Below are 112,386 nucleotides of genomic sequence, written 5' to 3'. Positions count from 1 at the left end.
TGGTCCTCGTCCAGCATGCGCGAGAGGGACGCCGGCTCCTCCCCGAACCCGGCCGGCGGGTCCTCGTACCGGTCCGGTGTCGTCACCGCTCCTCCTCCGCGGACTCGGCGGGCGTATCGGCGGCGGAGAAGGAGTAGGGCGCCCACGGCCCCGACACCTCGATCCGGGTGCCCTCGGGCGCGGCCGCGCGCACCCGCTCCACCGCGTCCAGGAAGCCCTCGGCGTCCGCGTCGGCGACCAGGTAGGCCGCATTGAGGACGTTCTCGCCCGGAGCGCCCGACAGGGACGCGTCCTGGGGCCGGTGACGCTCGCGCGCCCGCGCCCACTGCGCGGCAGCCGCGTCCAGCCGCTCGCACAACTGCGCCGCCTGCTGCCAGACGTCGTCGCGGCGGTCGCGCTGCTCCCGCCGCTTGCGCAGGTAGGCCTTTCCGGGACTCTCGCCCGCCGGCGCGGCGGCGGGCGGCTCGGGGGCCGCCGGGCGCGAGGCCGGTTCGGCGTAGACCTTGACGCCGAACTCCAGGCACCCGGCGACGCGCTCCAGCGCCCCCGCGAAGTCCTCGCGCCCCTCGCGCAGGACCGCGCGCACCCGGTCGTCGCCGTGGTAGACCGTGGCCAGCCGCAGCGGCACCACGTCGGTGCGGCGGGCGGCGGCGTCGACCACGCCGTGGTGGGCGCGCGCCACCTCCTCCAGCCAGCCCAGGTCCTCCAGGTTGGCGCGCAGCGCGTCCTCGTCGAACTCGTGCAGCGGCACCGCGCTCACCACGGCGACCAGCCCCTCGTGCTCCACCAGGTGCACGGGGCGGCCGCCGACCCCCTTCAGGTCCGCGACCGCCTCGGCCGCGAGAGGGCGGGCCACCGCGTAGACGTAGGCGGCCTCGGCCAGGGGTGCGCTCACGATCGGTCCTCCCCTCCCTCGGCGGCGCGCTCGGCCGGTGCGGCGGACTCCGGCTGCGCGCCGGCCTCCTGGCGGGCCGCGGCCCGCCCGCCGTCCTCGATCGGGGCGGAGCGGTGCCCCTCCAGCGCCTCGATGCGCTCGCGCAGCCGCCGGTTCTCCTCGGCCAGCTCCTCGTCGGCGCGCTCGGCCGCCTTCGACGAGAGCGCGGGGTCGTGCTCCCACCAGTCGATGCCCATCTCCTTGGCCTTGTCGACCGAGGCCACCAGCAACCGGAGCTTGACCGTCAGTAGTTCGATGTCCAGCAGATTGATCTTGATGTCGCCGGCGATGACGACGCCCTTGTCGAGCACCCGCTCCAGCACGTCGGCCAGATTCGCCGAGGAGCCGCCGCGGGAGCGCACCTCGCGCGGCTCGCCCCTCCACGGAGCCGGTTGGGTCACCTCTGCCTCCCCTCGCCGATCCCCGCCCTGCCGCGGGCCGGCGGCCCGGCCGCCGCCGGAACGGGCGGCGGCCGGGGATCACCGTTCCCTCATGTACCGTTCGGCCTCGTCGAGCCGGTCCAGCAGCTCGTCCTCCAGCCGGTCGAACTCCTCCTCGGAGATCTCGCCCCTGTCGGCCTGCTGCGCGAGGTCCGCCAACTCCCGGCGGATCGCCGCCGGGTCGTAGTACTCGCGCTCGGCCGCGTCGAGCACCTGGCGCGCCGTCCAGTCGACGAACCGCACCGGTGCCGCCGGAGCGGTGATGATCGCCTTGATGAGGCCCATCCCCCACCACCTCCCTGGGGCGGCGGCCCGCCCTACTGCGCAGGCTCCGCCACGAAGCTGTAGGGCGGCAGCGGCCCGTTGACGCTGATCTCCATGAGGTGGCCCAGCTTGCCCTGGAGGCGGCCGACCTCCCGGGTCAGCTCCTCGCCCCGGTCGCGGTGCACGAGCAGCGAGACGTTGGCCAGGCAGTCGTCCACCGGCGGACCCATGGCGACCTGCTCGGCGTGCGCGGCCAGCGGCTCGACCACGGTGTCGGCGTCGCGCCGGCGCAGCTCCTCCAGCGCGCCGGCCACCTGCTCACCGAAGGCCATGCGCTCGGCGGGCGTGCCGCCGTCCTGCGCGCGCAGCCGCTCGTTGGCCTCGCGCAGGGACTCGTCCTCGCTGAGGACCGTGCGCAGAGCGGCCTCCTCGATGTGGACGGCCTTGACATTGAACTCAACCCGGTCCTTCAGCCGGTCCAGCAGGGCCGTGTAGTGCTCCTTGGCGCGGCGCAGCTCCGCCGCGACGGCCTCGTCGTCCTCGGCGACGGCGCCGAAGCGCATGGGCAGCACCGCGTCGCGCCGCGCCAGGTCGACCAGCACCTCCTGGTGTGCCGACAGGTCCCGCCGCTTGGCGCGCAGCCCTTGGGGGGCCGTGCTGACGGCGGCCGCGAGCCCGTCGGTCCGCACGAAGCGCACCTCGCTTGGCGGGTCCCCCACACCGGTGAGCCCCGAGCCGTCCAGAGCCCCCGTGTCATGGGTGATCCCGTAGACGTAGGTGCTCATTCGGCTTCCTTCCTGCCGGAGCGGCGACCGGACTTGGCGGTGGGGCGCTCCTCCTCGGAGTCCCTGCCCAGCGTGTCCTTGACGGTGTCGGCCGCGCCGGCCAGGGCGCCCTTGGTCTTGGACCGGGCGCCGCTCTCGGTCGCGCCGTTGACGAGGTCGGGAAGGCCGGCCCCGCCGCCGGCGGAGAGGTCCAGGCGGTTGCACGCCTCGGCGAACCGCAGGTAGGTGTCGACGCTGGCGACCACGATCCGCACGTCCACGGTGAGGAGCTCGATACCCACGAGCGAGACCCTGGCGAACACGTCGATCACCAGCCCCTTGTCCAGAATCAGGTCCAGGACCTCGTAGAGGTTGCCGGACCTGCCGCCCGACCCCGAGGTCTGCTGCATCACTGTCATCAGACTGCGCTCCCTTTCGACATTGCGGGGGTTGTCGGGGGATTTCCCGGCGATGCGGGGCGGGGGACGACTTTTCTCGGCGCTTGTTGCTCTCAGCGGCTGTCGGATCTGCCGCGCGTATAGCGGCTGCGCCGCTCGTAGCCGACGAGTTCGCCGTCGGAGTCGATCTCCACGGTGTAGGTGGCGAGCAGGCTGACGGTGTCGGGGATGCGGCGCAGTTCCAGCGCCTCCAGGGTCACGGTCCAGCCCTCGTCGGACTTCCTGATCCCCGAGGCGCTCTCCACCTCGATCCCCGTGACCTCCTCGAACTGCCGGCGCGCGGCGTCGAGGCGGTCGGCCACGGTCGACCTGCTCGCGGGACGCTGCGCGTCCTGGTCGGCGCTGCTGTCCTGACTCATCGGATGTGGTCCCTCTTCCGGCACCGTGGACTTGGCCTTGGGGGAGGGCTACCGAGAACAATCCGGACAAAACATACCTAGGTATGGCCTGTGAAAACGCCGAACAAGGCAGGTCGCGGCCCCCGCAGACGATTCCACCGCGCTCGGCGGCCGCTCACCGCGTCGCCCACCTGCCGGAATGGCGGGGATGCGACGTTGATCCAAAACATTCCGGAATTTTCTTCGGGTTCGTGCTGGAATCCATCCGAAAGTTTTCATTACTATGGAAAGCGCTATCCGACCGGTCCGGCCTACGACGGGCAAACCCTCCACCCGGAGTCCGTATGCGCGCCTTCCCGCCACCGCATCCGCGGCGGCCCCTGCGCCGGGCCGGACCGGCACACATCCCCCAACCGGTGCGCACCGGCGGGTGCGCGGCCCGGCGCCGCCCGGCGGCGGGCCGCTTCGCCGCGCCGACTGCGCGCCGCACTCCGGAGGTTGCGCATGCGCTTTCATCGACACCGGCGCCGCCCGCGGGCGTGGGCGGCCGCGGCCTTCGCCGCGGTCTTCACCCTGGCCACCCTCGGCCCGCAGACCGGCGCCGCCGCCCAGGACGAGTTCGACGGCGCCGACTGCCCGGTGCCCGATCCGGGGCAGTCGGCATCCCAGGCACGGCTGCCCGACCCCTTCGCGAAGCTGGACGGAACCCGCGTCACCACCACATCGGAGTGGCGGTGCCGGCGGGCGGAGATCAAGGAACTGGCCGAGAGTTCGGTCTACGGCCAGAAGCCGGCGCCGCCTGACAGCGTCACGGGCACGGTCTCCCAGAGCAGCATCACGGTGAGCGTCACCGACCAGGGCCGAAGCGCCAGCTTCACCGCCGGCGTCGACCTGCCCAGCGGGTCGGGCCCCTTCCCGGCCGTCGTCGTCCTGGGCGGGATGGGCGCCGACACCGCCACCATCAAGTCCTCCGGCGCCGCCGTCATCAGCTTCGACCCCTACGAGGTGGGCCAGGAGGGCACCTCGCGCAGCAACAAGCAGGGCGCCTTCTACAGCATCTACGGCTCCTCCAGCGACACCGGGCTGCTCATGGCCTGGTCGTGGGGCGTGAGCCGGATCATCGACGTCATCGAGCAGTCGGGCGGCACCGTCCTCCAGGCCGACGACACCGGCGTCACCGGATGCTCGCGGTTCGGCAAGGGCGCGTTCGTCGCCGGCGCCTTCGACCAGCGCATCGACCTGACCATGCCCGTCGAGTCGGGCACCGGCGGCGTGCCCGCCTTCCGCTCGGTCGCCCAGGAGGACGGCGCCCAGCCGCTGAGCAGCGCCTACGACGAGCAGCCGTGGCTGGGCGACGCGTTCGGCTCCTACACCGGAAACCCCGCCGCGCTGCCGGTGGACACCCACGAGATCGTGGGCATGGTCGCGCCGCGCGGCCTGTTCATCATGGAGAACCCGCACGTCGACTGGCTGGGCGCCACGTCGGGCAGCGTGGGCGCGCTGGGGGGCGCCGAGGTCTACAAGGCGCTCGGCGCGGGGCAGAACATCTCCTACCACTCCGACGTCCAGGACGGCACGCACTGCGCTTCGCGGTCGGAATGGCGGGGCCCGCTCCAGCAGAGCATCGAGGCGTTCCTGCTGGACCAGGGCAGCGCCCCCGGCGTCTTCCGCGTCTCGCCCAGCGAGTCCGGCGACCTGTCGCGCTGGCGGGACTGGCAGACGCCGACCCTGACCGACGACGGCGGCGGCGACCCCGGTGACGGAGGCGGCGACGATCCCGGTGACGGCGGTGGGGACGACCCCGGCGACGGCGGTGGGGACGACCCCGGCGACGGCGGTGGGGACGACCCCGGCGACGGCGGTGGGGACGACCCCGGTGACGGCGGCGGCACGAGCGGCGCCTGCACCGCCGAGTTCCGCTCGGTCAACAGCTGGTCCGGCGGCTACCAGGGCGAGGTGTCGGTGAACAACACCACCTCCGGCGCCCTGAACGGCTGGACGGTGGACATGACCCTGGCCTCGGGGCAGTCCATCAGCAACCTCTGGAACGGCGAACACAGCGGGAGCAGCGGCACGGTCACCGTGACCAACACGCCGTGGAACGGCACGGTCCCGGCCGGCGGCTCGGTGACCTTCGGCTTCGTGGCCGGCGGTTCGGCGACCGCGCCCAGCGACCTCACCTGCACCAGCCCCTGATCAGGGGCAACCGGTATCCGACCGGCCCGCCCCGGCGCCGCGCCCCGGCGCCGGGGCGGGCCGGTCCCGCTCAGCCGCGCGGGCTCATCCCCGCTTCGTGCGCCAGCAGGGCCGCCTGCACCCGGTTCCGCAGGTCCAGGCGGGCCAGGATCGCGCTGACGTGGGACTTCACCGTGTCCTCGGCCAGATGCAGCTCCCCGGCGATCTCCGCGTTGGAGCAGCCGGCTCCGAGCAGGGCCAGCACGTCCTTCTCGCGGCGGCTCAGCGCGGCCACGCGGTCGCGCGCATCGCGGGCCGGGGAGGCCGGGCGGCTCCGGAGGTGCGTGATCACCCGCCGGGCGACCTTGGGGGAGAGGAACCCGCCGCCGTCGGCGACCGCGCGGACACCGGCGGCCAACTCCTGCGGTTCGGCGGTCTTGAGTAGGAAGCCGCTCGCCCCCGCGTCCAGGGCGCGGGTGATGTAGTCGTCGTTGCCGAACGTCGTCAGCATCGCCACCGCCGTCCGCGGCGAGACCCGCAGGATCTCGGGGACGGCGCTCAGCCCGTCGGTGTCGGGCATCTGGATGTCCACGAGCGCGACATCGGGCCGGTGCCGCGCGACCAGCTCGGCGGCCCGGCGCCCCGTCCCCGCCTCGGCGACCACCTCGATACCCGGGTCGGCGGAGAGGATCGTGGCGATACCCGCCCGGATCAGGGCCTCGTCGTCGGCCAGCAGCACGCGGATCACCCCGATCCCCCCTCCTCGCCGGTCGCGCCGACCGGCACGGCCTCCTTTGCGACGAGCCGGCCGCGGGCGAAGCACAGCCGGTAGGCGGTGGTGGCCGCACCCGGCGGCGAGACCTCCGAACGGTAGTACCGGCACCGGGTCCCGGCCGCGGGCCCGCCTCCGCGCTCGGACGGCGGGTCCAGCATCGACATCGCCGGAAGCACCTCCGCGACCCGCGCCTGCTCCTGCCCCACGCGCAGCCGGGCGAACTCCCGCGGCTCCAGCACCGAGTTCGCCGAGACGTAGCCGTAGTATCCCAGCCATGCCGCCGCCAGCACGGCCAGCAGCGCGAGCGGCGCCAGCACCGCCGCGCCCAGCGCGCGCCGCTGCGCCGACGCGAACCGCGTGGCCAGCTCGCCCGAACGCCCGCGGCCCGTGCCGGGCGCGTCCGCGGGCAGGCGCGCCACCACCTCGAACCCGCCGTCGCCGCAGGACTGCGCCTCGATCGCGCCGCCCAGCGGGCGCAACCGATCCGCCAGCCCGGCCAGGCCGTGCCCGCCCGAGGCCCCCGCCGCGACGGGGCCGGTCTTTGGCGGCGGGCCGTTGCGCACCCGCACCACGAGCCTGCCTCGGGGAGGCTCCTCGGCGCTGACGGCCACCGGGGCGCCGGGCGCGTGCTTGGCCGCGTTCGTCAGCGCCTCCTGCACGACCCGGACCACCGCTTGCTGCACCGGATCCGCCCGGCCGCCGGGCGGCGACGGGGGATCGAGCCGCTGCGCCCCCGCCACCTCGATGTCCATGCCGGCGCGCCTCGCCCGGTCGACCAGCTCGCCGGGGTTTCGGGCCAGCGGGGCGCCCGCAAGGGGATCGCCGGCCTGCCGCAGGATGCCGATGATCTCCTGCAGCCGCTCGACCGCTCCGGCGGCGCCCTCCCGCAGCTCCCCGGCCGCGCGGCGCAGCTCCTGCTCGCCGTAGTCCGGGGCGACCTGCATCGCGCCGGCGCGCACCACGATCAGGCTGAGCTCGTGGCCGAGGGAGTCGTGCATGTCCTGGGCGATGCGGGCGCGCTCGCGCAGCCGCTCCCGCTCGGCCACCAGGTCCTGCTCCCGCTCCAGCAGTTCGGCGCGGCGCCAGCCGAAGGACGCCGCCTCGGCGCGGCGCCGCAGGTAGCGGCCCAGCAGCCAGGGCAGGACCGCGAAGACCACCACGGAGGCCGCGGCGATGAAGGCGCCTGTCACCGTGCCCGGGCCGAGTGCCGCCGCGGGCTGGACCGCCAGGAGCGCCGCCAGAGCCCCCGCCGCGACCGGGTCCCGTCCTTCGGTGCGGCCGACGAGGAACGCCGCCGCCCCCAGTGCGGGAGCCAGGACCGACACGGGTGGGCCGCCGCCGAGCGGAACCGCCGCGTAGGCCGCGGCGAGCAGCGCGAACGCCGCCCACAGGGCGGCTCGGCCCGCGGCCGGGAAGCGTCGGGAGGTGTCGTCGAGGTCCTGCACGGCGCCAACGCTACAGAGCCGGCCGAGAGGAGTCCTCGCCCGTCAGGAGGAGGCCGACCGCGGAGCAGTGCCACGAAGGTGGCAGCGGCGGCGCGCGCACCGCCCCGAAGGTGGCGCCGGATCGGGCACCGACGCGCGATGCCCGGCGGTCTGCCCGCTCCCTAGCGTGTCCGAGCAGGCAGACCCGACGATCCCGGAGGAAACCCATGCCGGCCGCTCGAACCCGGTTGCGCCGCACCGCAGCCGACACCCGCCACCGCCGCCGGGCGGCGGCGTGCGCGATCCTGGCGGGCCTGGTGGCCGCGCTGACCGCGCTCGGCCCGTCCGCGGCCGCGGACGCGACCGCGACCGCGACCGCAGCCGCCAGAGCGGACGGGACCGCGGCGAGCGCCGCCCAGCTGGACCGCTTCGCCCGGCGCTACGTCGAGCGCACCGGCCTGCCCGGCGCCGCCGTCTCCGTCACCAAGGGGGACGAGGTCGTGCTCACCGCGGGTTACGGCCGCACCGCCGACGGCGCGCCGCTGACCGCGGATACGCCGATGCGCATCGCCTCGCTGAGCAAGTCGTTCACCGCGCTGGCCGTGTTGCGGCTCGTGGAGGCGGGCGAGGTGGAGCTGGACCGGCCGGTGCGCCACTACCTCCCCGCGTTCCGGCTCGCCGACCCGCGCGGGGCGCGGATCACCGTCCGCCAGTTGCTCAACCAGACCTCGGGGATGTCCGACCGGACGTTCCCGGCCGCCTCGCGCCCACAGCCCGAGAGCCTGAAGGAGGCCGTCGCCCGGCTGCGCACGGCCGGACTGGCGGCCGAACCCGGGACCGAGTGGAACTACCACAACCCCAACTACCACGTCGCCGCGCGCCTGGTGGAGGTGGTCAGCGGGCGGCCGTTCGGCACCTACCTGCGGCAGAAGGTGTTCGCCCCGGCCGGCATGGCCGACACGGTCGCCCTGGGGACGGCGGGGGAGACCGGTGCGGACCTGGCCGGCGGCCACATCCGCGCCTACGGGATGAACATCCCCGCACCCGAGCCCCACCAGTTCAGCGCCGGATCGGGCGGGATCGCCTCCACCGCGCACGACATGGCCCGGTGGCTGATCCTGCAGCAGAACGGCGGGCGCGCCGCCACCGGCGAACAGGTGGTCTCGGCGGCGGGCGTCACCGCGATGCACACCCCCTCGGCGAACGAGGGCCGCTACGGCCTGGGGTGGATGCGGCGCGTGCCCGGGGAGGGCGACCGCGCGCGGCTGCCGCAGATCTGGCACGGCGGCGCGCTGTCCACCTACTCCTCCTATCAGTTCCTCGTGCCCGAGACCGGCTACGGCGTCGCCGTGCTGGTCAACAGCGGCATCACGCTCACCGAGGAGGACACCTGGGGCCTGGCCGACGGGCTGCTCGCGCTGACCGAGGGCCGCACACCGCCCCCGGGAGGCTCGTGGCTGTGGAAGGTCGACGCGGCCTTCGGCGCCCTCACCGTGCTCACCGCGGTCCTGGGCGTCCGCGGCCTGCTGCGCAGCGGTGCCTGGGCGGCCCGGCGCCGCCGGCGCCCGCTGTGGCGGGCCGCCGTGCGGCTGCTGCCGTACCTGGTGCCGCCGGCGCTGCTGGCCGCGTTCCAGCCCGCGGTCGACTTCCTCCTGGGCGGGCGCGACGGCACGTGGCTCCAGCGCTTCTACGGGGTCCCGGCCGAGCTGGTCTTCCTCGGTCTGGCGGCCCTGGCCTGCCTGGCCGTGGTGCTCGCCCGCACCGCCGCCCTCGTTCGGGCCGCTGCGGCGGAGGGGCCCGGGGGCCCGGCTCCGGCGGCCGCCGGAGCGGCGCGGGGCAGGGGTGCGGTGCAGGAGGAAAACCCGGAGAACGGAGGGTGAACGCGGGGCGGCGGCCGAGGTCCGGCGGCACGCGAGGGCGCGCGTGCGGCCGGGACCGGGCCGAGCCGGGGCGTTGCGGCGGCCGCCGATCCGCAGCTCGCACTCGCTGCGGAAGGCGGTACCGTGTGCCCGGACGCTGTGTTCGGGGCGGCTGTCGCGCCTGGGGGGTGCAGGCAACAAGACGTGCTGCGGCCGGCTTCGCTTTTCGGGCGGCGTCTCAGGGGTACGTCCGATTTCGTTATGGAATCGCGTCCTCGTCTGCCATCGACGGGATCGAACCGGTAAGCGGTGATCGCGCCGGATCGGCACCGCGGAGCGCGGTTCGTGCGAGAGGGGGTCCAGGTGCGAGTACAGCCGCAGGATGAGTTCGATCTGGCGAGTGAGTTGGCGGAACTGTCCGGCTTCCTCCTTACGCGGCCCGCCCCGGCGGCCGTGTGCGAGGAGGTGGTGCGCGCAGCCGTGCGGTTGGTGCCCGATGCCGAAGAGGCCGGCCTGTCCCTCGTGGAGCGCAAGGGCATGCGCAGCGCCGCGGCCACCAGCGAGGCGGCCCGGCGGACCGACGAGCTGCAGTACTGGTGCCGCGAGGGGCCTTCCCTGCAGGCGGTCGAGGAGGGCTGCGCCGTGCGCGCGGACGCGCTGCGGCGGGAGTCCCGCTGGCCGGAGTTCACCCAGCGGGCGATCCTGCGCGGCGTCGGCTCGGTGCTGGCGCTGCCCCTGGTGGCGGGCGGCGAGTCCGTCGGTGCGCTGATCCTCTGCTCCCGCGGCGACGCGGCGTTCGGCGCCGACGACGAGCGCACCGGCACCCTGCTGGCCGCCCACGCGGCCGCGGCGGTCTGCTGCGTGCGCGAACGGGCGAACCTGCGCACGGCCCTGGAGAGCCGCGACGTCATCGGCCGGGCCACCGGCATCCTGATGGAGCGCCGCCGCATCTCCCCGCAAGCCGCGTTCTCCCTGCTGACGGAGGCGTCGCAGCACATGAACCGCAAGCTGCGCGACGTCGCCGAGCAGCTGGTGTGGACCGGCGACTTCGCCGAGCCGCGCAAGGGGCGCGGGCAGCGGCCCGCGGGCGGCAAGGCGGCCGTCCCGCGCTGACGCGGCCGCGCGCCCCGTGAGACGGGCGGGCCGGGACGCTGATGTTTTCCAACGCCCCGGCCCTGCGCCGGTCCGCAGCCCGGGCAGCGACGCGGCGCGGGGTCCACTTCATCGCAAAGACCGCAAAATGCACAAGTCGGCTCCGGCTCTGCCGAGGCGGCGCCCGCACGGCAGTGGGTGCACGCTCCCGGAAGCGGCCGCTGCCGGGAGCCGCGGAGCGGGCGGTCAGCGCGGCGGCCGGGCGAGCCGCCGCAGGAAGGCGCGGATGCGGTCGACGGCGTCGTCGTTGACGCGGTGCTCGGTGTCGTCGTAGATGTCGCAGGTCACCCGGGCACCCAGTCCGGAGAGCGCCGCGGCGGTGGCGTGCACCCGGTGCAGGGGCACCCACTCGTCCCGCTCGGCCGTGGCCATCAGCACCGGCATACCCGCCAGACCGGCGCCGCCGCCCGCCCACTCGCGCTCCTGCGGCCCCATATAGCCGCCGGTGTGCAGGACGGCTCCGGCCAGGCCGGGGCGGCGGGTGAGCAGGTACTCGGCGAGCAGGCAGGCGCCCTGGGAGAAGCCGAACACCGCGACCGGCGCCGGGGCCGCCGACAACTCCGCCAGGTGGGTCCCGACGGCCTCCAGGGCCTGGTCCAGGCGGGGCCGGTTCCGCTCGGGTGCCAGCATGAAGCCCCCGGGATACCAGGTGTGCTCGGCGGCCTGGGGCAGCACCCACGCGGCGCCGTCCAGGTCGACGCGCCGCGCGACATCGCGCATGTACTCGGCGGACTGCCCGCGCCCGTGGACGGCGTAGACGACGACGCCGGCTTCGCCGAGGGCGGCGCCGTGGTGGGACGGGGGGACCGCCAGATGCGGGTTGCCGCTCATCGGCTGCCTTTCTGTGAAGCGGTCGGGCCCCGGCCGGGCCGATCGGCCGGGGCCCGCGGGCCGGGCGGGCTCGTAGGCGGCCGGGCCGCTACCCGCCCGTGGTGACCGGCTCCAGCCGGGCGAGGATGGACTCGCGCTCGGCCTCGAACTGCGGGGGCAGCATGAAGTTCCGGCCCAGCTCCTCGGGCGACTCGTCGCAGTCCCAGCCCCCGTCCTCATGGGTGACGGCCAGCTCGAACAGGGCGCCGCCGGGGGTGCGCACGTAGTGCGACTTGAAGTAGGTGCGGTCTTTCAGCTCGGAGATGTCGGTGTAGCCGGCCCCCTCGATGTCGAACTTGACGGCCTCCTGGTTGTCCAGGGTGTCCAGGTTCCAGGCGAAGTGGTGGTAGGTGCCCGCGCCGAAGTGCCAGGTGCCCTGGTCGTCGGAGCGGTTGCCGGTCAGCTCCACGTAGTTGCCGAAGGCGTCGGAGCCCAGCTGCAGCCGCGCCCGATCGCCCTCTTCGCGGATCTTCTCGGAGGCGAAGAAGGCGTCGGTGGCGAACTCCACGAGGCGGTCCTGGTCGTAGACGTGCATCCCGATGCCGTGGATGCCGTGGACGGCGTGTTCGGGCGGCACGCCGTTGCCGGGGTGGCCCACGCGGGGGTCTCCCTCGGTGCCGACCAGGACGTACTCGATCCCGCAGGGGTGGCGCAGCTCCAGGCGGCGCTGCCCGAACGCCTCGGCGTGGGCGGTCTCGATACCGAACTCGGCCATGCGCTTCGTCCAGAAGTCCAGTGAGGCGGCGGGCACCGACAGCAGCACCTCGCGGGCCTGGTTGGTGCCGCGCTTGCCGTAGACCCCGGCCTGGGCCCAGGGGAAGCACGTGATGACGGAGGAGGGGTCGCCGGCGGCGTTGGAGTAGTAGAAGTGGTAGATCGGCGTGGCGCCGTCGTAGAGGACGGTCTTCTTGATGAAGCGCATGCCCAGGGCCTTGGTGTGGAAGTCGACGTCGGCCTGGGCGCCGCCTACGGACAGGGTGACGTGGTGGGAGCCGAGCAGATAGGTCATGGCTGGTGCTCCTTCGCCGGTACGCCGTCGGGGCGGAGCCGGGGTCGCTGGCTGGCAGGGCGTCCGTTGGGATCACGACCGCTGCATGCGATCGTCATACAAGACGGCGCCGGAGAAAAGGGGGCCGCGGCCACCGGAGCGATCTTCGGCCCGGCCGAGCCCCGCGGTCCCGCCCGGCCGGTGTCAGAGGCCCAGCAGGACGATGCTGTAGGCGACGATCCAGGCGGCCCACCCCAACCAGCCGACCAGACCCACCAGCGCGGTCCGGTCGGTGCCGTCGGCGTTGAAGGGACTCGCCGAGGAGGACAGGAAGAGCAGCGCCGCGCTGGCGTATCCCAGCGCCGCGTGCCAGCCGGGAATCAGCCCGGACCCCGCCCCGGCCGCGGTGAAGCCCAGCAGCGCTATGGCGAGGAAGACCTGGTTGAAACCGAACAGCACGTTGCTCAGCCCCCACAGTCCGGCCAGCGCTCCGCGGCTCTCCGCGGCCGCCGAGGCCATGCCGAAACGCAGCGCCTCCACGACCGTGAACGTGGCGTTCTGCATGAGCACGCCCGCGAATCCCACCAGGGCCCAGGCCCCTGCTCCCGAGCCGCCGCGCCACAGCACCGACAGCAGCCCGGCGGCGAAGACCGTGGTGCACACCCAGGAGAGGGGTGCGGCCACCGACGGCTTCTTCAGCGCCTCCCCGATCCCGGCATAGGCCCCGGCGGCCGCCTCAAGGCTCGCGGCCGTGCCCGGCAGCGGCAGCCGGGCACGGACATAGACGATGTTGACGGCGATCGCCGCCACGACGAACCCGATGCCCGCCAGGCCCGCCATGCTGGTGAGACTCACCGCGCCCTCCTTGGTTTACGCATATTATATTGAATATAGGTCGGAGAGCGGAGGTTGTACATGGAGGCTGAGACCGGACGCCGCCGCTACGATTCGCTGCGCCGGCAGGCGCAGGCGCACCGGACCCGGGCCGAGATCGCCGGCGCCGCCCGGCGGCTGTTCACGGCCCAGGGCTGGGCCGCGACCACCGTGCGCGACGTGGCACGCGAAGCAGGGGTCTCCGTGCCCACCGTCTACGCGGCGTATCGAAACAAGACGGGGCTCGTGTGGGCCCTGGCGGATGCGGCCGACCTGACCGCCGACCTGCCGCGCATGATCGGCGAACTGGAGGCCGCCGCCGATCCCGGGCAGCAGCTCGCGGCCATGGCCGGCTACGACCGGCGGCTCTTCGAGCGCTCGGGCGACCTCATCGCCCTGGTGCGCGAGGCGGGCCGCACCGAGCCCGAGCTCGCGGCGCTGTACGACCAGGGCCGCCGCAAGGCCGATCTGACCCGGGTCGAGGTGTTCTCCGCCTGGCCCAAGGGCGTGCTCCGGCCCGGCCTGGACGTGCCCGCCGCCGTCGACGTCTACGCCGCTCTGTGCAACATCGACGTCTACACCACCCTCACGGTCGAGCGCGCCTGGTCGGCCGAGCGCGTCGAGCGGTGGTGGGGCGAGGCCCTCGTCCGGGAGCTGCTGGATCCCCGACGGTAGGGCGGCGGGAGGGTGCGGCCGCGCCGGCGGCCCCGCCGGCGGTCCCGCCGCTTGGGCCTCGCCCGGCGCCGAGCGGTGTGCGACGATGTGCCGCCACATCGCGTACCCGACGAGGTGATCCGAGCATGAGCGCCCCCACGCCCACCCGTCCGCCGCGCCGCCTGCACGCCGATCCCGTCGACGCCCCTCGGGCCCACCACGGCGAAGGCCCCGTCTGGTGCCCCGATGAGGGCCTGCTGCGCTGGGTCGACATGCTCGCCGGAGACGTCCTCGCCATCACCCCGGACGGCCGGGCGCTGCCCCGGCTGCACATCGGCGAGGTCGCGGCCGCCGTCCGCCCGCGGCTGGGTGGCGGCCTCGTCGCGGCCGTGGAACGCGGCTTCGCCCTGGTCGATCCGGCGACGGGGGCGGTGCGCGCGCTGCCCGAGCTGTGGAGCGACCCCGGCGTGCGCATGAACGAGGGCGGCTGCGACCCCCGGGGCCGCTTCTACTGCGGCTCCATGGCCTACGACGCCGCGCCGGGCCGCGGCGCCCTCTACCGGCTCGACACCGACCTCACCGCGACCCGCGTTCTCGACGGCGTCACGATCTCCAACGGCCTCGTCTGGACGCCGGCGGGGGACCGCGCCTACTACGTCGACACGCCCACGCGCCGGATCGACTCCTTCGCCATCACCGCTGAGGGCGAGCTGGGGGAGCGGACCGCTTTCGTCGCGATCCCCGAGGGCGCGGGCAACCCCGACGGGCTCTGCCTCGACGCCGAAGGAGGCGTGTGGGTGGCGCTGTGGGACGGAGCGGCCGTCCACCGCTACACCCCCGCGGGCGAGCTGGACGCCGTCGTGGACGTGCCGGTTCCGCGGCCGACCGCATGCGCCTTCGGCGGCCCCGAGCTGAGCGACCTCTACATCACCACCTCGGCGATCGACGCGGACACGGCGCGATGGCCGCGGGCCGGCGCGCTGTTTCGCACCCGACCGGGCGTGCGGGGCATTCCGCCCCGGGGTTTCGCCGGATAAGGGCAGGCGGCGGCGGGCGAAGGCTTCGGTGCGGCGGCCGCCGCCCCGAAACCCCGCCGGATCCGCCGTTCACAGCAGCCCCGGGAAAAACTACAATTCTTGGTAAGCGCTTCCCGCTACGCCTCCGTTTTCCCTTTCACCAGCACAGACAGCCGCCGCGGCAATACTCTCCGAAAATTTCGAGAAAGCTCCCGCGGCGGCCCACCGAAACGGCGCCGACCGAGGCGGCGGTATTCGCGGCATGCCGAAATCCCCCACCGTTCCGAGGAGGAACAGATGCCGAAACACCCGGACGAACCCATGGGCACCGGGCCGCAACCGCCGAGTCGCCGATCCGTACTGGCGATGATGGGCGCCCTCCCGGCGATCGTGGCCGCCAAGCCGCCCGCCGGCGGCCCTTCCGCGGCGGCGCGCGCCCACGTGCGCGTCGACCCCGCGGCGCGCCGGCAGACGATCCGGGGTTTCGGCGGCATGAACCACACGGCCTGGATCGACGACCTCACCCCCGCCCAGCGGGACACGGCCTTCGGCAACGGCGAGGGGCAGTTGGGGTTCACCGTGCTGCGGATCCCCGTCCACGAGGACCGGGCGAACTGGAGCGGCGAGGTGGCCACGGCCCGGCGCGCGATCGAGCACGGCGCGCTCGTCATCGCCGCGCCGTGGAACCCGCCCGCGCACATGGTCGAGACGTTCGTCCGCGGCGAGCAGACCGACGCCAAACGGCTCCGCCACGACATGTACGGCGCATATGCGCAGCACCTCAACGACTTCTACCACTTCATGCGGGACAACGGTGTCGACCTGTACGCCCTCTCGGTGCAGAACGAACCCGATTACGCCCACCAGTGGACGTGGTGGACGCCGGAGGAGATGATCCGGTTCCTGCGCGAGAACGCCGGATCGATCGACACCAAGGTCATCGCCCCGGAATCCTTCCAGTATGTGAAGAGCTTCTCGGATCCGATTCTCAACGACCCCGAAGCGCTCGCCAACCTGGACGTTTTCGGAACCCACCTCTACGGCACGGCCTATGAGGACTTCGACTACCCCCTCTTCGAGGAGAAGGGCCGGGGCAAGGAACTCTGGATGACCGAGGTCTACCACCCCAACAGCAGCGACTCGGCCGACCTGTGGCCCCAGGCGCTGGAGGTGGGCGAGCACATCCACCACGCCCTGGTGGTCGGCGGGTTCCAGACCTACCTGTGGTGGTACATCCGCCGCTACTACGGCCCCATGCTCGACGACGGAACGATCAGCAAGCGCGGCGCCAACATGGCGCACTTCTCCAAGTTCGTCCGGCCGGGATACGTCCGCATCGACGCGCCCGCCAATCCCCGGCCCGACGTGTTCGTCTCGGCGTACCGGGGCGGTGGCGGCGAAGTCGTCATCGTCGCCATCAACAAGGGGACCTCGCCCGCGGTGCAGCGCTTCACCGTGGAGGACACCGCCGCCACCCGGGTGTCGTCCTGGCGCACGGACGCCGATGCCAACCTCGCCCCCCAGGAGGACATCAGGCTGTCCCACGGCTCCTTCACCGGCAAGCTCCCCGCCCAGAGCGTGACGACCTACGTGACCTCCTGAAGCGCGCCGTGACGGCCGGTCGCGCGGCTAACCGCCACGTGCGGGCGCGACCGGCTGGCGCAGGATGGTGCGCTGCTTCTCGGGCGCGGTCCTGCGCGGGTCGCTGAGGTAGATCTCGTGGTGCCTGCCGGTCATGCGCAGGCCGTTCTCGGGGATGAACCCGCGGTGCATCCGCGCCAGCACCTCCGCCTCGCCGTCGAAGGGGCCGATGTGCAGCGTCTGCACGCAGCGCCCCTCCGACAGCGTCTCCAGTCGAACGTCCTCCAGCCGCGCCGGCCTGTTCTTGGCCCCGGCCGCTTCGACCGCGGCGGTGAACATCGGGGGGCCGATCCAGTCCGGGACCATGATCATCAGCGTCCAGTCCCACTTCGACTTGTCGCGCGCCGCCGTGTAGGCGTCCATGTCCTCGGCCCACCACAGCCCCTCCAGCGGCATGACGACGTGGTCGCGCCCGAGGTCCTGCTTGCTCGCGAACTTCAGCTTGTAGGCCACCGGGTAGAGGGCCCGGACCGACTCGGCGAACAGCGGCGAGGTGTTGGGGTCGCCGTGGCCGTCGATCATGAGGTACTGCAGGTCGGGAACGTCCACGACGCGGAACCGGCCCGCTTTGGCCTGGTAGGCGTCGAGGCTCCGCTTGAAGTCGGTCTTGTCGGTCATCGGGCACCTGGGCTCGGCGAGCCGCCACCTTTCCGCCGGGTTCGACGAGTGGCAGAACACTAGCGCCGGCGCCGGCGAACCTCACCTCCCGCCCGCCGGGGCGGCCCCTCCTGCGGCGCGGCCGTGCGGCCACCCGAGTGGCCGACGGCCGCAGGCCGGCCGCAGCGGTGGCCCTGCGGCCGCCTCTCACCGCGGTGTCAGATCCGGGCGCGGTGCGGCGCCTCGGCGGGGTCGCCGGCCGATGCCAGGGGGATCGGGCGGAACATCTCGGGCTCGTCCTCGGGGAGCAGCGCGGTGGGCCGGTAGACCCAGTCGGTGAAGGAGTGGTCGGTGGTCTCCCGGGCCCGCAGGATCGCGTTGCGCTGACGGCGCGCGAGGCCGTCGAGGTGCCACAGGTCCCCCCAGGCGCGGGCGGTCAGCACCACCCGGCGGCAGTGCTCGGCGCGGACGGCCTCGTAGGCGGCCAGCGCGGCCGGCCAGTCCACCGCGCCGTCCGCGCGGCGCTGCCGGGCGGCGTGCGCGCCCAGCACCCAGCCGTCCTCGATCGCCATGATCGCGCCCTGGGCCATGTACTGCAGCGGCGGGTGCGCGGCGTCCCCCAGAAGCGCGATGCTTCCCTGGACCCAGGTCATGATCGGGTCGCGGTCGAACATGGGCCACCAGCGGTCGCGCCACATCGAGGGGATGGCCTCCCGCACGGCGGGGCACGTGTCGGCGAAGGCGGCGTCCAGCTCATCCGGTGTACCCCACTCGGCTTCGCCGGCGCGGGCCTTGGGCGACTCGAACACCGCGACCTGGTTGAGCATCTCGCCGCCGCGCAGGGCGTAGTGCACGAAGTGGCAGCCCGGGCCGACGTAGACGGCCACCTCCGACAGGTCGACCCCGCGGTCCAGGTCGGCCACGGGAACGGTTCCCCGGTAGGCGGCGTAGTCGCTGCTGACCGGTTCGTCCTCGACCAGGAGTCCGCGGGCGGTGGAGTGGAGCCCGTCGGCGGCGATCACCACGCGGGCGGACCGCTCGCTTCCGTCGGCGAGCGTGACCGCGGCGCCGTCGGCGGTGTTGCGGTATCCGGTCACCGGACTGTCGGTGACCAGGTCGACGCCGGCGCGCCGGCAGGCCCGCAGGAACATGCCGTGCAGGTCGCTGCGGTGGATGACCATGTAGGGGAACCCGTAGGTGCGTTCCAGGTCGGCAAGGTCGAGGGCGGTGAGGTCGGAGCCGTCGAGGGCGTCGCGCATCACCATGCGCGAGGGCAGCACGCCCAGGCTCGCGGCCTCCTCCAGCAGCCCGTAGTCGTGCAGGATCCGGGTGCAGTTGGGCGCGAGCTGGATGCCCGCCCCGACCTCGCCGAACTCCGCGGCGCGCTCCAGGACCCGCACGGCGAGCCCCTGGCGGGTGAGGGAGAAGGCGGTCGACAGGCCCCCGATGCCGCCGCCGACGATCAGGACGTCGCAACTGGTGTTCACGGTCGGTGACTCCTCTCGGGGCCTCAGAGCCAGGGCCCCAGCTCGGGGGTGCCGGCCAGGGTGTGGGGGCGTCCGGCGAGCCAGGCGGCGACCTCGGGCAGCGGCCCCTCGGGCAGCTCGTCGAGGCCGCGCTTGGCCCGGATCTCCTCGCGCAGCGCCAGCAGGAAACCCGGGGGCAGGTCGGCGAAGGCGACGCCGCGGTCCAGATCGACCGCGTGGACGAAGACCTCCCGGGCGCGCATCCAGGGCACCTCGGTGGCCGCGACGTCGCGGCCCTGGGCGGTGCGCACCCGGCGCCGCCACTGCTCGCCGGTGAGGCGCTCCATGGCCCCGGCGAGCCGCTCGGCGCTCTGGCTGAGCCACGCCTGCAGCTCCTCGGCGGACATCGCGGCGCCCCTCTCGATCCCGGCGGCACGTTCCTCGGGGGAGGCGTACATCGGTGTCTCGACGCCGGTGGCGGCCCAGTGCACCAGGTTGCCCAGTGCGTCGGCGTTGGCGGCGACGTGCCCGACGAGGTGCCTGCGCGTCCAGCCCGGCAGGGCGGTGGGTCGGTCGTAGCCGTCCTCGCCCAGCTTCGCGGCCGTGGCCAGGAACAGCCGCGTGCCTTCGGCGCACCAGCGGGCGGCGTCGGCGAAGGTGCGGCTCATCGGCCGTCCTTGACGATCGTGTTCTCGCAGCGCCCGACGCCCTCGACCGCGGTGACGACCCGCTCGCCGCCCTGGAGGTAGATCTTGGGGTCGCGGGCGTGCCCGACGCCGCCGGGCGTGCCGGTGGCGATGATGTCGCCGGGATTGAGCCGGGTGACGGTCGAGACGTAGCGGACCAGGTCGACCGGGTCGAAGACCAGTTCCTCGGTGGTGTTGTCCTGCATGGTCCGCCCGTCGACGCCGGTGGTCACCCGCACCGCGGGGCGGACGCCGCCGGGCACCTCGTCGGGGGTGACGAGGTGGGGGCCGACCGGGGTCGTGGAGTCCCAGATCTTGCCCTGCGTCCACTCGACGGTGCGGAACTGCCAGTCGCGGGCGGTGATGTCGTTCAGCACGGTGAAACCGGCGATCGCCGCGGCCGCCTCGTCCTCGCCGGCGCGGCGGACCCGCCGGCCGATCACGACCGCGAGCTCCACCTCCCAGTCGAAGGCGTCGGTCTCGGCCGGCTTGACGATGTCGTCGTAGGCGCCGGTGAGGGTGTCGGCGAACTTGGGGAACAGGGTCGGGTGCTCGGGCAGGTCCCGGCCCATCTCGCGGATGTGGTTGCGGTAGTTGAGGCCGACGCAGACGACCTTGGACGGCGCCGGAACGACCGGGGCCAGGCCGGTGCCCCCGGCCGCCTCGACCGGGGTGCCGGCCGCCTCGGCCGCCGCCCGCCAGCCGGGGGCGGCGAGGAAGGCGCCCAGGTCGGGGGCGCCGAGGTCCAGCAGGGTGTCCCCGTCGACCTTGACGGCCCGGGGTCCTTCGGGGGTGCGGATGGTGGCGAGCTTCATGTGATCAGGCGTTCCCGTCGTTGTCGTCGCGCTGGGTGCGGTGCAGGCCGAGGGCCGCGAAGACGGGGGCGTCGCTGTAGCGGAACAGGTCCAGCGCCCCCGAGTCGGAGTCGGTGGAACCGGCCTGGGAGGTCACCGAGAACGGCGTCCAGGACGGCACCGTGAACAGGTCGCCGCGGGTCACCGACCAGGTCGTCTCGCCCACGGTCACCGAGCCGGAGCCGTCGAAGACCTGGTAGACCGACGAGCCGGTCTCGCGCACCGGCGCGGTGGTCGCGCCGCGGGCGACGCGGTGGAACTCGGCGCGGATCGTCGGCAGCACGTCGCCGCCGTCGTGCGGGTTGGTGTAGCGCACGGCCGCGTGGCCGGGTTCGACCGTCCCGCCGCAGCCCTCCCGCTCCATGGCGAGCTGGTCGTCGAGGGCGCGGTCGGTGAACTCCCACTTGTAGGCCAGCAGCGGCGATCCGGGGGCGACTTCGCCGACCGACAGCGGCCGCAGACCGGGGTGCCCCCACAGCCGCTCCGAGCGCGAGCGCTGCGGCGACACCCGTTCGGCGGCGGAGACCTCGTCGCGGCCGAACTGGAAGAACTGCGCCTCGGTCGCGTACTGGAAGGGGATGTCCAGGCCGTCGATCCAGGCCATCGGCTCGGCGGTGGCGTTGTGGTGGGCGTGCCAGTTCCAGCCGGCCTGGGGGAGGAAGTCGCCCCGGCGCATCGGGACGGCGTCGCCCACCGGGGTGTCGCCGCTGCCGCCCACGACCGTCCACACGCCCTCGCCCTCGACGACGAAGCGGAAGGCGTTCTGGGTGTGGCGGTGCTCCGGGGCGTCCTCGCCCGGCATGAGGTACTGGATCGCCGCCCACAGGGTCGGGGTCGCGAACGGGCGCCCGCCCAGGGCCGGGTTGGCCAGTGCGATCGCGCGGCGCTCACCGCCGCGCCCGACCGGGACCAGGTCGCCGGCGCGCGCCGCGAGCCGGCGCAGGTTCTGCCAGCGCCACAGGTGGGGCACGGCCCGCGAGCGGGGGTGCTGCGGCATCAGGTCGCCGATCTCGGTCCACAGCGGGACCAGCAGCTCCTGCTCGAAGCCGCGGTAGAGCTCGTGGAGTTCGGGGGTGACGTCGGGCTGATCGGGCGCGTCGACGGCCTCCAGGCGAACCGGGGACGCCGAGTCGGTGACATGGGGTGCGGTCATGGTCGTAGAGTGCCAGCGATCACCATGGCAGAACGCGGGATTCTGTCTTGAAGAACAGGAGGCCGGCGATGACCGCCCCGGACAAGCCGCCCAAGACGGCGCCCGCCTACGCGATCGCGAGCGTCGACCACGCCCTGCGGCTGGCCACGATGCTCCAGTTGGAGGGGGCCATCAGCGTCACCGACGCGGCCCGGCGGCTCGGCGTGGCGCGCTCCACCGCCCACCGGCTGCTGGCCATGCTGGTCTACCGCGACTTCGCCGTGCGGGGGGACGACCACGCCTACCGCCCCGGGCCGGTGCTGGAGCTGGCCGGGCACTCCCGCTCGCGCGCCGCCCGGCTGCGCGAGACCGCACTGCCCCACCTGCGGCGGCTGGTGGCTCTGCTGGGGGAGTCGGCCAACCTGACCGTGCGGACCGGCGAGACAGTCCGGTTCGTCGCCGGCGTCGAGTGCGACCGGGCGCTGCGGGTGGGATCCCGCGACGGCATGGTCTTCCCGGCCCACCTGACATCCGGGGGCCTGCTGCTCCTGGCCGAGCTCGACGACGAGCAGCTCGACGAGCTCTATGCCGCCGACCGCTTCGCCGAACGGCCGGGCGATCGCCCGGAGACGGCCGTTCTGCGCCGCGATCTGGCCAAGGTGCGCCGGGCCGGCTTCGCGGTGAACCAGGAGCGCTCCGAGCGCGGCGTGGTCGCGGTGGGCGTGCCGATCCGGATGGCCGGCGAGACGGTCGCCGCGGTGTCGGTGTCGCTGCCCAGCGTGCGCTACGACCGGCGGCGGCTGCCGGCATTGGTGGGAACGCTGCGGCTCGGCTCCGAGCGGCTTGAGGCGGACCTGGCCGGTTCCTGAGGACGAAACCCGGCCGGTTCGCCAAGGGCGGCCGGCGGGGCTCACCCCCGCTCCCGCGCGCGGCGGCCGGCGCTCTCCCGACGAAGCACCGGGACGATCACCGCCGCGGCGAGGGCGGTAACGCCCATACCGGCGAGCGCCGCCGCTGCGAGGCCGTCGGAGTAGGCGCTCAGTGCGGCGTCCCGGAGCGCCGTGGCAGCGGGTCCGGCGGCTCGGTCCGCCGCCGCGAGCGCCGCGGTGAGCGTCTCCCGGGGCGCGGGATCCCTGTCCGTAGGGGCGCCCTCGGCCATGGCGGCGCGGTAGACGGCGCTGGAGACCGCGCCGAACGCGGCGATCCCCAGTGCACCGCCGAACTCCGTGCTCGTCTCGGCCATCCCCGACGCCGCCCCCGCCCGTTCCGGTGCGGTGGCCGAAAGCACCAGCGCGTTGGCGCCAGTGGCGGTGGTGCCGACCCCGAAGGCGAGCACGGTGTAGCCGCCGATGAACGCCGCCAGGGACGTGTCGGTCGGCCCGAACGCGATGCCCGCAAAGCCTGCGGCGGCGGCGAGCAGACCGGTGCCGAGCACCCCGGCGGCACCCGTCCGTGCCGAGAGGGGCGCCGCGACCGCTGCGCCGGCGATGGCGCCGAGGAAGGTCGGCAGCGCCCACAGCGCCGATTGCAGCGCCGACAGCCCGTGCACGGTCTGCATGAAGGTGAACGCGAGCGCTCCGAGGCCGACGGCGGCCATCGAGACGACGGTGTTCGCGCCTATCGCGGCCGAGAACACGGAACCGCGGAAGAGCCCGGCGTCGATCAGCGGATGCCGGGCCCGCCGCTGGTGGGCCGCGAACACCGCAACCCCGCCGGCGCCGACCGCGGCAGCGGCGCCGGCGGCGGCGTCCAACCCGTGGGCGGCGGTGTGCTTCAGCGCGAAGATCAGCCCGAGCACCGCCACCAGCGACATCGCCGCCCCGGGTAGGTCGAACCCCGCCCGCGCGGGATCCCGCGACTCGGGGATCAGCAGCGGGCCCACCGCCAGCAGCAGGGCCATGACCGGAACGTTCATCAGGAACACCGAGCCCCACCAGAACCGCTCCAGCAGGGCCCCGCCGATGACCGGGCCGGCGACGGCGCCGCCGGAGAACGCCGCGGTCCAGGCGCCGACCGCGATGCCGCGTTGGCCGCCGTCGGCGAACATGGCGCGGATCAGCGACAGGGTGGACGGTGCGAGGGTGGCGCCGCCGACGGCCAGCAGCGCCCGCCCGGCGATGAGCAGCTCCGGGCTCGGCGCATAGGCCAGCACCGCTGACGCGGTCCCGAACAGGCCTGCTCCGATCAGGAGCAGACGCCTGCGGCCGATCCGGTCGCCGAGGCCGCCCATGGTGATCAGCAGGCTCGCCATCACGAAGCCGTAGACGTCCATCGCCCACAGCCACTGGGTGGCGGTGGGGCGCAGCGCGGAGGTGATCTGCGGTGCGGCGACGAACAGCACGGAGATGTCCATTGCGACAAGCAGCGCGGGCAGCAGCAGCACGACGAGCCCGCACCAGGTCCGCGCGGTGGCGCGGGAGGAGGAAACCATCACGTGTTTGATCGTACGTACGTCAAAATCGGCCCGCAATACGTACGTACGTCAAAATGCTAGTGTGGTGCCCATGAGCCAACGCGAGGACCTCCTGGCCGGCGCCCGCGCATGCCTCGTGGAGAAGGGGTATCACCGCACGACCGCCCGGGACATCGCGGCGGTCTCGGGCTCGCATCTGGCCTCCATCGGATACCACTTCGGCTCCAAGGACGCCCTGATGAACCTCGCCGCCCTCCAGGCGCAGAACGAGTGGGGCGACGCGATCGAGGCGGCGGTGCGGGCAGGCGCCGGCGCCGGCCCCGCCCAGCGGCTGCGGATCGCCCTGGAGGAGCTGATCTCGTCCTTGCCGCGCCACCGCGAGCTCGTCGTCGCCACCATGCAGGCCTACGCCCAGGCGGAGTTCGACGAGGGCATCCGCCATGCGCTCGCCGACGCCGGCGAGTCCGCCCGGCGCGCGCTGGCCGCCATGCTGCTCGACCGGGACCCCGGCGACCTCGACGCCGAGACCGTCGCCGGAGTCGGCGGCGCGGTGTACGCGACGGTCGTGGGCCTGGCTGTGCAATCCGTGCTCGCCCCCGAAAGCCTGCCGACCGGCGAACAGGCCGCCGCGGCATTGCGCACGCTCACCTGCGAGTAGAGCGGCTGACGCCCGGACGGTTCCGGTATGTCCGACGGCGCCGCGCGTCCTGCGCCGCGGCGGTCCTCGCCGGAACCCTTGCGCGGTCCCGGTTGCAGGCGGGGCCGGGGCCGTCGCGCTCGCGCCGTCTGCCTGCCTGGCGGATCCGTCCGCCGCGTTCACCGATCACCGCGTCGGCTGATGCCCGCGATCGGCGGCGGCTCGCCGCATCCGGACGATCCGCGGCGAATCTCCAGGTCGGTACCAAGCGCGTCAATTAGGCATTCAGGACGCATTGTGGCGATACGTCGCTACAAATAGCATCGGTCCGACCCCACCGGGTCACCGACGATTCGGCACCCCCTACCCCCGGGAGCCCCCATGCTCAGACGCCTGCTCACACCCTTCCTGATCGCCTTGAGCGCACTGGCGCTGGTGGGCGCCGCGCCGGCGACCGCGGCCCCCGCGGAGCGGTCTGCGCCGCCGCGCCAGACAGTCCTGCACTACGACGCCGACCAGGCCGCGGAGTACGCCTCCGCTGTGGCCGAAGCCGCGGCCGTGTGGAACTCCAGCGTCAGCAACGTCCACCTGGAGCCGGCCTCCGCCGGGCAGCACGCCGAGATCCGCATCGTCGCCGACGACGGCTGGCCCCGCGCCCAGCTGGGCCCGGTTCGTCCGGGCGGGCAGGTCACCGTGTGGATGGGCCGCGAAGGCACCGCCGAGGGCTACGACGCGGTGCGCATCGCCGCGCACGAGCTCGGCCACAGCCTGGGCCTGCCCGACGCCAAGCCCGGCCCGTGCTCGTCGCTGATGTCGGGTTCCACCGGCGGCGTGAACTGCACCAACCCCTATCCCGACGCATCCGAGCGCGCGCGTGTCGAGGCCCACTACGGCACCGGCCCAACCGGCCGGCGGCCCACCGACGGCCGACTCCTGATCGACCGCGGCTGAACCGGCGCACCGGCTCCGATCCGCCGCCCTTCGGCGCCGACCCGCCCCCCGCGGGCCGGCGCCGAAGGTGCCACGCTCCCGTTGGGCGCCGTCTGCAGTGCCCGGAGCGCGCTCCCCCTGCCTCGCGCCCATCTGCCATGCTGGAGCCGTGCGCTGGCTGGCCGGAGTGCTCGCGGCTGCCGCCGTCGTAGTCGTCGGCGTGCAGCTCTTCGGCGACGCCTTCCACACCCCGCCCGCGTTCTGCCCGGACGACGCTGACGGCGCCCCGCACGACGATTCAAGGCTGGACTCCCGCCCGCCCGAGGGCCCGGTGTTATATGCGGTGGGGGAGGACGGCATGTGGAATATGACGAGCAGCCTCGACGGCCGCCTGCCCGCCGACTTCCCGTACCGTCCGGCGCTGATCTGCCAGTACCGCACGATGACCGACGAGCAGATCTCCGTCTGCCCCACCTCGGGCGGAGGAGAGATCCCGGTGGTCAGAACCCGGTACCACTACAAGGTCTACGGAATCCCCGGCAAGGACCTCCGCGGCGCTTTCGACCTGCCCGGCATCCCCCTCTGCGAAGGCGGCATCACGACCCGCTCGGAGATTCCCGCCGAACCGGACTACACCGCCATCGCCGAACGCACGGCCCCGTTGCTGCGCGAGGAGTAGGGCCGCGTCTCCCGGCAGACCGAAAGGCAACCGGTGCGTCTCGGCGGACATTCGGCAATGGTCCCCGTTTCGGCAGGTCGGCCGGTCCGTTCCGAATATTCGACGCGAAGGCGGACGTCTCACCGATATTGACGGCACTTCTCCCGTGAAGATCGCATCCGGGCTGGTGATCGATTCTGGCCTTTCGGGCCCTTCGACGAAAGCACGTTGACACCGGTTGGCCCCGCTGCGACTATCACCCCTCCGCCACTGAAATCACCGATGCTTCCGTGTGCCGGGGATACCGCTAACCAGACGGTCGAAAAGGCGGGTCGGAACCGCCTCCGTGCTGCGCTGACATTGGAGTGCTGTGACAGGAAACGCCATTGTGAACACCGCCTCCGAAACCCGATGCTGACGGATCGCCTCGCCGATCCGCGGTTCGCGCTCGGTGTATTCCGTCCGTCCGTGCTGCGCGAGGTGGCCGCCGAGCGGGTCGAGCTGCTGCGGCTGCTGCGGCACGCGGGCGCCGGGACGGTCGCGGCGCTCGTCGGTGCGCAAGCGGTGGGCGTGGCGACGACCGCGCTGGGTGCCGCCGCGACGGGGTGGCTGGTCGGGGCAGTGACACGAAGCGATCGGTTCGCCGAGGTGCTCGGGCCGCTGCTGGCGGTCGTGGGGGTCGTTCTGGTCGACCGGGTGGCGCAGGTCGCTCTGGTGGTGCCGTCTGCGAGCGCGGCGCGGCGCGTGGACGGGGCGGTGCGCCGCATGGTGCGCCGCATCGCGCTGGCGCCCGATGGGATCGGGCATCTCGACGACGCGGAGTTCCGCGACGACGTCGAGCGCGCCTGCGATCTCGGCGTCGGCTGGCGAACCCGGTCGCCCGGCGGTGCCGCGGTCGGCCAGCTGGGAGGCGAGTAGGCATCGGGCGGACGCGGTGACCGACGATCGGGCCGAACCGTGTACCCGCTTCCCGAACGAGGCTCCGCCCTCCCTCTTCGCTTCAACGGCCGGATCGGGCGGGCAAGTAGGTGGTTCCCACCGACGCGACCACCCGGGTGCGGGCGCGATCGTGGTGGCATGGCGACAGCGGCCGATCGTCGGTCACCGCACCGCAGTCTTGCGCGGCCGGTTCCTCCCCTCGTCGGCCATCCGGCGCCGGCAACGCCTTTCGCCTGGACCGGAATCGCCACGACCACCGGCGCGGATGGGGCCACGGCGACGGCGGCGACGCGGCGAACGCTTCCGTCCACCCGCGCTGGGAAGGGCGCACACCCGGTTGGCGGCGGCGCCCGCCGCCGCCAACCGGGTCCGGGGGTCAGTGGGCGGCGTTGAGGGTGCCCGTCAGTTCCGTGTGCAGGTTCTCGCTGGGGATGTTCAAACCGGTGATCTCGGCGCTGATGCCGTGCTTGGCGAACTTGTCCACCGCGTGGTCCAGCGCCGCCACGGCCGAGGAGTCCCACATGTGCGCGCGGGAGAGGTCGATGACCACCCGCTGCACGCCCTCCTCGCCGTAGTCGAACTGCGAGGTGAGCTCGTTGCTGGAGGCGAAGAACAGGTCGCCGCGCACGGAGTACACCCGCACGCCGCCCTCGGGGTCGAGCACGCTGGTCACCCCGGACAGGTCGGCCACGCCGCGCGCGAACAGCGCGGTGGAGGCCAGCACCCCCACGATCACGCCGATGGCCAGGTTGTGCGTGGCCACCACCACCGCGACGGTGATCACCATGATGGCCGTTTCGGTCCAGGGCATGCGCCGCAGGGTGGCGGGGGTGATGCTGTGCCAGTCCATCGTCGTGATCGAAACAAAGATCATCACCGCGACCAGGGCGGCCATGGGGATCACGGCGACGACGTCGCCCAGCACCACCACCAGGATCAGCAGGAAGGCGCCGGCCAGGAAGGTGGACAGCCGGGTACGGGCGCCGGAGCGCACGTTGATCATGGTCTGGCCGATCATGGCGCAGCCGGCCATGCCGCCGAAGAGACCGGTGACGATGTTGGCGAAGCCTTGGCCGCGGGCCTCGCGGCCCTTGGCCGAGCGGGTCTCGGTGACGTCGTCGACCAGTTTGGCGGTCATCAGCGACTCCATCAGCCCCACGAGCGCGAGGGTGAGGGAGTAGGGGGCGATGAGCGTCAGCGTCTCCCAGGTGAGCGGGACGCCGGGCAGGAACGGGACGGGGAGGCTGGAGGGCAGTTCGCCCATGTCGCCGACAGTGGGCACGGTGACGCCCGAGACGAGGGCGATGCCGGTCAGCACGACGATGGCCACCAGCGGCGCCGGTACGGCGCTGGTCAGCCGCGGCAGCAGGAAGATGACCGCCAGGCCGCCCGCGATAAGCGCGTAGACAGGCCAGCCCTCGCCGGCGAAGTGCGGCACCTGGGCCAGGAAGATCAGGATCGCCAGGGCGTTGACGAACCCGGTCATGACGCTGGGCGGAACGAACCGCATCAGCTTGGCCACGCCGAGCAGGCCCAGCACCACCTGGAAGACCCCGGCCAGGATCGTCGCGGCGATCAGGTGGTCGACACCGTGCTCGCGTGCCAGCGGCGCCACGACCAGCGCCATGGCCCCGGTCGCCGCCGAGATCATGGCGGGGCGCCCGCCGAGGAAGGCGGTGGAGACCGCCATGGTGAAGGAGGCGAACAGCCCGACGCGGGGGTCGACGCCGGCGATGATCGAGAAGGAGATCGCTTCGGGGATCAGGGCGAGGGCGACGACGAGACCGGCCAGCACCTCGGTGCGCAGTCTCGACACGGACAGGGGAGGAAAGGAAAGGCGTCGGCGGGGTCGTGCCTGCTGAGCGGTCATGAAGCCAATCTCGTCGGAGTCGCGTGCACGCACCGTGACCGGGCGAGGACACAGGGCCCCGGTCCGGGCACGCCGCGGCGCGACGGGCGGATACCGGTGGTTCGGGATCCCCGGCTACCCCCGGGCCGGCCGCCTGTGGATGCAAGCCGTCCCCTGGTCGGCGGCGCCGTTGCCGCGGGCCCGCGGCAACGGCGCACCGCGAGACGGGGGGTGTCGGGGCAGAAAGGGGGTGCGCGAGCCGCGCGGCCCGGCGCCCTCCAAGCCTACGGTTACGTGAGTGTCGTGATCACGCTTTGCGTGCGAGAGCCTGCCCACATCCCCGCCGGTCGGGCGCCGCATGTGTCCGCAGGGAGGACAGCAGCCGGCAACCGGACAAGCCGGGCAGCGTGGCACGCGGGCCGCCGCAGGGGGCGGTGGCCGCACCCGGCCCAATCCCGGCGGCGTCTTCACGCGGCCGGGATCGCAGGCGCCGCCGCACGGCGGTCGCTCGGTGGGCCACGGGTCGGGTGGGCGGTCTCGATGGAGGGGCGCTCGCCGCCGGCCGACGATGCACCGGCGCAGGGGGAATCACCGTGCCCAGCGTGGGGGCGAACCCCGGTGCGATGCCGAGAGGGCCGGAACCCCGTCACGGCGCAGAGGCGGATCCCTGCGCGGCGGAGACCACGCGCGCGCCCCGCTGCCCCTGGCCGCCGGCAGCGTGGACGCGGTGTTCGCGCACATGCTGCTGTGCATGGCGCTGTTGACCGAGGAGATCACCGCCTTGGTGGGCGAGGTCGCGCGCGTGCTGCGACCCGGCGGCGCCTTCGTCTACACCGTCCGCCACACCGGCGACGCCCACTACGGCGCCGGGACCGCCCACGGCGACGACATCTTCGAACACGGCGGATTCGCCGTGCACTTCTTCTCCCGGGAACTGGTCCAGCGCCTCGCGCGGGGGTGGGAGCTCGACGAGGTCCACGCTTTCGAGGAGGGCGATCTGCCGCGCCGCCTCTGGCGCATCACCCAGCGGCGCCCCGATGAAGGCCCCGGCGCAGCCGCCCGGCGCTGAGCCGGCCGCCGCCGGCACCGGACCGGCCTGCATCGTGCTGCCGATCCGGCGCGGTGGCGGCAGGAGGCGCTCGAAATCCCTTGCCAAGCGCATTCCAATGAATTCACCGTTTTGGTGCCATCGTGGTATCAGGTCGGCACGCGGCAGTCAGGGGAGCGGGGCCAAGCGCTCTCCCGCATGCCCGAATTCAACGGTGTTCGATACGACCACGTCGTGGTCTGTGAAGTGGATCGCCACCCGGTCGCCGTCCGCGATTCGGAAGCCGTCGTGGAAACTGGCCCGGTCGGCCCCGAGCAGGACGTAGTTCACGAGGAATGGGCGACGGAGGGCAGGATAAAAGAACAAGTTATTCATCATGTCCTCGATGGGAAAGTAAAGAGCGTCCGCGCCGCAGTCGAACTCTCCTTCCCATGCTGTCTCGCGGCCGCGCTCGATGGTGACGCGCCCCGTTGCCGAGCGCGGAGGTGCGCCGAGGAAGAGCCAGGGCGCGATAGACGTGTCGCAGAGCTTGCAGTAAGGGTTCCATCCGGGGTTTTGGAGATGCAGGCCGATGTCGCACAGATCGTTGCCGAAGGTATAGCCGATGTAGTGTGGGGTTCCTTCGCCGTCGTTGGCGTAGACGAGAGCGACTTCAGGCTCCTCGATCAGCGCGACGGGGTTCGGGGGGACGCGCAGCGGTTCGTCAGGCATCCTTAGCCAGGAGCCGAATCCTTTGAAGAACCAGTTGGGTGGTACGAACTCCTCGTTGTCGCCCGGCTGGTCGTCGAACTTGGACCTATGCGTCCGCATGAACCCGCTGAGCAGAGCATTTCCCCCTTCCGCCGGCAGTAGAGGCGGAAGGGGGCGCAGGTCCCCATCGGGCATGGCCACCACCGGTTCCGCGGCACCGGTGATGGCCGCGACAGCGGCGCCGGGGTCGCCGGCGCCGATGAAGGCGTCCCGAACCTGTCCTTCGGCGACCCGATACAGGGTGTACGGCTCGCCTGGGGCAGGCCGGTGGAATCCCGCGTATCGTTCGCCCGCATACTCGAATTCGCACAGAACTTGCATATCTGGCCTCCTACGGCCGCTGGTGTGGATGGTCCGGGCTGAGCAAAGGCCCTGAGTCCCCGAGCCGAAAGCGGCTCCGCGCTCATGGCGCGACAGCGCCGCCCGAACGCGGAGCGGGCGCACCGGCGAGGTCGAGCAGGGCCTCCTCGAGACGGTCGAGCGTCCTTCTGATCCAGGGAAGGAGGAGTGGGTCGGCGGCAGCCAGCGCGGTATGGCGTTGCTCCTCGGTCTCTCCGTAGAGTCGGCTGGTCGCTGCTCGAAGGCGCAGGGTTTGCGGGGCCTCCCCGAACGCCTCTGCGGAGATCGTCCCTATGCCGTAGCGCTCGACGAGCAGCGAGGTGAGTTCGGCGCCGGTGCGCACGCCATTCACTCGTGCGAGGCGGGTCCGCAGCGGTGCGAAGTCGGGATACAGGTAACACGTCGTGCGGACAGGCGCCACGACGAGGCCGGCGGCCCGGAACCGATCGGCTACGGCGCCCGCGACCGCCTTGTGCAGCCTCCGGCTGGCCGCGAGGTGCTCGACCAGCTCACGAGGCTCGTCGAACGCGCATGTGGCCGCGACCTGTATGGGCGCGGCGGGACTGGACCATATCTGGCTGGCTATGCCGAACAGTCTCGCGTTCAGGGCTCGTCCGGTCGGGCTGTCGGGGAGTCGGGCGACCCCCAGGCGCCACCCGCCCAGCGCCAGGTTCTTGGTGAGGCCGGTCGTGACCGCGGTTCGCTCTGGGGCGAACACCGCAGGGGAGACCGCGGGCGTTGACGGGTCGAAGACGAGGTCGCGGTAGATCTCGTCGGAGATGATGACGAGGTCAAGCTCCCGCGCGACCTCACCTAGCTCGCGAATTGTATCGGCCGATGCCATAGTGCCGGTTGGGTTGTCCGGAACCGTGACGAGCACGGCGCGGGGATCGCAGCCTGCAGCCTTCGCCGCAGTCAGTGCTCCGCGTAGCCGCCTCGGATCCGGGACGCCGCCCTCCCCCGGAACGATCGGTACGGGCAGGGCGCGTGCACCGATGAGCTCCGCCTGCGCGGCGTAGCTGACCCAGCTCGGATTGGGGAGGATCACATCGCCGCCGACGGCCAGCAGGAGGCCGAAGAGCAATGCCTTGCTTCCCGGCCCGCATACCACGAGGTCGGGGTCCGTGCCCAGGCCGCGCCGATCCCAATAGCCGGAGACGGCCGTCCGCAGGGCCGTGCTTCCGGGAACGGGACCGTAGGCGTTCTGGCCGACGGCCTCAGCAAGCCTCTCCTTGAGCAGGGGATGGACGGGAAGTCCGATCTCTCCGCTGGTCATGGAGACGACGTCTTCTCCGTTGCGGCGTCTGCGGGCGAGCGACGCGTCAGCCGCGAGTGTTGCCGACGTGGTGACGGGCGCGGCATCAGGCATGGATGGCTCCAGATCTCGAATCGGACCACCTGGGGAGGGAGTGCTCACGTCCGGGCGTAGCGCTGGCGAAGCTGCGCTTTGCGGACCTTTCCCGTCAGGGTCTTCGGAAGCGACGGAACCACCTCGAGACGCTCCGGCAGGAACCGCTCGTCATGGCCGGCCTCCCGCACATGCGTGCGGACATCATCCAACGACGGGTGTCCGTCGCCGCTGGGAACGACGACGGCACAGACCGTGTCGTGCGGCAGTCCGGGAAGACCCACGAGTGCGGCGTCGCCGATCCGGGGGTGGCTCGCGATGACGGCCTCGATCTCGCTCATGGGCAGGACAAGGCCGTCGCGTACGACCGCGTCCCTGGCCCGGCCGAGGACGCGGATCCCCCCACGGCCGTCGTCGCACGCCAAGTCGCCGGTGTCGAACCAGCCATCGGGGTCGAATTCCGCCGCGTACATGTCGCTACGTCGGTAATAGTCGAGTGCCAGCGAAGCACCGCGGACGCGTAGGCGGCCTACCTCAGCGGAAGAATCACCGGTTCCGCAGGAGTCGATCCGGGTCTCCACCGAGTCGATCGGGCGTCCATTGCTCCGCGCCGCCCAACCCTCGGCGTCTTCAGGGCGGGTCATGGTCGCCGGGCCGATCTCCGACATGCCCCACAGGGAGTGGGTGCGCGCGCCGAGGGTCTCGTCGACCTCGTCCACGAGTCGCTCCAAGACCGGCGCGGAGCCGGCGACGACGTGGCGGAGCGTGCTGATATCGCGCGGCTCGGTCCGCTGAGCCGCGGTGACACCGACCACGGTCGCCGGCGGCCCATAGAGGAGGGTGGCGCCGTATCGTTCGACCAGGTCGAGGAGCGCCTCGTTCCGACGGGCGTCCTGGAACGCCACGGTGCCACCGAGCATGACCGCTGCAAGGATCCCCTGGGCGAAGCCGGAGTAGTGGCACAGCGGCGTCGACACCGCTGCAACCAGATCGTCGCCAAGGCCGAAGGAGTCGACATAGCCCCGCAGCGCCGCGTGGACGGTGTTCTGGCTGTGCAGGACGCCCTTGGACTCGCCCGTGGTTCCGGAGGTGAAAAGCACCACAAAGGGGGCGTCGGCCTCCAGTTCCAGACCGTCGAGCTCTGCCTGCTGGGCCGCCGTCCGCGAGGTGTCCACGAAGTGGGCGTGGAAGTCCACGGCGCCCTCCGGCACCGGGCCGTCTACGACCGCGACGTGCTCGAGTGAGGCGATCTCGCCGCTGAGCGCCGTGGCGATCGCGGCCGGCGATGAGTCCTCCCACAGGGCGGGGGTGACGCACACGCGGGACGCGGTGAGTTCGAGCCGGTGGCGGAGCTCGTCCTTCGGGCACAGCGGAGAGATCGGACAGATTACCGCGCCGATGCGCATGCACGCGAACATCAGCGGCACCATCTCCCATCGGTTCGGAAGCTGGACCGCCACGACGTCACCGCGCCGGACGCCGAGGGCGAGCAGGGCACCGGCGAAGCGGTCCGTCAGCTGGTTCAGCTCGGCGTAGTCGAGCGTGTCGGTGCGCGACTCGGCGATCCTTCGTCCAGCGATGGCGAGCTTGCGCGGGCGGTCGCGAACGTTTCGGCGGAGGTCGTCGAGGAAGGTCGTGTCGCGCCACCAGCCGAGGCGCCGATACCGCGATGCGCGGGCTTGCCCTGTACCCTGCGAGACCATCCCGTGTGCGGCGGTCATCGGCCGGCCTTTCCACGCGCCGCGAGCAGCTCCGGCATCGGATCGTCTGCACTCGCTGCGGCGATCTCCAGCAGGTCCCGGGTATTCTCACGCACTCGCGTTGCAACCCAGTCGAACACCCACCGCTTGCGCTCGCCCGCCTCAAGATCGAACGGGACGATCCTTGCGATGGCGAGACCTGCTGCGGCCGCACCGCCGACATTGGCGACGACGTCGGGAACCACGACCCCGCCGGACGCGCGCAGCTTCTGCTGGGCCTCCGGGCTGGAGCACAGGTTTCCTCCCTCGACCACAATGCCGACGCGCAGCCGATGTACGTTGCCGGCGTTGAGGGCATGCCTGTTGGCGGCCAGTACGAGCAGGTCGGCGTCCGCGTCCAGCCAGCTCTCCGGCTCCGAGGAGACGGCGACGCCCTCAGGCAACCGAGAGCGGTCGATCCGCCCGAGTTCGTCGGTGATGTCGATCAAGTCGTCCACAGGAAGCTCGTCCGCACTGATGCTGCCCTGGACATCGGCCACGCAGACGACGCGGTGGCCCCGGTCCGCTAGAAACCGTGCTGCCGCACGTCCCACCGTTCCGAACCCCTGAACCACGACCCGGCACGGCTGATTGCGGTGGGAGGTTTCAAGAGCGGTGATCGCCGATACCCCGACTCCGTGGCCGGTGCAGTCGACAAGTGGCTCGTAGTACGTCCGCCAGTCGATCGGCATGTCTACCGCGTGGGCCCTGTGGCGCGGGTCGTAGCCGGCCTCGGCGAAGAACACGGCACGGTCGGCCGGTGTCACCCCGAGGTCGATGCCGAGGTGGATGCCCCCGTGAAGCAGCGGCTTGACCGTCCGGCCGAAGACCCTGAACGTTTCCTCGCGATCGGCTCCGGCGGCGACGATCCCAGCCTTGGCGCCGCCGATGGGAAGCCCGACGAGGGTGAGCTTGTCCGTCATGCCCCGGGCGAGGCCGCGCACCTCGCCCTCACTGACCGTTTCGGTCATACGCGTCCCTCCCATAGCGAGTCCGTCGACCAAGGTGTCGACGACGACCCAGCCCTGGAGGGATCCGCCGCTGCCGTTCAGCGTCACCGTGAACGCGGGGTCCTGCTCTTCCTCGCCGATGATTCTTTCCACTGCACTCATTCCTGGTTCCTATTGCTGCATTGGCGGGACGGAGGCCTTGAAGGTTGCGCTTTCGGTTTGCGCATGGGTTTAAAGGTCAGGGGAATGAGGTTCACTTCGCGTCCGGTAGGATCTCATAGGAATGTGCGAGTGAACCCGCGAATTATCTCGAGGCCGTCTCTGCGGAACTCGAGATGTGCCTGTGAACCGAAAATCCGGCCGTCGTCCGAGCGGAAGAACTCAACGGGTGCTTCTTCGGACCGTCCGATGACCCGGTATCCAGGAGGTGCTTCCCGCAGATACAGCGTGTGGCGCTGAAAAACCGTGACCGCGGGCTTGACATAAGAGAAGAGGGGCTCACTCTTGTCGACCTGCACACGGTATCCGCCGACGCGCTGAGGCCCCTCGACGAGGGAGGCGCCGGCCGCGGTTCCGATGATCTGCATCCCGCCGCAGATCCCGAGAACGGGGATATCCGCACCCATCACCAGGTCGATGAGCGGTTTATAGAACTCACGGTCGTAGGCACGGATCTTGGTCCCGCTCAGCGCGATCGCCTGGTATCGGGATCCGAGCCGCGCGGGAACCGAGGCGGCGTCGACCGTCTCGGTTTCGGTGCCCAGGCCCTCGAAGCGCTTGCACAGGTGCTGCAGAGAAAGGGTGCCGTTGTCGACCACGAGAACGTGTGGGGATGCCACGTCGTCTGCTCCTCGTATCCGGCTTGTCCTGATGTGATAACTGGCTTTCAAGAAGGAGGCCGGAACGATCATTCCTTCGTGATGACGGTTCCGTTCCATTCGGCGAGCAGCTCCGAGACGGGTGAGCTTCCGATAATGACCCGGCCGACGCCTTGCTGAAGGGCCTCGTCGGCGGCCCGCAGCTTCTTTCGCATACCGCCGGTGGCAGCGCGATCCCGGAACCGCGAGGCTTCCTCGGGGGTGATCCGCCGCACCGGTCTCCCGTCGATCAGAAGATGCGGGACGTTCGTGACGAGCGCCAACGAGGTCGCCGAGAGGGCCCCCGCGACCGCTGCCGCGGCCCGATCGGCGTCGGTGTTGACCTCTTCGTCAGCGGCGTTCCTGGCCAGTGGGGTGACCAGGTAGCAGTGTCCGGGCACCGAATCCGTGAACGGGCCGACGTCGACGCCGGCGATGGGACCGACGAGGTTGTCGAGCTGCACCAGCTGCTTGTCCCGCCACCACCAGCGCTCGCCCTCGCCGGCGCGGAGCAGGCCGTCGCTGCCGAGGAGGCGTTGCGTGGTGAGCCCTCGCTCCGCCAACCGATCGGCGATCTGAGTCCCCAGCTCCTCACTGACCTTCTTGATGTCGGTGATGACCTCTGGTGTGGTCCACCGGCTCTGGTTGCCGTAGCGATCGCGCAGGATGGCTGACGGCTCGCCGTAGCGGGGATCGAGCCGCTTGAGCGGTTCGGACCAACCGTGAACGAGCACCAGGGGATGGTTTCGTCCGTATCGGGCGAGATCGTCCCACCAGTCCGCGGACAAGTCGTTCAGGCAACTTCCGCCGACTTTGATGATGCTAGGGAGGTTCCTCATGTCGGCACCACCGGCTGCATGGTCAGCCCCGCTTCCTCGGATAGGCCGAATCTTCTGTTCAAAACCTGGACGGCCTGGCCCGCTGCGCCCTTGACGATGTTGTCCAGAGCAGCAAGGACGACAATTCGGCCGCCCGCGGGGTCGTGCAGCACCGCGATGTCGCAGAAGTTGGAGCCCAGGACCGCCTGCGGATCGGGCACGGGGATAACCGTCTCGGTGTTGCGGCGCACTCGGACGAAGGGATGGTGTTTGTAGAAGCGCAGGTACGCACGCTGGAGTTCCCGGGCGTCCACGTCGTCGTCGGTGAACACATAGGAACTCGCCAGCAGGCCCCGCACTGTGGAGACGCCGTAGGCCGACATCGTGAAGGAGCCGACCGTGCCGGGAGCCCGGCGCTGTAGGAAGTCGCTGACCTCGGCCGCATGCCGGTGCCCGGTGGGGGCGTATGGAGCGATCGCGCCGCTGCGAAACGGGTGCAGGTCGGCGGTGCGCAACTGCAGTCCGCCGCCGCTCGACCCGCTCTTTCCGTCCACCACGACGGTTTTCAGGGTCAATCCGAGCGCGAGTGTCAGCGGCGCGAGGCCGAGCGTGATTGCGGTGGCGTAGCAGCCGGGCAACGAGACCAGCGGGGCATTCGCCAGCTCCTCGCCGATGAGTTCCGGCACTCCGTAGACGAAGCGCTCGGCCAGCATTGCGTCTCGGTCCACTTTGGGATACCACGACTCGTGGACCTCGGATGCCCGAATGCGGAATGCGCCGCTGAGATCGATCACGCACGGGACCCGGTCGGCCAACTCCGCGGCGAGCTCAGCCGAGACCGCTGCAGGTGTCGCCAGTAGCACCACGTCACAGCGTTGGGGGAGTTCGCCCGTCACCGGCTCGATGGTCAGGCCCAGGTCGAGGCGTAGGCCAGGATGCACCTCTACGAGGCGCCTACCGGTGCTCGAGGATCCACCCAGGAAGGTCAGCTCCAGGTCGGGATGCTGGGTCACCAGTCGGATGAGCTCACCGCCGACCACGCCCGATGCGCCGACGATTCCCACACGGATCATGCGAGGATCTCCTGTACATAACCGTTGATGGCCGCGGCGATGTCCACTCCGGATGCCGAGGCCACCGCACGGAATCCGGGCGCATGGTTGACCTCGTTGACGATGTAGCCCGCCTCTGTGCGAAAGAGGTCGACACCATAGATTCCGCTGCCGATCTCGTTCACCACGCTGTCTACGGTTTTTTGTATTTCCGGATCATAGGAAAGTGTTCTACTGCGGTTTCCGAGTGCGGCGTTGTTTCTCCAGTCTTCGCCATTGCTCTCGAACTCCGCCGCGCCGGCGGTCTCCCGACCGATGACGAGGCACCGGACAGAGCTACCGCCCAGGTATGGTTCGACCAGGCAAGCCTGCTCGAATGCGTGTCCGAGGTCTTCGATGTAGTCGTAGACGGACTGGGCCGTATCCGTGTGTCGGACGAGTATCACCCGCTTCCCCATGCCGCCGAATACAGGCTTCAGGACGAACGGCGGCGGAATCTCCGCCACGGCCTGTTTGAAATCGTCCCGCGATAAGACAAGACGGAAGTCCGGTACGGGGACGCCGGCCCTGCGCAGCAGGTTTCGCAGAACCAGCTTGTTCTCGCAGGTTTGAATCGCCTGTGCTGTATTCAGTACCGGTATTCCTGTCGATTCGGCCAGCGTGGCGAGCAGGCCTCCCCGGGTGTAGCTGCGGCTGCGGAGGAGAACCGCGTCGTATGCGGAGAGAGATTCAGGTGCGGGATCGCCGAGACACAGCGACTCATCATTGGCCCAGTTGATTTGCAGGCTCGATTTCGCCGCAGCGAGGATCAGCTGCCGCTCCTCCCATCCGATACGATCCGCGACGATGGCAACTTTGCCGCCCATGGCTTACGCTCCTTTGCGGCTAGCGGTCACTGGCCCCAGTCGCGGAGCTTGACCTCAACCATTTCCAACGACAGCGTTCCGTTCTGGACATGCTCGACGCGCAGCGTCAGCATGCACTCGGGACAGGTCATGGTCTCGCCCTGGATCATGGGCGGCGTCGTCAGATCGGTCTCGCACTCGGGGCAGGTTCCGGCAAGCGTGGCAGACATGTTTTTCTCCCGAATCGGTGGAATCGGTTAGCTGGACTGGAATTCGGCTGCGGCCCGCAGGACCGCATCCTTGTCAAGCAGTGGGCTCCGCTGCTGCTCCTGCTTTGCGACGAGCCACTTGGTGAAAACCTCCGCATCGACGTCGAGGTCCGAATCGGCCAGAGCCCACTTGACGAGAGCGGGGGTGATGCGGGTACGCACACGCATCCCACGGGAGTTGCCCACCAGCTCAGGGGGAAGAGTCTCGTAGGCCTCCGGGTGAAGCAGCTGTCCCGGCAGTTCGTAGGCGAAGGCGTGCGGGGTGGTCGGTCCGGGCTGGAAGGCCTCTCCGAGCTCGGCTCCCTTGAGCGCGACTTCGGAAAGCCGAGTTAGGTTGGACAGGTCGAACCGGGTATCGCCGTGAATGACCCGGAGGGAGGCCAGCAGTTCCGCCAGCGGTGCGTTTCCCCCGCGCTCGCCGATGCCCCCCACTGTCGCCGAGACCCACTGCGCACCCGCTCTGAGAGCGGCCAGGGAGTTCGCCACGGCCATGCCGAGCATGTTGTGCGAATGGATCTCGATCTCAGAACCGTCGATCGCTGTGAGATCGCCGATCACCTCGGCCATTTGCCAGGGGGACAGGCATGCGACCGTCTCCGCGAGCCGGAAACGATCAGCGCCTGCCGCAAAGCCGGCGGTCACGTAGGGAACCAGCCGCTCTTTCGGAGTCCGGGCGCCGTCCTCGCCGCTGAATGTCACATGGAACCCGCGCTCCTTGGCCATCTGGATGGCCGCTCGCGCCACTGCGGCCGTGTGCTTTGCACTGGGTGAGCCCAGTTTCAGCTCCGCGTGCCTTTCCGAGGTCGGAATCGACAGCATGACGGAGCGGACTCCCAATCCCAGGGCCTCATCCAGTGCCCGGGCCACCTGCTGGCGGTCGCGGACGACGACCAGAGTCAGGCTGCGTTCCGGTCCGATGGCCTCGTGTGTGGCGGCGATGAGATCGGCGTCCTTGGACGAGGGACCGGATACCATTCCGACCTCGACAAGATCGACGCCCGTCCTCACCAGAAGTTCTGCAATGGTCCCGGCCTCCTTCGGACCGAACTCGACACCTGCCATGTGAGCGGAGTCCCGCAAGGTCGCGTCGGATATATGGGGAATACCTGCGGCCAGGTCGGTTTCTGCCTCGTCTGATTTCGTGTTCACCGGATCTTCTCCATGGTTCCGCGGCGCGAACGTGGGCTGTTTCGGCTGGTCAACTGCTCAGCCAAGGAATCATGCCGGTAGTGGGCACTCAATGGGCGCCCCGGACAAGACCCGCGGCCCGTCTCAACGACCAGGTTCCCGCAGGGCGGATGGGATATCAAGGATATGAACGTCAGAACTGCGTTAAGCAATGTCAAGTCAGTGAGCAGATATGAAAGAGCGTTAGGTGTGTGCAAAATGTCCGGTGCCTATGGAGTCGGTTTCGACCGCCTGGGAATACCGTTGCCGCAGATGGTAGTAAACGAGCGGGAGTAATACCATGGATAGGCTCTCAATGCCGCGGATAGGGTTGGTTGTACCCCCGGAGAACCCAACCGTCGAACCTGAGCTGAATCAACTTATCGGGTCTGCGGTCAATCTTTACGCCACTCGTTTTCCGCTGCTGCCCGGTAAAGAGCTGAAGGAGATGCTCGCGACCTACAATGAGGTGCTGGGCGACACGTTGGCGAACTTCGGTGCGATGGGCCTCGACGCCGCGGTGGTCGCCTGCAGCGCCTCGCACTACTTGCTGTCCCCGGACGGGGATCGCGAGTACTGCGAGCGGCTGACGCGTCTTACCGGCTTCCCGGTCCAGTCTTCGACCCAAGCCATTCTCGCCGCCTGCGATGCGATGGGGCTGCGGCGACTGACGCTCGTCCCCCCATACGAGCCGTGGTTGACCAGGATCTCGCGCAGATTCTGGGAAGAATCCGGTATCGCGGTCGAGGGAGTGGTCCCGGTACCCGTCGGCGATACCTTCGATCCCTACCGGGTGACAACCGGGATGATCCTCGAAAAGCTGCGCCGGCACGAAGTTCCCGCAGGTTCCGCTCTCTTATTCACGGGAACGGGCATGTCCACCCTGACCGCCCTGGAGGTTCTCGCCCAGGACTCCGGTCGGGTTCTCCTCAGTTCGAACCTGGCCAGCGCGTGGTGGGCGCTGCGCGAGACGGGCGCGTCCGAGGGCCGACGGGCCGACCACCCGCTTCTGCGCCGTCTGCGAGCACGGCCGGTGCCGTCCGATGGTCCGCTGACATAATCGACGCAGACTCGAACATGCGGAGGATGCTTCCGAAACGGGGCGGTCAGCACGGTCGACCCCTGGCCGCCCACGTGGAACAGGCTCACCGCTCACGTGAAGCACTGCCGCCGCCCCGTGCCGTCGCCCCCGCAGTTTTCGGCACCGACGCCGCTTGCCGCCTCAACGTATGCCTACACGTCGCCATCCGGTACCGACCGCGGCGGAGCAGCGCGGCGTGCTGCCCATCCGGGTCGACGTTGACGCCCTCCGGCGCCGCCGCGCCTCAGCCTGCCGGCGGAGGCTTACACCGTGGACGAGGTAACCCCTGAGCGGCCCTTGCTGCGCACGGTCTCGAGGTAGTCGGAGACCGCGTCCCTGTTGCGGGTGAGGTAGGTGATGCGCTCGGTCATCCGATCGCGTTCCCGCTCCAAAGTGGCGATCATCTCCGGTGTCGCGTCGGAGAAGTGGATCACTCTGGGTTTGTCAAGGCAGGGCAGGATCTGCTTGATGATGCGTGTCGGCAGGCCCGCGTCGAGGAGCCCTCTGATCTGTATGACCCGGTCCACGAATCGTTCGTCATAGTCGCGATAGCCGTTCGAGCAGCGCTTGGAGGCGATCAGCCCCTGCTCCTCGTAATAGCGGAGGAGTCTGCGGGACGTTCCGGTGCGCTCGGCAAGCTCCCCGATCCGCATGTAACCTACCCCACATCCCAACGGCTTGACCTTCACATAGATGTGAAGGTTTGAGTCTGCAGTCATGTCGACCGACAGCACACAACTATCCCAAAACGAGGCCAAAGGCCAGAGGCTTCCTAAAGCTGCGCTATTGGCGCTGTCCACAGCGGTTTTCATTACGGTCCTTACCGAGACTCTACCCGCGGGCGTCCTCCCCCAGATGAGTGCTGACATCGGAGTCAGTGAATCCGCAATGGGGCAGGTCGTGACGATCTATGCGATCGGGACGGCGCTCACCGCGATCCCGCTGTCCGCGGCCACGGCGGGGTGGCGGCGCAAGAGGCTGCTGCTTACTGCGATGGGTGGTTTCGCGCTGGCCAATACCGTCACAGCGTTCTCCGGTGATTACCTCCTAATCATGGTGGCACGTTTCGTCGCGGGTGTGGCCGCGGGCCTGGCGTGGGCGATGCTCGTCGGGTATGCGCGCCGCTTGGCTCCCGATCACCTTCAAGGAAAGGCGATCGCGCTGGTCATGGCGGGAATTCCGGTCGCCCTCTCGCTCGGGGTGCCGGCGGGTACGTTCATCGGCACCTATGTCGGCTGGCGTGTGACATTCACACTGATGAGCCTGCTCGCCCTTGTCGTCATCGGCTGGATCCTCCTGCTGGCACCGGAGCGCTCAGGCCAGCACCCGGAGGGCAGGACATCGGTCCTGCGAGCGCTCACCATCCCCGGTGTTGTGCCCGTCCTCATCGTCACCCTGGTCTTCGTGCTAGCGCACACCATCCTCTACACCTATATCGCGACATTCCTCGACGGCGTGGGGATGGGCAAGGCCGTCGGATTCGCGTTGCTGCTGTTCGGTGGCGCGTCCTTGGTAAGCATCTGGTTTGTCGGCAACTTCATCGACCGGCGGCTGCGAGCCCTCACCATCGCGAGTGTCATCCTGGTGGCTGTGGCCGCCGCCATGCTGGCGGTTCTTGCCGGCATTCCGGCTCTCGTCTACGTGGCGGTATTGCTGTGGGGCCTCGGGTGGGGAGGCGTCCCGACTCTGCTGCAGACCGCGGCGACCGATGCGGGCGGTGATCCGGCGCAGGCCATGCTGGTTACCTTGTGGAACGGGGCCATGGCTGGAGGTGGCGTCATCGGCGGCATCCTGCTCGACATGCTCGGCACGACATCCTTCCCTTGGAGCGTCCTTCTGCTCCTGGTGCCGGTACTGGTGGTGGTGGTCGCTGCGCGGTCCCATGGCTTCCCCGTCAAGTATCCGACCTCGACCTCTTGACGGCTCGCAGGGCAGACCGCAGGTCGTCGTTGCCGGCGGTGCGGCCGTCGTCGGCCGCCGTTCCAGAAGACTTATGGATCTGAACCCGTCCCGGCGAAGGCGTCGATGATCGGCCGAAGTGCCCCGATGAGTGGCCATGGGTGGGGAAGGAGCAGGTATCCGCTCCATCCATGGCCCGCACTTGGAACGGCGGCCCGCGGTGTGTCGGATGAGGGTCGATGCTGAGCCGGCCCGGTTGCCTGGTGCGGTGAACGCGGCGCGAACAGGGCGGCCGGTGATTGTCTCGAGAAGGACTCAGGCGGCTGCGGTCCGGCGGACAGCGGGGGCAACGGGACCCTCGTGCCGTCCACTGCCCGCGGGTGACCGAATCAGTCGGCGACCGGAATTTCAGGCAGCGGATGAACCCGGTGGCCAACGCGTGGTTATGAAGGGGCCGGGGCAATAGATCTGCCCGGCTCCGACTAAGTCGTGGCGAACTGGAACCCCACGCCTCGTACGGTGATGATCCATTCCCCCGGACCGAGCTTCCGGCGAATACTGCTTACGTGGGTGTCGAGCGTGCGGCGCGACCACGATCCACCCCAGACCTGCTTCATGAGCTCCTGCCGGGAGAAAACCTTTCCTGGTTCGGAGGCGAGAATGTGGAGGAGGTCGAACTCCTTGCGGGTCAGTCGAACAGCGGTTCCGTCCAGCAGTACCTCGCGCGATGCGGCTTCGAGCTGCAAGGGGCCGCGGAAGATGTTCGATGACCTTTGCTCGGGGGATCGGGTCCGCCGCAGAACCGCGTCTATCCGCGCAAGAGTCTCGTGCAGCTGACAGGGCTTGACGATGTAGTCGTCGGCACCGGATTGCAGACCCAGCACTCGATCCAGTTCGGTACCGCGGTCGGTCACGACAATTATCGGGATATCGCTTTCAGCGCGGATTGTCCGGCAGACTTTCAGGCCGTCCAGGTCCGGAAGGTCGAGTTCGAGAATGACCATGTCAGCCGAACGGTACCGTTCCAGGGCTTGATGGCCGGTGTCCACGGTATCGACGGTGTAGCCGTGTCTGCGCAAGACGGCGAGAAGTCTTTCTGCGTCGTCTTCTTGATGCTCGACAAGCAGTAAGTGTCGACCAGGAATTACTTCGGAGGGATTATGGCACGCTACTGTCTGCTCGCCTTCGAGGGTTGAGGAGGGCAGGGAGTGTCGCCCACTCAGACCTGTATCTCCACGTGACAGGGTCATGTCCTTCGTGCCCCGTTCAATATGAGTAAGCTGATCTCTAGTCAACATGTTAGAGTCGTAAAAATGTCCATGTCAAGCAACTGGTTCGGTGAACGTACGGTTTCCGGATTTTAACCAGAGTCGGTTGGCGGTGTAGTGTCCTATGCAAGATCAATAAATGTTCTCTGACCACTGCACTTTATTGCGGTGTTCGCTCCGCCTGGGGGTTTTCCGGCATGCTCGGATGATCCCATGACTTTGCTGTGAGGTATATAACACGCCTGTGGTTATGGCGCTTCGCTTTGCTCGGAGGGTACCGGGATCGGCTGCGCCTGACCTGAAGTAATAGGCGGCATTCGGATCTCGCCATGTCCGTCCGCGACTGTAGTCGACGACCGCCGGGGGTCGGGTTGACGTTCGTGTGACCCCTCGTGGTCCATTCGGTTTTGTGGTTGAGTTCCGCGTGCACAAAAAACGCGATGACGTTTTGCGGATTTCATCGGCGCGCTTTAGCTCGCGGTTCGCATTCGACCCCAGCGGCACCAGGCGCCGCGCCGCCTGTCGGTGTCCGATCGCCCGGTCCCGGCGCCCGGTCTCAGGCGGAGCATCCGCGAGCGGGGAGGTGTGGCTGCGGGGGCGAGCCGGCCCGGTTCGCCTGCGACGAGGGGCACCACATCCACTGCGGCCGGCCGAAGACGGGGCGCCCGAAGTCGCGCGGGCGGCCCGGGGCTGGGCATCGGATGCGGGATGCCTGGACGTGGGCCTCGCGGCCGGCCCTCCGGTCGCGGTGACCGGTTCGAAGGACGGTCGGGTGTGCGTGTGGGACCTCAAGCGGGTCTGACCGCAGCGCCCGATGGCTCCTGGCGTGGTTCATGGGACCCGGTGCCGGCAGGACGTCGATGTCTTCGGTGAGGTACCGGTAGGCCGTGGTGGTGCCCACGCCCAACCCGGCGGAGACGGACACCTTCCTACAACCCGACTACCGTGCCCCGCCCGCCCGGCTGAAAAGGGCTCCTTGACGCGCCTGATCGTTCGGTGGAGACGCGTCCCCCGGAGTGTTCGCAGTATTGGCGGCGGGCCGCTGCGCCGTCGAGCATGACCGCACGTCCGCCGCCGGTCCACCCGGTGCTGTATGTCGCCGTGGCGTGCCCGGATGGTGGCCAGGCGTCGGCGGCGCTGGGCATCGGCCTGCGCCTAGGCGATGAATCAGCAGGCCCCGGGCTTGCGGCCGATGCCGCAGCGAGTGAGCGTCTCGCGTGCCTGGCCGACCTCGATGTCGTCGGGGCGCCACTGCGGGCATGCCACGAGTCCCGGCTCGACCATCTCCAACCCGTCGAAGAACCTCGCGATGTCTTCTGGACTGCGCACGCGATAGGGCAGCGGTGCCGCCTGGTTGTAGTCGTCCATGGCCGCGTTGCCCTCGGGGTCGGTGTTGGATCCCTCGCACAGGGCGAGGTAGCTGCCGGGGGGCAGGCCCTCGATCAAGCGGGCGACGATGCCGTAGACCTGCTCGTCGGGGATGTGGCCGAGGATGCCCATCAGGCTCAGGGCGACGGGGCGGTCGAAGTCCAGGCGCCTGCGGGCCTCGGCGAGGACGGTGTCGGGTTCGCGCAGGTCGGCGTGGACGTAGTCGGTGAAGCCTTCCGGCGTGCTGGTCAGCAGCGCGGTGGCGTGGGCGAGCACCAGCGGGTCGTAGTCGACGTAGACGATCGCCGAGTCCGGGGCGACGGCTTGGGCGACCTCGTGGGTGCTGTTGTGGGTGGGCATCCCGGTGCCGACATCGAGGAACTGCCGGACGCCGGCCTCGGCCGCCAGGTAGCGGATGGCGCGCCGCAGAAACGCCCGGTCCTGACGGGCGACCTCGATGATGACGGGGTACTGCTCAGCGATCCGGGCCCCGACCTCGCGGTCGACGGCGTAGTTGTCCTTGCCGCCCAGCCAGTAGTTCCACACGCGGGCGGAGTGCACGACCGTGGTGTCGATCGATGATGGGGCGCCGGCGGTTTCCGGTGTTTCGTTCACGGGAGGGCCTCACATCCGTCGGGTTCGACTATTCATACCTGTCGTGCGGCCCCAATGCCGAGTCGGCATGTCAGTATTCACGCGTTATCGACGTTTTGTTGTGAATAGTCGTAATCCGGGGCGTGGTCACGCGGTTTCCATCCGGAGGGGGTGCTCCCCTGGCATGCTCCTTCCCGCCGGCTTCGGGCGGGGGCCGGGCGGACGGTGGCACTGACGTCGACGGTGTGGGCGTGTCCCCGTCGCTCTGGCAGTGCAGCGACGACCGTGGCCGGCGGCTCCTCGCGCGTGCGGCGCGGGTGGCTCAGCTCCGACCACGTCGATATCCGTTCGAGGCGGCACATGCGCGGCACGCGCGATCGCCCGGTGGCCGGCCGCGGCGCAGGGCCCACCGGTCGGCGGGCTGGAGCGCCCGGGGCTCCCGCGGCTCCGGCGGTTCGGGCCCTTGCGCGTCGGCGGCCGAAGGCGGCAGCTCCTCGTGCAGCACGCCGCCGGAGAGCCGCCAGACGACGTCCGCCGACCTCAGCCGCTCGGGACGGTGGGTGACCACCACGACGGTGCCGCCGAATCCGGCGATCACCCGGTCCACGGCTTGGGCGGCGCAGGTGTCCAGGTGCGCGTCGGCCTCGTCGAGCAGCAGCAGCCGGGGACCCGGCAGGAGCGCGCGTGCCAGCGCCACCCGCTGCTGCTGCCCCGCCGACAGCCCGCCGCCCCCCTCCCGCACCGGTGTCTGCAGGCCCAGCGGCAGTTCCGCCAGCAGTTCGTCCAGTCCGCTGGCGCTGATCGCCTCGCGCATCCGCCGCATGTCGGCCTTGCGGTCGGCGAAACGCACGTTCTCGGCGACGGTGCCGCGCAGCAGCGGCAGGTGCGGGCCCGCGAGCCCGATCGCACCGCGCACCGAGTCGGCCCGGCACCGGGCGATGTCGGCGCCGTCCAGCAGCACCCGGCCTCCGTCGGGCGCCGTGAGCCCGGCGATCACCGAGAGCAGCGTGGACTTGCCGCTGCCGTTGCGGCCGGTCACCGCGACGACGCGGCCCGCAGGCACCCGGGCGGTGGCAGGGGCGAGCACGCCGTCGACCCGCACACCCCGCAGTTCCACCTCGCCCGGGCCCTCCGGCAGTCCGGGAGCGCCCCTGCCCGGCAGGCGGCGGCGCGGGCGGGCGAGTTCGGTGCGGACCTGGCGCATGGCGACGACGCAGGCCGAACGGTATTCGCTGATCCGCGTGAGCTCGCGCAGCGGGGTGACCATGATCCCCACGACCGCGATCGCCGCCGTCGCCGCGCCCGGCCCCTGGCCCGCCCCCGCGGCCGCAGCGAGCACCCCCGCGGTCGCCGCCAGTGTCGTGGCCTCGCCGAGGGCCCGGGCCGCGCCGACGGCGCGCGCCCGGCGGACCTGGGCCTCGGCCAGGCGGCGGGAGCGGTGGGCGAGGACCCGCCGCTCCTTGCGCTCGCGGCCGAACGCCTGGACCACCAGCGGTGCGCCGACCCGCTCCACCACGTGCGCCGCCACCCGTGCCTGCCGGCGGCGGGCTCTGCGGTGCGCCGTCCGCAGCCAGGGCGACAGGGCCGCGGTCGCGCCCAGGCCGCACGCGGTGATCAGGCCCGCCACCGCGGCGATCGCCGGTGCGATCAGCGCGAAGGCCGCGAGGCAGCCGGTCAGCAGCGGGACCGCGACAGCCAGTTTCGCGAGTCCGAGGCAGGCCCAGCGGCGCAGAGCGCTCAGGTTGCCCATCATCCGCAGCGACGTGCCGCCGTTGGACCGCCCGCGGCCCGCCTCGCGCGCGGGTGCGGCGGCGATCCTGTCGAACAGGCTCGTGCGCACGTCGACCACCCACGACTGGCCCAGGCGTTCGGCGAGCACCCGCTCGGCGAACAGCAGCGCGGCGCCGGCCGCGATCAGGCCGGCGAGGCAGGCGAGGAGCGTCGGCGTGTGCGGCGCCTGCGGCCCGGCGTTCCCCGCCGAGTCGAGCGCGCCGGCGAACCTGCCCACGAGCGCCCCCCACGCGATCGCCGCCGCCGCTTGACCGGTCCCGACGGCGACGAGCAGGGCGAACGTCCACCGGCGGCGGCCCGAGAGCAGGCGGGGCGGCGCTTGCGCAGCATCGCCGCCGGTGCCCGTGCCTGCCGTCGGCGCCCCATTGTGCGCGCCGGGCGCCGCGCCCGGGCCCGCCGCCCTCACGCCGTCCATTCCGCCACCGGATCCACCAGGGGGCGCAGGGCCGGGCCCGCGGCGATCGCCGGATCCGCGAGCTCCGCCGGCCCGTACACCGGGATGTCGAGGAGCTGCCCGCACTCGCGCACGGCCAGCGGCGACGCGGTCACCCGGCCGCTGACCGCCAGTACCGGCAGCCCGGCCGCGCTCAGCCGCCGCGTGCCGTACAGCGCCCCGGTGGCCTCGCCCGCCGCGAAGACCCAGCCCTGCACCAGCGTGGGCAGCGCGGAGGGGGCGAGCAGCTCGGCGGTCTCGGGCTGCAGCACGCCGTCGGCGACCTCCAGCACGACGGCGTCGGCGCCCGCGGCGAGCAGCCGGTCGTGCAAGCCGCGGGCGGCGGCGAGGATCCGGTCCACCGGCACGCGGTAGGTCGTGGCCAGGCCCGCGTCGGTGAAGTCCAGCGACGCGATCGCGCCGGCGTCCTGGAGCATCCAGCGGTCGCCGCCCGCCCCGGTGCCGGTGACCTTGGCCGCTCCGACCCGGTAGCCGGCGGAGGTCAGCCCGCGGACGAGCGCCGCTGCCGTCGTGGTCTTGCCGGCGTTCATGGAGGTGCCGACGACGGCGACGGTGGTCGCGCCGCCGCGCCGCGGGATCTGTGGGGCGGCACCGGGTGCGGCGAGGTCGGCCATGTTGACGGGCCGGCCGGAGGCGGTCGCCGCCAGCCCCGCGGGCTGCAGCCGCGTCGGCACGGCGAGGTCGGCGTGGGCGCTGAGCACCTGCGAGGCGATGCCCCCGGCCGCGACCAGGTCGCAGGCGCGCAGGTCCCCGGGGAGCTCGGCTTCGAACTGGTCGGGGGCGTAGCGCGCTCCGTAGGCCACCAGGACCTCGTCGCCGGGGAAGAGGTGCGCGCGCCTGCCGGCCGCCGACTCCAGCCGGGTGTGCTTGCCGAGCTCGGTGACCTCGGCGAGGACGACGTCGCCGTGTCTCGGCCGCACGCCGGGCCCGCTCAGCAGGTAGGCGGGGCGGTCGCCGTCGAGGGCGCGCGCGGTGTAGGAGACCTTCAACGCGGCGCGCCGGGCGTCGGAGAGCCGGTGGACCTGGACGTCGGTGGAGGCGGACGCGGGCGATACGGGCATGGTTGCAACCCCTGTGCTCTGGTGGTGGCGGGACCCGCCGGGGACACCGGCAAGCCTGGTCCCCGCCCATGAGGCGTTGCTGAACCGAAGGTGAGAGCCCTTTCACGCGGCGCGGTGATGGAGGCACCCGCCGGTGTCCGCCGACGGCGCAGGCGGGCGCGCCGCGGGCGCCGGACCCGCTGGACCCGCCGGACCGGGAGGCGATCGCGCGCGCCGCAGCGCCCGCACCGCGGGCGCGGGGCCGCGAGTCCCCGGCGGGCGCGCCCCGGAGCCGATCGATGCGCTGGGGAAGGCGTCCGAGGCGGTCGATCCGATCGAAGGGTAGGAATCGAAGCGGGCGCTGTGGTATCTCCGCAACGTCGGGATTCGCCTGCGTCCGCAGGCCGAGCCGGCCGAGGTCGACTCGTTCGCTCAGCGGGCGCGACAGGTCATCGAGGACTGAGCGCCCTGTACGAGGCGACGATGGCGGATGCGCCGACGTCGACGTAGCCGCCGGGCAGTTCCCAGACCCACTGGTCGATGAGGAGGCGGTGGCGGTATATGAGCAGGACCTGCCAGTCGTCGTCGGCGACCAGCGTCATGGCGGCGGGCGGCATCTTCGCCGCGTATTGCGTGAACCGCGTCCCGTCGGGCGGCTCCACGTCCATGGTGGACAGGCGGCTGTGGCGGTTTTCGCCGATCAGCCGGGTGGCGTGGATTCTCCATTGGGCGGGGCGCACGGTCGCCACGTCAGGTTCTGCGGAATGGGCGGTTATTGACGCGCCTGCTTTCCGCGATGGCTGACTGGTGCTCGATGGCCCACTCGGCGAGGCCGGACAGCGGCTTCAGTAGGGACTTGCCCAGGGGCGTGAGGCTGTACTGGACGCTGGGCGGGACCGTCGCGAAGACCTCGCGATGAACCAATCCGTCTTCTTCCAGCCCGCGCAGCGTGCGGGTGAGCATGCGCTGACTGATCGCCTCGATGCCGCGGTGAAGCTCGTTGAACCGATGCGGTCGTTGCCCGAGCAGCACCACAACCAGCACCGTCCACTTGTCGCCGACCCGGCGCAGGACGTCGGTCACCGGGCACTGCTCGTGCTCGTCCCCCGGTACCGGGCTCGGCAACGGGGTGTCGAGCGGTGCGGGCACATCGGTGTTCGTTCCTGACATCGAACTGCCTTCTTCCGCGAACCGGGCCGGTTACTGATGATGGAGGTACTAACCAAAGGTAACTAGGGAGACGAGATGGTCAACCCGCATCACGACGGCACACACCCTGATGCGTCGGCCAGGACGGACCGGACCGTTGTCGTCACCGGCGGCACTGACGGGATGGGACGAGCGGTCGTGCTCGGCCGGGCAGCACGAGGTGACCGAGTTCTCGCGGTCGGGAGCAACCCAAGGAAGGGCGAGCGCCTGCTCGCCGACGCCGCGGCCTCTGAGCTGGCTGACCGGATCGAGTTCCTGGCTGCAGACCTCAGCACGCTCGCCGGCAACCGTGCGGTGATCGACCACGTCACCGCCACCTACGAGAGCATCGACGGCTTGGTGCTGGCGGCGAACCGCCAATCACCGCGGCGGGTTGAAACGAGCGACGGATTCGAGTCGACCTTCGCCCTCTACTACCTGAGTCGCTACCTGCTCGGGCACGGGCTCATCTCAGCCCTCTCCGCGGGTTCGAAGCCGGTGATCGTCAACATCGCCGGAGTCGGACTCACCTCCGGGAAGATCCATTGGGACGACCTCCGGATGGGACGCCGCTACCTCACCATCGCCGCGCAGTTGCAAGCCGGACGTGCCAACGACCTCCTGGGGGTCGCGATGGCAGCGGAATTCGGCGAGCAGGTCCCCTACGTCCTCTATCACCCTGGGTTCACCCGCAGCGGCGACTCCGCGATGGAGCAGGTCGGTCCGCTGACTCGTGCGGTCATCAAGACCGTTGCCGCGATTGCCGCCCGGTCCGTCGAAAGGGCGATCGCACCGGTGCACGCGTTCCTCGACTCACCACCCAGAGTGCCGTTGACCGCGGTGGACCGCGACAAGCCGGTACCGCTCGATCTGAAGACCCTCGACCCCGCCGATGCGAAACGCCTCGCCGAGGCGACTTCCGCGATGCTCGCCGCCGCTGAGCCGACGGCGGATCCTCGCGAGGACGGCTTGCGGTGAGGTGCTGGTACGGGGTCAGGACGTGGAGGCCCCCCGTCGTCGGAGACCGCCAGGCGCACCGCCTCCGGTGCCGCGGCGAGGACGGCAGGCCCAGGACCAGCGGTGCCCGGCGGCGCCGGCCGGGTGCGACGCCGGCCCCCAAGGCATGTACTACGACGCGGCCGGCGGGGGCGTGCTGATGCTTCGCCGCGATCGTCGTTCCCCGTGTGCGCTGGGGGAGGTCACCGCGCGACCCACGGTGAATCATCCACGGTGGTTGTCCGAACGTATGCCTGCCCACGCTGCGCGCGGGCAGGCATACCGAATGGTCACCGTTCTGGTCGGATGCGCGTCGGGCACTGGTCCCGGAGCCGGACGCTCCAGCCTCAAGCTTGTGGGGCGTGTTTCGCGGTGAAGGCCAGGAGCGGCGCGGCGGTCCGCGGCGGGTCCTCAATGTTGGGTGAGTGTCCGAGGTCGGGCAGCACCGTGACCGTCGCTGCGGGCACGGCGCGGTAGTCGTCGGCGGATGCGGGGCGCCACCGTCGGTCTTCCTCGCCGAAGAGGACCAGCAGCGGCTTGCCGAGAAGCGCCAGCCGTTCGGGGAGCGAACGCTTGTCCAGGTACGCGCGGACCGCCTGTGCTGTCGCGGCGAACGCGGACAGGTCCATGTCGCGTACCTGGTCCAGGAACGTCTGCGGGATGTCGAAGCCGGGGGCGAATGCGGAGCTGACCGCCTGGCGGAGTTGATCGTCGGTGAGGTTCGGCCACTGCTTCGGGTCGATACCGGCGGCCGCCTCCTTCTCGATGTAAGCGGCCATCGCGGGCCCGGTGCTGATGAGCGCCAGCGCGGTCACAAGGTCGGGACGCTGCTCGGTGAGGGCGGTGGCGACCGCGCCACCGCTGGAATGGCCGACGACGACGGCGTGCTCGACACCGAGCTGCTCCAGTGCGGCGCCGGCCCGGCCGGCCTGATCGGGCACGGCGTAGCTCGCGTCGTCTGGCCTGGCCGACCGGCCGCCCCCGAGAAGGTCGATCCGGATGACGTGATGGGCTCCGGTCAGCAGCGGAACCATCGGGTCCCACGATCGGGCCGACGCCGCGGTTCCGTGGATGAGCAGAAGTGCGGGAGCCTTACGGGGGCCGTCCTGGTACAGGTGGATCTCGCCGCCGTCCAGAAGCAGGGTCGACTCCTCGGTGGCCGGGGCATGGGATTCGCCGTTGGAAACAGTCATGCCTGCACCGTCGCCGCTGGTGAGTGCCGATGGCTTGGACGAATGTTCCCGCCGGTCGGCGTGCGTAGCATGGGCGCATGCGCTCCGGCGGGTCCGAACGGGACGATGCGGTGTTGTGGGACATCGCATGCCCGGAGCGGCCCAGCCGCGTGCCCGGCGTCACCATGGCGGGGTTCGCCGACCGCGGCCTCACCCCGCCCGGCCTCCGGCTGATTCCGCATCCAGCCGTGACCCTGGTTCTGGTGTTCGGCGGCACGATGGCCGCGGAATACGCGACCAGGCCGTTGCAGGGCAGCTTCCTCACCGGGATCGGGTTCGGCGAAGCCGTCCGGCGGCTGCGTGCCGAGGGGTTCGAGGCCCTGCAGGTGCGCCTGTCACCGTTGGTCGCACACGCGGTTGTGGGGCCCGCCGCGGCCGACCTCGACGGCACCGCGGTGGCCCTCGACGATGTGTGGGGCCGGGAGGCGGCACGGCTCAGTGAGCAACTGGGCGAGCGTTCGTCCTGGCAGGAACGCTTCGCGTGGTTCGAGGGCCGGCTCGCCGACCGGTGCGCGGCGGCCTCGCGGGTGGACGCAGAGATCGCCTGGGCCTGGCGCCGAATCGTCGCCGCCCGCGGCTCGATCCGGATCGAGTACCTGGCGGCCGAGCTCGGCTGGAGCCGCAAACGCCTGTGGTCCCGCTTCCGGTCGCAGATCGGCCTTCCGCCCAAGCGTGCCGCGAAGCTGGTCCGCTTCGACCATGCCGTCCACCGCATCGTCGCGGGCCGGGATGCCGCCGGAGTCGCGGCGGACCTCGGCTATACCGACCAGTCCCACCTGCACCGAGATGTCGCGGCGTTCACGTCGCTGACCCCTGCGACCGTTGCCGACGAGCCGTTTCTCGCGGTCGACCACATCGCATGGGGATGGCCCTGACCACGAAACTCCCCACAGCCGGCCGAGGACGGGGGCGCGAGGTCGTGCGGGTCTCCCGGCTGGGCCATCGGATGCGGGGGACGGGCGAGGTGTACGAGTACGTGACCCGCGATGAAGGAGCAGGATCGCACGGCGCTTGGAGGACCGCCGGCAACGGAGCCGGCAGGCGCGGCAAGCGGCCGGCGCGAAAGGATCGTCGAGACGGTTCTGCGGCTCGGTGAGTACTGCTGCGGATCGACGCGAGGGGCGCCGCATGAGGGGAGGGGGAGAAAGATCGTCTCCCGACCGTCTCCACAAGAACGGGCCGGAAACGGAAAAAGGCCGCCGAAGCGGCCTCTGACCTGCGATGATGCTGGTGGGCGATACAGGATTCGAACCTGTGACCTCTACCGTGTCAAGGTAGCGCTCTAACCAACTGAGCTAACCGCCCGAGGTTCGCACCGGGGTGCGAAGGGGGTGGAGGCGGAGACGGGAATCGAACCCGTGTACAGGGATTTGCAGTCCCTTGCCTAAGCCACTCGGCCACTCCGCCGCGAGCCGTGACCGAGGCGCTGGAATGTCCCCTTACGGCTACTCCGAGCGGACGACGGGATTCGAACCCGCGACCCTCACCTTGGCAAGGTGATGCTCTACCAGCTGAGCCACGTCCGCGTGCGTCCATGGGCGGACCCACATTTTGGCGTGCATGCGTGTGCACGTCGAGCGGACGACGGGATTCGAACCCGCGACCCTCACCTTGGCAAGGTGATGCTCTACCAGCTGAGCCACGTCCGCGCGGAGGTAGGTGTCCCGTTCGGGGGCGGGGCGCCTCCTTCGCTGTCTCTGGACTCTATCGGATAACCGGCGTGCGGACGAAATCGAATACGCAGGCGGTGCGGGCGCGGGGCACCGCCCTGGGCGTGCGGCGGGAGGAGGCCCCTCAGCGCTCGACGTGGGCGGGGCCGGTGGGCATGTCGGGGCGGGGCGGGGCCGTGAGGTACTGGCCGACCCGCTCGATCACCTTGTTCATCTCGTAGGCGACCAGGCCGACGTCGCACTCGGTGTCGGAGAGCAGCGCCATGCAGGCGCCCTCCCCGGCTGCGGCGACGAACAGGAAGGCGTCGTCCATCTCGATGATGGTCTGGCGGATGCCGCCCGCGCTGAAGTGCTTGCCGGCTCCCGCCGCCAGGCTGTGCAAGCCGGAGGTGATCGCCGCCAGATGCTCGGCGCTGGAGCGGTCCAGGTGGCTTGAGCTGGCCATGAGCAGTCCGTCGGTGGACAGGACGATGGCGTGCCGGGCGCCCTGGGCGCGGGTGAGGAGGTCGTCGAGCAGCCAGCTCAACTCGCCTGGGGCGGTGCTCTGTGGGGTCATAGCTCTCTTAGGTCCGTCGTCGTCTCGGCCGGAGGCGCGCACCCCCGCAGCGGGGCGCGTAGCGTCCGCGGAACCCCCGGGCCCGAGGGTCCTCGTAAGCGTTGCTCAGATGATAGCCATTCGTGATCCACCCGGTGGCTCCGCTGGGGCGTGTCGGACGAGTGGCCACTTAGTGCGATAGGACGGGTACGGGTGCGATTCGCTACGTTACCCGTGGTGGCCGGTGCGCATAGGGGTGCGGCCAAAGTTGGTCACAGGCCTTGCGCAGCCGGGATCGGAGCGCGTGTGACGTCGGCGTCACCGACGCGGCGCACCGGCGCCGGTGCGGGCGAGGTGGCAGGATCGAAGGCAGGCGGCGCCGCATGCGGGCGGGCGTCCGCGGCCGGGCGCCCGCCCGCGCCCGCGCACGGTAGGGGCGGCGGGACGGCGCACGCGCGCGGCGTCTGTGCCGCAAACGGCGGTGGGCGGTGCCGCGGCGGCCGCGGCACCAGCACGAAGGAGGAGTCGAGCATGCGGGTGTGGATCGCCGGCGCGGGATTCGGCCGGGGCCGGATCGTCGACGAGACGGAGGCCCTGATCCCCGTCCTGGATCACGGCATCACCGTGGGGGACGGGGTGTTCGAGACCGTCAAGGGCGTGGCGGGCCAGCCCTTCGCGCTGTCGAGGCACCTGCAGCGGCTGGCCCGCTCCGCCGCCGGACTGGGTCTGCCGTCCCCCGACCTCGACCTCATCGCCGACGGCGTGCGCCAGGCGATGGAGGCCAACCCCGGCATCGAGAGGTCGCGGGTGCGCATCACCGTGACCGCCGGCCCGGGCCCGCTGGGTTCGGAGCGCACGCCCGGCGAGCTGACCTGCGTCGTCGCGGTCGCGCCGCTGAGCCCGGTCACGCCGACGGTGGACGTGGCCGTCGTGCCCTGGACGCGCAACGAGAACGGCGCCCTGACCGGCCTGAAGACGACCTCCTACGCCGAGAACGTGCTGGCCCTGGACTACGCCCGCCGGCGCGGGGCCGGCGAGGCGGTCTTCGCCAACACCGCCGGGAACCTGTGCGAGGGCACCGGAAGCAACGTCTTCGTCGTCCTGGACGGCGACCTGCTCACCCCGCCGCTGTCGGCGGGGCCTCTGGCCGGCATCACCCGCGAACTCGTCCTGGAGTGGGCCGGGGGCACCGAGGCCGACATCGCGATGGCCGACCTCGAACGGGCCTCGGAGGCGTTTCTGACCTCCTCGGGCCGCGACGTGCAGCCCATCCGCGCGGTCGACGGCCGGGAGCTGCCCGCGGCGCCGGGCCCGGTCACACGCAAGACCATGGACGTGTTCGTCGACCGGGGCGCCTCCGACATCGATCCCTGAGCGGGCGCGTCGGGGGAGCGGACGGGCCGGGCGCCCCCGCAGGAGCCGCACGGCCCGGAATACCGGTGACTTGTCCTGATTGCCGGTGATGGGATCGTTTGCCGCCCGGGTCCGCGGGTAGCGCGCCAGCGGCGGGTGGGTGCATCCACCCGCTGTGCTGGACGTTCGCGCCCCGCAGCGGCGTGGTGCGGGTGGGTCGAGGTGGTGCTCAGGCCTGCAGGTGGCGCTCGATCTCGGCGTCGAGGTCGACGTAGTCGCCTTCCTGGCCTGCGGGGACGATCTCGTAGGTGCGGTGGAGGAACTCCGCCAGCGGCGAGACCTCGGCATCGAACTGCGCCTGGCCGAAGGGCGAGGACAGGGCGATGTTGACGGTGCGCTCTCCGGGGCCCTTCTCCGGCCACACCCGCACGTCGCCGTCGCCCGCCGGGCGCACGATGCCGACCGTCAGCAGTTCGCGCGCGAAGATCCACTCGACGGGCTCGTCCTCGCCGGTGTGGAAGGCGACCTTGATCGCGTAGGGGTCGTCGGCGGTGTAGTCCAGCCGCGCGACCAGAGGGACGGCCGTGCGGTCGGGGACCACGAGCCGAAGGCCGAGCTCGGCGCTGGCAGTGGTGCCGCTACTGTTCATCTTCGCCAAACCTTTTCTCGTCCGGCCCGGTGTCGGGGGCGCGGGTTCGTTGCCCTCTCGGCCGCTCCAACGCAGCCGGGCGGGGGCTATGACGCACAACCGGCAGGCTTCTTGCCGGTGCGTGGATGATTTGGACCGCGGTTGACGGTCCATGGGCCGCCACCTGGTCCTCCGTCACTGTAATGAGCTGCGGAAACCAGTAATTTCCCAATGATCTGTGCGGCACGTCACGCGGGTGGCCTGCGCGGGGGAGGCCCGGCGCGGTCCGGGCGGCTGTATGCCCGTCTCTGCCGGGCTTTTGTCGCTTTGCCCTTGGATGAACGTAGCCATGGCTCCGCTTGGTGAGACGTCGGTCACAGTCGTATCGGCCTCCAGGGGAGGACTGCACGATCCACCCCGTCGGATGCGCTAGAGTCTTCAGTGTTCGCTCCGCAGCAAGCGGAACGCCTCCGGGCGATTAGCTCAGTTGGCTAGAGCGCGTCGTTCACACCGACGAGGTCACTGGTTCGAGTCCAGTATCGCCCACACCCTAGAGAAGGCCGGCTCCGTCCACACGGAGTCGGCCTGTTTCGTCGGCGAGCCCGCCCTCGGCGCGCCGCCGGCACCGGGGGCCCCGATGCGCCGCGCTCGCCGTCGTCCCAGGTGAACGAGCCGACGGCGCCGCCGTGCGGACCGGCCCCGATCGCCGCCGACGTGGCCGAAGCCATAGTCGTCCGGCACCGCCCCCTATACCCATAACCGGATGTCCGATACGTGGACGAGGCGCCGCGGGGGCGGGCTCACCGCATCGACGGGGCTTTTCGGCGCTGCGCGCGCCGACGGCGCGTCTTGGCCAGTGCCCGCTCCTTGGCGCGGTGGGCCCAGGCGCGCGCGAAGCGCAGGACCCCCCGCGCCCAGGCGAACTCGGTGGCCAGGATCGCCAATCCGAGGATGATGCCCGCGGCTCCCGGCCCAGGTGTGATGCACATCACGACGCCGGCGAGCAGGATCACCAGCCCCACGGTGGCGACAACGGTTCGCCAGGTCCAACTCAGCACCGGATGGGAGTGCATGCGCATCCGCCAGATGCGCAGGCGGGCGCGAAACCTGCGCCAGCGCCGCGCGTGGCGGGAGGCGGGGGCCGTAGGGGATGCCGCCGGGTCCGGGTGGCCAGCGCCGCTCATAGGGCTCGGAGACATGCCCCCACGATATCCGGCGGATCAAGAGCGGGTAACGGCACAGGCCGCGCTGTTCAAAGACGGCATCCGGGCGCCCGGGACCGCTGCGCGGCCCCGCGGCAACTCAGCCCGCCGCGGGATCGGCGCCCACCACAGGCGCGCACGCCCCGTCCGAAACGCCGTAGAGCCAGTCGGCATTGGCCTTCTCGGCCTTCTCCACGGCCCCGAGCCAGGCCTCGGGGGAGTACTCGCCGCCCGCCCGCAGGCTGTCCAGGATCTCGCGGGTGATGGAGTGCAGCCGGTCGGTGCGGCGCCTGCGCACCGCCGCGTAGCGCTCCAGCGCCTCCCCGGCGGTCAGCGCCGTCGAGTCGCGCAGGCAGTCGGCCAGCACCACCGCGTCCTCGACGGCCTGGTTGGTCGCCTGGGCGAAGAAGGGGAGGGTGGGATGGGCGGCGTCGCCCATGAGCGCGATCCGGCCGCGGTGCCACACCGGGACCGGCTCGTGGTCGTGGACGCCCCAGACCCCCACCCAGTCGGCCGCGGCGATCAGGCCCAGCACCGTGGGGCTCCATTGCGCGAACGCCTCGGCGAGGCCGCCGGTGCGGTCCCCCGCGACCCAGGAGGCCGGTTCGCCGGTCGGAGCGGGCACGGTCGCGGTGAAGCTCACCTGCTCGCCGCCGGAGACGGGATAGCAGGAGATGTAGCGGTCGCCGCCCGCCCAGACGTGCACCCGCTCCCGGCCGCACAGCTCGGGCGCGCGGGCCGCCGGCGCCAGCCCGCGGTAGACCAGCCGCCGGGCCGGGCGGTAGCGGTCGGTGTTGAGCAGGCTGCGCATCAGCGAGTTGGCGCCGTCGGCGCACACGGCCACATCGCCGTGGACCTGCCGGCCGTCGGCGCAGCGCAGGGCGACCCCGTCGCTGCTCTCCAGCAGGTCGGTGACATAGCGGCCGCGGGCGACCGTCTCGGGGGGCACGGCCTCGCTCAGCGCCCGGTGCAGATCGGAGCGCAGCAGGGTCAGCACGGGCGCGCCGTAGCGCTCGGCCAGCGACTCGCCAAGCGGCACGCTGGCGAGCAGGTGGTCGTCCTCCCAACTCAGCATGTCGCGCGAGTGCGGGAGCACCGCCGCGCGCTCCAGGGCCGGTCCCAGGCCCAGGCGCCGCAGCGGGCGGACGGCGTTGGGCGTCAGCTCCACCCCCGGCCCGGGGGGAGCCGGGTCCGACGACTGCTCCAGCACGGCGACACCGGTGCCGTCGCGGCGGGCCAGCGCGGCCGCCAGCGACATGCCGGCGATACCCGCTCCCACCACCACGACTCGCACCGAATACCTCCGGCCTGCCTAGTCCGGCCTGTCTGCTGCCTGCTCCAACGGGTTTATGCCCGTTCGGGCGCATTGCGGCACCCAACGGATACTAAACGATCCGACTTGATCGGAACTGTGGTCGGCTCCGGTCCCGCGCGGTCCGCGCCGGTACCGGGGTGTCCGGTGCCGGCGGCCCGGCTGCCGTGCTCGGCCCGCATCACCGCAAGCCGCGCGGCCGGTGCGCCGCACGACGCGGCCGTTCTCCGCCCCGCGGCGGCGGGGGAAAGCCGGGTGAAGGGGGGCGGCCGAGCCGATAGCATCGATGGGGAGCGGCGCGGCCCGCTCGCGCGCCCCGCGCCGAGCCGATACCCGCGCGCATCCGCCGACCAATGTGTGAGGAGACACCGTGTCCGTCGTGCCTGAGCTGCGTATCACCCTCGCCGGAGCCGAGCGTGCGGTGGCGGCCCAGACGACGGCCGGCCAGGCGCTCGAAGCCGACGGGCGCACCGTGGTCGCCGCCCGCGTCAACGGCGAACTGCGCGACCTCGCCCACGTGCTCGCCGAGGGCGACACCGTCGAGCCGGTCGCCGTCGACTCCGAGGACGGCCGCGCCATCCTGCGCCACTCCACCGCCCACGTCCTCGCTCAAGCGGTCCAGGACCTGTTCCCCGAGGCCAAGCTGGGAATCGGCCCGCCCATCGACAACGGCTTCTACTACGACTTCGACGTCGCCGAGCCCTTCACCCCCGACGACCTCAAGCGCATCGAGAAGCGCATGCAGGAGATCGTCAAGCAGGGCCAGCGCTTCGAGCGCCGCCCGGTCTCCGACGACGAGGCCCGCACCGAGCTCGCCGCCGAGCCCTACAAGCTGGAGCTGATCGGCCTCAAAGGCGACGCCGGCGAGTCGGCCGAGGGCGCCGGGGTCGAGGTCGGCGCCGGCGGGCTGACCATCTACGACAACCTCCACCCCAAGACCGGCGACCTGTGCTGGAAGGACCTGTGCCGCGGGCCGCACCTGCCCACCACCAGGGCCATCCCCGCGTTCAAGCTCATGCGCTCGGCCGCCGCCTACTGGCGCGGCAGCGAGGCCAATCCCCAGCTGCAGCGCATCTACGGCACCGCCTGGGAGAACCGCGACGCCCTCAAGGACTACCTCGCCTTCCTGGAGGAGGCCGAGAAGCGCGACCACCGCAAGCTGGGCGCCGAACTCGACCTGTTCTCCTTCCCCGAGGAGCTGGGCTCGGGCCTGCCGGTGTTCCACCCCAAGGGCGGCGTCGTCCGCAAGGAGATGGAGCAGTACGCGCGCCGGCGCCACGAGGAGGCCGGCTACGACTTCGTCAACACCCCCCACATCTCCAAGGCGCACCTGTTCGAGACCTCCGGGCACCTGCCCAACTACGCCGAGGGCATGTTCCCGCCCATGGAGTTCGACGGCCAGGACTACTACCTCAAGGCCATGAACTGCCCCATGCACAACCTGATCTTCCGCTCGCGCGGACGGTCCTACCGCGAGCTGCCGCTGCGGCTGTTCGAGTTCGGCACCGTCTACCGCTACGAGAAGTCCGGGGTGGTGCACGGCCTGACCCGCGCCCGCGGGTTCACCCAGGACGACTCCCACATCTACTGCACCCGGGAGCAGGCGCCCGACGAGCTGGACACCCTGCTCACCTTCGTGCTGGACCTGCTGCGCGACTACGGCCTCAGCGACTTCTACCTGGAGCTGTCCACCCGCGGGGAGTCCGAGAAGTTCATCGGCGAGCCCGAGGAGTGGGACGAGGCCACCGAGCTGCTGCGCCAGGCCGCCCAGAAGCAGAGCCTGGAACTGGTCCTGGACCCCGGCGGCGCGGCCTACTACGGCCCCAAGGTCTCCGTGCAGGCCAGGGACGCCATCGGCCGCACCTGGCAGATGTCCACGCTGCAGGTCGACCTTCAGCAGCCCAAGCGCTTCGAGCTGGAGTACACCGCCGCCGACGGCTCCCGGCAGCGCCCGATCATGATCCACCGGGCGCTGTTCGGCTCGATCGAGCGGTTCTTCGGCGTGCTGCTGGAGCACTACGCGGGCGCGTTCCCCGCCTGGCTGGCACCGGTGCAGGCGGTGGGCATCCCCATCGCCGACGAGCACGTGCCCTACCTGGCGGGCTTCGCCGAACGGCTGCGCGCCCAGGGCGTCCGCGCCGAGGTCGACTCCAGCGACGACCGCATGCAGAAGAAGATCCGCAACGCCCAGAAGCAGAAGGTCCCCTTCATGCTGCTGGCGGGCGACGACGACGTCGCCAAGGGGGCGGTGTCCTTCCGCTACCGCGACGGCTCCCAGAACAACGGGGTGCCGCTGGAGGAGGCGGCCGACGAGATCGTCCGGGCGGTGCGCGAGCGCCGCTAGGGCGGCGGGGCGCCGGGCCGGGGCTCCGGCGCGCGGGTGTGCGCGGCCCGGTCGGCCGCGGTGCAGCGCCTCGGGGCGCGTGCCGTCGGTCCGCGCGCCTTCGGCGGGCCGTGGATCAGGGGCCCTGCGCCGCGCCCGCCGTCTGGGCCGTCCGGCAGGTCCGCAGGATCTCGGCGGCGACCGAGCGGGCGTCGTCGGCCATGGGGATGTGCCCGCAGCCCGCCAGCGCGGCACTGCGCGCGTGCGGTATGCGCCGCAGCGCGCGCCGGGCGCCGGCGGGCGGCAGCAGCCGGTCGCAGTCGCCCCAGGCGATGGTGACCGGGCACCGCACCGCCCCGGTGAACCGGTAGGCGGCCACGTGCGGCGCCATCCGCACGAACGGCGACCCCGGCGCCAGCACCGCGGTGTCGAAGACCACCTCGTGCGCGGCCGCGGAACCGGGATCGGCCCGCAGCACCCGTCGCGCCAGGGCGCGGGCCGGCGGCGTCTCCACCGCGGCCCGGGCCAGCGGCGGCGGCACCCGCGCGGCCCAGCGGGCACTCGCGGCCAGGGCACGCGCGAGGGCGGTGCGCGCGGCGGAGCCGAAACCGATCGGGGAGAGCGCCGTCACCGAGGCGGCCTCGCCCCGGGCGGCCGCCTCCAGCGCCACCGCCCCGCCCAGGGAGTTGCCCACCATGTGCGGGCGCTGCAGCCCCAGGTCGGCGCACAGGCCCAGCACCGCGTCGACGAGGAAGCCGACGTCGTAGCGGTCCTGGGGCCCCGGCGCGGGCGAGTCGCCGAACCCGGGCAGATCCAGCGCGAGGACCTGGTAGAGCGGCGCGAGATCGGCGACGACGGGCTGCCAGGCCCCCCGGTGGTGGCCCAGGCCGTGCAGCAGCACCACGGGTGCGCCGACTCCCCAGCTGTCGTAGACGATGCGCGACGTCTCCATGAACACCAGGTGTACCCGATCCGGCCGGCGAATACCGGGCGCGCGCCGCACCGGATCCGCGCGGCCGGAACCGCGACGCGCGCTCAGGCCGCCAGGGCGGCGCCGGGTTCGACGTCGCACTCGGCGACCGGGCGCTTGTCGAGGTAGCCCCACTCGACCATGGAGTCGGCGCCCAGCTCGTCGAGGCCGTCGGCCTCCTCGACGAGCCCGGGCTCCAGGAGGATCTGCAGGCCGCCCCCGGGCTGCTCGAACGCCGGCGCGATCGGGCCCACGCGCGCGGTGAAGGACTCGGCCACCCGGTAGCAGCGGTAATTGTGCTCCGGTCCGCCCGGCCAGGTGTTCAGGGAGTCCGGCGGCAGCGCCCGCTCGGAAAAGGGGGTCCCCGCGGGAGCGAGGAAGGAGCCGAAGGGCGAGCCGAAGCGGTCCACCATCGCCCCCGCGGGCACCGCCTTCTCCGCGCTTCGCGGCCGCCCGCCCTCCAGCGCGAAGCCGTCGTGCGGGGGATAGCGCCAGCTCTCCCGCAGCCCGCCGGTCTCGGGGTCGACGCCGGTCTCGCGGTGCTCGGCCAGGAACGCGACCGGCGTGCGGCCGCCGAGGCGGTCGTAGTCCGCGACCAGCTGCCCGACGACCCCCTCGTCGGGCAGCTCGGCCGGGCCCAGGCGGCGGTCCCCGCACAGGTAGCGGTCGCGGTCGGCCCCACTGGGCGGGGGCACCAGCACGGGACAGGTGTGTTCGGCGGGTGCGGCGACCGCCGCGGCATCGGCCGCCGACGCGGCCGATGCCGACGCCCCGGCCAGGGCGAGCGCCGCCACCAGCGCGAGTGCGGTCCGGCGCGGCCGGGCGTGCGGGAACGGCAGGGGCATGGCGATGACTCCGTTCGGCGTGGCAAACCGCGGTCGGGCGGGCCGCGCCGACCGTTTCCGGAGTCATTTAACTACACAGCGTTATTGAATGCGGGCGAATTCGAAACCGCCGGAGGCGATCCGCTCCGCCGCCGTGCCATCGAGGCGGACCGCGCCCGGCCCCGCCCGGGGCGCCTCGGCGCTCGGCGTGTCCGGCCGGAGGGCGCCGCCCCGCGCACCGCGCCGGCCGGGCGGTCGCCTCAGGCCGGCAGCCCCAGCTCGCGGGCGATGAGCATGCGCTGGATCTCCGAGGTGCCCTCGCCGACCTCCAGGATCTTGGCGTCGCGGTAGAACCGGCCGACGGGGTACTCGTTCATGAACCCGTAGCCGCCGAAGATCTGCGTGGCGTCGCGGGCGTTGTCCATGGCCGCGTTGGAGGAGGCCAGCTTGGCGATCGCCGCCTGCTTCTTGAACGGCTCGCCGGCCAGCATCCGCGAGGCGGCGTCGTAGTAGGCCAGGCGCGCGGTGTGCACCCGCGCCTCCATGTCGGCGATCATGAACTGGATCGCCTGGTAGCGCCCGATGGCACCGCCGAACGCCTCGCGCTCGCCGGCGTAGCGCAGGCTCTCGTCCACGCACCCCTGCGCAAGGCCCACCCCCAGCGCCGCGATGGCGATGCGGCCCTCGTCGAGGATGCGCAGGAACTGCGCGTAGCCGCGGCCGCGCTCGCCCACCAGGTTGGCCTCGGGCACGCGGCAGCCGTCGAACACCAGCTCGTTGGTGTCCGAGGCGTTCCAGCCCACCTTGGAGTAGTGCTGGCCCACCGACATGCCCGGCGTGCCCGCCGGGACCAGGATCGCCGAGATCTCCGGGCGCCCGTCGGCCAGGCGCCCGGTGACGGCGGTGACCGTGACCAGGGCGGTGATGTCGGTGCCGGAGTTGGTGATGAACGCCTTGGTGCCGTCGACCACCCATTCGCCGTCCTCCAGGCGGGCGGTGGTCCGCGTCGCTCCCGCGTCCGACCCCCCGCCCGGCTCGGTCAGCCCGAAGGCGCCCAGCGCCTCGCCCGAGCACAGGCGCGGCAGCCAGGTGCGGCGCTGCTCGTCGGTGCCGAAGCGATACAGCGGCATGGCGCCCAGCGACACGCCCGCCTCCAGGGTGATCGCCACCGAGGAGTCGACGCGGGCGAGCTCCTCCAGCGCAAGGCAGAGCGCGAAGTAGTCGCCGCCCATGCCGCCGTGCTCCTCGGGGAACGGCAGACCGAACAGGCCCATACGCCCCATCTTGGCGACGAGGTCGTAGGGGAACGCGCCGCGCTCGTAGTAGTCGCCGATGACCGGCGCGACCTCGGTGCGGGCGAACTCCTCGACGGTGCGGCGCAGCTCCTCGTGCTCCTCGGACAACCGGTGGGTCATGGCGCCTCACTTCCTGGGGACGTGGCGGGTGCGGAGTCGGGGCCGCCGGAGCCGGGCGGGGCCGCGGCGGGCTCCGGGGTGATGCGGGCCAGCAGCGCATCCATGGCCACCGGGCGTCCCGGCTTGACGGGCACTTCGCTGACCGTGCCGGCGACGGGCGCGGTGACGGTGTGCTCCATCTTCATCGCCTCGACGACGGCCACGGGCGCGCCGGCGGCGACGCGCTCGCCCTCGGCGACGGCGAGCGAGAGCACCGTGCCGGGCATGGGGCTGCGCACCGACCCGTCGCCGGCCGCGCCGCTGCCGCGGGACGGTGCGAGGACGGGGTCGTCCTGGAAGTGCCAGGCGGCGCCGCCGCGGCCCAGCCACAGCCCCGACGGCTCGCCCGCGCGGGCGTAGCGCAGGACGCGCGACCGCAGCGCGACGACCAGCGTCCGGCCGTCGGGGGAGCGGGCGGCGTCGACGGGCTCGGGCGGGCCGCCGTCGATGCTGACCTCGTAGCCGACCGTCCCGGCCGCGGCGGGTGCGGGGAGCAGCGCCGGAGCCGCGGCGGGCCCGACGCGGCGGCGGACGCGGACCACGGCCGCGCGGTGCCGCGCCGAGCGCAGGCGCCACTCGGTCCAGGCGGGTTCGCCGATGCGCCACCCGTCGGGGACGGCGAAGCGGTCGGCGCTGCGGGGGTCGGGCTCCAGGCTCAGCTGGTGGTCGGCGGCGGCCGCCAGCAGTTCGTCGGGGGCGGGGGCGGCGGGCGCACCGCCACCGGCGGCCCGCGGATCCGCCGGCTCGGCGGTGCCGGTGAGCCGGGGGGCGAGCCGCTCGGTCAGGTCGGTGCTCAGAGCGCCGGCGCGCACCGGGGGTGTGCGCAGCAGGGCGCGCAGGAACGCCACGTTGGTGTCGCAGCCGAGCAGGGTGTAGCCGGCCAGCGCGGAATCCATCCGGTCCAGGGCCGCCGCGCGGTCGGGCGCCCAGGTCACGACCTTGGCCAGCATGGGGTCGTAGGCGGAGGTGATCTCGGCGCCCTCGTCCAGCCCGGAGTCGACGCGCACCTCCTCGCCGGCCGGTTCGTCGAGCAGCAGGACGCGCCCGCCGGTGGGCAGGAACCCGTGGGCGGGGTCCTCGGCGTAGACGCGGGCCTCCACGGCGTGGCCGGACAGCGACACGTCGGACTGGGCGAAGGGCAGCGGCTCGCCGCGAGCGACGCGGATCTGCAGTTCGACGAGGTCGATGCCGCGCCGCCCGCCGATCGCGGCCACAGCCTCGGTGACCGGGTGCTCGACCTGCAGGCGGGTGTTCATCTCCAGGAAGGAGTAGTCGAGCGGCGCGGTCGTCCCCAGGGAGCCGGGCCGGGGTGGCGCGGGGCGGGCGGGGGAGGGTTGACTGGAATCAAGGGGTCCCCCCGGGGCTCCGCCGCCGTTGCGCCCGGGTCCGGGCGGGGCCGCGCCGGCCGTCCACAGGTGCGGTGTCCGGGGTGGCGCTGCGGCGCGGTTCTCGGCTTGACTTGAGATAAGGGGTTCCCCCGGAGCCCCCGCGCCGTGCTGTCCGCCCGCGGATGCGCCAGCCGAGTCCACCTCCGGCGCCGGTGCGCCCGCCTCCTCCGGCGGCTCGACGATGAACTCGACGGTGCCCGCGCCCACGTAGCCGCACGCCTGGGCCGCCGCCACCGCCGCCTCGCCCATCGCCGCGCGCTGCTCGGGGGACAGCAGCGGCGAAGGCGACTCCTCGACGATCTTCTGGTGCCGGCGCTGCAGGCTGCACTCGCGCTCGCCCAGGTGCACCACGTTGCCGTGCCGGTCGGCCAGGACCTGCACCTCGATGTGGCGCGGGCGCCGCACCAGCCGCTCGACCAGCAGCGTCCGGTCGCCGAACGCGGCCGCCGCCTCCCGGCGCGCCGCCGCGGCCGCCGCGGGCAGCTCCGCGGCATCGTGCACGATCCGCATGCCCTTGCCGCCGCCGCCCGCCGAGGGCTTGATCAGCAGGGGATACCCGATGCGCTCGGCCGCGCGGGCCAGCTCGGCGTCGTCCATGGGGCGGCCGGGCTCCTCGGCGAATCCGGGCAGCAGCGGCACCCCGGCCTCGGCGACGCGCTGCTTGGCGCGGATCTTGTCGCCCATCGCCTCGATGGCCTCGGGCGGCGGGCCGATGAACACCAGTCCCGCATCGGCGCAGCGCCGCGCGAAGTCGGCGTTCTCGGCGAGGAAGCCGTAGCCGGGGTGCACCATCCGCGCCCCCGACTCCACGGCGGCGGCGACGATCGCCGCGGCGTCGAGGTAGCTGTCGGCCAATGAGGGACCGCCGACGCACACGGCGGCGTCGGCCGCGCGCACATGCCGGGCCCCTGGGTCGGCGGTGCTGTGCACCGCGACCGAGCGCAGGCCCATGCGCCGCACGGTGCGGATGATGCGCACCGCGATCTCCCCGCGGTTGGCCACCAGTACGGCCGGAGCCTCCTCGGGCGCGGGGCGGTCCCGCGGCCCGGCGCCTCCGGTGTCGGCTTCCACCGCTTGGCCCGCCGCATCGGCCGACCGGGCCGCGTGCTGCTCATGATCGGACACCGCTGACCACCTCACATCCGGAAGACGCCGTAGCCCACGGGCTCCAGCGGCGAGTAGCGGGCGGCCTCAAGCCCCAGCGCCAGCACGGTGCGGGTGTCGGCCGGATCGATGACGCCGTCGTCCCACAGCCGCGCGGTCGAGTAGTAGGGGTCGCCCTGCTGTTCGTACTGCTCGCGGATCGGTTCCTTGAACTCCTCTTCCTCCTGGGCCGGCCACTCCTGGCCGCGCGCCTCCAGTTGGTCGCGGCGCACCGTGGCCAGCACCGAGGCGGCCTGCTCGCCGCCCATCACCGAGATCCGCGCGTTGGGCCACATCCACAGGAACCGCGGCGAATACGCTCGCCCGCACATGCTGTAGTTGCCGGCGCCGAACGAGCCGCCGACGACCACGGTGAACTTGGGCACCCGCGCGCAGGCCACCGCCGTCACCATCTTCGCGCCGTGCTTGGCGATACCGCCGGCCTCGTAGTCGCGGCCCACCATGAACCCGGAGATGTTCTGCAGGAACACCAGCGGCGTGCTGCGCCGGTCGCACAGCTCGATGAAGTGCGCGCCCTTGAGCGCCGACTCGCCGAACAGGATCCCGTTGTTGGCGACGATGCCCACCGGGTGGCCGTGGATCCGGGCGAACCCGCAGACCAGGGTGGTGCCGTACTCGGCCTTGAACTCGGTGAACTCGCTGCCGTCGACGATGCGGGCGATGATCTCGCGCACGTCGTAGGGGGTGCGGGTGTCGGTGGGCACCACGCCGTAGATCTCGCCGGGGTCCAGCGCCGGCGGCCGGGGCTCGGCGCGCTCCCAGGCGGGTTCGCCGCGCGGGCCGAAGGTGTCGGCGATCTGGCGGACCACGGCCAGGGCGTGGGCGTCGTCGTCGGCGATGTGGTCGACGACTCCGGAGACGCGGGCGTGGACGTCGCCGCCGCCCAGCTCCTCGGCGGTGACGACCTCGCCGGTGGCCGCCTTCACCAGGGGCGGGCCGCCCAGGAAGATCGTGCCCTGGTCGCGCACGATCACCGCTTCGTCGCTCATCGCCGGCACGTAGGCGCCGCCGGCGGTGCACGAGCCCAGCACCGCCGCGATCTGCGGAATGCCCAGGCGCGACATGGTCGCCTGGTTGTAGAAGATGCGGCCGAAGTGCTCGCGGTCGGGGAAGACCTCGTCCTGCATCGGCAGGAAGGCGCCGCCGGAGTCGGCCAGGTACACGCACGGCAGGTGGTTGTGCAGCGCCACCTCTTGGGCGCGCAGGTGCTTCTTGACCGTCGCGGGGTAGTAGCTGCCGCCCTTGACCGTGGCGTCGTTGGCGACGATCACCGTCTCGCGGCCGCATACGCGCCCGATCCCGGTGATGATGCCGGCGGCGGGGGCGTCCTGGCCGTCGGCTCCGTACAGCCCCCAACCCGCCAGCGGCGACAGCTCCAGGAACGGAGACCCCGGATCGAGCAGGCGGTCGACCCGCTCCCGCGGGAGCAGCTTGCCGCGCTCGGTGTGGCGCAGGCGCGTCTTCTCCGGACCGCCCAGGGCGGTGGCGGCGACGCGCTCGCGCAGTTGGGCCGCCAGAGCGCGGTTGGCCTCGGCGTTGGCCGCGAACTCGGCGCCTTCGGGGTCGACGGCCGAGCTGAGCACCGGTGCCGTTGGCATCTGTCCGCCTCCGCTGTTAATGAACGCTAACTGACGCTAGTATCGAAGATGTTAGTGTCCGTTAACGCCGGTGTCCAGACCGCACGCCCCCGCCGGTGCGGCGCCGGGGCCGACGGGAGGGAGCGCCGATGGCCGGCCGAACCGCGGGCGACCGCCGCACCGAGATCCTGCGGGCCGCTGCCGGACTGTTCGCCGCGCGCGGTTTCCACGGGGTCAGCATCGACGACCTGGGCCGGGCCGTGGGCACCAGCGGACCCGCGCTCTACCGGCACTTCCCCGGCAAGGAGGCGCTGCTGGCGGCCATGCTGCTGGAGGTCAGCGAGCGCCTGGCCGCCGACGGCAGGGAGCGCGCCGCCGCCTGCGCGGAGGATCCCCGCCGAGCCCTGGAGGAGCTGCTGCGCGGCCACATCCGCTTCGCGCTCACCGAGCCGGCGCTGATCACGGTCCACGACCGCGAGCTGGACAACGTCCCCGAACCCCACCGCCGCCGCATCCGGCGGTTGCAGCGCGGCTACGTCGAGGAGTGGGTGCGCGTGCTCGCGCGCCTGCGCCCCGGCGCCGACCCGCCCGCCCTGCGCGCCGCCGTGCACGCCGCCTTCGGCCTGCTCAACTCCACCCCGCACAGCGCCCAGGAGCTGGCGCCCGAACCGATGGCCGAGCTGCTCCTCGCCATGGGCCGGGCCGCCCTGCTGGCCGAGGGCTGACCGCCGCGGGGCTCCGTCCGGGCTCCGTCCGGGCTCCCCGGGCGGAGCGCCCACTCCGCACGGGGCGGGACGGCGGCGGGCAGGGTGCGGGGCGCCCCCTCGCGCGCGGCCTTCGGCCTCCCGCCGTCCGGCCCGGCCCGGGTGACGGCGAAGCCTGGGCGGCCGCTTACCGCGACCCCGGCCGCCTCCCCGCTGCCCGGCCCGCCGGACACACCGGCGGAGGAGGGGTGCCGCCGGTGTGTCGCAGCCGACCCCCGTGCGCGGCCGCGCCTACGTTTGACCGCAGGGCGCTCGGGCAGCCCGTGCACCAGACATACTCTTGCGCCCGGCGGGGCCGCCGGCACGGCAGGGCGAAGGCCGGCCGGCACCGCCGGGGCGGCCTAAGGGGGAGTGGATCGACGATGGCACGGCCTCGTATCGTGGTGATCGGCGCGGGATTCGCCGGGCTGCAGGCGCTGAAGCGGCTCGAACGGCGTGTTCCCAAGTCCGCCGCCGACATCGTCCTGGTCGCACCCAACGACTACATGCTCTACAGCCCGCTGCTGCCGCAGGTGGCCTCCGGGCTGCTCACGCCCCAGTCGGTGGCGGTGTCGCTGCACCGGGCGCTGCACCGCACCCGCATCGTGCCCGGCTCGGCGATCGGCGTCGACACCGACGCCAAGGCGGTACTCATCCGCAAGATCTCCGACGAGCTGACCGTGGAGCGCTACGACCGGCTCATCCTCGCGCCGGGCAGCCTCACCCGCGTCTTCGACATCCCCGGCCTGACCGAGCACGCCTTCGGCAACAAGAACCTCGCCGAAGCCACCGTGCTGCGCGACCACGTGCTCGCCCAGCTGGAACTGGCCAACGCCACCACCGACCCCGTCGAGCGCGAGGAGCGGTGCCGGTTCGTGGTGGTCGGCGGCGGCTACACCGGTGTGGAGACCGCGGCCTCGCTGCGCCGGCTGACCGAGGAGGCCGCCCGCCTCTACCCCTCGCTGCGCTCGGCCATCAGCTGGCACCTGGTCGACATCGCGCCGCGCCTGCTGCCGGAACTGGGCACAAAGCTCGGCGAGGAGGCGCTGGACCTGCTGCGCTCCATGGGCGTGGAGGTCAAGCTGGAGGTCACCGTCAAGGAGGTCACCGAGCACAAGGTCGCGCTCACCGACGGGCGGATGCTGCCCTGCCGCACCCTCATCTGGACCGCTGGAACCTCGCCCAGCCCGCTGATGGACTCGCTGGGAGCCGAAACCCAGCGCGGCAAGCTCGTCGTCGGCTCCGACCTCGCCGTGCCCGACCAGCCCGACGTGTTCGCCCTCGGCGACGCCGCCGCGGTGCCCGACCTCAGCAAGGACGACCCCGACGCGGTGTGCCCGCCCACCGCCCAGTACGCCGAGCGCCAGGGCACGGTGGCCGCCGAGAACGTGATCGCCTCGCTGACCAACCGGCCCAAGCGCACGTTCCTGCACAAGGACCTCGGGCTGGTCGTCGACCTCAGCGGGCGCGACGCCGTGGCCCGGCCGCTGGGCTACGACCTCTCCGGGCTTCCGGCCTTCGCCGTCACCCGCGGGTACCACCTGTGGTCGCTGCCGTCCAACCCCGCCCGCGCGCGGGTGGCGGCCAACTGGATGATCCGCGCGCTCACCGGCGGCGAGGTGTCGCGGCTCGGCTTCCACCGCGGCAAGCCCTCGACCTTCGTCGACCTGGAGGCCGCCCACTACCTGGCGCCCGAGGACGCCCGCAGGGAGAGCGCCCGCCTGCTGGAGACGGCCGCCGCACGCGGCGAAGGCGGCTGAGGCGCCCGGCCCCGGCCGTGTGGAGGGCGTCCGTGGGGCCACTTTCGGTGCCGAGCGTGGCCCCACGGCCACCTTCGACACGGGAGCCGGATGCAGAAGCCGCGTGGTCGGGCGATCGGACTCGGCGGGTCCGGGCGGAGTCCGTGCCGCCCGCGCCCCCACGCGGCCGTCGGCGTGCGCACATCGGTCACGCCGTCCAGACCACGATCTCCGGCTGGAGTATCAGCTGACGATCTCGTAGCCCGCCTCGTCGATGGCGGCGTCGAGCTGCGCGTCGCTCAGCGGCTCCTCGCTGGCCACGTCGACCCGGCCGCTGGCGAGGTCGACGTCGACCGAGGTCACGCCCGGCAGCGCCGAGACCTCCTCGGTCACCGCCTTGACGCAGTGCTCGCAGGTCATGCCCTTGACGGTGATTGTGGTGCTGGCGGCCACGGTCGGCCCCTTCCTTGCGGACGACGGATTCGGTTCCCCGGGCGGGTCAGGAGCGCACCAGCCGGGCGATGGCCTCCGAGGCCTCGCGCACCTTCTCGTCGGCCTCCTCGCCGCCGTTGGCCACGGCGTGCCCGACGCAGTGCTTGAGGTGCTCGTCGAGCATCGACAGCGCGAAGGAGCGCAGCGCCTTGTTGACCGCCGCGGTCTGCGTGAGGATGTCGATGCAGTAGGAGTCGCTCTCGACCATCCGGCGCAGCCCACGCACCTGGCCCTCGATCCGGCTGAGCCGGTCCAGGTGGCTCTTCTTGTTGTCGTGGTAGCCGTAGGTGGCCATCTGGGTGCTCTCCTGGGTGTCCCGCTCTGCAGCCATCAATATACCCCCTTCGGGTATAGCAGCGCCCTGTGTGCGTGCGGCATTCCCGCGTCCGGGGCGCGCCGCCCCGGCACGATACCGGCAGCGCCGTGCGCCCCAGTATCGCCGCCGCGGCGCAGCGGTCGGGCGGGGCCGTGCGGCGTCAGCGGCGGCGCGGGCGCAACCCCATGCGGCGCAGCTCCACATCGGCCAGGCCCGCGATCGCCTCGGCGTCGCCGGAGCGCCAGGCGCCGGCCGGGTCGGCCGAGACCTGCAGCAGCCGCCGGGGCCGCGCCGACGCCAGCGCGCGCAGGGCCAGCAGCGAAGCGCCGCTCCGGTCGGGCAGCGACCGCAGCGCGGCGGCGGTGGAGGCCCGCCGGATCCAGCGGGCCCGCGTGGCCAGCCACACCAGTATCGCGAACAGCACCGGCATCGCCGCCGTCAGCAGCGACAGCGCCAGCGCCACGGTGGCCATGGTCTCCTGGAAGCCCTGGCCGGCCTCGCTCAGCGACGCCCCCGCCTCCCCGACGCTGCTGAACGGCGCGGCGAGCTCGTCTCCGGCCAGCGGGACCCGCTTCACCTGCTCGGCGGCATCGGCCATGTTCTCCGAGACGCCGTCTCCGGCCGACTCCATCAGCGCGCCGGGCGCGGCCAGGCTGCCGAGCGTCTCGTGCAGCGCCAGGCCCGCCCACACCCACGCCGCGATCCAGCCCGCGGTCAGCAGATCACCTGCGAGCTGTACCAGGAAGCGCAGAGGGCGGTCCGCGTAGATCCTCATCGGGTCTCCAATCGGGGAGGCCGGGGTCCCGGGGGGCTCCGGGGCGCCGGGCGGGGGTGGGGAGGCGGTGGGGGAGGGGCGGCACACCCCTCCCGTCGAAGCAGTCCCCGAAACGGCCGCGCTTAGACCTGCCGTGCCGCGCGTCCGCCGTCACCGGCGCGGCGCTTGCCAACCGCGCCGCGGCCGACCGACCATGGGGGGCATGAGCGACAGCCAGGAGAGCAGTATCCTCAGCCGCATCAGCGATCTGGTGAGCGAGGAGCGCGATCTGCGCGAGCAGAGCGAACATCGGCTGACGCCGGAGGAACGCCAGCGGATGCGCCGTCTGGAGCAGGAGCTCGACCAGTGCTGGGACCTGCTGCGCCAGCGCCGCGCCCGCGAGGAGTTCGGCGACGACCCCGACGCCGCCCACGTGCGCCCCGCGGGCGAAGTCGAGGACTACCGCCAGTAGGCCCCGTCCGAGGATCGGGCACCGCCCCGGCCGCGGCGATGGGGTTGTGCTGCGCGAATCCCGCCCGTCGCCCGCCGCCGCCCCTGACGGAGGCGCGGATGCGCCGCGAGTTGATCGTGCCCGTCGCCCGCCGCCGCCCCTGACGGAGGCGCGGATGCGCCGCGAGTTGATCGTGCCCGTCGCCCGCCGCCGCCCCTGACGGAGGCGCGGATGCGCCGTGAGTTGATCGTGCCCGTCGCCCGCCACCGCCCTGACGGAGGCGCTTGGCGCCGAGTGTTTGTTCGGGGCCGGCGTGCCGCCGAGCGCTCGGCGTGCCTTCCGGGGAGGGCAGTACCACCGATGGCGCGGCTCCGGCGCCAAGGTACCGCGTGCGCTCGGCGGCAAGCCGGCGCACACGCTTCGCGAGTAATGCCCCGCCCACCCCCTTCGGTCGGCCATGGCTCGGGGATATCCCCCTTGGGCGGTGGGAACTCGAACCCCCTCCCCGGCGTCTCACCATGCGACCCCGCGCTGTCGGCCGCGCCCACCCTCCAGCGGCCGCCGGTGCTCAGACCGCCGGAACGGATCGGGCCACCCCTCGATGCTGGAGATCCTCACCGGGACCGGGCTCGCCTCGGCCGCCGGCCTCAACGCCTACATTCCGCTGCTGACCGTCGGGCTGATCGCGCGCTACACCGACCTGCTGCCGCTGGGACCGGGCTGGCAGTGGCTGGAGCACCCGGCCGTGCTGATCGTGCTCGGCGCGCTGCTGGCGCTGGAGGTCGCCGCCGACAAGATCCCGGCCGTCGACAGCCTCAACGACGTCGTCCAGACGTTCGTGCGCCCCACCTCCGGCGGGATCACGTTCGGCGCCGGCGCCTCGGCGGTCACCACTCCCGAGCTCATCTCCTGGGCCGGCGGCGTCGGCGGCGCCCCGCAGGACGGTACCGGCGCCTCCTGGTGGCAGATCGCCGCCGGTGTGCTGATCGCGCTCGCCTTCCACCTCCTCAAGGCCGGAGCGCGTCCGGTCCTCAACGCCGTGACCTTCGGCGCGGGCGGGCCGGTGGTCAGCGTGTTCGAGGACATCGCCAGCGCGCTTACGGCGCTGGCGGCCGTCGTCGTCCCGATCCTGGCCGCGGTCGCGGTGGTGCTGATGGCCGCGGTGGGGGTGTGGGCCTGGCGCCGCAGGAGGCGCCGGCGCCGCGAGCCCGCTGCGTCGGCGGTCCCGCGCCTGCCCTGAGGGAGCAGGCGCGGCGCGTCCACGGCCGCGGACGCGGCGGCGGGTCCTCCCCGGGGCGGCGCCGGACCGGCGGCACCCGTCCCTTAGAGTGCACACCGTGGCAGAAAACGGGTTCGCTCGCCTCACCGGCGTCAAGCACATCGTCTGGGACTGGAACGGCACACTACTCGACGACAACCACGCGAACATGGCCGCCCTCAACCGCGTCTGCGCCGAGTTCGGCCGGGAGCCCGTCGAACTGGACTTCTGGCGCACCTTCTTCCGCCGGCCGCTGCTGGGCTGCTACGAGGAGCTGCTGGGCCGCACCCTGGCCGACGACGAGTGGACGCGGCTGAACCGCCTCTACGACGACCACTACCGCCGGCTGCTGCCCTCCTGCGGCCTGGCCGAGGGCGTCCCCGACGTCCTGCTCGACTGGCACGCCTACGGGGGCTCGCAGTCGCTGCTGTCGATGGCCTCCCACGACAGCCTCGTCGGGCTGGTGGCCGAACGCGCCCTCGCCGACCACTTCGCGCGGGTGGACGGGCGGCGCTTCGACACCCCCGACGGCTCGAAGTCCCACCACCTGGCCGCCCACCTCGCCGAGCTGGACGTGGACCCCGCCACGGTCGTGCTCATCGGCGACATCGACGACGACGGCCGCGCCGCCACCGAGGTCGGCGCGCACGCGATCCTGGTCGCCGCCGGCATGATGAGCCGCGAGCGGCTGGAGGCGACCGGCCACCCGGTGGTCGACACCCCGCGGGAGGCGGTGGCCGCCCTGTGCGGCTGATGACCGCAGCGGCGCCGGCGCGCGGCCGGGCCTGAACGCGATGAGGGGCGGCACCGCGAGTGCCGCCCCTCAGGCGTCGAACCGGCGCCCGCCGGCGCCGCGTGCGCCCGGAGAACTCAGCCGAGCTGGACCTTGCGCGCGTCCTCGAAGCGGCGCTGCACGTCCGCCCAGTTCACGACGTTCCAGAAGGCCTTGACGTAGTCGGCCTTGACGTTCTTGTACTGCAGGTAGAAGGCGTGCTCCCACATGTCGAGCATCAGCAGCGGGTAGGAGCCGGCCGCCAGGTTGCCCTGGTGGTCGTAGAGCTGCTCGATGATCAGCCGCTGGCCGAGGATGTCCCAGGCCAGGATCGCCCAGCCCGAGCCCTGCACGCCGGTGGCAACGGCGCCGAAGTGGGCGCGGAACGCGTCGAAGGAGCCGAACTGGTCGTCGATGGCCGCGCCGAGCTCGCCTTCGGGCTTGTCGCCGCCGTCGGGCGACATGTTCGGCCAGAAGACGGAGTGGTTGATGTGCCCCGCCAGGTTGAACGCCAGGTTCTTCTCGTGGAGGTTGACCGTGCTCAGGTCGTTCTTCTCGCGGGCCTCGGCCAGCTTCTCCAGCGCGGTGTTGGCCCCCGACACGTAGGTGGCGTGGTGCTTGTCGTGGTGCAGCTCCATGATCTGACCGGAGATCCACGGCTCCAGCGCCGAGTAGTCGTAGGGCAGCTCCGGGAGCTCGTAAGGCGCAGGCATGTCTACGCACCTCTCTGACGCGATGTGAAAACGATTCGGGGCGACCTCGATCGCCGGTAAAGAAGCTATCAGCAGCCGCCCCGACCCGCCTGTATAGCCCTTCCGACAGGCGGGGGCGGGAATAAACCGGGCTTCCCCGACGCGCCCTACCCAAGGCGCCCGGCTCCTACCGTTCAGGAAACGTGTGAAAGCGTGTCCTGAGCCGTCGCCTTGCGGCGCGGCGTTGACCCCGCCCGGGCGGGCGGGGTCTTCCCGTGACGATACCCATCGCCAGCAAGGCTGGTCTTACGCGGGTTTCCAGCGGGCTCGTTTATCCTCGCCCCGCAACTCGGGGAGGAGGCGGCCTCGGCGAGGCCGGCGAGGTTGGCCGCGGCGTTGGCGTCGCGGTCGGCCACCGCCCCGCACACCTGGCAGGCGAAGGTCCGCTGAGACAGGCGCAGTTTGGCTTTCACCGCGCCGCAGTCGTTGCAGGTCTTGGAGGAGGGGAACCACCTCTCGGCCACCACCAGGCGGCGGTTGGACCAGGCGGCCTTGTACTCCAGTTGGCGCCGCACCTCGCCCATGCCGACATCGGCCACCGCCCGGGCCAGGCGCCGGTCGGCCACCATCCCGGCCACGTGCAGGTCCTCGATGACGATGGTGTCGAAGTCGGCCACCAGGCGGGTGGTGAGCTTGTGCAGGTGGTCGTGTGTGCGGAGCGCGCCGCATGCCGGCGGGACGGCCGCCGCCGGCGGCCCCAGGCGATCGGCACGCGCGTGACCAGGGGCGCCGCGGGCCGCTCACCGGATCGGGCGGGCCTTGGCGGCTCAGGCGTGCAGGACGGGCCGGTAGGTGAGCTCCTGGGTGCGGCCGTCGAGCGTGCGGCTCTCGATGAGTTCGAGGTCGAAGTCGGCCGCGTTCTCGAACACGGGGGCCTGCCCGGTCCGGCCGGTGATCACCGGAAAGACCGTCACCTGGACGCGGTCGACCAGGCCGGCGGCCATCAGGGCCCGGTTCATCGACAGGCTGCCGTGCGAGCGCAGCGGCACCGGCGACTCCTCCTTGAGCCGGGCGACGACGTCGACGGCGTCGCCGCGCGCGACGGTCGCGTCGGGCCAGTCGAGGGGGCCCTCCAGGCTGGTCGAGACCACCGTCGCCGGCAGGTTCCGCATCCGCGTGACCCAGGCGTCGCGCACGTCGGACCCCTCGGTGCTTTCGGCCAGCATCGACACGAACTGCCGGAAGGTGGCGGCTCCGAAGACCATCCGCGGCTCCTCGTCGTAGAGGGCGAGGCGGCGGTCGAGCAGTTCGGGGCCCTGCTTGCCCCAGTACCCGCCCCAGTCGCCGCAGTGGGAGCCGAAGCCGTCGAGGCTGGAGAAGACGTCGAAGGTGTACGTGGCGGGCATGATGCGCTCCCAGGGTGATCGAGGGTGTGTGGGGGTGGACCGGCGAGGGCGGCCGAACTCATCGCCGCCGCACTCCCGGAGCCGAGCCGCCTCCAGCCCCCCCGGCCGGCCCCTGCTCACCCGGCCCGCTCGAATCCCGCCCCGTTCCAGGTCGTGCGTGCGCAGGCCACGCCCCAGGCGCCCTTGCGCTTGAGGATGTCGTAGATGTGCATGCGGTCGATCCTGGGGGAGACGCCGTAGCCCGAGGGCCAGGTGATCGCCCAGTCCATGTCCAGATCCACCAGCAGCTCCAGCAGGCGCGCGATCGTGGGGTCATCGAGCCGTTCGAAGGCCTCGTCCAGCAGCACCATGCGCAGCGGGCCGTCGGCGCCGCTCTGCAGGGCGTCGTAGAACGCCGCGCTGGCGGCGAACAGGGTGACGTAGGAGACCAGGCGGGTCTCGCCCGAGGAGAGCTGGCGGATGCGGCGGTCGCGCGGCTTGCCGTCGGGGCCGGTGTCGTGGATGCGCACCCGGTAGGCGTACCACCGGCGGTAGTCGAGCGCGCCCGACAGCAGCTCGGCGTAGCCGGTGCCGCCGCCCTGGGCGCGCGTGGCGCGGATGCGGTCCAGCAGAGCCCGGCGCAACCGGTCGTTCTCCTCGGCCGTGCGCGCGGCGAGCGGCTTCTTGGCCAGGGCGAACGCCGAGCGCTCGGCCGGGTCCAGCTGCGGCGCCGGCTCCCAGGACAATTCCACCCGCACGCCCTGGCTGGAGTGGGCGGCCTCCAGCACGGTGTTCATCCGGCGGGTCAGCGCCTCGGCGGCGCCGATCTGGCGGTGCAGCTCCTCGGCGATGTCGCCGAGCAGGTACTCCTCGAAGACGCCCTCCTCGCGTTCGGTGAGGTTCTCCTCGGCCTGGGCGAGCCGGGCGGCGGTGGCGCGGGCGGTGGCCGCGACCGGGGCGGTGCCGGCGTCCTCGCTGACGGTGACGGTGAGGATGCCCTGCTCCCGGTCGGCCTGCACGTCGTGGGTGCCGGCGAGCGCGGACTGCAGCGCCTGCAGGCGCGCGATCAGGTCGCGCTCCAGCGCTGCGGGATCGCCCGCCCCACGGCGGCCGCGCCTGCCGCCGGACCGCCTGCCGCCCGCACCGGCCGGGGTCGCGGACCGCTCCGCGCCGCCGTCCTCGGCGGTGCTGCGCTGGAGGGCCGCCGCCAGCGCCGACCGCAGCTCGGCGCGCTCGAACGGCGGTTCGACCTGGCCCGTCGCGGCCTCCCACACGCCGCCGACACCGGCGGCGTCGGTCAGCGCGTCCTCGGCATCGGCGACCCCGGCGCGCGCCTCGCGCGCCCGGGCCTCCTCGGCGTCCAGGCGCCCCTCGGCGTCGGCGAGCGCCTTGATGGCCGCCTCGACGTCGCTTTGGGCCTTGGGCGCGCGGTTTCGCAGCTGGGCGCGCTCCTCCTGCAGGGCGGCGATGCGGGCGCCGACCTCCTCGGCGTCGCGGCCGAGCCCGGAGCTCAGGGTCGCCAGGACCGCGTGCGCCTCGGTGTAGGCGCGGTGGGCCTCGGCGGCGTCGGCCTCGGCCTTGCGCCGGGTCTCGACGGTGCGGGCGTGGTCGTCCTGGGCGGCGGCCAGCGACCGCAGCGCCTCGGGATAGTCGCGGCGCAGCAGCGTGCCGACGCCCTCCAGTTCGGCGGCGGCGCGGCGGGCGCGCTCGGACAGCTCGCGCAGCCGGGCGGCGTCGGCGGCCACGCCCACCTCGGCGCAGGCCCGCCGGTGGTCGCCCTGCTCGGCGCCCAGGCGCGCGCGTGCGCGGGCGTGGTCGGCGTCGGCCTCCTCGGCGTCGGAGGCGGCGCGGGCCGCGGCCGAGCGGCGCGACTGGGCCTCGATGCGGCCGCGCAGCACCTCGCCGATGTCGGGGAAGGAGTCCAGGCAGGACTGCCACGCCGACTCGCGGTGCTGCGCTCGCGCGAGCTGCGCGCGCAGGCCGTCGTCGGAACCGGTGCCGATCGCGGCGCCGATGCGGGCGCACTCGCGCTCCAGCTCGTCGGCGCGCCGCCGCCGCGCCTCGTCGCGCGCCCCGGCACCGATGTACTCGGCGACGGCCTTGCGGTGGCGCCCGTGCAGCGCGCCGGCCCGCCAGCGCCCGTCCGCACCGAAGGCGAGCCCGGCGGGCGGGCGGGCGCCCGCCCCAGGCAGCGGGGTGGAGCCCAGCAGGTCCTCGACGGTCTCGCGGGCGGGGCCGGCGCCTGCGCCGCGCGGACGCAGCACGTCGGCCAGCACAGGCCCGGACGGCTGCGCGGTGCCGCCGGAAAGGAACGGGGTGCCGTCGGCGGCGGTGAGTCGGCCGTCGGGCAGCACCCGGGCGTCGGCGAGCCCGCCGGTGTGCCAGGCGGCTTCCAGCCGGGCGCGGTCGGCCTCCGCCAGGCCGCCGCGCGGCTCGACCAGCGAGGCGAAGGCGGTGCCGTCCGCCGCGGCGGGCTCGGCGGGCGCAAGCAGCGGGACGGAGCGCAGCAGGGCCTCCACGACCCGCTCGGGCACGGCCGTGTCGCCGGTGGCGGGCCGCAGCGCGTCGGCCAGCGACGGGCCCTCGCACGGCGGGCCGGGGAGGGCCCAGACGTCGTCGCCGTCGCGCTCGGCGAGCCCGCCGATCCAGCCGTCGGCGCGCACCCAGGCGTTGAGCAGGCCGCCGGCGTGCAGGGCCGCCTCCAGGCCCGCCTGCGCCTGCGCGGGCAGCCCGGGGGCGAAGTCGACCAGCCGGTGGAAGGGCGCGCCCTGGGCGGGGGAGCGCTCGGCGGTGGTCAGCGCGGGCGCGGGCGGTTCCACCTCCGCCGACTCGCGCAGCGCCGCACGCTCCTCCTCCAGGCGGGCGCGCTCGTCCTCGGCGGCGGCCAGGCGCTGCTCGGCCTGCAGCACCGCGTGCTGGGCGGTGCGCAGGCGCGGCTGCAGCGCGGTGCGCACGTCGCGGTGGAACCCGCGGTAGGCCTCGGGGTCGGCGCCCACGTCCGAGCCCTCGGGCGCATCGGGCAGCTCGCCCGCCTCCGGGCGGTCGTCGGCGGGCAGTGCCTCGGAGTACCAGCGCTCGACCGCTTCGGCCCAGGACCGACCGAGCTCGCGCAGGCGCTCGTCGCCCTCGCGCGCCCGGCGGGCCGCGGCGTCGGCGTCCTCGGCGGCGCGTGCGGCCTGCTCGCCCAGGTGCTGGACGCGCCGCTCCTCCTCGTCGAGGTGCTCGGCGCGCGAGCGCAGCGCCGCGAGTTCGGGGCCGCGCTCGGCCGCCGCGCGGGCCGCCTCGGCCACCTGGTCGGCGGCGCGCGCGGCGGCGCCCTCCAGTTCCGCGGCGGCGATCGGGGGCGCGGTTTCGCGCTGGACCTCCTCGGGCCGGGCGCCGGGTTCGGGCGAGCGCAGCACGCGCTCGGCGGCCCGGCCGCGGCGCAGGTCGCAGACCAGGTCGGGCAGCCCGCCCAAGGCGGTGCCCAGGCCCAGGCCCTCCAGCGTCGCGCGCGCTTCGGCGGCTCCCGTGGCCGCGGACTCGCCCAGGCGCGCCACCAGCGCCGCCGAGCGCTCCAGTGCGCCCAGCGACTGCTCCTCGGCGGTGCGCAGGCCGGCCGCGTTGTCCAGCGCCGCGACCACGTGCCGCCGCTGGGAGGCGACGGTGGCCTCCTTGTCCTCCAGGTCGCCCAGGGCCGTGTAGGCGGGCGAGGCCTTCAGCGCCTCCAGTTCGGTCTGGACGGTGTCGGTGCGCTCGGTGACGGCGTCGCGCTCGGCTTCGGCGCCGCGCAGCGCCTCCTCTGCCGCGGCGCGCTCGGTCTCGCGCTTTGCGCGCCGCGCCTCGGCCCGCTCCGCCTCGGCCTCAGCCGACTCCAGCGCGGCGGCGCGGTCGGCGAGCACCCCCAGCGCGTAGCCGCGGTACCCCTCCAGGAACTCGGCGAGCGCGCCGTCGGCGCGGCGCAGCCGGGCGACGTTGCGCCGCACCCCTTCGAGGTTGTCCAGCCCCGCGGCGGTGCGGGCGACGACCTCGGGGTCCACCGGCGGCAGCGCGTCCGAGAGCAGCTGCTCCAGCTGCCCTTGCAGCACCTTCAGCCCGATGTCGGGGTTGCGCAGGGTGCGCTGCAGGTGCAGCAGGTCGGCGTAGCGGCTGCCCCCGCTGATGCCGTAGACGGTCGCGGCGACGCGCTGCTGGAAGGCGTCCTGCCCGCTGACGACGGCGTCCTCGCCGATGCGCTCGCGCAGCCGCGCCTGGCCGATGGGGCGGTCCTGCTCGGTGAGCGCGAAGTCCTTGTTGACCCGCAGCGGCGTGATGAACCGCCAGGAGTCGGAGACCTGGCGGCTGGAGGCGCTGGCCTTGACTCCGACGCCGCAGGTCGTGAACTCCTCGGTGCCGTCGGCGGCGGTGCCGCGCAGCTCGATCCAGGCATAACCCACCCGCATGGTGCCTTCGGCGTAGTCGTCGAGCATCAGCCGGCTCATGCTGACGGTGTCGAAGCCCTTGCAGCCCATGTTGCGCAGGTCGCCGTCCAGGCACAGCGGCAGCAGCAGCTCCAGGGTGCGCGACTTGCCCGAGCCGTTGGTGCCCTTGAAGATCACCCGGCCGCCGGAGAGGTCGAACTCCTCGTCGCGGTACTGCCAGATGTTCACCACGCCGCCGCGGTGCAGCCGCCACCGCTCGCGCCGGGAGGCGTCCTGCGCCGCGGGCGCGCGGGCGGGCTCGGCCTGCTGATCGGGCTCGCTGGCGATGATCGTGTACCTCCGGGATCGAACCTGTGCCTTGGGGGAGCGGGGCTGGCGCTACGAGCAGGGTAGAAGGCGGCGCCGACGCGGCCGTGCGCCCGGCGGGGCGCGGCACCGGGCGCGGTCGGCGTTACAGCCCGAAGAGGGCGTCCTGGCCGGGGCCGGGCGCGCCGCCGGCGGTGCCGCCCGCGCTGTCGGCGGCGGCGCCCTCCTCCGGCTGCCGTCCTTCGGGGCCGTCGGGCACCGGCCGGTAGCGGGCCGCCGCCGTGCTGATCTCCACCGCCGCTCCGGGGCCGGCGCGCGCCAGCCCCGACTGGGCCAGGGTCTGGACGACCGAGGCGGCGAGGCGGCCGGTGTCGCGGACGGCCTCGCGCGACCAGGCGCGCGGGTAACGCTCGGCCAGCGCCGACACGGCCGCGGCGAGCCGGTCGCCGCTGACGGGCACCCAGCCGTCGTCCGCGCTGCTGCTTTCCGCGGGCCTGCGGGGCGCTTGGAGGTGCCGCCTTCCCTCCTCGCTTGGGTCGCTCGTTCCTCGCTCCCCGCGCTCGTCAGTCCAGGCGGCACCGCGCCCCTTCGGCCCGCTCCTATTGCTGCCTCCCGCGGGCCTGCGGGGCGCTTCGATACCCTTCGGCCCGCTCGCACCGCTGCCGGCGTCCTCCTGCTGCGCCTCCTCCAGCAGCTCCGCGGCCGCGAGCAGCGCGATGCGGGCCACGGTGCCGGTGCCGGGGAAGTGCCGGTCGGTGAGGTAGCCCTCCGGGTCGACCGCAAGCACGCCCTCCGCGCGCACTTCCAGCCGCAGGCCGGTCAGCTCCTCCAGCAGGTGGGCCTCCGAGCCCAGGTTGGCGCGCAGCCAGTCGCCTTCGCCGGGGCGCAGTGAGGAGTGCGGCACGACCGGGTCCTCCACGATCCGCCGCCGCACCCGGTGGCGCTCCTCCACGGCCGCGCCCTCGGCGACGCCCCCGTCCGCGGCCGTGTGGCCGGCCGGGCCGCCCGCCAGCTCCTCGGGCGAGCCGATCCGCGCCAGCGGCGCCGCGACCAGGTGGCCCAGCAGTTCGGGGTCGACGGTCAGCAGCGCCTCGCGGTCGGCGTCCTCGGCCCACGGCGACACGCTGCCGTCGGTCTCGCTGAGCACGCCGAGGTCGATCAGGTGGCGCAGCGCGGCGGCGAGTGCGCGCCGGTCGACGATGCCCGAGCCCAGTTCCAGGCCCGCCTCGGCGCCCATCGCGCGCACCTCCGCCACCAGCGACGACAGCAGCAACTGGCCCTGGCCGCCGGTGAGCACGGCCAGCACCAGCGCCAGGTAGGCGTAGGCGCGCGGGGTGAACGGCGCCCCGTTGGGCTTGTGGGCGCCGCGCACGCCGTCGGGGGCGTGCCCCGTCTTGTACAGGCGGGCGAACCCCGGTTCCACCACCAGCCGGTAGCCCAGGTAGCCCGCGAAGAGGGCCTGCAGGCGGTCGGCGTAGCGCCGCACGGCCTGCAGCGCCTCGCCGTCGGGCCCCTGGGCGCGCAGCAGCGGGCGCCGCAGCAGCACCCGCGCGCACCGGCGCACCTGGGCGGCCTCGATCTCGTCCAGTCCGTCGAAGGCGGCGGTCTCCCCGCCGGCCAGCGGATCGCGGCGGCTCACCGGGCACCGCCCGCCCGCGGGGCGCGCGCGGCGTCTCCAAAGGTGCGGGTGGCGGCGGGGGTCACGGCGATCCCTCCGATCCCGGCAGCAGCGGCTCCTCGACGCTGAGGCGCACGTCGACCCCGTGCAGCTCCATCGACCCCAGCTCGGAGCCGATGCGCGCCACCTGCTCGGGCCGGGGCTCCAGCACCACCGTCAGGCCGGTGACCGCGTCGGAGGCGCTGCCGGTATCGGCGGGGCCGTCGCGGGTGGCTCCGGCCAGGGTCAGCAGCTCGCACAGCACCTCCAGTGCGTCGCTGGACAGCCGCGCGCCCGCCAGGTCGCCGCGGGCCGCCGACAGCTCGCCCACCGCGGCGCTGCGCCGGCTGCGGCGGCGCTGCTCCTCCTCCAGCAGCGCCGCGCGCCCCAGCGGGTCGTCGCTGATGCGCGGCGACGGGCCGCCGGGCGCGCGCTCGCTGCGGCTGCGCACGTTGACCTCGACGTCGATGCGGCGGCCCTGCGGCCAGGTGTGCGCGGGGTCGGGGGAGTCGTCGTCGGCGGCGATCCCCAGGTGGCGGGCCGAGAACAGGCCGAAGGCGGCGGCGTAGAGGTCGTGGGCGGCCTCGGGCGCGGCAGCGTCGAACCAGCCCGCCAGCCGCAGCAGGTCGCGGCGCCGCCCGGGGTCCACCCCGCCGGCTCCGGTGACCCGTTTGACGTTGGCGAACAGGGCGGTGATGGCGCGGCTGGTGGCCTCCCGCAGCGCGTCGACCTCCGAGGGGCGCCCGGGGCGGCCGACGAACCACCCCGTCAGCTGCTCCCAGTCCGCGGCCCGCCGGCCGGGTGCGCGCTCCACCAGCTCGGTCTGGCCCGGGCCCGCTCGGCCCGGGCCCAGCGCGGCGTCGGCGCCGGTGCCGGCGTCCAGGCGCCGCAGCAGCGCGTCGCGGTGCCGGTTGAGCGCCTCCAGCCGCAGCACGACGGGTTCGGAGTGGCGCAGCACGTCCTGGGCGATCAGTTCGACGTACTCCAGCAGCATGTGCTTGAAGCCGGCCATCTCGGCGGGGGCGAGGTCGTAGCGGGCGATGACCGAGCCGAGGTAGGCGTAGAAGTCGCGCACGGCCGCCGCGAACTCGTCGTGCTGCAGGAACAGCGTGGTCACCTGGCGGGCCAGCCGCTCGCGCAGGCTCCGCGCCGAGTCCGCGCCGGGGCCGCGGCCCTGCTCGGCGGCCAGGACCTCGCCGAGGGTGCCGTCGATGTCGGCGAGCCCGCGCTCGATGGCCGGCAGCAGCTCGCGGGAGACCTCGCGGGCGCCCTCGGCGACCTCCAGCACCTCCTCGGCGTCGCGCTGCACGCGTACCGCGAGTTTGGCCGCCTGGTAGCGTACCCGGCTGCGGGTGAACTCGGCGATGGTGGCCGCGGGCTCGCGCCGGCCCGGCACGAGGTTGCCCCAGCGGGCCAGCTGCTCCAGGCGGTCGACGACCACCTCCAGCCGGGACTCGCCCGGGTCGATCTCGCCGCGCCGTTCGGCGGCGGCCAGCGCGGAGGCGATCTCGCCGGCGCCCAGGTCGGCCATGAGCGTCGAGGTGAACAGCCGCATGATCGCCAGGTAGGTGCGGCGCTCGGGGGCGGTGAGGTAGCCGTAGAGCCGCAGCCGGTCGGCGCCGGAGCCGGGCGGGCCGGCCGTGTCGGGAGATGCGGGGGCCGGGGGCTCTTCGGCGGCGCCCGCGGCGGGCGGCCCGGCGGGAGCGATGGTGCCGCTTCCGGTGGTGCTCGGGGTCTCTTCGGCCTCGTTGTGCATGACCCGCCCCAACTTAGTGCGTCGCGGCCCCGCGCGCGGCCGCTCGGGCGGGTGACCTGCTTCGCGACCGGGACGGGGCGCCCGGGCGCCGTGCGAGAGTGCGCGCGGGGGCGGCCGCGGCCGGTGCGGCGGGACGGCTTCGTCGGCGAGCCGTATGCGAGAGGACAGGCCATTCGGCACCGCTGCCCTGCGCCGAATTCCGAGAAGTCCGCTTTTCGCTGGAACCGGCCATTCCGCTGCGTTTTCGCGGCCGCCGGGACGCCGGCGCCGGGACGACTCCGCGATCTTTCGTGCGCATCGCCGCCTACGGCGGCGCGCCTGCGCCTATGCTGCCGAGTGCAGGCGAAAACGGTCTCGTGCGGCGGCGGTTCCCGCGCTCGCTTCCGGGGGGCGTCCGAATGGAGGCGCGCCGGTTATCGGGGTATGAACGCAATGGGAACACTGGTGCGGCGGCGTTTCGCGGCAGGCGCGACCCATGCGCCCGCCCCGGCGTTGCGTTACTGTCTTTTCCGTCCCGAAATGCGGGTGAATTCCACGGTTCCGGTGGCCTTCAGCCGCCCCGCTGCAGCCGACACGCTGCGCCGTCCGCCGGCACGGGAAATCCCCCTGCCCGCCCGACTGCGGCGGGCACCGAAACCCTGGAGGTCTCCTCATGCGGTCCCTGCGGTCCCTGCGGTCCCTGCGGTCCCTGCGCCCCCGCTGGAAGTACCTTGCGGCCGCCGCTCTCGTCGGCGCGGCCGCGGCGGCCGTGTTCGCGACCCTGGCGGCGCTGGGGCTGCTCAGCCGGGAGGGCGCCGCGCAGTTGGCGGTGCTGTCGTGCGTGGGGGCCGCGGTGCTGGCCAACGCGCTGCTCGTGGTGCGGCTGACCCGGCGGGTCGACACGCTGGGCCGGCGCATCGACGCCCGGGCCCGCTCGGTCGGTGACGCCGTCGGCGCCCAGCACGCGCAGACGGCCGCGGCGCTGAAAGAGGCCCGCGCGGAGCTGGAGGCGGTGCGCGAGCGGCTGCCCGCCCTGTCGGAGGAGCTGGCCAAGGCGGTGAACGTGCAGGGCCGCCACGACTACGAGCAGCAGGTGGCCTGGGCCGAACTGCGCGACCACCTGCGCCCGGAGGCCCCGTTCATGCCCGCGCTGCGCGGCTGGGCCGCCTCGCCCGATGTGATCCGGCTGCTGGTGCGCACCGTCGAGAAGCACCGCCCCGAACTCGTGGTCGAGTGCGGCAGCGGCGCCTCCAGCGTCTGGCTGGGCTATGCGCTGCGCCGCGCGGGTGCCGGGCGCCTCGTCGCGCTGGAGCACAGCGAGCGCTACGCCGAGCTGTCGCGCCAGCTGGTGCGCGACCACGGACTGGAGGACGTCGTCGAGGTCCGCTACGCGCCGCTGACCGACTGGCGGCCCTCCGACGAGGAGGACGGCGGACGCGTCCAGCCCTGGTACGACACCTCGGCGCTGGAGGACCTGCGCGACATCGGACTCGTCTTCGTCGACGGGCCGCCCGAGGGCACCGCGAAGCAGGCGCGCTACCCGGCCGTTCCCGAGCTGCTGCCCCGCTGCGCCCCCGACGCGGTCCTCGTCCTCGACGACGCCGGCCGCCCCGACGAGCGCCGGATCACCAAGCGGTGGCTGCGCGACTTCCCCGAGCTCAGCGCGCACGAGGAGCAGGCCGAGAAGGGGGTGCGCGTCTTCGCCCGCAAGGCGATGTGACCGGCGCGGCGCGCGGCCTTCAGGGAACGATGAGGCTCAGGCCCTCGGCCACGAGCGCGTCGCGCTCCTCGCCCTCGATCTCCACGGTGTGCTCGAAGGTCAGCAGCATCCCGTTCTTGGTCTCGCGGGCGTCGGTGAGCCGGATGCCGTCGCGCACCCGCGCCCCCGAGCGCACCGGCTGCAGGAAGCGCACGCGGTTGAGGCCGTAGTTGATCGCCATCGTCGGGGCCTGCTCCAGCTTCCACACCTGCGGACTGAAGGCCGACAGCAGCGACAGGGTGAGGAACCCGTGGGCGATGGTCCCGCCGAAGGGGCCCGCGGCGGCCTTCTCCCGGTCGACGTGGATCCACTGGTGGTCGCCGGTGGCGTCGGCGAAGGTGTCGATGGCCTCCTGGGTGACGGTGAGCCAGTCGCTGTAGCCCAGGTGCTCGCCCTTGGCGGCGACCAGTTCGGCGAGATCGGTGAAGGTCCGCATGACGGTGTGCACTCCTTTTGGCCGGAGGGACGACGCCACCGACTCTAGCGAACCGACCGTTCGGTATGGCAGGGGGAGCGGTCGAACGGGGCGAGCGGCCCACCGGGAGCGGCGGACCCGGCGGGCCGCTCAGCCCTCCAGCGCGACCGAGGCACGCAGATCGTCGAGGACCACCCGGCCGCTGTACTGCCGCGATGAGCGGGTCTCGACCAGATAGACGCTCTCGACCCGGAGCGGGTGCGCGGCGGCCTCCGGCACGCCGATCCGCACGTCGCGCCAGCCGCGCCAGTCGACGCGGGGCCCGTGGCAGGAGTGGCGGCGGCCCTCGGCGTCGGTGACCGCCAGCGCCACCAGGGCGCCGTTGCCGTCCCCGCGCACCCGCAGGCGGAAGCCGAAGGCGGTCCGCTCGACCGGCAGCGGCGCGGGCGCCACGGCGTAGGCCGCCCGGGCGCGCCGCTCGCCGGTGAAGTCGTAGCGGAGGGCGAGCCCGTCCCCGGAGCTGCCGGCGGCCGGGCGGACCTCGGCCGAGGCGGCGCGATAGGTCGCGGCGCGCCAGTCGCCGGCGTCGCCGAAGTCCGACAGTTCCACGCTCGCCGAGCCGATGACCAGCGGGACCGCGGTGCTGCGTCCGCCCGCCGCGACCGTGATCGCGCCCCTGCCCGCGTCGGCGGTGGGCTCCACCAGCACGCTGCCGTCGCCGCGCCGGGTGACGGCGGCCAGGTCGTCTTCGACGTCGATCTCGGCGTCGGCGGGCGCGACGGGGGCGCGCGTGCCGTCCGGAGCGACACCGGCGATGACCAGGGGCCGCCCCGCCCCGGCCGAATCGGGGAAGGCGAGCGCCTCCGGCTCGGTCTCCAGGCGCTCGGGACCGGGCAGCACCCGCAGGTCGGCCGCACCCCGCGCGCGGCCGGTGCGGGCGGTCACGCGGGCGCTGCCGGGCGCGCCCGCCCGGAACACCCCGTCCTCGACGGTTCCGCCCGCCGCCGCCCAGCTCAGATCGGGCTCGGGTGCGGGGCCGTAGGCGGAGTCGTAGGCGCGGGCGGTCATCCGCCGGCTCAGCCCGGAGAACACACGATGGGGGTCGGGCCGCACCGGCAGGGCCGACCCGCGGTCGGGTCGCGCCCGCATCGCCGGCCGCACCCACACCCCATGGGCCCGGCCGTCGCCCGCGGGGACGTGCACCGCCAGCCCGTTGGCCACCGCGCGCAGCGGCTCGCCGGTGCGGTTGCGGACGACCGGCGCGCCGGTTCCGGGTTCGCGGGCGAGCAGGGTGGCCGAGCCGCCGCCGTCGAGTTCCAGGGCGTCGTGGGCGCCGGCCCGGCGCAGCCGCTCGGCCGCCTCCGGCAGGGTCGCCCCGGGGGCACCCGGCGCGCGGCCGTCGGCGACCAGCACGAACATCCGCCGCCCGTCGCGGGAGAAGCCGATGGCGGTGCGCGGGTGGCGGGCCCCGTCGTCGGCCCCGGTGGGGCGGCCGTCGCGCAGCAGCACGTGGCGCCCGCCGACGGCGGTCCGCGGCCGGACGCCTCCGGCGCGCAGGGTGTAGTCCAGGTCGACCGGCGCCCCCGGGCGGACGGCGGCCAGGCGCTCGGCGGCCGCGCCGCGGCCCAGCAGCACGCGGGTACCGGGCTCGATGCGGCCGGATCCCGCGGACTCGCGGACCTCGCGCACCCTGCCGCCGGAGACGACCAGTTCGGCGACCGGCCCCGAGCCTGCGGCGCGGCCGCGCGGGTGGCCGCCCCAGGCCGGGGTGAAAACACCGGTGCCGTCGGCGGGGACCTCGTGGCTGTTGAGTCGGTCGATCGCCGCATCCGGCCCGGGCAGGGCCGCGGTGCCGGAGAACTCGGCGCGGTGGACGCCGCCGCGGCCCGCGGGGCCGATCGCCGCGACGTGGCGGTGGCCGGCCGTGGGCGACTTGAGCACCGTGCCGTCGCGGACGGCCGCGCCCAGCGGCGCGTTGGAGGCGCCGGAGTCGTAGAAGTCGCCGTTGACGGCCGCGACGGTGCCCGCGGGCGCGGACATCTCCGATACCGGAGCGGGGTCGGTGAGATGCCCGCCGTGCAGGTAGCTCACCGCCGCGGGGCCGTGCAGGTCCACGCTGAGCATGCTGGAGTCGCCGCCGGATGCGGGCTCGGTCAGCGAGACGCCGGGGGCGACGGGCACGGTGCGCCCGGCCGGGGGCGCGATCGGGGCCGCGGCGCCGGGGACCGCCAGCCACAGCGCGGCGACCGGGACGAGGACCGCTGCTGCGGTACGGCGGAGCACGGTGGAAGACCTCCCGAGCGGGCAGGGGCGGCGGCCGGGGCGGCCGGAGGACCGATCTGCTACTCGGAGTCATCATTGCGCTGCGCTTCGTGCGCGCCAAGGACCGACGCGACGCGGGAGGGCGGACGCAGCGTTCCCGCCGATTCCGCCGCATCGCGTCGGCGACCGCGGCGCCGGCAGCACGGTCGACGCCTTCAGGCGCCGGACCGGCCGGGGCGTCAGGCGGAGGCGCCGGCCGCTCCGCCGCTGCCCAGCGACACCGCGTCCACGGCCAGGCGGCGGAGCTCGCGGACGTCGACCTCGTGGCCCAGGCCCGGGTGGGCCAGTGGGATGGGCGTGATGCCCTCGTGCGCCCGCACCGGCGGGCGGACGGTGTCGCGGGTGAAGTGGCCGCCGGCGCCGGGCATCTCGCTGGGCAGGGAGATGCCGGGCAGCGAGGCCAGCGCGGCGAGGGCCGCCCGGCCCACCCCCGACTCGGCGTCCCAGCCGCACCAGAGGTCCCAGCCGGCGTCGACAGCGCGATCGTGCGCCCGGCGCGCCGGGGTGAGCCCGCCCAGCAGGCTGATCCGCAGGCTCAGCGCCTTGGCCGCCTCCGCGGCGATGGCCCGGTCCAGGGTCTCCAGGGAGTCGATCGAGGTGCTCAGTGCCACAGGGGTGCGCAGTTCGCGCTGCAGCCGCGCGCATGCGTCCAGGTCGCCGCCGGCGAACGGCTCCTCGATGGCCACCAGGCCGTACTCGTCGAGCGCGCGCAGCGCCCGCAGGTCCGCGGGGTCCTCGGTGTAGCGGCCCCCGGCGTCGGCCTGCAGCACCAGGAAGGGGAAGCTCTCCTGGACGGTGTGCACCACCTCGGTGTCCCAGCCGGGGCCCACCTCCAGGCGCACCCGGCGGAACCCGCTGCCCACCTGCCGGTTGACCTCGCGCACCAGCGACTCCGCCGAGGGCTGGCGCGTCACCGTGGTCCCGGCCGTGAAGGCGGTGCGGTCGCCGCCCAGGGCGTGGGAGAGCGGTGTGCCGCGCTGGCGGCTCCACAGGTCCCAGCAGGCGGTGTCCAGTCCGGAGGCCACCGGCGGCACCCGCGGCAGGTCGGCCCAGGCGCCGGCGGCCTCGGTGGGCCGCAGCCAGCTGTGGCCCAGCAGGGCCGGCGCGTAGTCGTCGACGAGCAGGCGCCAGCGCTCGGCGTCGGCCATGGGCACCTCGCCCCACCCGGTGTGCCCGGCATCGTCGCAGACCCGGACGAGGGCGTGGCGGGTGAACTGCGGCCGGGCGGCGCCGCGGGACCGGGCATGGGCCAGCGGCAGCCGGAGCAGGGTGGCGTCGACGCCCGTGACGCGGGCGAGGGTCGCCGGTTCGGCAGGTGACACGCGGACTCCGTATCGACGCGGCAGGGATGGGCGCGAAGGCGGTCGTTCGGGCGCCGGGGCCCGGGCGAGGGACCGCCATAACCGAACGTATCCGCTCACCGCGGAGGCTGCCAGCGGTGCGGACGGGCACGGGGTGCCTCCGACCACCGGGATTCGGGCGGTCCGAATCCCGCGGTGTTCCGGCACCCGGTGGCACGGCCCGAGGGCAGGGGCTAGCCTCGATGGTCATATCACTCAACGTGTTTGACTAATCACTCCGAGGAAGAGCAGGGAGAGCTATGCGCCGCCGCCTGGCCACCGCCGTGACGATCCTCGCAGCCGCCGCGGCGACCGCGGTCCCGGCCGCGCCTGCGGGCGCCGCCGCCGGCGTGCTGACGATCAACGGCACCGACCACGCCGACCCCCGCGGCTGCCATGCGCTCGCCGGCGGGCCCTACAGCGTGGCCAACGCCACCGACCAGACCGTGTTCATCCTGCGGCGCTCCGACTGCACCGGCGAGGTCGTGGGGGTGCTGCTGCCGGGGGAGTCCGACCAGGGCGACGGCGCGGGCGCCGTCTTCGCGCCCTGAGCCCCGGGCCGGTCTCCCCGGCGGCCTCGACGAGCACCGGGGAGGCCGGCGCGCGCCGATGGGCGCCCCCGGGCCGGCGCCGGGCGGCTCCGCGGACCGACCGGCGCCGGCCCGGGGGCGCTCCGCGCTACCCGGCCAGCACCTCGGCCACGGTGTGCGACTTGAGGCCGTGGGCCTCGGCCACGCCCTCGTTGGTGACGACACCGTCGTGGGTGTTCAGCCCCTGGGCCAGCGCCGGGTCGTCGGCCAGGGCGCGCCGCCACCCCTTGCCGGCCAGCGCCACCGCGTAGGGCAGCGTCTCCTTGGTCAGCGCGTGCGTGGAGGTGTTGGGCACGGCGCCGGGCATGTTGGCCACGCAGTAGAACACCGTGTCGTGCACGGCGAAGGTGGGGGCGTCGTGGGTGGTGGGGCGGGAGTCGGCGAAGCAGCCGCCCTGGTCGATGGCGATGTCGACGAACACCGCGCCCGGCCGCATCCGCGCGACCAGGTCGTTGGAGACCAGCTTGGGGGCCTTGGCGCCGGGGATGAGCACCGCCCCGACGACCAGGTCGGACTCCAGCACCGCGTTCTCCAGTTCGAAGGCGTTGGAGACCACGGTGCGCACCCGGCCCTGGTACATGTCGTCGGCGTGGCGCAGCTTGGCGACGTTGAGGTCGAGCAGCGTGACCTCGGCGCCCATGCCCGCGGCGATGCGGGTGGCGTTCAGGCCCGAGACCCCGGCGCCGATGACGGTGACGCGCGCGGGACTGACGCCGGGCACCCCGCCCATCAGCCGGCCGCGGCCGCCGTTGGGCCGCTGCAGCGTGGAGGCGCCCACCTGCGGGGCGAGCCGGCCGGCGACCTCCGACATCGGGGCCAGCAGCGGCAGCGAGCCGTCGGCGAGCTGCACCGTCTCATAGGCGATGCCGGTGACGCCGCGCTCCAGCAGGGCGTCGGTGCACTCGCGCGATGCCGCCAGGTGGAGGTAGGTGAAAAGGGTCTGGCCGGGGCGCATGCGGTGGTACTCCTCGGCCACCGGCTCCTTGACCTTCAGGATCAGCTCGCCCTCGGCCCACACATCGTCGGCGGAACCGAGGACGCGGGCGCCCGCCGCGGCGAACTCCTCGTCGGAGATGGAGGAACCGCGGCCCGCGCCGCTTTGGACGGCGACCGAATGGCCGCGGGTGACCAGTTCGTGGACACCGGCGGGGGTGATGGCCACCCGGTACTCGTGGTTCTTCACTTCGCTGGGCACGCCGACGCGCACGGGACTCCTCCTCGCATCGTCATTGATACGTCTTCACTCTCGCCTGCCCGGACGCGCCCCGCCATCTCCATCGTGACTTCCGTTTCGGCAGCATCTTTACACGGTGTAACGGCGCGGCGGGCAGGTCAGCGGGGTGGCGCGCCCGTTTCCTCCGGCTCCGAGTGCGGCTGCGGGTGCGCACCGTGCGCGCGGACGGAGGCGCGCTGCGGCCGCGCGGGCGGCACCGCGCACCCGAAGACCCCCTCGCCTTCGACCCAGGTGCCCCGCACCCGGCCGACGAGTCTGCGCCCGGCGTAGGGGCCCGGATCGGCGGCGGGGACGGTCTGCTCGGCATCGGGGTCGAAGGCGACGAGGTCGGCGTCGCAGTCGGGGGCGATCCGGCCCCTGCACGCCATGCCCAGCAGGTCGGCCGGCTCCCGGGCGGTCCAGCGCGCCAGGTCGGCCAGATCCCGGCCGCGCCGGCGCGCGGCCGTCCACAGCGCGGGCAGCGTCCAGGACACCGCTGCGGCCCCCGTGCCCGGCCGGTGGCCCGACCCCACCTGGGTGATCACGGGGTCGCGGGAGTCCAGCAGGGCGCTCCACAGCGCGTTGCGGTTGGCGCCGCTGCGCAGCGGAGGCAGGCAGGCGTGCGCGCCGGAGTCGTCGGGCACCTGCTCGATCGGCAGGCACAGGTAGTGCGGGCAGGTCTGGGCGCTGACTCCCACGCCCATGGCGCGGGCCGCGGCCAGCACGGCCGCGCATTCGGCGGCGGTGAAAGGCGAGACGAGCACGCGGGTGCCGACCATGCGGGCCGCGGCGACGAGCCGCTCGACGCCGCGCCGCTCGGCCCGCGCCGGACGCGCCGCCAGCAGCGCCGACAGGCCCGGCCCCTCCGGGGCCGACAGCTCCCCGGCGTCCTCGGCGTGGGCCACCAGCGGGACGTCCATGGCGGCCAGCTCCGTCATCGCCTTGCGCAGCCGGGTGTCGTCGATCCCGGGGAGGTCGGCCCCGGCGCCGTCGGAGAGGGAGCAGGCGAAGCCCACCACCCCGGCGGCGCGGAGCTCGACGAGGTCGCAGGGCGTGCTGGCGGCGGTGATGGCCCCGAGGAAGGCGATGCGGGCGGGCGCGTCGGCGGATGCGGCCAGATGCGCGCGCAGCCCCGCTTCGCCGGTGATCGGCGGATCCGCCGGTCCCGAGGCGACGAGCGTGGTGACCCCGGCGCGCACGGCCGCGGAGGCGGTCCGGACATAGCCCTCGCGCAGCGGCTGCCCCGGCGCCTGGACGGCGGCGTCGACGTCGACGCCGCCGGGAAGCAGCGCGGTGTCGCCCAGGTCGACCTCGTGGGGGGCGGTGGAGGGGGCGGCGTAGTCGCCGACGGAGACGATGCGCCCCGCGCTGACGCGGACGCAGGCGGGCGCGGTTCCGGCCGGCAGGACCGCGCGCCGCGAGCGGATGACGGTGTCGGTCCGGGGCATCGCGATCCCCTCCGTTGCTCGAATGCGGTGTCCGCGTCCGCGCGTTCACATTCACCCGGCCCACGGGAATCGCCGGTGCCGGCAACCGGTATACGTAATCGGCGCTGTGCCGGGGCCCGCGGGGCTCGGCCCTGTGCGGCGCGATTGACCGACCGTATCGCGAACCGCGCGCCGAAGGGGCCGAACCGGCGGAACGCGCCGGAAAGGCGGGCCGCCCGCCGCGGCCGGCGCCGAATTCGGGAATTCACCGGATTTCCGACGGATTGGTGGACTTTCCGGCGGGCATTATGAAAGCGGTCGACCGGTTCGGGGCGGCCCGCGGTGCCGCCCCAATCGGATCGGCCGGGCCGGTGACCGGGACGGTCCCCGCGCGGCCGCGGCCGGGTGCGTCCGCCGAGGCGGCGGGCCGTCCTCGTCTCCGACACGCTGTAGTAGATTTAGGCTGGTTCGTGGTGGTGTTCGCGTGGACGTCGCAGTACTGCTCATCCAGGACATGACCGGCTGGATCGCCCCGTGGATGTGGGGCGCTGCCGGGATCGCCGTCGGCGCGGGCGCCGCCGCCGCGGTGATCCGCCACCGCGGCCGCCAGTAGCCATCCCACACCCACGGAGCGGCCCGCGTGAGTTCCCCCGGAGTCCGCGACGGCGACCTCCCGCGCGAGGAGAGCGCCGCGGCGGCCGGAACCGTCCGCGCCCCCGGCGCCGACACCGCCGCCGTCATCGCCGTCGCCGCAGTCGCCTCGTGCCTGATCGCCCTCATCGTCGCCGCGGTGGCCGGGGGAGCGGTCACCGCCCGAATCATCCCCGGGCTGCCCGACGCCGGCCCGGTCACCCGCTGGGGGCTCCCGGCGGCGACGGCGGTCCGCGACGTCGCCGCCGCGCTGACCGTGGGCCTGCTGGTCCTGGCCGTGTTCCTGCTCCCGCTGCGCAAGGGCGCCCTGGGGCCCCAGGCGCTGGGCTACCTGCGCGCCGCGGCCTGGCCCGCCCTGGTCTGGTCCTGCGCCGCCGGAGCCACCCTCGTCTTCCAGCTCTCCGACGTCTCCGGCCAGCCGCCCGGGCAGGTCCTGGGCGACCAGCTCTCCAGCTACGCCGTCTCGGTCGCCCAAGGCATCGGACTGCTGGCGGTGATCCTGCTGGCGTGCGCCGCGGCGCTGCTGTGCCGCACCGCCGAAACCGCCGCCGGGGCGTTCGCGCCGCTCGCCCTGGCCGGCGCCGCGCTGCTGCCTCCGGCGCTGACCGGCCACTCCGCCTCGGCGGGCAGCCACGAGCTCGCCATCACCGGGCTCGCCCTGCACGTCGTCGCCGTCTCGCTGTGGGTGGGCGGGCTGGCCGCGGTGACCTTCCACGGCCTGCGCTCGGCGCCCGAGGACGCGCCCGTCGCCGCCGAGCGGTTCAGCCGCATGGCGCTGTGGGCCTACATCGGCGTGGGCGCGGGCGGCGTCGCCAGCGCCGCCAGCCGCCTCTACTCGGTGGCCGACCTCGTCACCACCTCCTACGGCCTGCTCATCGTGGTCAAGGCGGTGCTGTTCTGCGCCCTGGGCGCGGCCGGCTGGGCGCACCGCCGCAGTACGGTCCCGCGCATCGCGGAGGCCGGCGGCCGGCGGCTGTTCGCCCGCCTGGCCGGGGTCGAGATCGCGGTCATGGCCGCCACCATGGGCATCGCGGCGGCCCTGAGCCGCACGGCGCCGCCGTCGCAGGAAGGCACGGTCGGTCCCGCCGAGGCGATCCTGGGTTTTCCCGTCCCTGCGCCGGTCAGCGTGCAGACCCTGCTCACGCTGTGGCGGCCCGACTTGTTCTTCATCCTGGTGATCGCCGCGCTGGGCGGCGGTTACGCGGCGGGGGTGACCCGCCTGCTGCGCCGCGGCGACCGCTGGCCCTGGGTCCGCACGGCCGCCTGGGCCGCGGGACTGCTGGTGATGGCGGCCGTCCTGCTCAGCGGCGTCGGCACCTACTCCATGGTGCTGTTCAGCGTGCACATGGTGCAGCACATGCTGCTGTCCATGCTGGTCCCGATTCTGCTGGTCCTGGGCGCGCCCGTGACCCTGGCGCTGCGCGCGCTGCGGCCCGCCCGCCGCCGCGGCGACCGGGGCCCGCGGGAGTGGCTCACCGCCTTCGTCAACAGCCGGTTCAGCAGGTTCGCCACCCACCCGGCCGTCGCCGCCCCGCTGTTCGTTCTCAGCCCCTACGCGCTGTACTTCACCCCTCTGTTCCCGGCGCTGATGAACGACCACACCGGGCACCTGCTGATGAACGTGCACTTCCTGCTCACGGGGTTCCTGTACTACTGGATCATCGTGGGCGTCGACCCGGGGCCGCGCAAGCTGCCCTACCTGCTGCGCGTCGTGCTGCTGCTGGCGGCCATGGGGGTGCACGCGTTCTTCGGCATCACGATCATGATGCAGTCGGCCCCGCTGGCGATGGAGTACTACGGGCAGTTCGAGGTGTCCTGGCTGGAGAACCAGAGCGCAGACCAGTACACCGGCGGCGGCATCGCCTGGGCCGTGGGCGAGGTGCCCACCGGGCTGGTGATGCTCGCCATGGTGCGGCAGTGGTGGCTCGACGAGGAGCGCGCCGAGCGCCGCAGGGAGCGCCACAGCAGGCGCGGCGGTTCCGACGACGCCGACATGGACGCCTACAACGCCTATCTGGCCGAGCTGGACCGGCGTTCCACGGGGAAGCAGGGCTGACCTGCGGTTCCGCCCGATCCGACCCACCGCCGAGGCGGCTCCGCCCTCAGCGGAAAACCGCGCTGCCCGCCGCTGCGGGGTGGCGCCGTGCGGCCGATTCCGATTAGGTCGGTCCATGAGGAAATTCCGGTTCGGCTTCAACAGTCGCCAAGAGGAGATCGACCGCTGGGCGCAGGCGTGCCGGTCCGCCGAGGAGTCGGGTTTCGACATCGTCCAGACGCCCGACCACCTCGGAGCGGCCTCGCCCTTCGCACTGCTGGCCGCCGCGGCCGCGGTGACGTCGCGGATCCGGCTGGGCACGCTGGTGCTCAACAACGAGTTCTGGAACCCCGCCCTGCTGGCGCGCGAGGCCGCCACGGTGGACCGGATCTCCGGCGGCCGGCTCGAACTGGGGCTGGGCGCCGGGCACATGAAGTCGGAGTTCGAGGCGGCGGGGATCCCGTGGCGCTCCCACGCCGAGCGGCTGGAGCGGCTGGAGCGCAGCATCGGCGAGCTCGACCGGCTCTTCGCCGAGGACGGCCAGGAGCCGCTGCCGCACCAGGTGCCGCGCCCTCCGCTGCTGATCGGCGCCAACGGCGACCGCGGGCTCGAACTGGCCGCGCGCCACGCCGACATCGTCGGATTCTCCGGCCTCACCCAGGTCAAGGGCGCCCGCATGGGCACCTTCCGCGTCGCCGACCGCGAGGAGACCCGGCGCCGGGTGGACTTCGTGCGGTCCAAGGCGGGCCAGCGCGCCGACGCCCTGGAGTTCAACGTGCTCGTGCAGGCGGTGATCGTGACCGACGACGCCGAGAAGAGCGCGGCCGAGCTGGTCGCCGCCTACTCCGCCACCGGGCTGGACACCGTCGAGAAGGTGCTGGCCTGCCCCTACGTGCACATCGGCACCGCCGCGGAGATCGCCGCGGCGCTCGTCGCCGACCGCGAGGAGTTCGGCTTCTCCTTCATCACCACCCACGGCCCCTCGCGCGACGCCCTGGCCGAGGTGATCCCCGTGGTCCGCGAGGCCGCCGGGGAGGACTCCCCGCAGGAGCGGTCGGGGGCGGGGCGGCTGCAGGCGGGGCAGCCGGGCTGAGCCGGACGCGGCTCAGCCGAGCAGCAGCGCGATCCCGGTGCCGGCGGCGCCCAGCGCGGCGCAGACCAGCAGGCCGCCGCCCGCCGCCGCCGGCGTGAGCCGCAGCCCGCGCGGCACGGCGACCCCGCGCCCGGCCGCGGCCTGGCGCGCCACGAGCGGCAGCAGTGCCATGCCCGCCGCGTAGACCACGACCACCGCCGCCGAGGCGACCAGGAACGCCTGGCCCCACCCCGCGGCGGGGTCGCCGCCCAGGGTCCGGCCCGCGGCCAGCGCCGGAACCGCCAGGAGCAGCACGGCGCAGGCGGCGCCGAGCGCTCCCTTGGGCAGGGCGGCGGAGCGGCGAGCGGCGACCAGCAGCAGCCCGGTCAGGGCCGCCAGCAGCACGGCGCCCGCGATGCCGAAAACAGCGATGTCTACCAGCGGATCCACCCGCACATTATGGCATCGCCTCCGGTGCCGCCCCGCCGCGCTCGCGGCCACCGCGCTCGGATGTGAAGCGGATCTCGACGATCTCGGGGGCCGCCGCCCGCTCCAGGAGCAGCAGGGAGCGCGCCCCGGGGACGACCGCCTCCGCCCCCGACGCGCAGTCGGCCAGCACCCGGCGCCAGCGCCGCACGTGCCTGCGGTGGCTGCGGGGGCCGAGCCGGCGACCCCGCTCGATCTGGCTGCGCATCGCCTCCTGCGGATCGACGTCGATCAGCATCAGGTGGACCTCGACGCCCCGGCGGCGGCTGTACCAGCCCAGCAGCCGCATGACGGACCGGTGGGTGGCCGTGATGTGCACCGCGGCCGGCAGGCTTCCGGCGTGCAGCGCGCGCAGGATGCGCACGTAGTGCAGGAGGTGCGTCACCCAGCGCCAAACGGGGTAGGGAAGTGCCCGCAGTCGGCGGCCGAGCCGGTTGCGCGCCTGCTGGGAGTCGATCACCCGCACACCGCCGGGGGTCTGCACCGGTCGGGTCTCGGTGCCGTCGAGTCCGAACAGCCGATTGAGCAGCGTACTTTTGCCTGCGCCCGGGATGCCGCCGACGAGCAGCAGAGTGCCGGCCGGATACCGCAGTACCCGCGGAGCGTCACCCGGTTGCAGTGCGCGCGCGGGGGCGGGGGCCGTGGAAGGGAACATGTCGGTGGTTATACGCCTTTCGGATAAGCGTTTGTTAAGTGTTGGCTTTTAAAAGGACGGCGGGCCCGGCCGGAAGAGTCGTCGCGGCGGGCCGGTCCGGTCGCGGAAACGAGTGCAGGGAGTACGGGACATGAGACGTGGCGGCCGCGGAATCGCGCTGGGGCCCTCGCTTCGGGTGCCGGCGATCGGTCAGGGCACCTGGCATATGGGTGAGCGGGCGGACCGGCGCGCCGACGAGGTGCGGGCGCTGCGCGCCGGCATCGACGCGGGGATGACCCTCATAGATACGGCTGAGATGTACGCGGAGGGCGGCGCCGAACGCGTTGTCGGCGAGGCGGTCGCCGGCCGGCGCGAGGAGGTCGTCCTCGTAACCAAGGTCTACCCGGCCAACGCCGGGCGACGCAGGGCCAAGGCCGCATGTGAGCGGAGCCTCACCCGGCTGGGCACCGATGTCATCGACGTCTACCTGCTGCACTGGCGGGGGCAGGTGCCGCTGTCGGAGACCGCGGCGGTGATGGAGGAGCTGCGCGACGAGGGCAAGATCCGCCAGTGGGGCGTGTCCAACTTCGACACCGAGGCGATGCAGCGCCTGTGGCGCGTCCCGGCCGGCCAGGCGTGCGTCACCGACCAGGTGCTCTACCACCTGGGCTCGCGCGGTATCGAGTACGACCTGCTCCCGTGGTGCCGCGACGCCGCGCCCGGCCTGCCGGTGATGGCCTACTCCCCACTGGCCCAGGGCGGCCGCGCGCGCCGGGCGATCCTGGAGGAGCCGGTCCTGCGCCGCATCGCCGAACAGCGGGGCGTGCAGCCCGCGCAGGTGGCCCTTGCCTGGACCATCCGCGAAGGCGACGTCATCGCCGTCCCCAAGGCCTCCGATCCCGACCACGTGCGCCAGAACGCCGCGGCGATGGACATCGAACTCACCCAGGAAGAACTCACCGCCCTCGACGGCGCATTCCCACCGCCGAGCCGGCACACGCCCCTGGAGATCCTGTGAGGTCGGAGATCCTGTGAGGCGGATGCGGCCGGCCGCGCGGGGTCGTTCGGTCCGGCCGCGCGCCGGCTGCCAGCCGACTGGGCTCATGGCGGGGCGACGGGTGGCTCGGCCCGCGGGGATCGGTTCGGGTGCCCGCCGGTGGGGCGTGCGACGGAGGCGGCGAGGGCGGTGGTGGGGGCCGCCTCCGTCGTGTTCAAGGAGTCGGTCACCACAGGAGGTTGCGGCAATGGGGCTGGGTTGCGCGAAGCGCGGTGCGCCGGCTTGCCGCCGAGCGGCGGTGCACGCTTGTTTCGGAGGCCCGCCACCGGTGGTGCGGCTCCGCCTGACGGGTTCAGCGTGCGCTCGGCGGCAAGCTGTGATCGCGCTTCGCGAGGCGCACCCATTGCCGCAGCCTCGGTGGTGGCCGCGCCGGGTGGTGCCCGGTGGGTTCCTGGAAGGTGGCGCCCCCGCCGTTCTGAGACACGGCCCGGGCGGGGGCGTTTCGGGCATTTCGCCTCGCGCGGGTCGACGATGCCCGCCGATGGCGCGCGGTGAGGCTGCGCGGCGCACCGGAACCCCAGGGTTTCCGGGATGCGGAAGGAATCCGGGATGTTTTGCCCGGAATGCCCGGCTGTGGCGGGGGGTGGAGGCGGCCGGGGCGCCACGAGGTGCGCGTTTGGAGCGTTTTTGGCGCCGATTCCGCGCCAAACGCCATGATCATCGCCGATCCCGGCCGCGCGGGCCGTCCCGGCGCCCCCGCATACCGGACATCGCGGGACGTTCCGACGCCGCGGACGGCCCTCCGCGCGGCCCGAGCCCGCCCGGGCGGTCGCGGGCCGCGCCTCGTCGCCCCACCGCCGCCCCGAAAGCATCGAATGTCCGATTTCCGGGTTCGGCTTCGATGTGACCGGGCCCAGAACGATTCAAATTAAATCGGGCGTTCGGTGTTTCGGTTCGGTTGTGCGGGTGAATGAGGCCGCCCGGAACGCCGCCTGGGCACGCCGCCTCCGCCGCGCGGGGCACCGGCGGGCAGCGGGAGCGGTTCGTAGGGGCTGCATCCGTGCCGTCCTCGCCGCTCTCGTTGATGCCGTACCGACGGGCATCCGAACCGATGATTGCGGACGGAGCCCCCCGCCCGCTGTCGCGGCCCCGTCGCATGCCTAACCCGCCGAAACCGGGACCGGTGGGTGCGGGCTGAGTCCACTGGGGTCCTTGCTGCTCTCGTCGGTTGCCGTACCGGCGGGCACCCGAACCGATCCGCGCGGGCCGGACCCCGTGCCGCCCTTGCTGCCTCGTCGGATGATCAGCCACCTGCCGACGGCAACCGCGATCCGCCGCCCCGAGCCACCCGCTCTCCGCCGCTGCCCCCGTCGGGCGGGCCACCGGCGGGCATCGGGACCGATGGGCGCGGGCTGAGCCTTCCGCGGTCCTCGCCGCTCTCGTCGCATCCCGCACCGGGGGGCACCGGGACCGATCCGCGCGGGCTGAGCCCTCCGCCGCCGTTGCCGCTCTCGTGGCATCCCGCACCGGCGGGCACCCGTACCGATTCGCGCGGGCCGGGCCACCGCCGCCCTCGCCGCTCCTCGTCGCGTGCCCAGCCGGCCGACACCGGACCCGGGTCAGCCCGTGCCCGTCTGCTGGAGGCGGGAACCGGTAGGTGTCTTGACGACCTTCAGGCGGGTGGGGATGCGGGTGCGGAGGTCGGCGACGTGGCTGACGACGCCTACGGCTCGGCCGCCGTCGCGCAGGGAGTCGAGGACCTCCAGGACCTCTTCGAGGGTCTCCTCGTCCAGGGTGCCGAAGCCCTCGTCGATGAAGAGCGTGTTCATGTCGCCGCCGCCCGCCTCCTGGGCGGCGACGTCGCCCAGGCCCAGCGCCAGCGCCAGCGACGTCACGAAGGTCTCGCCGCCCGAGAGGGTCGCGGGGTCGCGCTCCTGGCCGGTCCAGGCGTCCAGGACGCGCAGGCCCAGGCCGCCGCCGGAGCGGGACCTGTCGCCCGCGGCCTTGTCCACGGTGTGGCGCAGCTCGTAGCGGCCGCCCGCCATGGTCGCGAGCCGGTCGTTGGCCGCGGCCACCACCTGCTCCAGGCGCGCGGCGAGCACATAGGCCGACAGGCGGACGCTTTCGCGGTTGTCCGCCGAGGTGCCGACGGCCAGGCGGGCCAGGCCCTCGGCGACGCTGTGCCGGTGCCGGGACGGGCGGGAGTCCGCCAGCCGGTGCTCCAGCTCGGCGCGCAGCTCGGCCAGCCGCTCGGCCTGGGCCGCGAAGTGGTCGCGCCAGCGCACCGCGTGCTCGGCGGCGCCCTCGGCGGCCGCGGCCGCCGCCTCCAGGCCCGCCGCGTCCGGTGCCGGGAGCTCGCCGGCCGCCGCCAGCTCGGGATCCGCCAGCAGCGCGCGCACCGCGGCCGCTTCGTCGTCGTGCTCGCGGATCGCCTCGCGCAGCGCGCGGCGCTCGTCGTCGCCGCGCTCGGCGGCCCGCACCTGGTGCGCGCCGGTGAACCCGGCCTCGGCCGTCGCGGCGCGCGCCTCGCGTTCGGCGCCGCGCAGTTCCTCGGCGGCGGCGGAGCGCTCGTCGAGGGCCTGCACCGCCTCCTTGATCAGGTCGGCCTCCTCGGTCAGCCGGCCGATCCGCGCGGCCAGGTCGGGGTCCTCACCCCTGGCGGCGTCGAGCGTGCGCGCGAGCCGGTCGGCGTCCTCGGCCAGCCCCGCGCGGCGCTCGGCCAGCTCGGCGATGCGCCGGTCGAGTTCGGCCTCGTCGGCGCGCGCCTTCTCCAGCGCCGCCTCGGTCTCCTGCATGCGCGCTGCGAGCCGGTCGGCCTCGGCCGCGGCGGCGTCGACGCGCTCCAGCTCGGCGCGCCGCCGGTCGACCAGCTCGGCGGCCTCGGCATCGCTCAGCCCTGCGCCGCCCTCGCGGGCCGCGGCGAGCCGCTCCTGCAGCGAGGCGACGGCGTTCTCGGCCGCGGTGCGCTCCTCGGCCGCGGTCTCGGCCGCGGCGGCGGCCCGGTCCTCGTCCTGCGGCGAGGGGCGGTCGCCGCCGCCGACCGCGGGGGCCGGGTGCTCGGCCGAGCCGCACACGGGGCAGGCCGCGCCCGCGGCGAGCTGCTCGGCCAGCTCGGCGGCCATGCCCGCGATGCGCGCCCGCCGGATGTCCAGCAGCTTCTCGCGGGCGGCCTGGTGGGCGTCTATCCGGGCGCGCAGGCGCTCCTCGGCCGCCGCGAGCTCCTCGGCGTGCCGCCGCGCGGCCCGCGCGGACTCCAGCCGGGTGCGCGAGAACTCCAGAGCCTCGCGGGCGCTCTCGCGCGAACCGGTCCGGGCGCGCGCCTCCTCCAGCTCGGCGGCGATGCGGGTGCGCTGCTCGGGCAGCTTGGCGGCCTCCTGCCGGCACGCCGCCAGGCGGCGCCGGGCCTCGGCGGTCTCGGTATCCGCGGCGCCGATCTCGGCGTGCACGGTGTGCAGGCGCTCGGCATCGCCGCGCAGGTGCTCCAGCCTGGCGGTCTCGTCCCGGCGCGCGCGCTCGCCCGCCTCCAGCGCCGCGCGCTCCCGGGCGGAGGCGGCGGGGCCGCTGTCGCCGCCGTTGTCGGGGCGGTCGGTCCCGCCGGTCCCCGCGCCGACACCGTCTTCGTCCCAGAGCGCCGGTTCGCCGATCGGCCCCGGCCGCCCGGACGCCGCCGGCCCCGCGGGCTCCCCGGCGGGGTCGCCACCGCGTTCGCCGCCGTCCTCCTCCCGCGGCGCCAGCTCGCGCACCAGTCCCAGCCGCTCGGAGGCCGCCAGTTCGGCCTTCTCCAACTGCGTGCGCCGGTACTCCTCGGTGCGCAGGAGCGGCACCACCCCGGCCGCGCGCTCGGCGGCCTCCAGCTCGGCCTGCAGCCTCGCGCGCTCGGGCGCCTTCGCGGCCAGTTCGCGTTCGCGGCGCAGCGCGTCGGCGCGGCGGTGCTGCCGCCGCTGCAGTTCGCGCGCCTCCTCCAGCGCCCGGCGGGCCGAGTCGCGCTCGCGCAGCGAGCCGGCGGCAGCCAGCGCGGTGTCGCCGGCCGTGCCGTGGGCGACAGCGGCGAGCTCGGCCGCCCACGGCGCCAGCTCCTCCAGGTCGCCCTGGGGGCGGGCGGAGCGGCCGACCTCGGCGATGAGATCGGCGGTCCGGCCGACAGCGGCCTCGGCGCGCTCGGCCGCGCGGCCGAGTGCGCGCGCCCGTTCGGTCAACCACGCCTCGACCTTGGTGAAGATCTCCGTGGCGAAGATGCGCTCCAGGCTCGCCTGGCGCTCCTGGGCGCCGGCGCGCAGGAACCGCGCGAAGTCGCCCTGGGGCAGCAGTACGATCTGGCAGAACTGGTCGAGGGTGACCCCCAGCAGGTCGCCGACGATCTGCCCGGCCTCGTCGGGGCGGTTGGTCAGCCCGCGCCACTCACCGTCGGCGAGCTCCTTTACGACGACCTTGGCCTTCTCCTCGGTCGTGCCCGTGCCGCGCTTCTTGGGCCGCCGCCAGGCCGGGCTGCGGGAGAAGTGCAGCCGGCGCCCGCGCGCGGTCAGCTCCAGGGTCACCCGGGGTTCCGCACCGACGGGAGCGTGGTTGCTGCGCGGCGAGCGGGCGGCCTCGCGCACTCCCGGCACCCGCCCGTAGAGGGCGAAGCACACGGCGTCCAGCACCGAGGTCTTGCCGGCGCCGGTGGGGCCGTGGATGAGGAAGAGGCCGCCGTCGCCGAGGCGGTCGAAGTCGACGGTCTCGGGGCCGGCGAAGGGGCCGAAGGCACTGACGGTGAGCTTGTGCAGGCGCATCAGCGCGCAACCTCCCCGAGGCGGATGTCCTGGAAGGCGGCGTCCACCAGCCCGCGCTCCTCGTCGGTGGCCGGCGCGCCCCGCGCCCAGTCGACGAAGTCCAGCACCAGCTCGGGCTCGCTGCGGTCGGCGATGCGTCGGGCCCAGGAGCGGTCGTCGGCGGGCGGGCGGTCGTCGGGGGCGAAGTCCAGCACCAGCGTGTGCGGGAACCGCTCGCGCAGCCGGTCCATCGGGAAGGCGGGCCGCAGCGGGTCGGTGAGGGTGACCTGCAGCCAGTGGCCGGTGTAGGGCTCCCAGCGCTCGTCGGTGAGCAGGTCGTCGATGCGGCCGCTGATGCGGGCGACGGGACGCGGCACCGGCGCGGGGGCGAACTCGGCGGCGGACACCCCCGAGGGGCCGATGTCGAGGATCCAGCAGCCTTTGACCTGGTGCTCCTCGGAGAAGGAGTAGGCCAGCGGCGAGCCGGAGTAGCGCACCGTCTCGGCCATGGTCTGGCGGCCGTGCAGATGGCCCAGCGCGGTGTAGTCGACGCCCTCGAACACCGACAGCGGCACGTGCGAGGCACCGCCCACGGAGATGTCGCGCTCGCTGTCGGAGGGCTCGCCGCCGCTGACGAAGGCGTGGGAGAGCACGACCGAGCGGGTGCCCGGCGGCCGCCCGGCGAGGTCGGCGCGCACCAGGTCCATCGCGTGGCCCAGCACCGCCGGGTGGCCGCGCCCTTGCAGCCGCCAGTGCGGTCCGGCGATCGCGGGTTCGAGGTAGGGGATGCCGTAGAAGGCGACCGGGCCGTGCTCGTCGCCGATCACCACCGGCTCGCCCACGGCCTCCAGCGAGGAGCGCAGATGGATGCCGGAGGCGTCGATGAGGTCGGTGGCGTAGCTCAGCCGGACCATGGAGTCGTGGTTGCCGCTGATCAGCACCGCCCGCGCGCCGGTGTCGCGGATGCGGCGCAGCGCCTCGCCGAAGAGGCGTACGGCCTCGACCGGCGGCAGGGCGCGGTCGTAGAGGTCTCCGGCGACCGCGACGACGTCGATCCGCTCGCTGCGCACCGTCTCGACGAGGTGGTCGACGAACGCCGCCTGGGCGTCGATGAGGTTCTCGCGGTGGAAGGAGCGGCCCAGATGCCAGTCGGAGGTGTGCAAGAGGCGCATGTTCCGGCAGAGTACTGGAGGCCGCGTTGGTTCCGCAGTGACTCCGGGCGGGCTGTGGACATCCGGCGGGGCCGGTTGCGGCCGATCCGGGCCCGCCGCCTGCCGGTCGCCGGCCCCGGTGTGCCGGGGCGGCCCGGTCCGCTCCCGCGTCCCGGCGCCGCCCGCCCCGATCCGTCGGCGGCCGCCGCCTCAGGCGCGCTTGCGGGCCAGGGTGAGCCCGTCGCCGACCGGCAGCAGCACCAGCTCGACGCGCTCGTCGGCCGCGGCGCGGTCGTTGAAGTCGCGGATTCCCTGCACCTGCGCGGAGTCCTCGGCCGGGTCGACGACGCGGCCGTGGGAGAGGGTGTTGTCGACCAGCAGCACCCCGCCGGGGCGCATCCGCGGCACCAGCTCCTCCCAGTAGCCGGTGTAGCCCTCCTTGTCCGCGTCGATGAAGGCCAGGTCGAAGCGGGGGCCCTCGGGCAGGGTGCGCAGCGTCTCCAGGGCCGGGCCGATGCGCAGGTCGATCTTGTGGGCGACCCCGGCGCGCTCCCAGTAGCGCCGCGCGATCGCGGTCCACTCCTCGCTGATGTCGAGTGCCAGCAGGGTGCCGTCGTCGGGGATGCCGCGCGCCATGCAGGTGGCGGAGTAGCCGGTGAACGTGCCGACCTCCACGACGTCGCGGGCGCCGGCGATCCGGGCGAGCAGGGTCATGAACGTGCCCTGCTCGGGGCCGATCTGCATGGTCGTCAGGTCGGGGTAGAGCCGCGCGGTCTCCTCGGCGAGGTCGGCCAGGACCGGGTCGACGGGGGCGCTGTGGGCTACGAGGTAGTCGTGCAGTTGCGGGCTGAGCGATTCCGAGGTGCGTGTCACGTGCGTCACTCTAGCCATGGGAGGTCCGGCTGTCTGGGTGGCGGGCGCCGGCACCGCCGGGGCCCGCCCGTCCCGCTTCACGCCTCGGGCAGCATTTCCGGCCACGGAAACAGGTAGAAGGACAGCAGCAGTATCGCGATCGTCAGCGCGGGCGTGACGAGGTTGCGCTCCACCTTGCCGTCGGTGGTGAAGCCGATGTTCTGGCCGAAGCGGTACTTGGAGAACGGCCACAGCAGCGGCACGCCCAGTTCGGTGGCCATGTCGCCGGCGAAGTGCAGCAGGCAGCCCAGCGCCACGGCCAGCCCGATCCAGTCGTAGGAGGTCCCGGCCGTGTACAGGGCGAGGGCGACGGCCACGGTGCCCATCGCGTTGATGACCTCGTAGGCCACGCGGTTCTTCTCGTTGCCCAGGCCCAGCCCGTTGAAGGCGATCCCCAGCAGCAGCACCACGAAGACCTGGACGGCCAGCGGCGACCACAGCGCCAGCGCCTGGGTCAGCGCCCCCATAAGCAGCGCGAACAGCAGCGAGTGGGTGCCGTTGCGGTGCCCGCCGAACATCCAGTTGAACAGGGCGCTCAGCGCGCGGGTGAAGACCCCGTAGGTGTTGGTGATGGTGGAGCTCTTGGCGTCCAGATCGGGGATGAGGGCGGCTCCCGCGCAGACCAGCGCTCCGGCGACGATCTCCCCCGGGCCGAGGTCGAAAGCCACGCCGAAGAACTCCCGGCCGTCCAGGAACGGAACGACCGCCATCCACCCGACTATGCCGCTCAGCGCGTGCGCATGCCCCATCATGAGCGGAACCGTAGCGTGTGCCGAAAATTCGAGCGAATCCGCACCGGGTTTCGATGCGACGGGAACGCGAGGCGCGCCCCTGCGCGGAAACGGGGGCGCAGGCCGGCGGCGCTGGTGCGGATCCGGTCGCCGATCGGCCGTCGCGCGCGATCCCCCGGAAACGCCTTTCGCGGGATCGTGAACGGCACGTGACACTCGCGGTGTAAATCGTTGACGCAATTCTGTACATGCTGGTAAACAACCAACTGCTCCATGCGTCACGATCCCTGTACACCCCGTCTTCCCCCCGCACCGCAACCTGAGGGGTTGAGCAGCACATGGCCAGACAGCAGGATCCCTCCCGGCCGCCCGCCGGGACACCGAAGACGCTGAAGAACCGCGCGGCGGTGCGGACCGCGGCCGCGGTCACCGCCGCCGCCCTGACCGCCGTACCCGCCCTGTCCGCGGCCGCACCCGCGGCCGCGGATTCCGAAGGCGCCGCCGACACCCTCACCATCGCCGCGTCCCAACCGGTCGACTCGCTCAGCCCCTTCCTGGCCCAGCGGCTCATCAGTACCAGCATCCACCGGCTCGCCTACGACTACCTCACCAACTACGATCCCGAGACCAACGAGCCGATCCCCGCGCTGGCCGAGTCCTGGAAGACCTCCGACGACGGGCTCACCTGGACCTACACCATCCGCGACGACGTCACCTGGAGCGACGGCGAACCGCTGACCGCCGAGGACGTCGCCTGGACCTACACCACGATGATGGAGGACGAGGGAGCCGCGACCGCCAACGGCAACTTCGTCGCCAACTTCGCGAGCGCCAAGGCCCTCGACGACACCACCCTCCAGATCAAACTGGAGGAGCCCCAGGCCACCATGCTCGCCCTGGACATCCCGATCGTGCCCAAGCACATCTGGGAGGACGTCGAGGACTACTCCACCTTCGACAACGACGGGTTCCCGATCGTCGGCAGCGGCCCGTTCGTCATCACCGGCCACAAGCCCAACCAGTCGATCACCCTGGAAGCCAACGAGGACTACTGGCGCGACCCGCCCAAGTTCGACCGGCTGGTCTTCCGCTACATGCCCGAGCAGGACGCCCAGGTCGAGGCGCTGCGCGCGGGCGAGGTCTCCTTCGTCAGCAACCTCACCCCCGCACAGGCCGACGCGCTCAAGCAGACCGAGAACGTCACCGTCAACGTCGCCGACGGCAAGCGCTTCCAGGGCTTCACGATCAACCCGGGCGCCAGCACCCAGGACGGCCAGGAGTTCGGCGACGGCCACCCCGCGCTTAAGGACCGGGTGCTGCGCCGGGCCATCATGCGCGCCATCGACAAGAAGGAGATCGTCGAGTCGGTCTACGGCGGCTACGCCCAGGCCGCCGGCGGCTACATCCCGGCGCGCTACGACCGCTACTACTGGGAGCCGAAGGGCGGCGAGCGCCTGGATTTCGACCCCGACGCGGCCAACAGGATGCTCGACGAGGCCGGCTACGAGAGGGGCGACGACGGCGTGCGCGTCTCGCCCGAGGGCGACCGGCTCGAATTCCGCATGCACGTCCACAACGACCGCCCCGACTACGTCGCCATGGGCAAACTGCTGGTGGAGCGGCTGGCCGACATCGGCATCGAGGTCGAGAACCGCACCGTCGACCCCGGCGTGCTCAGCGACGCCCTGCACAGCGGCGAGTTCGACCTGATCTTCACCGGCTGGACGGTCAACCCCGACCCCGACTACGTGCTGGGCATCCACACCTGCGGCGCGCTGCCGACCGAGCCCGGCACCATGCGCAGCGACGCCTACTTCTGCAACGAGGACTACGACCGCCTCTACGAGAAGCAACTGGCCACCTACGACGACCCCGAGGCCCGCGCCGCCGCGGTCAAGAAGATGCAGCGGATCCTCTACGAGGAGGCCGTGGTCAACGTGCTGACCTACGCCGACACCCTGGAGGCCTACCGCTCCGACCAGATCGCCTCCATCCAGGTCCAGCCGGATCCGGGCGGCAACATCTGGGGCCAGGACGGCCACTGGTCGTGGAGCTCGGCGGTGCCCGCCGCCGACGCGGCCGCGGGCATGGGCGTGTCCACCGGGGCGCTCGTCGGCGTCGGCGCCGTGGTGCTGGTGGCCATCGGCGGAGGCGTCTACCTGATGCGCCGCCGCGCCGCCGGCGCCGAGGACCGCGAGTAGCCGTGGACACCGCTTCGCGCGCACCCGCGGGCCGGACCGCGGCGGGTCCGCCCCGCCGCGGCCGGCCGGGCCTGCACCCGGCGGTGCGCTACCTGGGCGGGCGCGTGATCACCGCGCTGGTGTCGCTGCTGGCCGTCATGGTCACCAGCTTCTTCCTGTTCCGGGTGCTGCCCGGCGACCCGGTGGCCGCGCTGACCCAGGGCCGGGCCGTCAGCGTCGACCAGCTGGAGGCCATGCGCCGCGACTTCGGCCTCGACCAGCCGCTACCGCAGCAGTTCCTCGACTACTGCCTGGGCATGCTCACCCTGGACTTCGGCATGTCGTACGAGTACCGGGTGCCGGTCTCGGAGCTGATCGCCGAACGGATCGGGCCCACGCTGCTGCTGGCCGGAACCGGCACCGTCCTCGCCGCGATGCTGGGCCTGGCCCTGGGCACCCGCGCCGGCTGGCGGCGCGGCTCGCTGATGGACCGGGTCGACACCGGCCTCGCGCTCACCCTGTGGTCGGTGCCGTCCTTCTGGCTGGGCCTGCTGCTGATCGTGCTGCTGGCCTCGGGCGCGGGGCTGTTCCCCACCAGCGGCATGTCCACGCCCGGCGTGGAGGGGGCCTTCAACGTGGCGCTGGATGTGGCCCACCACATGGTGCTGCCCGTGGCCACCATGGTCGCGGTGGTCTACGCCCAGTACATGATGATCATGCGCTCCTCGGTGCTCGACGAGAAGGGCGCGGACTACCTGACCACCGCGCGCGCCAAGGGCCTGCGCGACGCCGCCGTGCTGCGCCGGCACGCGGTGCCCAACGCGCTGCTGCCCACCGTCACACTGATCTTCCTCAACCTGGGCCGGGTGGTCTCGGGCGTGATCCTCATCGAGACGGTGTTCGCCTGGCCGGGGCTGGGCTCGTTGTTCTATTCGGGGCTGCGCGTGCCCGACCTGCCGATCGTCCAGGCCCTGTTCGTCGTCTTCGCGGGCTCGGTGATCGTGATGAATCTGCTGGCCGACCTCGTCTACCCGCTGCTGGACCCCCGGGTGCGCACGTGAGCCGCGCCGCACTGGTCTGGACGCGCCGCCGCCGGGCGCTGGCGGGCTACGCCCGCGCCTTCGCCGGCAACCGCGGCGGCATGGCGGGGCTGGCGGTGCTGGTCCTGATCGCGCTCACCGCCCTCAGCGCGCCGCTGTTCATCGACGACGCCGCGCTCAGCCTCACCGGGGCCGAAGGCGGCCGGTTCCAGCCGCCCGGCCCCGACTACCCGCTGGGCACCGACGCCTTCGGCCGCTCGGTGCTGGACCTGGTCGTCTGGGGCACCCGCATCTCGCTGACGGTGGGGTTCCTGGCGGCGTTCGTCTCCGTGGCGCTGGGCACCCTCATCGGGGTCGTCGCCGGGCACTTCGGCGGGTGGACGGGCAACGTGCTGATGCGCGTCACCGACTGGTTCGCGGTGCTGCCCGCCCTGGTCATGGCGGTCGCGCTGGCGGCGGTGATGACCCGCAGCACGCTGACCATCATCATCGCCATCGGGGTCACCGCCTGGCCCACCACCGCCCGCGTCGTGCGCGCCCAGACCCTGGCGGTGGAGGCGCGGCCCTTCATCGAGCGGGCGCGGGCGCTGGGCGGCGGCCACGCCCACGTCATGCTGCGGCACGTGCTGCCCAACGTCATGCCGGTCGTGCTGGCCCAGACCACGCTGCTGGTGGCCGAGGCGATCCTGATGGAGGCCACGCTG

99 protein-coding genes and 5 tRNA genes (2 of these 104 running past the window's edge) are annotated in these 112,386 nt (G+C 73.0%); 33 read left to right on the top strand and 71 right to left on the bottom strand.

Annotated features, from left to right (window positions below; genetic code table 11):
• The 7 genes from FZ103_RS07900 to FZ103_RS07870 all read right to left on the bottom strand — a co-directional run.
• Positions 1-86, bottom strand: partial view of a gas vesicle protein gene (locus tag FZ103_RS07900; RefSeq protein ID WP_394350084.1) — the 5' end (the start) only. 211 nt of this gene lie to the left of the window's left edge; only the first 86 of its 297 coding nucleotides appear in the window; it begins with the start codon at positions 84-86; its stop codon lies beyond the left edge, outside the window.
• Complete coding sequence (locus FZ103_RS07895; protein WP_186355975.1) at positions 83-895, bottom strand: GvpL/GvpF family gas vesicle protein; 813 nt, start codon at positions 893-895, stop codon at positions 83-85. Before FZ103_RS07895 ends, FZ103_RS07900 begins: the two co-directional genes overlap by 4 nt.
• Positions 892-1,335: a gas vesicle protein gene (locus FZ103_RS07890; protein WP_186355974.1), complete on the bottom strand. Its 444-nt coding sequence runs from the start codon at positions 1,333-1,335 to the stop codon at positions 892-894. Before FZ103_RS07890 ends, FZ103_RS07895 begins: the two co-directional genes overlap by 4 nt.
• A gap of 78 nt (positions 1,336-1,413) precedes the next feature.
• On the bottom strand, positions 1,414-1,659 hold the full coding sequence (locus FZ103_RS07885; protein ID WP_155999936.1) for a gas vesicle protein GvpG: 246 nt from the start codon (positions 1,657-1,659) through the stop codon (positions 1,414-1,416).
• Positions 1,660-1,691: 32 nt separating this feature from the next.
• Complete coding sequence (locus FZ103_RS07880) at positions 1,692-2,423, bottom strand: GvpL/GvpF family gas vesicle protein (RefSeq protein WP_155999935.1); 732 nt, start codon at positions 2,421-2,423, stop codon at positions 1,692-1,694.
• A complete protein-coding gene (locus FZ103_RS07875) occupies positions 2,420-2,812 on the bottom strand; it encodes a gas vesicle structural protein GvpA (protein WP_343233437.1) in 393 nt (130 codons plus the stop codon). Before FZ103_RS07875 ends, FZ103_RS07880 begins: the two co-directional genes overlap by 4 nt.
• 101 nt (positions 2,813-2,913) lie before the next feature.
• Positions 2,914-3,219 carry a gas vesicle protein gene (locus FZ103_RS07870; RefSeq protein ID WP_155999933.1) on the bottom strand — a complete coding sequence of 102 codons (306 nt, stop codon included), beginning with the start codon at positions 3,217-3,219 and terminating at the stop codon, positions 2,914-2,916.
• Between the two features lie 483 nt (positions 3,220-3,702).
• Here FZ103_RS07870 and FZ103_RS25410 point away from each other — a divergent pair, with 483 nt between their 5' ends.
• Positions 3,703-5,394, top strand: a complete 1,692-nt coding sequence (locus FZ103_RS25410) for a cellulose binding domain-containing protein (RefSeq protein WP_155999931.1) — start codon at positions 3,703-3,705, stop codon at positions 5,392-5,394.
• A 70-nt stretch (positions 5,395-5,464) separates the two neighbouring features.
• Here FZ103_RS25410 and FZ103_RS07860 read toward each other — a convergent pair whose 3' ends face one another.
• Both FZ103_RS07860 and FZ103_RS25405 read right to left on the bottom strand, forming a co-directional pair.
• Positions 5,465-6,121, bottom strand: a complete 657-nt coding sequence (locus FZ103_RS07860; protein ID WP_186355973.1) for a response regulator transcription factor — start codon at positions 6,119-6,121, stop codon at positions 5,465-5,467.
• Positions 6,118-7,593 (bottom strand): histidine kinase, encoded by a 1,476-nt coding sequence (locus FZ103_RS25405; protein WP_155999927.1) that lies wholly within the window; start codon positions 7,591-7,593, stop codon positions 6,118-6,120. The genes FZ103_RS07860 and FZ103_RS25405 overlap by 4 nt, the downstream gene beginning before the upstream one ends.
• Positions 7,594-7,799: 206 nt before the next feature.
• On the opposite strand from FZ103_RS25405, the gene FZ103_RS07850 reads away from it, so the two are divergent.
• Together FZ103_RS07850 and FZ103_RS07845 are read left to right on the top strand one after the other, a co-directional pair.
• Positions 7,800-9,452, top strand: a complete 1,653-nt coding sequence (locus FZ103_RS07850; RefSeq protein ID WP_155999925.1) for a serine hydrolase — start codon at positions 7,800-7,802, stop codon at positions 9,450-9,452.
• A 342-nt stretch (positions 9,453-9,794) separates the two neighbouring features.
• The gene (locus FZ103_RS07845; RefSeq protein ID WP_343233429.1) at positions 9,795-10,544 is read left to right on the top strand and encodes a GAF and ANTAR domain-containing protein; all 750 of its coding nucleotides are present in this window, start codon (positions 9,795-9,797) and stop codon (positions 10,542-10,544) included.
• 225 nt (positions 10,545-10,769) lie between these two features.
• Here FZ103_RS07845 and FZ103_RS07840 read toward each other — a convergent pair whose 3' ends face one another.
• The 3 genes from FZ103_RS07840 to FZ103_RS07830 form a co-directional block, all read right to left on the bottom strand.
• Positions 10,770-11,414: an alpha/beta hydrolase gene (locus FZ103_RS07840; RefSeq protein WP_155999923.1), complete on the bottom strand. Its 645-nt coding sequence runs from the start codon at positions 11,412-11,414 to the stop codon at positions 10,770-10,772.
• 88 nt (positions 11,415-11,502) lie between these two features.
• The gene (locus tag FZ103_RS07835) at positions 11,503-12,462 is read right to left on the bottom strand and encodes a VOC family protein (RefSeq protein ID WP_155999921.1); all 960 of its coding nucleotides are present in this window, start codon (positions 12,460-12,462) and stop codon (positions 11,503-11,505) included.
• A gap of 183 nt (positions 12,463-12,645) precedes the next feature.
• Positions 12,646-13,296 (bottom strand): hypothetical protein, encoded by a 651-nt coding sequence (locus FZ103_RS07830; protein ID WP_155999919.1) that lies wholly within the window; start codon positions 13,294-13,296, stop codon positions 12,646-12,648.
• A gap of 60 nt (positions 13,297-13,356) precedes the next feature.
• Here FZ103_RS07830 and FZ103_RS07825 point away from each other — a divergent pair, with 60 nt between their 5' ends.
• The 3 genes from FZ103_RS07825 (at position 13,357) to FZ103_RS07815 (ending at position 16,586) form a co-directional block, all read left to right on the top strand.
• Positions 13,357-13,989 (top strand): TetR/AcrR family transcriptional regulator, encoded by a 633-nt coding sequence (locus FZ103_RS07825; protein WP_155999917.1) that lies wholly within the window; start codon positions 13,357-13,359, stop codon positions 13,987-13,989.
• Between the two features lie 125 nt (positions 13,990-14,114).
• Positions 14,115-15,005: an SMP-30/gluconolactonase/LRE family protein gene (locus tag FZ103_RS07820; RefSeq protein ID WP_155999915.1), complete on the top strand. Its 891-nt coding sequence runs from the start codon at positions 14,115-14,117 to the stop codon at positions 15,003-15,005.
• Positions 15,006-15,281: 276 nt separating this feature from the next.
• The gene (locus tag FZ103_RS07815; protein WP_155999913.1) at positions 15,282-16,586 is read left to right on the top strand and encodes a glycoside hydrolase family 30 beta sandwich domain-containing protein; all 1,305 of its coding nucleotides are present in this window, start codon (positions 15,282-15,284) and stop codon (positions 16,584-16,586) included.
• A 27-nt stretch (positions 16,587-16,613) separates the two neighbouring features.
• On the opposite strand, the gene FZ103_RS07810 is transcribed toward FZ103_RS07815, so the two are convergent.
• From FZ103_RS07810 to FZ103_RS07790, 5 genes are all read right to left on the bottom strand, one after another.
• Positions 16,614-17,243, bottom strand: coding sequence for a GyrI-like domain-containing protein (locus tag FZ103_RS07810; protein ID WP_155999912.1), 630 nt, complete (start codon positions 17,241-17,243; stop codon positions 16,614-16,616).
• A 197-nt stretch (positions 17,244-17,440) separates the two neighbouring features.
• Positions 17,441-18,709 carry an FAD-dependent oxidoreductase gene (locus tag FZ103_RS07805; protein WP_343233428.1) on the bottom strand — a complete coding sequence of 423 codons (1,269 nt, stop codon included), beginning with the start codon at positions 18,707-18,709 and terminating at the stop codon, positions 17,441-17,443.
• Positions 18,710-18,732: 23 nt separating this feature from the next.
• Positions 18,733-19,356, bottom strand: coding sequence for a maleylpyruvate isomerase family mycothiol-dependent enzyme (locus FZ103_RS07800; RefSeq protein ID WP_155999911.1), 624 nt, complete (start codon positions 19,354-19,356; stop codon positions 18,733-18,735).
• Positions 19,353-20,189, bottom strand: a complete 837-nt coding sequence (locus FZ103_RS07795; protein ID WP_155999910.1) for a fumarylacetoacetate hydrolase family protein — start codon at positions 20,187-20,189, stop codon at positions 19,353-19,355. Before FZ103_RS07795 ends, FZ103_RS07800 begins: the two co-directional genes overlap by 4 nt.
• Before the next feature lie 4 nt (positions 20,190-20,193).
• The gene (locus FZ103_RS07790; RefSeq protein WP_155999909.1) at positions 20,194-21,381 is read right to left on the bottom strand and encodes a cupin domain-containing protein; all 1,188 of its coding nucleotides are present in this window, start codon (positions 21,379-21,381) and stop codon (positions 20,194-20,196) included.
• 68 nt (positions 21,382-21,449) lie between these two features.
• On the opposite strand from FZ103_RS07790, the gene FZ103_RS07785 reads away from it, so the two are divergent.
• Complete coding sequence (locus FZ103_RS07785) at positions 21,450-22,229, top strand: IclR family transcriptional regulator (protein WP_155999908.1); 780 nt, start codon at positions 21,450-21,452, stop codon at positions 22,227-22,229.
• A gap of 41 nt (positions 22,230-22,270) precedes the next feature.
• Here the strand turns inward: FZ103_RS07785 and FZ103_RS07780 are convergent, their stop codons facing one another.
• Complete coding sequence (locus FZ103_RS07780; protein ID WP_156000101.1) at positions 22,271-23,791, bottom strand: MFS transporter; 1,521 nt, start codon at positions 23,789-23,791, stop codon at positions 22,271-22,273.
• A gap of 73 nt (positions 23,792-23,864) precedes the next feature.
• On the opposite strand from FZ103_RS07780, the gene FZ103_RS07775 reads away from it, so the two are divergent.
• The 4 genes from FZ103_RS07775 to FZ103_RS07760 all read left to right on the top strand — a co-directional run bounded on the left by FZ103_RS07775 (position 23,865) and on the right by FZ103_RS07760 (position 26,916).
• Positions 23,865-24,431: a TetR/AcrR family transcriptional regulator gene (locus tag FZ103_RS07775; RefSeq protein WP_155999907.1), complete on the top strand. Its 567-nt coding sequence runs from the start codon at positions 23,865-23,867 to the stop codon at positions 24,429-24,431.
• 360 nt (positions 24,432-24,791) lie between these two features.
• Positions 24,792-25,361, top strand: coding sequence for a snapalysin family zinc-dependent metalloprotease (locus FZ103_RS07770; protein WP_155999906.1), 570 nt, complete (start codon positions 24,792-24,794; stop codon positions 25,359-25,361).
• Between the two features lie 148 nt (positions 25,362-25,509).
• Positions 25,510-26,019, top strand: coding sequence for a hypothetical protein (locus FZ103_RS07765; protein WP_155999905.1), 510 nt, complete (start codon positions 25,510-25,512; stop codon positions 26,017-26,019).
• Positions 26,020-26,409: 390 nt separating this feature from the next.
• Complete coding sequence (locus FZ103_RS07760) at positions 26,410-26,916, top strand: hypothetical protein (RefSeq protein WP_155999904.1); 507 nt, start codon at positions 26,410-26,412, stop codon at positions 26,914-26,916.
• 397 nt (positions 26,917-27,313) lie between these two features.
• On the opposite strand, the gene FZ103_RS07755 is transcribed toward FZ103_RS07760, so the two are convergent.
• Entirely contained in the window at positions 27,314-28,807 is a 1,494-nt protein-coding gene (locus FZ103_RS07755) for a SulP family inorganic anion transporter (RefSeq protein WP_155999903.1), read from the bottom strand.
• A 337-nt stretch (positions 28,808-29,144) separates the two neighbouring features.
• On the opposite strand from FZ103_RS07755, the gene FZ103_RS07750 reads away from it, so the two are divergent.
• Positions 29,145-29,855 carry a class I SAM-dependent methyltransferase gene (locus FZ103_RS07750; protein WP_343233427.1) on the top strand — a complete coding sequence of 237 codons (711 nt, stop codon included), beginning with the start codon at positions 29,145-29,147 and terminating at the stop codon, positions 29,853-29,855.
• Between the two features lie 147 nt (positions 29,856-30,002).
• On the opposite strand, the gene FZ103_RS07745 is transcribed toward FZ103_RS07750, so the two are convergent.
• The 10 genes from FZ103_RS07745 to FZ103_RS07700 form a co-directional block, all read right to left on the bottom strand.
• Positions 30,003-30,905, bottom strand: coding sequence for a fumarylacetoacetate (FAA) hydrolase (locus tag FZ103_RS07745; RefSeq protein WP_155999902.1), 903 nt, complete (start codon positions 30,903-30,905; stop codon positions 30,003-30,005).
• An 82-nt stretch (positions 30,906-30,987) separates the two neighbouring features.
• On the bottom strand, positions 30,988-32,292 hold the full coding sequence (locus FZ103_RS07740) for a pyridoxal phosphate-dependent aminotransferase (protein ID WP_155999901.1): 1,305 nt from the start codon (positions 32,290-32,292) through the stop codon (positions 30,988-30,990).
• Between the two features lie 44 nt (positions 32,293-32,336).
• On the bottom strand, positions 32,337-33,992 hold the full coding sequence (locus tag FZ103_RS07735; RefSeq protein ID WP_155999900.1) for an AMP-binding protein: 1,656 nt from the start codon (positions 33,990-33,992) through the stop codon (positions 32,337-32,339).
• A complete protein-coding gene (locus FZ103_RS07730) occupies positions 33,989-35,122 on the bottom strand; it encodes a Glu/Leu/Phe/Val dehydrogenase dimerization domain-containing protein (RefSeq protein ID WP_155999899.1) in 1,134 nt (377 codons plus the stop codon). Before FZ103_RS07730 ends, FZ103_RS07735 begins: the two co-directional genes overlap by 4 nt.
• Positions 35,123-35,235: 113 nt before the next feature.
• Positions 35,236-35,799 carry a gamma-glutamyl-gamma-aminobutyrate hydrolase family protein gene (locus tag FZ103_RS07725; protein WP_186355972.1) on the bottom strand — a complete coding sequence of 188 codons (564 nt, stop codon included), beginning with the start codon at positions 35,797-35,799 and terminating at the stop codon, positions 35,236-35,238.
• Positions 35,800-35,867: 68 nt separating this feature from the next.
• Positions 35,868-36,656 carry an acetylglutamate kinase gene (locus FZ103_RS07720; protein ID WP_155999897.1) on the bottom strand — a complete coding sequence of 263 codons (789 nt, stop codon included), beginning with the start codon at positions 36,654-36,656 and terminating at the stop codon, positions 35,868-35,870.
• A complete protein-coding gene (gene argC, locus FZ103_RS07715; RefSeq protein WP_155999896.1) occupies positions 36,653-37,708 on the bottom strand; it encodes an N-acetyl-gamma-glutamyl-phosphate reductase in 1,056 nt (351 codons plus the stop codon). The genes FZ103_RS07720 and argC overlap by 4 nt, the downstream gene beginning before the upstream one ends.
• Entirely contained in the window at positions 37,705-38,553 is an 849-nt protein-coding gene (locus FZ103_RS07710; protein ID WP_155999895.1) for a RimK family alpha-L-glutamate ligase, read from the bottom strand. Before FZ103_RS07710 ends, argC begins: the two co-directional genes overlap by 4 nt.
• A 26-nt stretch (positions 38,554-38,579) precedes the next feature.
• The gene (locus tag FZ103_RS07705; protein WP_155999894.1) at positions 38,580-38,762 is read right to left on the bottom strand and encodes a lysine biosynthesis protein LysW; all 183 of its coding nucleotides are present in this window, start codon (positions 38,760-38,762) and stop codon (positions 38,580-38,582) included.
• A gap of 27 nt (positions 38,763-38,789) precedes the next feature.
• Entirely contained in the window at positions 38,790-39,950 is a 1,161-nt protein-coding gene (locus FZ103_RS07700; RefSeq protein ID WP_222936561.1) for a LeuA family protein, read from the bottom strand.
• A 319-nt stretch (positions 39,951-40,269) separates the two neighbouring features.
• Here FZ103_RS07700 and FZ103_RS07695 point away from each other — a divergent pair, with 319 nt between their 5' ends.
• Complete coding sequence (locus FZ103_RS07695; protein WP_155999893.1) at positions 40,270-41,028, top strand: arylmalonate decarboxylase; 759 nt, start codon at positions 40,270-40,272, stop codon at positions 41,026-41,028.
• A gap of 284 nt (positions 41,029-41,312) precedes the next feature.
• On the opposite strand, the gene FZ103_RS07690 is transcribed toward FZ103_RS07695, so the two are convergent.
• Positions 41,313-41,702 carry a MerR family transcriptional regulator gene (locus FZ103_RS07690; RefSeq protein ID WP_156000099.1) on the bottom strand — a complete coding sequence of 130 codons (390 nt, stop codon included), beginning with the start codon at positions 41,700-41,702 and terminating at the stop codon, positions 41,313-41,315.
• A 64-nt stretch (positions 41,703-41,766) separates the two neighbouring features.
• On the opposite strand from FZ103_RS07690, the gene FZ103_RS07685 reads away from it, so the two are divergent.
• Positions 41,767-42,969, top strand: coding sequence for an MFS transporter (locus FZ103_RS07685; protein WP_155999892.1), 1,203 nt, complete (start codon positions 41,767-41,769; stop codon positions 42,967-42,969).
• Between the two features lie 461 nt (positions 42,970-43,430).
• On the opposite strand, the gene FZ103_RS07680 is transcribed toward FZ103_RS07685, so the two are convergent.
• The 6 genes from FZ103_RS07680 to FZ103_RS07655 form a co-directional block, all read right to left on the bottom strand.
• Positions 43,431-44,075, bottom strand: coding sequence for a response regulator transcription factor (locus tag FZ103_RS07680; RefSeq protein ID WP_255429847.1), 645 nt, complete (start codon positions 44,073-44,075; stop codon positions 43,431-43,433).
• Between the two features lie 1,308 nt (positions 44,076-45,383).
• Positions 45,384-46,199, bottom strand: a complete 816-nt coding sequence (locus FZ103_RS07675; protein WP_186355971.1) for an SAM-dependent methyltransferase — start codon at positions 46,197-46,199, stop codon at positions 45,384-45,386.
• A 301-nt stretch (positions 46,200-46,500) separates the two neighbouring features.
• The gene (locus FZ103_RS07670; protein WP_155999891.1) at positions 46,501-48,384 is read right to left on the bottom strand and encodes an ABC transporter ATP-binding protein; all 1,884 of its coding nucleotides are present in this window, start codon (positions 48,382-48,384) and stop codon (positions 46,501-46,503) included.
• Positions 48,372-49,484: a DUF1611 domain-containing protein gene (locus tag FZ103_RS07665; protein ID WP_155999890.1), complete on the bottom strand. Its 1,113-nt coding sequence runs from the start codon at positions 49,482-49,484 to the stop codon at positions 48,372-48,374. The genes FZ103_RS07670 and FZ103_RS07665 overlap by 13 nt, the downstream gene beginning before the upstream one ends.
• Positions 49,485-49,912: 428 nt before the next feature.
• Positions 49,913-50,212, bottom strand: coding sequence for an NUDIX hydrolase (locus FZ103_RS07660; protein WP_222936559.1), 300 nt, complete (start codon positions 50,210-50,212; stop codon positions 49,913-49,915).
• Between the two features lies 1 nt (position 50,213).
• Positions 50,214-50,633, bottom strand: a complete 420-nt coding sequence (locus FZ103_RS07655; protein ID WP_155999889.1) for a helix-turn-helix domain-containing protein — start codon at positions 50,631-50,633, stop codon at positions 50,214-50,216.
• A gap of 75 nt (positions 50,634-50,708) precedes the next feature.
• On the opposite strand from FZ103_RS07655, the gene FZ103_RS07650 reads away from it, so the two are divergent.
• Complete coding sequence (locus tag FZ103_RS07650; protein ID WP_155999888.1) at positions 50,709-51,629, top strand: SDR family NAD(P)-dependent oxidoreductase; 921 nt, start codon at positions 50,709-50,711, stop codon at positions 51,627-51,629.
• 365 nt (positions 51,630-51,994) lie between these two features.
• On the opposite strand, the gene FZ103_RS07645 is transcribed toward FZ103_RS07650, so the two are convergent.
• A complete protein-coding gene (locus FZ103_RS07645) occupies positions 51,995-52,840 on the bottom strand; it encodes an alpha/beta fold hydrolase (protein WP_155999887.1) in 846 nt (281 codons plus the stop codon).
• A 77-nt stretch (positions 52,841-52,917) separates the two neighbouring features.
• Here FZ103_RS07645 and FZ103_RS07640 point away from each other — a divergent pair, with 77 nt between their 5' ends.
• Positions 52,918-53,754: a helix-turn-helix domain-containing protein gene (locus tag FZ103_RS07640; protein ID WP_222936551.1), complete on the top strand. Its 837-nt coding sequence runs from the start codon at positions 52,918-52,920 to the stop codon at positions 53,752-53,754.
• 353 nt (positions 53,755-54,107) lie between these two features.
• Here FZ103_RS07640 and FZ103_RS07635 read toward each other — a convergent pair.
• The 5 genes from FZ103_RS07635 to FZ103_RS07615 form a co-directional block, all read right to left on the bottom strand.
• Positions 54,108-54,184: transfer RNA gene (locus tag FZ103_RS07635), tRNA-Val, on the bottom strand.
• Positions 54,185-54,211: 27 nt separating this feature from the next.
• Positions 54,212-54,286 (bottom strand) — tRNA-Cys (locus FZ103_RS07630).
• A gap of 46 nt (positions 54,287-54,332) precedes the next feature.
• Positions 54,333-54,405 (bottom strand) — tRNA-Gly (locus FZ103_RS07625).
• Between the two features lie 50 nt (positions 54,406-54,455).
• Positions 54,456-54,528, bottom strand: a tRNA-Gly gene (locus FZ103_RS07620).
• 145 nt (positions 54,529-54,673) lie between these two features.
• Entirely contained in the window at positions 54,674-55,105 is a 432-nt protein-coding gene (locus tag FZ103_RS07615) for a roadblock/LC7 domain-containing protein (RefSeq protein WP_155999886.1), read from the bottom strand.
• A gap of 510 nt (positions 55,106-55,615) precedes the next feature.
• Here FZ103_RS07615 and FZ103_RS07610 point away from each other — a divergent pair.
• A complete protein-coding gene (locus tag FZ103_RS07610; protein WP_155999885.1) occupies positions 55,616-56,458 on the top strand; it encodes an aminotransferase class IV in 843 nt (280 codons plus the stop codon).
• Positions 56,459-56,666: 208 nt separating this feature from the next.
• Here FZ103_RS07610 and FZ103_RS07605 read toward each other — a convergent pair whose 3' ends face one another.
• Positions 56,667-57,086, bottom strand: coding sequence for an SsgA family sporulation/cell division regulator (locus FZ103_RS07605; protein ID WP_155999884.1), 420 nt, complete (start codon positions 57,084-57,086; stop codon positions 56,667-56,669).
• A gap of 451 nt (positions 57,087-57,537) precedes the next feature.
• Between FZ103_RS07605 and FZ103_RS07600 the strand changes: the two genes are divergently transcribed.
• Positions 57,538-57,611 (top strand) — tRNA-Val (locus FZ103_RS07600).
• Between the two features lie 254 nt (positions 57,612-57,865).
• On the opposite strand, the gene FZ103_RS07595 is transcribed toward FZ103_RS07600, so the two are convergent.
• A complete protein-coding gene (locus FZ103_RS07595) occupies positions 57,866-58,264 on the bottom strand; it encodes a PGPGW domain-containing protein (RefSeq protein WP_343233425.1) in 399 nt (132 codons plus the stop codon).
• A 103-nt stretch (positions 58,265-58,367) separates the two neighbouring features.
• A complete protein-coding gene (locus FZ103_RS07590) occupies positions 58,368-59,561 on the bottom strand; it encodes an FAD-dependent oxidoreductase (RefSeq protein ID WP_186355970.1) in 1,194 nt (397 codons plus the stop codon).
• A gap of 388 nt (positions 59,562-59,949) precedes the next feature.
• Here FZ103_RS07590 and thrS point away from each other — a divergent pair, with 388 nt between their 5' ends.
• Entirely contained in the window at positions 59,950-61,923 is a 1,974-nt protein-coding gene (gene thrS, locus FZ103_RS07585; RefSeq protein ID WP_186355969.1) for a threonine--tRNA ligase, read from the top strand.
• 115 nt (positions 61,924-62,038) lie between these two features.
• Here thrS and FZ103_RS07580 read toward each other — a convergent pair whose 3' ends face one another.
• The 5 genes from FZ103_RS07580 to FZ103_RS07555 form a co-directional block, all read right to left on the bottom strand.
• The gene (locus tag FZ103_RS07580) at positions 62,039-62,854 is read right to left on the bottom strand and encodes an alpha/beta fold hydrolase (RefSeq protein WP_155999883.1); all 816 of its coding nucleotides are present in this window, start codon (positions 62,852-62,854) and stop codon (positions 62,039-62,041) included.
• Between the two features lie 83 nt (positions 62,855-62,937).
• On the bottom strand, positions 62,938-63,717 hold the full coding sequence (locus tag FZ103_RS07575) for a TNT domain-containing protein (RefSeq protein WP_155999882.1): 780 nt from the start codon (positions 63,715-63,717) through the stop codon (positions 62,938-62,940).
• 239 nt (positions 63,718-63,956) lie between these two features.
• The gene (locus tag FZ103_RS07570; RefSeq protein WP_155999881.1) at positions 63,957-65,111 is read right to left on the bottom strand and encodes an acyl-CoA dehydrogenase family protein; all 1,155 of its coding nucleotides are present in this window, start codon (positions 65,109-65,111) and stop codon (positions 63,957-63,959) included.
• The gene (locus FZ103_RS25400; RefSeq protein ID WP_394350086.1) at positions 65,108-67,540 is read right to left on the bottom strand and encodes a biotin carboxylase N-terminal domain-containing protein; all 2,433 of its coding nucleotides are present in this window, start codon (positions 67,538-67,540) and stop codon (positions 65,108-65,110) included. The genes FZ103_RS07570 and FZ103_RS25400 overlap by 4 nt, the downstream gene beginning before the upstream one ends.
• 134 nt (positions 67,541-67,674) lie before the next feature.
• Positions 67,675-69,300 carry a carboxyl transferase domain-containing protein gene (locus FZ103_RS07555; protein ID WP_155999880.1) on the bottom strand — a complete coding sequence of 542 codons (1,626 nt, stop codon included), beginning with the start codon at positions 69,298-69,300 and terminating at the stop codon, positions 67,675-67,677.
• Positions 69,301-69,428: 128 nt separating this feature from the next.
• Here FZ103_RS07555 and FZ103_RS07550 point away from each other — a divergent pair, with 128 nt between their 5' ends.
• Together FZ103_RS07550 and FZ103_RS07545 are read left to right on the top strand one after the other, a co-directional pair.
• Positions 69,429-70,004: a TetR/AcrR family transcriptional regulator gene (locus FZ103_RS07550; RefSeq protein WP_155999879.1), complete on the top strand. Its 576-nt coding sequence runs from the start codon at positions 69,429-69,431 to the stop codon at positions 70,002-70,004.
• Between the two features lie 401 nt (positions 70,005-70,405).
• Complete coding sequence (locus FZ103_RS07545) at positions 70,406-71,782, top strand: NAD(P)/FAD-dependent oxidoreductase (RefSeq protein ID WP_155999878.1); 1,377 nt, start codon at positions 70,406-70,408, stop codon at positions 71,780-71,782.
• Positions 71,783-72,004: 222 nt separating this feature from the next.
• Here the strand turns inward: FZ103_RS07545 and FZ103_RS07540 are convergent, their stop codons facing one another.
• The 3 genes from FZ103_RS07540 to FZ103_RS07530 form a co-directional block, all read right to left on the bottom strand.
• Positions 72,005-72,214 (bottom strand): copper ion binding protein, encoded by a 210-nt coding sequence (locus tag FZ103_RS07540; RefSeq protein WP_186355968.1) that lies wholly within the window; start codon positions 72,212-72,214, stop codon positions 72,005-72,007.
• A 46-nt stretch (positions 72,215-72,260) separates the two neighbouring features.
• Positions 72,261-72,548, bottom strand: coding sequence for a metal-sensitive transcriptional regulator (locus FZ103_RS07535; protein WP_156000091.1), 288 nt, complete (start codon positions 72,546-72,548; stop codon positions 72,261-72,263).
• 181 nt (positions 72,549-72,729) lie between these two features.
• A complete protein-coding gene (locus tag FZ103_RS07530; protein ID WP_155999877.1) occupies positions 72,730-73,344 on the bottom strand; it encodes a hypothetical protein in 615 nt (204 codons plus the stop codon).
• A gap of 202 nt (positions 73,345-73,546) precedes the next feature.
• Here FZ103_RS07530 and FZ103_RS07525 point away from each other — a divergent pair, with 202 nt between their 5' ends.
• From FZ103_RS07525 to FZ103_RS07515, 3 genes are all read left to right on the top strand, one after another.
• Positions 73,547-73,795 (top strand): DUF2630 family protein, encoded by a 249-nt coding sequence (locus FZ103_RS07525; protein ID WP_155999875.1) that lies wholly within the window; start codon positions 73,547-73,549, stop codon positions 73,793-73,795.
• Between the two features lie 580 nt (positions 73,796-74,375).
• Positions 74,376-75,014 carry a DUF4126 domain-containing protein gene (locus tag FZ103_RS07520; protein ID WP_155999873.1) on the top strand — a complete coding sequence of 213 codons (639 nt, stop codon included), beginning with the start codon at positions 74,376-74,378 and terminating at the stop codon, positions 75,012-75,014.
• 97 nt (positions 75,015-75,111) lie between these two features.
• Positions 75,112-75,786: an HAD family hydrolase gene (locus FZ103_RS07515; protein ID WP_186355967.1), complete on the top strand. Its 675-nt coding sequence runs from the start codon at positions 75,112-75,114 to the stop codon at positions 75,784-75,786.
• Between the two features lie 116 nt (positions 75,787-75,902).
• On the opposite strand, the gene FZ103_RS07510 is transcribed toward FZ103_RS07515, so the two are convergent.
• From FZ103_RS07510 to FZ103_RS07485, 6 genes are all read right to left on the bottom strand, one after another.
• Positions 75,903-76,517 carry a superoxide dismutase gene (locus tag FZ103_RS07510; RefSeq protein WP_155999869.1) on the bottom strand — a complete coding sequence of 205 codons (615 nt, stop codon included), beginning with the start codon at positions 76,515-76,517 and terminating at the stop codon, positions 75,903-75,905.
• A 173-nt stretch (positions 76,518-76,690) separates the two neighbouring features.
• The gene (locus FZ103_RS07505) at positions 76,691-77,197 is read right to left on the bottom strand and encodes a transposase (protein WP_255429844.1); all 507 of its coding nucleotides are present in this window, start codon (positions 77,195-77,197) and stop codon (positions 76,691-76,693) included.
• A gap of 126 nt (positions 77,198-77,323) precedes the next feature.
• Positions 77,324-77,902 carry a dihydrofolate reductase family protein gene (locus FZ103_RS07500; RefSeq protein ID WP_155999865.1) on the bottom strand — a complete coding sequence of 193 codons (579 nt, stop codon included), beginning with the start codon at positions 77,900-77,902 and terminating at the stop codon, positions 77,324-77,326.
• Between the two features lie 116 nt (positions 77,903-78,018).
• Positions 78,019-82,512, bottom strand: coding sequence for an SbcC/MukB-like Walker B domain-containing protein (locus FZ103_RS07495; RefSeq protein ID WP_343233424.1), 4,494 nt, complete (start codon positions 82,510-82,512; stop codon positions 78,019-78,021).
• 220 nt (positions 82,513-82,732) lie between these two features.
• Positions 82,733-84,226 (bottom strand): TIGR02678 family protein, encoded by a 1,494-nt coding sequence (locus FZ103_RS25395; RefSeq protein WP_155999863.1) that lies wholly within the window; start codon positions 84,224-84,226, stop codon positions 82,733-82,735.
• A 61-nt stretch (positions 84,227-84,287) separates the two neighbouring features.
• Positions 84,288-86,000: a DUF2397 domain-containing protein gene (locus FZ103_RS07485; RefSeq protein ID WP_155999861.1), complete on the bottom strand. Its 1,713-nt coding sequence runs from the start codon at positions 85,998-86,000 to the stop codon at positions 84,288-84,290.
• Between the two features lie 652 nt (positions 86,001-86,652).
• On the opposite strand from FZ103_RS07485, the gene FZ103_RS07480 reads away from it, so the two are divergent.
• Positions 86,653-87,699 (top strand): class I SAM-dependent methyltransferase, encoded by a 1,047-nt coding sequence (locus FZ103_RS07480; RefSeq protein ID WP_155999859.1) that lies wholly within the window; start codon positions 86,653-86,655, stop codon positions 87,697-87,699.
• A 19-nt stretch (positions 87,700-87,718) separates the two neighbouring features.
• Here the strand turns inward: FZ103_RS07480 and FZ103_RS07475 are convergent, their stop codons facing one another.
• The 3 genes from FZ103_RS07475 to FZ103_RS07465 form a co-directional block, all read right to left on the bottom strand.
• Positions 87,719-88,174: a MaoC family dehydratase gene (locus FZ103_RS07475; protein WP_155999857.1), complete on the bottom strand. Its 456-nt coding sequence runs from the start codon at positions 88,172-88,174 to the stop codon at positions 87,719-87,721.
• A gap of 129 nt (positions 88,175-88,303) precedes the next feature.
• A complete protein-coding gene (locus FZ103_RS07470) occupies positions 88,304-90,436 on the bottom strand; it encodes a phosphodiester glycosidase family protein (RefSeq protein WP_186355966.1) in 2,133 nt (710 codons plus the stop codon).
• 218 nt (positions 90,437-90,654) lie between these two features.
• Positions 90,655-91,797: an enolase C-terminal domain-like protein gene (locus tag FZ103_RS07465; RefSeq protein ID WP_186355965.1), complete on the bottom strand. Its 1,143-nt coding sequence runs from the start codon at positions 91,795-91,797 to the stop codon at positions 90,655-90,657.
• A gap of 278 nt (positions 91,798-92,075) precedes the next feature.
• Here FZ103_RS07465 and FZ103_RS07460 point away from each other — a divergent pair, with 278 nt between their 5' ends.
• A complete protein-coding gene (locus tag FZ103_RS07460) occupies positions 92,076-92,366 on the top strand; it encodes a hypothetical protein (RefSeq protein ID WP_155999855.1) in 291 nt (96 codons plus the stop codon).
• A 127-nt stretch (positions 92,367-92,493) separates the two neighbouring features.
• On the opposite strand, the gene ald is transcribed toward FZ103_RS07460, so the two are convergent.
• Positions 92,494-93,612: an alanine dehydrogenase gene (gene ald / locus FZ103_RS07455; RefSeq protein ID WP_186355964.1), complete on the bottom strand. Its 1,119-nt coding sequence runs from the start codon at positions 93,610-93,612 to the stop codon at positions 92,494-92,496.
• Between the two features lie 125 nt (positions 93,613-93,737).
• Positions 93,738-95,066, bottom strand: a complete 1,329-nt coding sequence (locus FZ103_RS07450; RefSeq protein WP_155999853.1) for an amidohydrolase family protein — start codon at positions 95,064-95,066, stop codon at positions 93,738-93,740.
• A 463-nt stretch (positions 95,067-95,529) separates the two neighbouring features.
• On the opposite strand from FZ103_RS07450, the gene FZ103_RS25390 reads away from it, so the two are divergent.
• From FZ103_RS25390 to FZ103_RS07440, 3 genes are all read left to right on the top strand, one after another.
• Positions 95,530-95,658: a hypothetical protein gene (locus FZ103_RS25390; RefSeq protein WP_255429805.1), complete on the top strand. Its 129-nt coding sequence runs from the start codon at positions 95,530-95,532 to the stop codon at positions 95,656-95,658.
• Positions 95,659-95,784: 126 nt separating this feature from the next.
• Positions 95,785-97,752 (top strand): cytochrome c oxidase assembly protein, encoded by a 1,968-nt coding sequence (locus FZ103_RS07445; protein WP_343233436.1) that lies wholly within the window; start codon positions 95,785-95,787, stop codon positions 97,750-97,752.
• Between the two features lie 115 nt (positions 97,753-97,867).
• Complete coding sequence (locus FZ103_RS07440) at positions 97,868-98,824, top strand: TIGR03621 family F420-dependent LLM class oxidoreductase (protein WP_155999851.1); 957 nt, start codon at positions 97,868-97,870, stop codon at positions 98,822-98,824.
• 12 nt (positions 98,825-98,836) lie between these two features.
• On the opposite strand, the gene FZ103_RS07435 is transcribed toward FZ103_RS07440, so the two are convergent.
• Both FZ103_RS07435 and FZ103_RS07430 read right to left on the bottom strand, forming a co-directional pair.
• The gene (locus FZ103_RS07435; protein ID WP_186355962.1) at positions 98,837-99,253 is read right to left on the bottom strand and encodes a hypothetical protein; all 417 of its coding nucleotides are present in this window, start codon (positions 99,251-99,253) and stop codon (positions 98,837-98,839) included.
• Between the two features lie 7 nt (positions 99,254-99,260).
• Positions 99,261-99,944, bottom strand: coding sequence for an AAA family ATPase (locus FZ103_RS07430; protein WP_155999849.1), 684 nt, complete (start codon positions 99,942-99,944; stop codon positions 99,261-99,263).
• Positions 99,945-100,074: 130 nt separating this feature from the next.
• Between FZ103_RS07430 and FZ103_RS07425 the strand changes: the two genes are divergently transcribed.
• Positions 100,075-100,941 (top strand): aldo/keto reductase, encoded by an 867-nt coding sequence (locus FZ103_RS07425; protein WP_155999847.1) that lies wholly within the window; start codon positions 100,075-100,077, stop codon positions 100,939-100,941.
• Positions 100,942-102,539: 1,598 nt separating this feature from the next.
• On the opposite strand, the gene FZ103_RS07420 is transcribed toward FZ103_RS07425, so the two are convergent.
• From FZ103_RS07420 to FZ103_RS07400, 5 genes are all read right to left on the bottom strand, one after another.
• On the bottom strand, positions 102,540-105,689 hold the full coding sequence (locus tag FZ103_RS07420) for an AAA family ATPase (RefSeq protein WP_155999845.1): 3,150 nt from the start codon (positions 105,687-105,689) through the stop codon (positions 102,540-102,542).
• Complete coding sequence (locus FZ103_RS07415) at positions 105,689-106,840, bottom strand: exonuclease SbcCD subunit D (protein WP_155999843.1); 1,152 nt, start codon at positions 106,838-106,840, stop codon at positions 105,689-105,691. Before FZ103_RS07415 ends, FZ103_RS07420 begins: the two co-directional genes overlap by 1 nt.
• Before the next feature lie 189 nt (positions 106,841-107,029).
• Positions 107,030-107,692 carry a class I SAM-dependent methyltransferase gene (locus tag FZ103_RS07410; protein ID WP_186355961.1) on the bottom strand — a complete coding sequence of 221 codons (663 nt, stop codon included), beginning with the start codon at positions 107,690-107,692 and terminating at the stop codon, positions 107,030-107,032.
• A gap of 77 nt (positions 107,693-107,769) precedes the next feature.
• Complete coding sequence (locus tag FZ103_RS07405) at positions 107,770-108,483, bottom strand: metal-dependent hydrolase (RefSeq protein WP_155999839.1); 714 nt, start codon at positions 108,481-108,483, stop codon at positions 107,770-107,772.
• Positions 108,480-108,737 (bottom strand): hypothetical protein, encoded by a 258-nt coding sequence (locus FZ103_RS07400; protein WP_155999837.1) that lies wholly within the window; start codon positions 108,735-108,737, stop codon positions 108,480-108,482. The genes FZ103_RS07405 and FZ103_RS07400 overlap by 4 nt, the downstream gene beginning before the upstream one ends.
• Positions 108,738-108,800: 63 nt before the next feature.
• On the opposite strand from FZ103_RS07400, the gene FZ103_RS07395 reads away from it, so the two are divergent.
• The 3 genes in view from FZ103_RS07395 to FZ103_RS07385 are tightly spaced (at most 2 nt apart) and all read left to right on the top strand, a layout consistent with a single transcriptional unit that may run on beyond the window.
• Positions 108,801-110,663 carry an ABC transporter substrate-binding protein gene (locus FZ103_RS07395; RefSeq protein ID WP_155999835.1) on the top strand — a complete coding sequence of 621 codons (1,863 nt, stop codon included), beginning with the start codon at positions 108,801-108,803 and terminating at the stop codon, positions 110,661-110,663.
• Positions 110,664-110,665: 2 nt separating this feature from the next.
• Complete coding sequence (locus FZ103_RS07390; RefSeq protein ID WP_343233423.1) at positions 110,666-111,703, top strand: ABC transporter permease; 1,038 nt, start codon at positions 110,666-110,668, stop codon at positions 111,701-111,703.
• A protein-coding gene (locus FZ103_RS07385; protein ID WP_186355960.1) for an ABC transporter permease crosses the window boundary here: on the top strand, positions 111,700-112,386 show its 5' portion. It continues 204 nt past the right edge of the window; the window shows 687 of its 891 coding nt (coding positions 1-687); it begins with the start codon at positions 111,700-111,702; its stop codon lies off the right edge, out of view. Before FZ103_RS07390 ends, FZ103_RS07385 begins: the two co-directional genes overlap by 4 nt.

Origin of the sequence: Streptomonospora sp. PA3 (assembly GCF_009728995.1) — a bacterium.
Taxonomy (GTDB): Bacteria; Actinomycetota; Actinomycetes; order Streptosporangiales; family Streptosporangiaceae; genus Streptomonospora.
Note: the sequence above shows the minus strand (reverse complement) of the source record. Positions and strands in the feature narration are given on the sequence as shown.

What these genes read in the sequence shown, in the direction of transcription:
- FZ103_RS07535 (WP_156000091.1), bottom strand. Translation starts at nt 72,548, where the DNA reads ATGGCCACCTACGGCTACCACGACAACAAGAAGAGCCACCTGGACCGG.
- FZ103_RS07745 (WP_155999902.1), bottom strand. Translation starts at nt 30,905, where the DNA reads ATGCAAGTTCTGTGCGAATTCGAGTATGCGGGCGAACGATACGCGGGA.
- FZ103_RS07790 (WP_155999909.1), bottom strand. Translation starts at nt 21,381, where the DNA reads ATGACCGCACCCCATGTCACCGACTCGGCGTCCCCGGTTCGCCTGGAG.
- FZ103_RS07580 (WP_155999883.1), bottom strand. Translation starts at nt 62,854, where the DNA reads ATGGAGACGTCGCGCATCGTCTACGACAGCTGGGGAGTCGGCGCACCC.
- FZ103_RS07870 (WP_155999933.1), bottom strand. Translation starts at nt 3,219, where the DNA reads ATGAGTCAGGACAGCAGCGCCGACCAGGACGCGCAGCGTCCCGCGAGC.
- FZ103_RS07430 (WP_155999849.1), bottom strand. Translation starts at nt 99,944, where the DNA reads ATGTTCCCTTCCACGGCCCCCGCCCCCGCGCGCGCACTGCAACCGGGT.
- FZ103_RS07885 (WP_155999936.1), bottom strand. Translation starts at nt 1,659, where the DNA reads ATGGGCCTCATCAAGGCGATCATCACCGCTCCGGCGGCACCGGTGCGG.
- FZ103_RS07740 (WP_155999901.1), bottom strand. Translation starts at nt 32,292, where the DNA reads ATGCCTGATGCCGCGCCCGTCACCACGTCGGCAACACTCGCGGCTGAC.
- FZ103_RS07610 (WP_155999885.1), top strand. Translation starts at nt 55,616, where the DNA reads ATGCGGGTGTGGATCGCCGGCGCGGGATTCGGCCGGGGCCGGATCGTC.
- FZ103_RS07520 (WP_155999873.1), top strand. Translation starts at nt 74,376, where the DNA reads ATGCTGGAGATCCTCACCGGGACCGGGCTCGCCTCGGCCGCCGGCCTC.
- FZ103_RS07760 (WP_155999904.1), top strand. Translation starts at nt 26,410, where the DNA reads ATGCTGACGGATCGCCTCGCCGATCCGCGGTTCGCGCTCGGTGTATTC.
- FZ103_RS25410 (WP_155999931.1), top strand. Translation starts at nt 3,703, where the DNA reads ATGCGCTTTCATCGACACCGGCGCCGCCCGCGGGCGTGGGCGGCCGCG.
- FZ103_RS07595 (WP_343233425.1), bottom strand. Translation starts at nt 58,264, where the DNA reads ATGTCTCCGAGCCCTATGAGCGGCGCTGGCCACCCGGACCCGGCGGCA.
- FZ103_RS07570 (WP_155999881.1), bottom strand. Translation starts at nt 65,111, where the DNA reads ATGACCCACCGGTTGTCCGAGGAGCACGAGGAGCTGCGCCGCACCGTC.
- FZ103_RS07450 (WP_155999853.1), bottom strand. Translation starts at nt 95,066, where the DNA reads ATGCCCCGGACCGACACCGTCATCCGCTCGCGGCGCGCGGTCCTGCCG.
- FZ103_RS07615 (WP_155999886.1), bottom strand. Translation starts at nt 55,105, where the DNA reads ATGACCCCACAGAGCACCGCCCCAGGCGAGTTGAGCTGGCTGCTCGAC.
- FZ103_RS07835 (WP_155999921.1), bottom strand. Translation starts at nt 12,462, where the DNA reads ATGACCTATCTGCTCGGCTCCCACCACGTCACCCTGTCCGTAGGCGGC.
- FZ103_RS07655 (WP_155999889.1), bottom strand. Translation starts at nt 50,633, where the DNA reads ATGTCAGGAACGAACACCGATGTGCCCGCACCGCTCGACACCCCGTTG.
- argC (WP_155999896.1), bottom strand. Translation starts at nt 37,708, where the DNA reads ATGATCCGTGTGGGAATCGTCGGCGCATCGGGCGTGGTCGGCGGTGAG.
- FZ103_RS07420 (WP_155999845.1), bottom strand. Translation starts at nt 105,689, where the DNA reads ATGCGCCTGCACAAGCTCACCGTCAGTGCCTTCGGCCCCTTCGCCGGC.
- FZ103_RS07395 (WP_155999835.1), top strand. Translation starts at nt 108,801, where the DNA reads ATGGCCAGACAGCAGGATCCCTCCCGGCCGCCCGCCGGGACACCGAAG.
- FZ103_RS07770 (WP_155999906.1), top strand. Translation starts at nt 24,792, where the DNA reads ATGCTCAGACGCCTGCTCACACCCTTCCTGATCGCCTTGAGCGCACTG.
- FZ103_RS07665 (WP_155999890.1), bottom strand. Translation starts at nt 49,484, where the DNA reads ATGCCCGTATCGCCCGCGTCCGCCTCCACCGACGTCCAGGTCCACCGG.
- FZ103_RS07785 (WP_155999908.1), top strand. Translation starts at nt 21,450, where the DNA reads ATGACCGCCCCGGACAAGCCGCCCAAGACGGCGCCCGCCTACGCGATC.
- FZ103_RS07415 (WP_155999843.1), bottom strand. Translation starts at nt 106,840, where the DNA reads ATGCGCCTCTTGCACACCTCCGACTGGCATCTGGGCCGCTCCTTCCAC.
- FZ103_RS07730 (WP_155999899.1), bottom strand. Translation starts at nt 35,122, where the DNA reads ATGAGTGCAGTGGAAAGAATCATCGGCGAGGAAGAGCAGGACCCCGCG.
- FZ103_RS07755 (WP_155999903.1), bottom strand. Translation starts at nt 28,807, where the DNA reads ATGACCGCTCAGCAGGCACGACCCCGCCGACGCCTTTCCTTTCCTCCC.
- FZ103_RS07795 (WP_155999910.1), bottom strand. Translation starts at nt 20,189, where the DNA reads ATGAAGCTCGCCACCATCCGCACCCCCGAAGGACCCCGGGCCGTCAAG.
- FZ103_RS07575 (WP_155999882.1), bottom strand. Translation starts at nt 63,717, where the DNA reads ATGCCCCTGCCGTTCCCGCACGCCCGGCCGCGCCGGACCGCACTCGCG.
- FZ103_RS07460 (WP_155999855.1), top strand. Translation starts at nt 92,076, where the DNA reads ATGCGCCGCCGCCTGGCCACCGCCGTGACGATCCTCGCAGCCGCCGCG.
- FZ103_RS07670 (WP_155999891.1), bottom strand. Translation starts at nt 48,384, where the DNA reads ATGGACGGCGTGAGGGCGGCGGGCCCGGGCGCGGCGCCCGGCGCGCAC.
- FZ103_RS07440 (WP_155999851.1), top strand. Translation starts at nt 97,868, where the DNA reads ATGAGGAAATTCCGGTTCGGCTTCAACAGTCGCCAAGAGGAGATCGAC.
- FZ103_RS07525 (WP_155999875.1), top strand. Translation starts at nt 73,547, where the DNA reads ATGAGCGACAGCCAGGAGAGCAGTATCCTCAGCCGCATCAGCGATCTG.
- FZ103_RS07820 (WP_155999915.1), top strand. Translation starts at nt 14,115, where the DNA reads ATGAGCGCCCCCACGCCCACCCGTCCGCCGCGCCGCCTGCACGCCGAT.
- FZ103_RS07880 (WP_155999935.1), bottom strand. Translation starts at nt 2,423, where the DNA reads ATGAGCACCTACGTCTACGGGATCACCCATGACACGGGGGCTCTGGAC.
- FZ103_RS07485 (WP_155999861.1), bottom strand. Translation starts at nt 86,000, where the DNA reads ATGCACAACGAGGCCGAAGAGACCCCGAGCACCACCGGAAGCGGCACC.
- FZ103_RS07500 (WP_155999865.1), bottom strand. Translation starts at nt 77,902, where the DNA reads ATGCCCGCCACGTACACCTTCGACGTCTTCTCCAGCCTCGACGGCTTC.
- FZ103_RS07720 (WP_155999897.1), bottom strand. Translation starts at nt 36,656, where the DNA reads ATGAGGAACCTCCCTAGCATCATCAAAGTCGGCGGAAGTTGCCTGAAC.
- FZ103_RS07695 (WP_155999893.1), top strand. Translation starts at nt 40,270, where the DNA reads ATGGATAGGCTCTCAATGCCGCGGATAGGGTTGGTTGTACCCCCGGAG.
- FZ103_RS07705 (WP_155999894.1), bottom strand. Translation starts at nt 38,762, where the DNA reads ATGTCTGCCACGCTTGCCGGAACCTGCCCCGAGTGCGAGACCGATCTG.
- FZ103_RS07780 (WP_156000101.1), bottom strand. Translation starts at nt 23,791, where the DNA reads ATGGTTTCCTCCTCCCGCGCCACCGCGCGGACCTGGTGCGGGCTCGTC.
- FZ103_RS07650 (WP_155999888.1), top strand. Translation starts at nt 50,709, where the DNA reads ATGGTCAACCCGCATCACGACGGCACACACCCTGATGCGTCGGCCAGG.
- FZ103_RS07640 (WP_222936551.1), top strand. Translation starts at nt 52,918, where the DNA reads ATGCGCTCCGGCGGGTCCGAACGGGACGATGCGGTGTTGTGGGACATC.
- FZ103_RS07555 (WP_155999880.1), bottom strand. Translation starts at nt 69,300, where the DNA reads ATGCCAACGGCACCGGTGCTCAGCTCGGCCGTCGACCCCGAAGGCGCC.
- FZ103_RS07840 (WP_155999923.1), bottom strand. Translation starts at nt 11,414, where the DNA reads ATGAGCGGCAACCCGCATCTGGCGGTCCCCCCGTCCCACCACGGCGCC.
- FZ103_RS07530 (WP_155999877.1), bottom strand. Translation starts at nt 73,344, where the DNA reads ATGAGGATCTACGCGGACCGCCCTCTGCGCTTCCTGGTACAGCTCGCA.
- FZ103_RS07810 (WP_155999912.1), bottom strand. Translation starts at nt 17,243, where the DNA reads ATGACCGACAAGACCGACTTCAAGCGGAGCCTCGACGCCTACCAGGCC.
- FZ103_RS07425 (WP_155999847.1), top strand. Translation starts at nt 100,075, where the DNA reads ATGAGACGTGGCGGCCGCGGAATCGCGCTGGGGCCCTCGCTTCGGGTG.
- FZ103_RS07690 (WP_156000099.1), bottom strand. Translation starts at nt 41,702, where the DNA reads ATGCGGATCGGGGAGCTTGCCGAGCGCACCGGAACGTCCCGCAGACTC.
- FZ103_RS07735 (WP_155999900.1), bottom strand. Translation starts at nt 33,992, where the DNA reads ATGACCGCCGCACACGGGATGGTCTCGCAGGGTACAGGGCAAGCCCGC.
- FZ103_RS07850 (WP_155999925.1), top strand. Translation starts at nt 7,800, where the DNA reads ATGCCGGCCGCTCGAACCCGGTTGCGCCGCACCGCAGCCGACACCCGC.
- FZ103_RS07685 (WP_155999892.1), top strand. Translation starts at nt 41,767, where the DNA reads ATGTCGACCGACAGCACACAACTATCCCAAAACGAGGCCAAAGGCCAG.
- FZ103_RS07545 (WP_155999878.1), top strand. Translation starts at nt 70,406, where the DNA reads ATGGCACGGCCTCGTATCGTGGTGATCGGCGCGGGATTCGCCGGGCTG.
- FZ103_RS07710 (WP_155999895.1), bottom strand. Translation starts at nt 38,553, where the DNA reads ATGGGCGGCAAAGTTGCCATCGTCGCGGATCGTATCGGATGGGAGGAG.
- FZ103_RS07605 (WP_155999884.1), bottom strand. Translation starts at nt 57,086, where the DNA reads ATGAACAGTAGCGGCACCACTGCCAGCGCCGAGCTCGGCCTTCGGCTC.
- FZ103_RS07815 (WP_155999913.1), top strand. Translation starts at nt 15,282, where the DNA reads ATGCCGAAACACCCGGACGAACCCATGGGCACCGGGCCGCAACCGCCG.
- FZ103_RS07400 (WP_155999837.1), bottom strand. Translation starts at nt 108,737, where the DNA reads ATGGAGCAGTTGGTTGTTTACCAGCATGTACAGAATTGCGTCAACGAT.
- FZ103_RS07775 (WP_155999907.1), top strand. Translation starts at nt 23,865, where the DNA reads ATGAGCCAACGCGAGGACCTCCTGGCCGGCGCCCGCGCATGCCTCGTG.
- FZ103_RS07645 (WP_155999887.1), bottom strand. Translation starts at nt 52,840, where the DNA reads ATGACTGTTTCCAACGGCGAATCCCATGCCCCGGCCACCGAGGAGTCG.
- FZ103_RS07875 (WP_343233437.1), bottom strand. Translation starts at nt 2,812, where the DNA reads ATGCAGCAGACCTCGGGGTCGGGCGGCAGGTCCGGCAACCTCTACGAG.
- FZ103_RS07510 (WP_155999869.1), bottom strand. Translation starts at nt 76,517, where the DNA reads ATGCCTGCGCCTTACGAGCTCCCGGAGCTGCCCTACGACTACTCGGCG.
- FZ103_RS07405 (WP_155999839.1), bottom strand. Translation starts at nt 108,483, where the DNA reads ATGATGGGGCATGCGCACGCGCTGAGCGGCATAGTCGGGTGGATGGCG.
- FZ103_RS07480 (WP_155999859.1), top strand. Translation starts at nt 86,653, where the DNA reads ATGCGGTCCCTGCGGTCCCTGCGGTCCCTGCGGTCCCTGCGCCCCCGC.
- FZ103_RS07475 (WP_155999857.1), bottom strand. Translation starts at nt 88,174, where the DNA reads ATGCGGACCTTCACCGATCTCGCCGAACTGGTCGCCGCCAAGGGCGAG.
- FZ103_RS07750 (WP_343233427.1), top strand. Translation starts at nt 29,145, where the DNA reads ATGTGTCCGCAGGGAGGACAGCAGCCGGCAACCGGACAAGCCGGGCAG.
- FZ103_RS07800 (WP_155999911.1), bottom strand. Translation starts at nt 19,356, where the DNA reads ATGAGCCGCACCTTCGCCGACGCCGCCCGCTGGTGCGCCGAAGGCACG.
- FZ103_RS07550 (WP_155999879.1), top strand. Translation starts at nt 69,429, where the DNA reads ATGGCCGGCCGAACCGCGGGCGACCGCCGCACCGAGATCCTGCGGGCC.
- FZ103_RS07825 (WP_155999917.1), top strand. Translation starts at nt 13,357, where the DNA reads ATGGAGGCTGAGACCGGACGCCGCCGCTACGATTCGCTGCGCCGGCAG.